Consider the following 115,343-nt stretch of genomic DNA (forward strand, 5'->3'; position numbering starts at 1 on the left):
GCTGGCGGCGCTGGAGGAGATCGTCGAGCAGGGCGAGGGCACCGCCCGCGGCGGCGTCTGGGACGGCGACCAGGACGTCTTCCACCCCGAACGCGAAGAGGTCGGCCATTACTACCGCTTCCAAGAGCTCAAACTCGGCCGCCGCTACCAGCGCGGCGACACCCCCGAGTCCGGGCCCACCGGCGAGGCCATCCAGGTGAACCTGACCGGCATACCCCCGATGCGGCGCAACCCGCGCCTGTCCGACCACGCCCCGGGCAGCGCGATCCGCACGGCCCAGGAGGAGTTCAACCACACCTACTGCACCCTCCTGAGCCGGCTCGAGCAGGCCTTCAACGGCGACCCGAAGCAGCTCTGGGCCGCCACCGGCACCATGTACGCGCTCAAGGGCCAGGCCCAGGCCCTGATGCGGATGCCCGACGAAGACGGCACCACGGCCGGCCCCACCTTCGAATACGTGGCGCCCGAACAGCGCCGGTGAAGGCGCGGCGGCGCCCCGCCCAGGGAGAGCGACCGCCGGGAAGACCCCATCCACCCGACCGAGGCAGCCGGCACATCCGCCGGCCGCCCGACTCGCCATGAGCAAAGGAAGAACGTTATGAGCAAGCCCATCATGGAGCCGGCGGCGCAGGCGCTCGCCGACGCCACCTCCACGCCCCCGTTCCTGTACGAGCTGGGCCCCGACGGCGCCCGCAAGGTGCTGGACGACCTCCAGGCCGCCCCGGTTCCCAAGCCCGAGATCGACGACAAGTGGATCACGGTGCCGGCCGAGGCCGGCGAGGTGCGGGTCCGGATCGTCAAGCCGGCGGGCGCGTCGGGCGTACTGCCGGTCGTGCTCTACGTGCATGGCGGCGGCTGGGTCATCGGCAACGCCGGCACCCACGACCGGCTGGTGCGCGAGCTCGCCGTCGGGGCGAGCGCCGCGGTGGTCTTCGTGGAGTACGACCGCTCGCCCGAGGCCCGCTACCCGGTGGCGATCGAGCAGGCGTACGCCACCGCCCAGTGGATCACGAAGCACGGCGCGGACGAGGGCCTGGACGCTTCCCGGCTGGCGGTGGCCGGCGACTCGGTCGGCGGCAACATGACCGCCGCCCTGACCATCATGGCCAAGCAGCGCGGCGACGTGACGTTCGTGCACCAGTCGCTGTACTACCCGGTCACCGACGCCGCGCAGGACACCGCCAGCTACCGCGAGTTCGCCGACGGCCCGTACCTGACCGCCAAGGCGATGGCCTGGTTCTGGGACGCCTACACCACCGACCCCGCCCAGCGAGCCGAGATCACCGCCTCCCCGCTCCGCGCCACCCTGGAGGACCTGGCGGGGCTGCCGCCCGCGTACGTGATCGTCGACGAGTACGACGTGCTGCGCGACGAGGGCGAGGCCTACGCCCGCCGCCTCATCGAGGCCGGCGTACCGACCACCAGCGTCCGCTACAACGGCACCCTGCACGACTTCATGATGCTCAACCCGCTGCGCGACACCCACGCCCAGCGAGCCGCCACCGCCCAGGCCATCGAAGTCCTCAAAGCCGCCCTGAACACCTGACAACCCAAGGAGCGGCTGGGCCGCCCACACCCACCCTGCCAAAAAGACCAGCCCAGCTGATTGACCGCGTAACTGATCGATCAGTCGTTACCCGTCATCCATCGGCGAAGTACAGCAGGACCGTCTCGACCAGTGCGGCGTCGGCTCGCCGGTCATGCCCATCCGGTGGAGCAAGGTTCCGACGAGGACGTCGATGAAGAGCAGGACCCGGTTCTCCAACTCGCCGAGCGCGGGCCGGTACGGGCCCTGCAACCGGGTGGACAACACCTTGCGCGGGGCCGGGTCGCTGGACACGCCTGCGAACGCGTCGCCTATCCCGGGCTCGTCGATCTTCGTCGCGATCCAGCGGTCGGCCGACGACATGAGCTCGGCGCGACTGGTGCCCCCAACGGCGCCGGGCCGAACATGTCGAGGAGGCGCGCCCCTTCGAAGTCCGGTGACGGTGGATCGTCGTCTTCGTGATCCCTGCCGCGGCGGAGATCCGCACCGGCAGTTCCCGGTCACCCATGACCCGGCTCCACGGTGGCGCGCCTGGCCGGGCTCGTGGTCCGTGCTCAGCGTCGCGGCGCAGACCACGTCATGACACCGGAGCTCCCGTAACGAGGGCTGGCGGATGCGGCCGCTCGGTCATGCCCACACGATGGCCTATTGCGCTACTCTTGGTATCGATACTTGAGGTAGCGAAACTGTGGGCTGGGGAGGACACATGAGCGAGCGGCCGCCGTTGGGCATCCGGTTGATGCACGCCCTGGGAAAGGAGCCGGACTGGTTGGCGATGACGGCCGAGGAACTGGTCACCTTGCGCGACGCGGTGAACCGCAAGCGGTCGTCCCGGCTGGCGCGGTTGATCACCGGGTTTCCGGACCGTGGCGCCACGATCCAGTGGCAGGAGGTGGCGCTGCACGACCGCAGGCTCCGGGTACGGGTGTACCGGCCCTCTCCCGGGCGCGGCGGTGACGGTGCCGGGCTGCCGCTCGTGCTCCACGTACACGGAGGTGGGTTCGTGGGTACGGCGGTGCAGAGCGACTGGGTCAACAGCCACCTCGCCGCGCGGCTGCCCGCGGTCGTCGTCTCGGTCGAGCACCGCCTCCTCGACCAGGAGACCCCGCTGTCGACGGTCGTCGACGACGGCTGGGACGTGCTCCGGCACGTGGTGCGGCACGCCGCGCAGTGGGGAGTCGACCCGGCACGGGTCGCCGTCTTCGGTGAGAGCACCGGGTCGATGGTCACCGCCCTGGCCGCGATCCGGGCCAGGCAGTACGGCCTGCCCCTGCGGGCTCAGGTGCTGGTCAACACCCCTGTCGACTTGACCTCGACTGGGTTCGACCACGTCTCGATGAGCCGGCACGCCGACAGCCCGACCCTCACCATGGCGCAGATGCGGCTGTTCCAGCGGCTCGCCGTTCCACCGGGGACGGATCCCCGTACGGTGTCGCCGGTGTACGCCGACGACCTGAGCGGGCTGGCCCCGGCACTGCTCGTGGTGCCGACCATCGACCCGGTGGCCGACCACGGCCGCTGTTACGCCGGACGACTGCGGGCGGCCGGGACGCCCGCGCGGCTCACCGAGTATCCCGGGGCGACGCACGCGTTCCTCAGCATGCCGGGCGTGGTGCCGCAGGCAAAGGCCGCGCGGGCGGAGATCACCGAGTTCCTCCGAGGGGCCCTCGCCGGGTGACGGGCCGATGAACGACGATCTGGGAACTTCGTGAGCCCACGAGAATGGGAGCGTGACACACGTCCACATCATCTACGCGCATCCGAGTGAGCGAAGCTTCACGCGCGAGGTTCTCGACGCGTTCCTGGGCGGGCTCGACGACGCCGGCCACGCGCGCACGGTCTCGGACCTCTACGCGATGGACTTTCGCTCGGAACTCACGCTCGAGGAGTACGAGCGCGAATCCGGCTATCGCGCTGACGCGCGCGTTCCCGATGACGTCGCGGCTGAGCAGGCCAAGCTCAACGCCGCCGACGTGTGGGCGTTCATCTACCCCGTGTGGTGGACGGACTGCCCGGCCCGGCTCAAGGGCTGGTTCGACCGCGTGTGGACGACGGGGTTCGCGTACAAGCCCGCAAGCCTGCGCGCGGCCCGGCAGGCGCTCGTCCTGTGCACGGCCGGGTACAGCGTCGCCGAGCTCGACGCGTCGGGTTGCCATCAGGCGATGAGGACGACCATGCTGACCGACCGCATCGGCGGGCGGGCGCGGTCGAGCGAGTTCGTCGTGTTCGGTGGTTCGGTGCTGCGCAATGGCGAGAGCTCCGGCGAGCCTGAGCCCTGGGCCGCGGTCAAGGCCGAGCACCTGGCACGGGCAGCCGAGTTGGCGCGGTCCCTCTGACCAGCGGTGGACCAAGGACCGCCCCCCGAAGTAAGCCCCGCTGCCGGTAGTCTCCCAACGGAGCGCCCGCCCGTTGAGCGACGAGGCGGTGGGCCCCACTGATGCGCGGGCGGGCAAGAAAAAGCCCGGCGCGAGAGGCGCCGGGCCTGGGGGTCGCCGTCTTGCACGGGCGGGCGGGAAAAGGCCCGGCGCGCGGGGCGCCGGGCCTGGGGATCGCCGTTTGGAAGCGGGTCAGGAGGCTTAGTAGATGCGGTACTTGCGGCCGCAGTTGTCGAACTTGCCGGCCCAGCAGGTGAAGGTGTAGACCTTCTTGATCCCCTTGCCGGTCCAGCTCCCGACCACCTTGCCGTCGAACGAGCGGTTGAACTTGTGCCAGCTGCCGTTCTGGTAGTACTCGAACCACACCCAGCCCTTCTTCCCGCCGACCTTGTCCACGCCGTACCACTTCGTGTGGACCACGTGGCCGCTCTTCCACGTCTTGCCGAACGTGTAGGCCTTGCGGTCACTGGAGAAGAACTTCCCCCAGCTCGTCCCCGTCGAGGTGGTGGCGGCGGTGGTGGCGGTGGCCGCCTGGGCGGTGGCCGGGCTCACGGCGAGGCCGGTGACGGCCATCGAGCCGGCCAGAGCGGCGATCGCAAGGGTCTTACGCATTGGGTTCCTCCCCGTTTGTCGTGCGCCGGTTGATCCCGGCAGCAGGGACATTACGGAGACCCGAAGCGATCAACTGTGGACAAATCCGCACTACGAGCGTGATTGACAGCACACCTGTCCGGCGATCACTTGGTAGCGGCAGGAACCATGTCCAACGGGAGCGGGATGAGCGGGAACCGGGAGGTCTTGGCCTGGACGGCTGTGGTCCCGCACAAAGCCAGGAGCCCGTGCTCGCCGATCGCGTAGTCGATCGGGCTCAGAACGATCTGGCCGTTCTCGTCGATCTGCTGGTACTTCGTGCGGTTCACCCCGTACGACAGCTGGCGGTTGCCGTCCGGGCTGGACAGCGACTCCGTGCTCATCCCGAACACGCCCCCGCTGTGCCCCCAGAAGCGGCCGCATGGCGTGTCGACCGAGTAGATTCCGAGGCCGTAGTCGATCGAGGCCCCGCCGACCAGCACCGGCACCGTCTTCTGCATCTCGGCGACCTGCGCGGCGCCGACCAGCTCGCCGCGCAGCAGCGCGCGGTAGAAGCGGTTGAGATCGTCCATCGTGGACACGATCGCGCCTGCCGTGCCGCCCCACGACATGTTGTAGACGCTGTAGTCGCGCGGCGGGTCGATCAGGCCGAACAGCGACTCGTACGCCTTGGAGTGCGGGCCCGGGATGAACGGGGTGCGCGGGAACGACGTGTGCCGCAGGCCCGCCTTGCGGATGACGCTGCGGGTGATGTACCGCTCGGCGTCCGAGCCCGTCACCTTCTCCAGGAGCAGGCCGGCCAGGATGTAGTTGGTGTTCGAGTACGACCCGGGCGTCGCTCCGGGCTCGCCGGTCGGGGCGGCGGCCAGGCCCAGCCCGACCAGTTCCTTCGGGGTGATCGTGCGGAAGCGGTAGTCGTCCAGGCTCTTGGCCGAGCCCTCCAGCAGCGACGGGAACGCCGGGCCGACGTAGTCGCCGATGTGGCTGGTGTGGTTGAGCAGCATCCGTACGGTGATCCGCTGACCACGGTCGCCGGGGACGAGCTCGGGGAGGTAACGGCCGATGGGGGCGTCCAGGTCTATGACGCCGCGTTCCACCTGCTGGAGGACGGCCACCGAGACGAACGTCTTGGTGATGCTGCCGACCCGGTGCACCATGTCGGGCCGTACGGGGCGGCGCGTGTCGACATCGGCCACGCCGGACGCGCCCTGCCAGGTCTGACCCTGGTCGCGAACCTGCGAGTAGATGCCGTACATGCCCGCCTCGTGGACGGCGTCCAGGGACTTCCGGAGCGCCTGCCGGTCGAGCCCGCCGTCCTGGCTCGTCCCGGTGGCGCTCGTCGTCTGCGCGGCGGCCGGTGCGGTGAGGGCCGCCGCGGTGAGCACGGCCCCCAGCCCGGTCGCGAGGGCCAGCCGCCTGGCACGGCCCACGGTCGATAGCAGTGTCCTGAATCGGAGGGATGTCATGGCCGTCAGCATGATTGAGCCGGGCCTGCGAGGTTAGTCCGCTGTGTCACCGGGTCCCCATGACACCGGTCATCCCGAACCCATGACACTCTCGGCCTTACGGATGATGTGCCTGGCGGGTGAGCAGGCCCGCGGATCCGGTACGGGTACTCTTCTAAGCCGGCCTGTTCACCGTCGGAAAGGACACTGCGGATGCCCCATGCGGCGAGGCCCACGGTCACGCTGCACGACGTGGCCGCGGCGGCCGGAGTCTCGATCTCCACCGCGTCCAGGGTCCTGGGCGGCAGCACGCGTAAGGTGGCGCCCGAGAACGAGGCCCGCGTGCTGGCCGCGGCGGCGGCCCTGCGCTACACGGTGGACGCCTCGGCCAGGGCGATGCGCCGGGCGAGCGACTCGATCGCGCTCGTCGCCGACGACCTCACGACGCCGTCCATGGCCGTGGTCGTGGCCGCGATGGAGCGCGAAGCCCGTACGGCCGGCGCGTTCGTCACCGTCTCGTCCACCATGGGCGCGGTCGAGCGGCAGCTCGAGACGGTCCGGGTGCTGCGCTCGCTGCGGCCGCGCGCGCTGGTGCTGACCTCCAGCCGGTTCATGGCGAACACGCTGGGCGGGCGGCTGCTCAAGGAGCTCGGTTCGTACGAACGCGAGGGCGGCCGGGTCGTCATCGTCGGCGAGACGGACATGACTTTCGACGCGATCGGATTCGACGATTTCGCGGCCGGGCGCTCGGTGGGCGCATTCGTGGCGGAAACCGGGCATCGGCGGGTGGCGATATTCGGCGGCGCTCGCGAGCTTCAGAACATGGGCTCGCGTACGGCCGGCTTCATGGACGGACTTCGCGCCGGGGGCCTTGACGAGCGGGATATCCGGGTCGTTTATTGCGAAGTCAGCCGCCAGGGCGGATTCGACGCGGCGCGGCGGCTGGCGGGGGAGGGGATGTCCGGCACGGACGCGGTTCTCGCGGTCAACGACACCGTCGCCGTCGGGGCGATGTCGGGATTTCGCGCCGCCGGGCTGGCCGTTCCCGAGGACGTTTCCGTGACGGGCATCGACGATATTCCGCTCGCCGGGGATGTGACGCCGCGATTGACGACTGTCGCGCTTCCGCTGGCACAGGCGGGGGTGGAGGCGATCCGTTTCGCATTGGGGAATGCGGGTGGGGGGCGGCGGCTCACGTTGGAAGGGCGGCTGATCGTGCGCGAAAGCACCCGCCCAAGGAAATAACCCCTCCCTTCGGCACGCCCGCTTCCGGGTTCGGTGGCGGTGGCGGTGCTGCTGGGGTTTTGCGGGACCGCCGAGCCGAAGATGCCGCTCGATGGCGGTGGCGACGGCGATGGGCGCTGTCGGGTCCGCGAGCGCTCGATGGCGGTGGTGAACGGGGCGGCGCACCGGGCGGGCTCGGGCGCTGTAGTCGGGCGGTAACACCCTTGACGCGTAGGTAACGCGCGTGCAAACTGCGGAATACGTTTTCCAACGGAATACGTTTTCCAGCAACCCAGGAGGTCACGTGTGAGTGCTCTCGGCGAGCTCCAGCGCATGCGCAAGGGCAGCCGCGGACCCCTCGGCGGCGGCGGCAAGCGGGACAACAAGGCCGCCTTCGCGTTTCTGGCCCCCTGGTTCGCCGGCCTCGTGCTCATCACGGCCGGCCCGATCGTGGCCTCCTTCGTGCTGGGCTTCACCGACTACAACCTCATCCAGCCGCCGACCTTCAACGGCCTGGACAACTTCGCCCGCATGCTCACCGACGTCCGCCTCCACCGGGCGCTCGGCGTCACGCTGGTCTACGTCGTCGTCTCCGTCCCGCTGCAGCTGGCCGCCGCCCTGGGGCTGGCGCTGCTGCTCGACAAGGGGCTGCGCGGGCTGGCGTTCTACCGGTCGGCGTTCTACCTGCCGTCGCTGCTCGGCTCCAGCGTGGCCATCGCGGTGCTGTGGCGGCAGATCTTCGGCGCCGACGGCCTGATCAACCAGCTGTTCGGCATCGAGGGTCGCGGCTGGATCTCCGACCCGGACACCGCGCTGTCGACGCTGATCATCCTGAACGTGTGGACGTTCGGCGCCCCGATGGTGATCTTCCTGGCCGGGCTGCGGCAGATCCCGAGGATGTACTACGAGGCGGCGGCCACGGACGGGGCGGGGAAGTGGACGCAGTTCAGGAGCATCACGATCCCGCTCCTGTCACCGATCGTCTTCTTCAACCTGGTCCTGCAGATCATCCACGCGTTCCAGTCGTTCACGCAGGCGTTCGTGGTCTCGGGCGGCACCGGCGGGCCGTCCGACTCGACCCTCTTCTACACGCTCTACCTGTATCAACGCGGGTTCCACAACTTCGACATGGGGTACGCCTCGGCGCTCGCCTGGCTGCTCCTGGTGATCATCGCCGGCTTCACCGCCGTCAACTTCTGGGCCGCCAAATTCTGGGTCGTTTACGATGACTGAACTCCGAAAGCTGGTCAAGCACGCCGCCCTCATCCTCCTCGCACTGGTCATGCTCTACCCGGTGCTGTGGATGGTGGTCAGCTCCCTGAGGCCCGACAACGAGATCTTCCGCCGCCCCGGCCTGATCCTCGACGGGCTCCACACCCAGAACTACGGCGCCGGCTGGACCGCGCTGGCCTCCCCGTTCGGCCACTACCTGGCCAACTCGGCCATCCTCGTGCTGGCCTGCATCATCGGCAACCTGGTGTCCTGCTCGATGGCCGCGTACGCGTTCGCCAGGCTGGAGTTCACCGGCAAGCGCCTGTGGTTCGCGATCATGCTCGGCACCATCATGCTGCCGATCCATGTGATCATCGTGCCGCAGTACATCCTGTTCTCCCAGCTCGACTGGGTGAACACGTTCCTGCCGCTGATGCTCCCGGCGCTCGCCACCACGGTGATCTTCACGTTCATCTGGACCTGGAACGACTTCTTCAGCCAGCTCATCTACCTGACGGACCCGGAGATGTACACGGTGCCGGTGGCGCTGCGCTCGTTCGTGGACGCCACGGTCTCGACCTCATGGAGGTTCATGATCGCCACGACCATGGTGCCCCTGGCTCCGGTCTGCATCGACCGGCGGCAAGTAACCGTTCCTGGGCGCCGGGCAGGAGTGGGTCCCGCACAGCGGCACGCCCCGAACGGTCTTGGGCGCACTGGTCCCCCGCGTCCAACCCCGGGCGGCGACGCACGTCCTGCGTGCGGTCCGATCCAAGGCGGCGGGCTTCCTGTGGCCTGGGCATGTTGGCGCGGTAAGAGGCAATCGAGGAGGCCCCGGACCATCTCTCTGGTGGAACGGGGGCCGCGAAAGCTGACACCACGCCAGGCGTCCCAAGTCGCATACACAGCGTACAAGTGCCGTTTCTGTCTGTCCCCACATAAGAAATGTCATCCAGATGGACGAGCTCTACCTCTCCTCGTACGCCGAGCGCGGCGCCCTGCTCGACCTCGGCACCGCGAGCAGACATCTCAAGACCGCCGACTTCGACAAGTCCGCCCTGGACACGGGCGTGGTCAAGGGCAAGCAGTACGCGCTCCCCGTCGGCCTGTCCACGTACGCGATCGTCGCCAACACCGACCTCCTCGACAAGTTCAAGATCAAGCTGCCGGACGACGACACCTGGTCGTGGGAGGACCTGAAAAAGGCCGGCGACGAGGTGTCGAAGGCGGGCGGCGGCAAGGTCACCGGCGTGCAGTCGCCGGGCTTCGACGCGGGCGGGCTCAACATCTGGGCCAGGCAGGCGGGCGCGGCCCCGTTCGACGAGAACGGCAAGGTCGTCGTCCCGCCGGAGGTGCTGACCTCGTACTGGACCTACATCAAGGACCTGGCCAAGCAGGGCGTCACGCCGTCGCCGTCGGTCACCATCGAGCGGGCCGGCGGCTCGCTCGACCAGTCGGGCACGGCCACGAACGCGTCGGTCTTCGCCACCTGGTGGAACACCCAGCTCAGCTCGCTGACCACGGCGAGCGGCGCCAAGCTGAAGCTGCTCAGGCTCCCCGGAGAGACGCAGGCCAAGTCGCCCGGCGCGTATTTCAAGTCCTCGATGTACTGGTCGATCTCGTCGCGCAGCAAGCACCCGGCCGAGGCCGCGCTGTTCGTGGACTTCCTGGCCAACAGCCAGGAGGCGGCCGACATCCTGCTGACCGACCGCGGCGTCCCCGCGAACAAGAAGATCCGCGCTGCCATCACTCCGAAGCTCACCGAAACGGACAAAGCCGCTGCAGAGTACCTGGACACCGCCAAAGTCGGGCAAGCCCCTAGAGTGACCCCGAACGGCGCCAGCGATCTCGAAGCCATCATCAAGCGGCACACGGAAGAGGTGCTGTTCGACCGGGAGACCCCGGAGCAGGCGGCCAAGTCGTTCATCACGGAACTGCAGGCCGAGATCGACGGCGCCTGACAGACCCCCATATAGGAGCATCATCTTGAGTCAACGGAACTACCGGGCCGCGATCGTCGGGACCGGCGCGATCGCCCACGCGCACGCGCAGGCCCTGCTCGGGTCGGGTCGGGCGGAGCTCGTGGCGGTGGCGGACGTGGACGCCGGCCGGGCGAGCGAGTTCGCCGGGAAGTACGGCGGGCCGAGCACCCACGCGAGCCTGGACGACCTGCTGCGGGAGGAGCAGGTGGACCTCGTCCACCTGTGCACGCCGCCCCAGCTGCACGCCCCGCTGGCCATCGCGTGCCTGGAGGCCGGGGTCACGGCGCTGGTGGAGAAGCCGCCGACGCTCTCGCTCGCGGAGTTCGACGCGGTGATCGAGGCGGAGCGCCGCTCGACCGCGCACGTCGCGACCGTGCTGCAGCACCGCTTCGGCGCGGGCGCGCTGCGGCTGCGCCGCCTGCAGGAGGCCGGCGAGCTGGGCCGCCCGCTGCTGGCGACCTGCAACACCCAGTGGTACCGCGACGAGGCGTACTACGCGGTGCCGTGGCGCGGCACGTGGGAGTCGGAGGGCGGCGGCCCGACGATGGGACACGGCATCCACCAGTTCGACCTGCTGTTCTCGGTGCTCGGCCCGTGGCGCGAGGTCACGGCCGTGGCCGCCCGCCAGGCGCGCCCGGTGGACACCGAGGACGTGTCGCTGGCGCTGGTGACGTTCGAGAACGGCGCCGTGGCCACGATCGTGAACTCCGTCGTGTCCCCGAGGCAGACCTCCCAGCTCCGTTTCGACTACGAGCGCGCCACCGTCGAGGTGGAGCACCTGTACGGCTACACCGACGACGACTGGACCGTGACCCCGGCACCGGGCCAGGAGAGCGTGTCGGAGCTGTGGGCGGACGGGCGCACCACCACGTCGAGCGGCCACGACGGCTGGCTCGCCGCCGTGTTCGACGCGCTCGACCGGGGTGAGGCGCCGCCGGTCACCGCCGAGGACACCCGGCGGACGATGGAGTTCATCGCCGCGCTGTACACCTCCGCCTTCACCGGCGAACGCGTACAAGCCGGACAGATCACTGCTGACAGCCCGTTCGCCCAGCGCATGGACGGCACGGGCGCCCCTTGGGAAAAGGTGAGGAACCCGTGACCCTGAAGGCCACCCACGCGCTCGGCCGGTCGGTGACCGTCGCGGCCGGCGGCGTCGAGCTGTTCACGTACGTCTACAGCCCCGACACGCCGGTGCTGGAGTCGCCCAAGCCGTACCTGCACCCGATCCGCACCCTCGGCGGCCGGCCGGTGTCGCTGTTCCGGCCGCACGACCACGTCTGGCACAAGGGCATCGCCTGGTCGCTGCCGCACGTCGGGGAGCACAACTTCTGGGGCGGGCCGACGTACGTGCACGGCCGGTTCTACGTGCAGCTCGAGAACAACGGCAGCGCCACGCACCGCGAGATGACCACCCTGGCGGCCACCGCCGAGCGGGTCGAGCTCGGGCACACGCTCGACTGGACCGCGCAGGCCGGCGCCCCGGTCATCGAGGAGCGGCGCTCGCTGGCCGCGCACGTCGTGGACGAGGCCACGTGGGCGCTGGTGTTCGACACGGAGATGACCAACGTGTCGGGCGGCACGCTCGCGTTCGGCTCCCCGACCACGAAGGGCCGCGAGAACGCCGGGTACGGTGGGCTCTTCTGGCGCGGGCCCCGCTCGTTCACCGGCGGGATCATCCAGTCGCCCGCCGGCGCGGGCGGGGACGAGCTGCGCGGCACGCGCGCCGAGTGGTTCGGCTTCCGCGGCCGGCACGACGAGACCGGCGACCACTCGACGATCGTCATGGTGGACGCCGCCGACAACCCGCAGCACCCGCCGCAGTGGTTCGCGCGCAGCGAGGACTTCGCCTGCCTGTGCCCGGCGCCGTTCTTCAGCGAGGAGGTCGAGCTGCCGGACGGGCAGTCGCTGCGGTTCCGGTACGCGGTCGTGATCGCCGATGGCGACCGGGGCGAGGAGGGCACGGAGCTGCTGGCCAAGCAGGGGAGGGCGGCGCTGGCATGACCTTCCCCGGAGGCACGTCCATCAGCCGCCTGTCGGTCTACTCGGGCAGCCCGTGCGCCGACGGCCTGGAGGGCGGCACGCCGCACCTGCACACGGCTTCGACGGAGGCGTACGTGGTCATCGGCGGGCACGGCACGCTGCAGACGCTCGACGCCAACGGGCTGCGCGAGACGGAGCTGAGCGCCGGCACGACGGTGTGGTTCACGCCCGGCACCATCCACCGCGCGGTCAACCGCGGGGGCCTGGAGGTGGTGGTCGTGATGTCGAACGCGGGCCTGCCCGAGGCCGGGGACGCGGTCATGACGTTCCCGCCGGAGGTCGTGGCAGACCCGGAGCGTTACCGCGAGGCCGCCACCCTGCCACCGCCGCCGCCGCTCGGTGGTCCGCCCCCGTCCGGGGGGCCACCCGCGTCCTCCTCTCTCCCCGAAGGACTCGCGCCAAGTGCGGCGGGTGCGATCCGTGACATCGAGGAGGCCGTACGGCGCCGGCGCGAGCTGGCCGTCGAGGGTTTCCTGCGGCTCGCCGACGCCGCCGCCGAAGGCGACCTCGGCCCGCTGCACCGCTTCTACGACCACGCCATCGCACTCGTGCGCCCCAAGGCCGCGGCCTGGCGCACGATCTGGGAGGACACGGTCGCCGAGGAGACCCGCCGCACCGCCGGGATCCTCGACGCCCTGGAGCGCGGCGACGGCACGCACCTGCGGCGCTCCGCCCTGATGGAGAGCCCGCCGCACGACCGGTGGGGCATGTGCGGCAACCTCCGCGCGCACGACGTGGCCCACCCGATCGTCCACACCCCAGAACCGAGCTGATCGCCCACCGGCGCGCCCCCGAGGGGGCGCGCCGAAATCACCCCCCAGGAGCCCGGCGATGTTCCCCCAACTGCTGACCGCTGCCATGATCCTGACATCCACCTTGCCCGTCACAGCCGCCGCCACGACCACGGTCACGGCGGGCACCACGTACTACGTCGACGCCGCGGCGGGCGACGACTCGGCCTCGGGCCTCGACCAGGCCCACCCCTGGAAGAGCCTGGGCAAGGTGAACGACACCACGTTCCGCCCGGGCGACCGCATCCTGCTGCGGGCCGGACAGCGGTGGACCGGCCAGCTCTGGCCCAAGGGCTCGGGCGAGAGCGGCGCGCCGATCACCGTCGACAGGTACGGTGAGGGCGGCAAGCCCCGCATCGACGGCGCGGGCCAGGTCGGCGACGCCGTCCGGCTGTTCAACCAGGAGTTCTGGACCATCCGCAACCTGGAGGTCACGAACGAGGTCCCGCCCACGGGCACCCCCGGCGAGAACCTGCGCGACCTGCGCGGCATCCACGTCTCCGGCGACAACAGCCAGACCCTCGACGGCTTCGTCATCGACGGCGTGGCCGTGCACGACGTCACCGGCCAGGTCAACTGGATCAGCGGCAGCACCGACAACAACGCGCCCGGCGTGCGCTTCAAGACCGGGTGGGACGGCTCGAAGAAGACGGGCGGCATCGTGTTCGACACGACGGTGCCCGACATCCACACGCCGCCGGACCAGGCGACCGTGCTGAACGACGTGGTCATCCAGAACTCCACGGTCGCCAACACCTCGTTCGCCGGGATCGTGTTCAAGCAGTACACCGGGGACGGCAAGAACGACGCGGGCGAGACGATCGCCACGGCCACCGGCTGGGGCACGCGGCAGAACGCCGACGACCCCAAGTTCACCCCGCACACGAACATCGTCATCAGGAACAACCACGTCACCCAGGCCGACACGGCGTACGGCTGCAACGGCATGTACATCACGAACGTCCGGGGCGCGCTCGTCGAGCACAACGTCGTCTACCGCGCGGGCACCTCGGGCATCGAGTCGTACTACGCCGACGACGTGACGTTCCAGTTCAACGAGGTGTACGAGACGCAGCAGAAGGCCGGCGGCGCCGACTCCAACGGGATCGACCCGGACAAGGGCACCACCCGGCAGGTCGTGCAGTACAACTACCTGCACGGCAACGGCGACGGCGTGCTGCTGTGCCAGTTCGCGTTCGGTGACGCCGTGGTCAGGAACAACGTGATCGCGAGCAACACCCGCTACCAGATCTACCTGCACTCCGACCGGGCCGCGACCGCCAAGGTCTACAACAACACGATCTACAACGACAAGAGCGACTACCTCATCTACGGGTACGGCTCCTACATCGAGGCCCGCTACGACATCTCCAACAACCTCCTGTACTCCACGCGCCCGGCGACGCTGACGACCAGCCCGACCATCGCCTACAGCCACAACCTGTACGGCGGCGCCGCCCTCGCGGTCCCGGACGGCGACACGGACGCCGTGGTGGCCGACCCGCTGTTCGCCGAGGCGCCGCCGACCGGCCCGTACGGCACGCCGGAGTCGGGCCCCAGGCTCGACACCGCGCACGGCCTGCGCGTCTCCTCCGGCTCGTACGCGATCGACGCGGGCGCCGAGATCACCGGGAACGGCGGCCGCGACTACGCCGGAACCCCGCTCTACAACGGCGGCGCGGACATCGGCGCCTTCGAGTACACCACCGCCCAGGGCGCCACCACCGAGTCCGTCATCGGCACCGCCCGCACCCCCTCGGGCGCCCCCGTCGCGGGGGCGACCGTGACGGCGGCGGGCAGGACCGCGACCACCGGAGCCGACGGCCGTTTCGCGATCAGGGACCTCCCCTTCGCCGAGGGCGTCGAGGTGACCGCCGCCAGGAACGGCTACGCGAGCGCCACCGAGACCGTGAACGTGCGCCCCGGCAACACCGTCACCGTCCGCCTGACCATGGCCTCGGCCAGCACGGTCGGCTCGGTCACCGGGCGCGTGCTCGACCAGGCCGCCCGCCCGCTGCCCGGCGCCACGCTCACCGTCAAGGACGGCGACCAGGCGCTCGCCACCTCGACCAGCGGCCCCGACGGCGCCTTCACCATTGAGAACGTGCCTGTGGGCGAGGGGTACCTGGTCCAGGCCGCGTCCGGCGGATACGTGACGGCCGGCCGGTCAGGGCTGACCGTGGAGGCGGCCACCGCGACCGACGCGGGCGCGCTGCTCCTCGTCCGCCCGATCCCGGACTACGTGGCGGTACACGATTTCGACGACCTGCCGGCCGGGCCGCTGACCAGCGGTGACGGCCTCACCGTGAGCGCCGCGGGCGGGAGCGTCGAGGTCGTCGAGACGCCGGGCGGCAAGAGCCTGAAGCTCACCCGCACCGCCAACAGCGGCAGCACCAGCGTCTCCCGGACGTTCGCGCTGAAGGGCGTCGTGACCGTCGAGGCCCGCGTCATGAGCGAGCAGCCCTACACCTCGGGCAACCACTGGTGGTCCGTCCCCTATGTCAGGAACGCGAGCGGCCAGAACGCCGTCAGCCTCGCCTTCACCAAGAACACGATCGTCGCCTACGCGGGCACGACCACGCGCACGGTGGGTGCGTACGAGCCGGGCCGCTGGTACCACGTCAAGGCCGTGATCGACACCGTCAACCAGCGCTTCGACCTGATCGTCGACGGCCGGAAGGCGCTCGAGAACGCCGCGTTCAGGACCGCGATGGACACCGTGGCGCAGATCGACTACTACGCCAACAGCACCAACTACGGCGGCATCCACCTCGACGACCTCCGGGTCGCCCAGGGGGTCGGCCTCGCCCGTGACGACGGGGGCCTGCTCAGCGTCGACACCAGCCAGGGCGCGCCCGACGGCGACGTGCTGGACGTGCCCGCCCGGGTCACCGAGGTGGAGGTGACCGCCGTGGCCCGCAGCCCGTTCGCCAGGTCGGTGAGCATCTCCGGCGAGCGCACCGCCGGCGCGCAGGCGACGCGGAAGGTCACGCTGGGCGCGACCGGGGCCGAGGTGCCCATCGTGGTCACCGCCGAGGACGGCACCGAGGCCACCCACACCCTCCAGATCAGGCGCCGCCCGCTCGCCCAGGACACCACCCTGTCCGGCCTCGTCCCGGACGCGGGCACGCTGGAGCCGGCCTTCGACCCCGACGTCCTCGAATACGCCCTGACCGTCCCCGGGGACCGGGTCGTGTTCACGCCGACCGCGCTCAACCCGAAGTCCGCCATCACGGTCCAGGGGCAGCCGGTCGCGAGCGGCGCCGCCGCCCCGCCAGTCCAGCTCCCGGTCGGCGACACCGAGGTCGCCGTCAAGGTCGTCGCCGAGGACGGCACGGCCGACGCCACGTACCGGATCAAGGTCACCCGCCCCGAGCCCCAGCTGCCGCAGGACGGCGCCACCGCGCCGCCCGCGCGGGCGGCGCTCTCGACCACGAGCGGCTGGAAGGACGGCCTCCACGACGGCACGTACGACGTGACCATGAACCTCTGGTACGGCGTCGACGCCAGCGTGTTCGTCCTGTACGAGAACGGCAAGGAGATCGCCAGGCGCGACCTCACCCCGAAGACGCCGTCGGCCCAGAAGGCCGCCGTCCCCGTCACCGGCCGCCGCAACGGCACCTACGTCTACACCGGCGAACTGCTCAACCAGGCGGGCCGGACCGCGACCACGTCGGTGCAGGTCGTCGTGACCGACGCGAACCCCGGCAAACCGGTGCTCAGCTCCGACAACTGGGACGGTGACGGCGACTACACCATCCGCGTGAACATGTGGTGGGGCACCAACGCCATCTCCTACCGCCTCTACGAGGACGGGGTTCTCGTCGACACCCAGCAGCTCGACGCCGCCACCCCGGCCGCGCAGAGCGCCGCCACCGTCCTGTCCGGACGGCCGGCGGGGACGCACACGTACGTGGCCGAGCTGGCGAACGCGGCAGGCGTGACCAGGAGCGACCCGCTGACTCTGGTGACAGAATGACTGGTATGGAGGAGGGGTCCACGGCCCCGCCCACCCTGCACGACGTCGCCCGCGAGGCGGGCGTGTCCATCGCGACGGCGTCGCGCGCGCTCAACGGCAGCACGCGCAACGTCAGGTCCGAGAACGTCTCCAGGGTGCGCGCGGCGGCGGCCAAGCTCAACTACGAGCCGCACCTGTCGGCGCAGGCCATCGCGAAGGGTTCGACCAGGACCGTCGCGCTGGTGGTGCGCGACGTGGCCGACCCCTACTTCTCCTCCATCGCCGCCGGGGTCACCCAGGCGGCCGAGGCCGCGCAGCTCATCGTCACCATGGCGGTGGCGGGTGGGTCCCCCGAGCGCGAGCTGGAGATCGTGAGGACGCTGCGGGGCCAGCGGCCACGCGTCATCATCGTCGCGGGCAGCCGCGTCGCGGGGTCCGCGACCCGGGACGCGCTCATCGAGGAGCTGGAGGAATACCGGACGGCGGGCGGGCGGGTCGTCATGATCAGCCAGCGGGACCTGCCGTTCGGCACCGTCACGATCGACAACCACGGCGGCGCCCGTGACCTGGCACGGGCGCTGGTGGAGGCGGGATACCGGCGCTTCGCCGTCTTCCACGCCCCGGACGAGCTGCGCACGTCCCGCGACCGCCACGACGGCTTCCGCGCGGGGCTGGGCTCCGGCGTGCCCGAGCCGCTGTCGATCGAGACGGCCTTCACCCACGCGGGCGGCTACGACGCGGCGCGCCGGCTGGTGGAGCGGGGGTTCGAGGACGTGGAGGCGGTGTTCGCGGTCAACGACGTGATGGCGATCGGCGCCATGACGGCCTTCCGCGACGCCGGGGTGGTCCCGGGAGTGGACATCGGGGTGGCGGGCTTCGACGACATCGCCTCGGCGCTGGACGTCGTGCCCGCCCTCACCTCCGTGGCGGTGCCGCTGCGGGAGGCGGGGCTGAGCGCGATGCGGCTCGCGCTGTCGGAGGACGCGGGCCCGGACGATGTGCGGCTTCCGGCCCGCGTCGTCCTGCGCGAGAGCACTCCCGGCACCTGTACTCCCCGCGCCGGGCGGGGCGCCCCGCCAGAGTGACCGGGCGAAAAGGACGTGCGGGACGGCGGCTCCCCGGGGCACGATCATGCGCATGGGCTACGAGGAGCTGATCCGCGACGCGCTGGCCACGCCGTTCGAGGGGTGGGACTGGGCGGTGTTCCGCGGCCGGATGACCGCGGCCGACGACCTGCCCTGGGACTACGAGCGGCTGGTGCGCGACCGCCTGCCGCGCACGCCGTCCCTGCTCGATCTCGGCACCGGAGGGGGCGAGCTGCTGGCGTCCCTGGCGCCGCTCCCGCCGCGCACCGCGGCCACCGAGGGCTACCCGCCGAACCTCCCGGTCGCCCGCGACCGCCTGGAGCCGCTGGGCGTCGAGGTGGCCGAGTCGCCCCGGCACTTCCCCGACGGCTCGTTCGAGCTGATCGTCAACCGGCACGAGTCGTACGACCCGCACGAGATCCGCCGCCTCCTGGACGGGGGCGGCACGTTCATCACCCAGCAGGTGGCCGGTGGCGACCTGGAAGAGGTCAACGCGGCGCTGGGCGGCCCGCCGCACGAGGACCGCGCCTGGGACCTCGCCGGCGCGGCCGCCGCGCTCGACGCCGCCGGGCTCGAGGTCACCTGGAGCGCGGAAGCCGGCTACCCCGTCGAGTTCCACGACGTCGGAGCGCTCGTGCTCTACCTGCGGGTCGTCTCCTGGCAGGTCCCCGGCTTCGACGCCGGCGCGTACGAGGACCGCCTCCGCGCCCTGCACGGCGACATGGAGAGCGGTCGCCCGCTGCGGGCGACCGCCCGCCGTTTCGCCCTGACGGCCCAGTTCTGACGGCGCAGCCCGGCTAACGGTCGAGCTGGGGCGGCGGCGACGAGGGGGCGAAGGGCACCGCGAGCCGGAGCCCCACGCTGGGCGCGAAGCCCAGCAGCGAGCTCTGCGCCATCGGCGGCAGGTTCCTGAACCACGCGGGCGACGGCACGCCCCACTGGCCCTGCGCCGGGTTGAACAGCCGCCCGACCGCGCCGTTGAACCCGCCCGCGATGCCGCTGAACAGCGCCACGTCCCCGAGCGTGGCGCTCCACGACTTGCCTTCCACCCTGGCGTTCCAGAAGGCCGGTACGCCGCCCGCGAGCGCGCCCATGGCCACGTTGTTCACGAACGGGCGCCTGGCGGCGAGCCCGGTGAAGTAGCTCGTCTGGCCGAGGGGCCCGGTGAGGCCGGCGACGGTGGAGGCGTTGGCGGTCTGGGCGAGGGAGAGGATGGAGATGTCGAGGGGGTTCTGGCCGAAGACGCCCCTGGCCACGCCGCCCGCCAGCAGGTTGCCGCCGAACGACCAGCTGTAGATCTGGCCGTATTTCCGCAGGGCGGCCAGGGCCGTCTGGCGGAAGCCGCCGCCGGCGTACATGCTGAGGCCGCGCACCAGGCCCGACCTGCCCATCATCGTCACGAACCCGCGCATGGCCGCCGCCGCGGCGGCGCGTACCGCGGCGAAGCGGCTCAGGATGCCGGTGGCCGTGGCCGCCCCGCGGGCGGCCGTCGCGGCGCTGGACGCCCACACCGCGAACGTGCTCAGGCCCGCCGCCGCCAGCGACGCCACGACGCCCGCGGACACCGACGCGATCAGCGAGGTGATCAGCTGGTTGAGCGCCTCCCTGGTCTTCCTGGACGCCTCCACGGCCTGGTCGAGCACGTCGGCGGCGTCGCCGAGCCGCTCGGCCGCCGTGGTCCGGAACTCGGGGGCCAGATAGTCCCGCCACTTCTGCCGGAACACGTCCGCGTCGCCGCCGATCCAGCCCTGGAGCGAGCCGGGGATGGGGGAGAGCGCCGGCTCCAGGCCCTCGATGCCGGTCCTGAGCCGGCGGCAGGCCGCGGCCATGCCCAGCAGGCGCTGCTCCTGCTCGTCGTCGCCGATCGAGGCGACGGCGTTCTTCAGCGTGTTGACGAGGTCGATGACGGGGGCGAAGGGGCCGGACATCAGCCGCCCCCCAGCCGCTCCGCGCTCTCCCGCAGCCCGGTGGCGGTGTCGTCGAGCTTCGCCACCAGGTCTTTCGCGAAGCCGAGCAGTTCCTGGTGGAACTCCTGGTACGACTCCTCCAGCTCCTTGCCGCCGCGCTCCAGAAGGCCGAAGCAGCCCTCGGCCGGCGCGGCGTTCTGCTCGAAGTCGGGCAGCAACGGCTTCAGCGCGTTCCGCGCGTCCTCGCACCGCTTTCCCGCGGCCAGGAGCGCGCCCGGATCGATCCGGATTCCACCGCTCACGAAATGGCACCTTTCCCACGGATTAGCCGCTGAGAAATCTGCCATTAATCCATTAGTCAGAGCAATGAAACTCCGCATGCTTCAACTTTTTCCGAAATGGCGGGCCTTCCCCGTACTCTCCCGTCGCAGAGACCCGGGAGGCACGGTGAACGACTTCGACCCCGAAGAGCTGGAACGGATCACCGCGCGGGCGGAGGACATGCTGGCCCGCGTCGAGGAGCTCAGGAGCGAGATCGACGTGGCCGTCGGCCGCGGCGAGGCGGCGGACGGGCAGGTACGCGTGACCGCCGGCGCCTCGGGCCGGCTCATGGACGTCGTGCTCGCGCCGCGGGCCATGCGGCTCGACAGCCAGAAGCTGGCCGAGGCCGTGCTGCGGGCCGCGCAGGAGGCCCAGGACGACGTCGCCGCCAAGGTCGACGCGGTCATGGCGGAGACGCTCGGCGGGGCGCTGCCCGGCAGGGAGTTGCTCGACGAGCAGTTCGGCAGCGTGCTGGAGGCGTTCGAGTCGTCCATGGACGAGCAGTTGCGGGCCATCGACGATCGGACCCGTGACGGCCGTTGATCGGACACTTCCAGGTTATTTGAAGGAACCTCGCGATCCGCGGGCGCCACCCTAGGGTGTCCGCGGGCACGTACACGTACGGGATGTGAGTCGGTGGCCATTCGGTGGCGAAATGCGGCGGGGCGGCGGGCGGCGGGAATCGTCGCGGGCGCCCTCGTCGCCGTGCTGGTCGGCGTCGGCCTGTTCCTGGGCCAGGGCGTCTCCAGCGCCCGCCCCAAGCTCTCCGACGTCGGGGCGTGGCTCGGCAGCGCGCTCAACGGCGAGGTGGTGCACGCCAACGGCCTGTCCGGACAGCTGGACGGCCGCGTGGACCTGGCCTCCGCCGAAGGTGAGCCGCTCAAGGTGGTGCAGGACGGCAACAACGTGCTCGTCATGGACTCCACGGGCAAGGTCGGCCGCATCGACCCCACCCAGCTGGAGGTCGCCCAGACCAACACGCTCGGCGCGGGCGGCATGCAGATCGTGATGGGCGGCGGGAAGGCGTACGGGATCGACCCGCGGGCCGGCACCGTGCAGCAGCTCGACCCCCTGACGGTGAGCACGATCGGCTCCCCGATCACCCTCAAGGCGCCGCTCGGCCAGGCCGGACTCGGCAAGGACGGCACGCTGTGGGTGCCGGTGCCCGAGGAGGGCACGCTGGTCCAGGTGAACGACGGCCGGCAGGTCAAGGCCGTGACGGTCGGCGAGCCCGGCGACCCGCTCACCCTGACGATCGCGAACGGCGCCCCGCTGGTCACGAACTCCGCCGCCGCCTCCGCCATGCTGATCGGCCCGGCGGGCACCCGGCTCCAGGTGTCCCTGCCCAGCACGGTGACGGGCGCGGGCGGCGGCGGCCTGCTGGTCCCGCCGGTGGCCGAGAGCCGGATCGTGCCGATCCTGGAGCCCAAGAAGGGCGCGCTCGTCCTGGTCGACACCGCCGGCGGCGGGCTGACCACGGTCTCGGTGAAGGGCGGCAAGCTGGGGGCGCCGCAGGCGCTCGGGCGGCGCGTCTACATCGCCGACGAGAGCACGGGCCGGCTCATCGTGTACGACACGGTGGCCAAGGCGTTCGAGCCCGAGAAGGTCGTCACGGGCAAGGCGGGGCCGCTGGAGGTGTTCGTCAAGGACGGGCTGCTCTGGGTGAACGACCAGTTCAGTGAGACCGCCCTGGTCATCGAGCAGGACGGCAGGGGGCACCGGGTCGGCAAGTACGACGAGGCGCTCGGCCAGAAGGACACGCCGACTCCGCTGCCGATCCCGACCTTCACGCCCACGGTGGTGCAGCCGACCCAGGTGCCCACCCGGTCGACCAGGCAGCCCACCGGGAAGCCGACGTCCGTGCCGACGAAGACGAAGACGGCCGCGCCGACGGTGACCGTGACGAAGACCCCCACCCCGACTCCCTCGGACACGCCGACCCCGACTCCGACGCCGACGCCCACTCCCACGCCCACCCCCACGCCGACCCAGACGCCTGATCCGCCGGGATCGGTGACGGCCAAGTCCGGGCCCGGCTGGATGGAGGTCACCTTCACGCCCTCCCGCCAGGGCACGGTCAAGGGTTACTCGCTCAAGGGCGCGTCCGGCGCCGCCGACGTCACGCCGTCCCGCGTGCAGCCCGACGGGCCGTACCAGTTCCGGGTGAACGGCGGCCGGTGCGACCAGGAGTACACGTTCCGGGTGGTCGCCGAGTGGTCCGGCGGCGAGGTGGAGTCGCAGTCGTCCGTGCCCGTGCGACCGTGCGTCGCGCCGGGCAGGCCGTCCGGCTTCACCGCCAAGGGCAAGAACCACGGCGCCGACCTGACCTGGTCGGCCCCGGAGAACGCGAGGGACGGCGGCGTCACGTACACGCTGGACGGGCCCGGCAACCATCCGGGGTCACCGGACGGCACCGGCGCCGAGGTCACCGGGCTCAAGAACGGCCAGTCCTACACCTGGACGCTGCGGGCCAAGAACGCGGCGGGCGAGAGCGAGGAGCGCGCGGAGGCCACGGCCGACCTGCGCCCGCCGTCCGCCCAGTTCAGGAACGCCAACAACAACGACAGGGACACCCTCATCCGCTCCGGGCCCAGCCCCGGCGCCGAGGCGGGGCGCATCCCCAAGGGCGAGTACATCACGATGACCGTGCTCTGCCAGCAGAAGGGCGCCTCCTACACCGACACGGACACGGGCATGAGCAGCGACGTGTGGAACAAGGTGGAGTCCAGCCGCGGCAACGGGTGGCTCAACGACGTGCTGATGGACACCCCGAAGGGGGGCTTCCCCGCGGCCCCGCTCTGGGAGTGCGAATGATCACCAGGGCGGGGTGGGGCCTGGTGGCCGCCTCGGTGGTGGTCTACGCCGTGGGGGCGCCGTTCGGGTACGCCCAGGCGGCGGTCCTCGCGGTGGCGGGGCTGGCCGCCGTGGGCGCCAGCGCGCTGTGGACGCTCCGCGGGGCCGGGCTGGACGTGCGCCGGGAGCTGACGCCGGTCAAGGTGGCCAGGGGCGACCCCGCGGTGGCGCTCCTGCACGTGCGGAACACCGGCCGCCGGCGCCACGCCGGGCTGGTGGCCCGCGACCTCTGCCGGGGCACGTCCGTCACGGTGGAGGTGCCGGCGCTGGCCCGCGACACCGCGCGGACGGTGTCGTACCGGCTGCCCACCCGGCGGCGCGGGGAGACGCCCGTCGGGCCGCTGCTGCTCGACCGCACCGACCCGTTCGGGCTGGCGCGGCGCTCGATCGCGTACGGGCGCACCGACCTGCTCCTGGTCCGGCCGCGTACGGTGCCGCTCGCGCCCCCGCACGCCGGCCGCCGGCGGCACCTCGACGGGCTCGACTCGCGCTCCGCGCAGAGCGGGGCGATCAGCTTCAACGGGCTGCGCGACTACGTGATCGGCGACGACCTGCGGCACGTCCACTGGCGCTCCACGGCCCGCACCGGCGTCCTCATGGTCAAGGAGCTGACCGACGTCAACCTGCCGAGCACGGTCACGGTCCTGGACACGCGGCACTCGTCGTACGAAGGGGACGACGAGTTCGAGCTGGCCGTGGACGTGGCGGCGTCGGTGGCCTGCGCGGTGACGCGCGACCGCTTCCCCGTGCGGCTGCTCACGGGGGCGGGGGAGCTGCTGCATGCCAAGGGCGGGCCGGGCGAGACCGAGGAGGTCCTGGACCGGCTGGCCGTGGTGGAGCGCTCCGAGCAGGCGGACGCGCCGCTCCACGCCCTGCGCCGGGCGGGGTCTGGCGGGGCGCTAGTGCTGGTCAGCGGCACGTTCGCGGGTCTCGCGGACGCGGCGGCGGTGCGGCGGCGCTTCGACGAGGTGCTGTTCGTGCGGGTGGGCGATCCGGTGGAGGGCGGGCGGCCCGCGGCGGCCGGGGTGACGGTCATCGAGGTCAGCGACCTGGCGGAACTGGCGGCGGCATGGCCCCGCTAGCCGGGCCCTCGCCCCACGACGTCGCGGTGCCGCAGGGGCGCATCGCGACGCCCCCGGGCCCCGCCCCGGTGCAGGGTGCCGGGTCGGGTGCCGGGTCGGGTGCCGAGTCGTCGCAGGCGGGCGTGTCGGGTGCCGGGCCGGCCGGTGGCGAGCCGGCGGGGGCGCCGGGGCCGGGCGCTGGAGCTTACGCGGCGGGGGCGCCGGTGCGGGGGCTGGTGTCCGTGGGGGTCGTGGCGTTGCTGGCCGCGACGGCCGGGCTCGCGTTCGACGGGGTGTTCCCGTTCGCAGCCCTGCTGCCCGTCGTCGGCGTGGCGGCCGGGGTGCCGTGCGTGCTGTCGGTGCTGCTGTACGGCCGGTTGCCGCTCTGGGGAACGATCCCGGTCAGCGTGCTGGGCTGGCTGGTGGCGGTGTCGGCGACCCTGTTCAGGTCGGAGGCCTGGCTCGGGTTCCTGCCCGGCCCGGCCGCCGTGCGCGCGGCGCTGCTCGGCGTGCGCGACGCGGGCGGCCGGCTCCTGACCACGATCCTCCCGGCGGCGCCCGACAGCACGGCCGTCGTGCTGGTCAGCTTCCTGGTCTGGGCCGCCGCCCTGGCCGGCGCGGAGATCGCGCTGCGGTCCAGGGCCGTCATGCTGCCCGCCCTGGCCGGGCTCCCCGCGCTCGCCGTCGCGGTCGTGCTGGGGGTCGCAGGGGCCGGGTCCGTGGTGCCGTACGCGGCGGTGTTCGCCGGGCTCACCCTGCTGCTCGGCCTGGTCAGGGCGGCCAGGTCGGCGGGGACGGTCGCGGTGGGCGTGCCGCTGCTGGCCTGCCTGGTGCTGGCGGCCGTCGTCACGGCGCCCGTCCTGCCCATGGCCGACCGCCCGTACGACGTGCGCGGGCTCGTCGAGCAGCCCCCGCCGCGGCCGATCAACGGCGTGAGCGCGCTCGACCAGGTGTCGGCGTGGCTGCAGAACCCGCAGCGCGAGCTGTTCACGGTCGGCACCGCCTCCGAGGCGAACCTGCGCCTGGCCGTCCTGGACACCTTCGACGGGGTCACGTGGACGTCGGGCGCCGGGTTCGTCCCCACCGGCGGGCGGGTGCCGGGGCAGGAGGGCGGCGGGGACCCGGTCACCCAGCGGTTCACCCTGCAGAAGCTCCCGGGCCCGTGGCTGCCCGCCGCCGACCGGCCGCTGCTGGTGAAGGGCACGGGCATCGTGGTCGATCCCGCGACGGGCATGCTGGCCGGCACGCAGGCGCGCGAGGGCATGACGTACGAGGTGACCTCGGGGATCCGCCGCTACCCGGCGGAGGAGCTGCGCGCGGCCGTCCCCGCCGCCGACCCGGCCGCGCTGCGGCTGCCGGACGGGCCGGACGGCCGCACGCCGCCGCAGCGGGCCCGCCTGCTCGCCATCGCCCGCCGCGCCACGGCCGGGGCGCAGAGCCCGACGCAGCGGGCCGCCCGGCTGGCGGCCTACCTGCGCAAGCACGCGGTGAACGACGTCAACTCGCCGCCCGGGCACGGCTACCGCAGCATCGAGTTCTTCCTGACGGAGTCGCGCAGGGGGACGACGGAGCAGTTCGCCGCCTCGTTCGCGCTGCTGGCCCGCGCGATCGGGCTGCCGAGCCGGATCGTCGTGGGCTTCCGCCCGGGAACCGGCTCCGGCGGGGTTCGGCAGGTGCGGGGCGGGGACGTGCTGGCCTGGGCCGAGGTCGAGTTCGAGGGGATCGGGTGGGTGCCGTTCTACCCGACGCCGTCGCGTACGCGCTCGGGAGGGGGCGGTGACGTGGCCGAGGGCGCGCCGAAGCAGGCGCGCGAGATCGAGCAGGCGATCAACAGCGACTCAGCCGAGCCCAAGCCGACCCCGACGGCGGCCAACCGGGCCACCCCGACCCCGGCGCCGCGTCCCGGCGGCTCCGCGGGCCCGCTCGTCTGGGTGGCCGTGCCCGCCGCCGTGCTCCTGGTGTATCTCCTCGCGGTCCTCGTCGTGCCGCCGCTGAGGCGGATGCGCCGCCGCCGGGCCGCCGCGCCCGCCACCCGGGTGGTGGGGGCGTGGCGGCAGACGGTGGCCAGGCTGCGCGTGGCCGGGATCCCGGTGTCCTCGGACGCGCTGACGGCCGGTGAGGTGGCGTCTCTGGCCGAGTCCGTGCTGGGTCCTTCCTCGCGTGAGCCGCTCACGACGCTCGCCGACCTGGCCAACCTGGCGACGTTCGGGGGAGCGCCGGTGGACCAGGCCGACGCCGACCTCGCCTGGCGCCACTTCGGCGGCGTGGACGCGCTGGTGCGGCAGAAGGCCGGCCTCGCGAGCAGGCTCGCGCACCGCCTGTCGCCGCGATCCCTGGTGGGCTAGCCGGTCTCAGGAGGACGGCGGGGTGGCCGGGGGGAGCACGATCGGGGGCTGGACCTGGTCGTCCTGGCCGCCGGGGCTCGTCTCCGCGGCGCCGCGGATGCACAAGGCCGGCGACCACGCCACGGACGAGGGTTGGCCGAGGGCTACCACGGTGCCGACCTTGAAGCAGTAGCCCGTGACCGGGTCGAGGCCGCCCAGGGTGTGGGTGTTGCGGCCGCTCGCCGCCGGCACCAGCCGGTTGCCGGGGGCCTGCTGGATCACCACGGGGTAGCCGCTCTTGCGTACCGCCTTCCAGGCGAGCGTCACGGTGGTGCCGTTGTCGGAGACCACCTTGAGGCTCTTGGGACGGTACGCGGCCACCGCGGCGGGATCGACGGTCTGGCGGCGCGGTGGGGGCGGCTCGGACGGCTTACGGGTCTGCGGTTGCGACTCGCCCGGCGGCGTCCGCTGGTCCGTCGGCCGGTTCGTCGGCCGGTCGGTTGGCTGGTCTGTCGGCTGGTGGTCGGGCTGGGGTGGTGTGCCGGGGGTCGTGGGGTCGAGGGCGGCGGCCGTCGCGCCGACGGGTTGCGCCCAATCGGCGTCGGGCCGGCCGTTCATCGCCAGTGCCACGCTGCCCACGCCCACCAGCACGGCCAGCGCCGAGGCCGTCGTGACCAGCAGCGGGATCCGGCTGCTGCGGCCCGGCTCGGCTACGGGGGCGTGGAGTGCGGAGACTTCGGGGGGCGGCTGGGAGAAGGGCTGGGGCCCGGCGGGCGGCCTGACCTGGGAGCGGTCGGGGTCCACCGTCCAGACCAGCTCACGGGGCCCCGACCGCTCCACCGCTCCCGAGTCCTCCGGCGAGGGGGAGGGGGAGGGGGAGGAGAGGCGCGAGGTGAGGGGCTGGCCCGCATCACCGAGGGGCAGACGGACGGGATCGCCGAGGGGCAGGCGCGCCGTCGGGGGCTGGCCTGAGTCCCCGAGGGGCAGGCGGGCCGTCGGCGGTTGGACCGCGTCCCCGACGGGGAGGCGGGCGGTCGGTGGCTGTGCCGCGTTCCCGACGGCGAGGCGGGTGGTCGGTGGTTGGGCCGGATCCACGGCGGGCGGGCGGGTCGTCAGAGGGCGGGAGGCGACGGTGATCAGGTCGGCGGCCGTGGGGCGGGCGTCCGGGTCCTTGGCCATCGCCTTCAGCAGGGTCTCCGCCAGGTCCGGCGGCACCCCCGGCGGGAGCGGCGGCGGTGCCTCCGTCAGCACCCCGAGCACGAACTTGGCCGTGCCCCCCGCCCCGTCCAGCGGGAACGCGGGCCGGCCCGCCAGCAGCTCGTACGCCATCGACCCGAGCGAGTACACGTCGGAGGCGGGCACGGGCGGGTGGCCCTCGAGCTCCTCCGGCGCCGCGTGCACCGACGGGAGGGTGCCGTCGGGCAGCTCCACGATCGACATCAGCGCGGACATGGCGAACCCCGTGAGCGCCACCCCGGGACCGGCCACGATGACGTTCTCGGGGGTGACCCGGCCGTGCACGCCTCCCGCCGCGTGCGTGGCCGCGAGCGCGTCCGCCACCGCCCGCAGCAGCCCCACCGCCTCGTCGACCGGCATCGGCAGGCTCCGTCCCGGCCGCTCGGCGAGCGTGAGACCGCCGTGGAGCGGCGTCACCAGGTACGGCCGCCCGTCGCCGGTGGCCCCCACCTCCAGCACCGGGATCACGCCGTCGTGGGCCGCCAGCGCCTCAGGGAAGCCGAAGCCGCGGACGATCCGCTTCAGCGCCCGCCGGTCCGCCCGATGGCACGCGAGCGTCTTGACCAGCACCTCGGCCCCCGTGGCCGCGGATTGAGCGAGGTGCGCGGTCCACGGGCCGTCCTGGCCGGCCCGCTCCAGCAACCGGTAGCCGCGGACCCGCTCGGTCGTCACCGTCATGCGATCACGGACGGGCCGCCCATGTCATCGGTCTCGAACGCCTCATCCTCCACCAGCGGGAACCTGGCCCTGTCGCGGTCCCGCTCGTTCCCGTTCTGGCCGCCGCCCATCATCGGCGGGATCATGCCCATCGACATGCCGGTGGCGCCCAGCCGGCCCGCGCCGCCCACGGGCGATCCCGAGCCGCTGAGCTGCGTGGCCGGGACGCTGCCCGGCAAGGTGCCGGGACCGCTGCCGGTGGGCTGGCCGGTGGCCGCGCCGGGCGGCAGGTTCGTCTGCGGCAGGCCCGTCTGGGGCGGCAGACCCGCGAGGTCCGTCGTGGGTGTCTGGGGCAGTTTGGGGGTGTTGAGCTCGAGGTTCTTCAGGTCCGGGGTCTGCGGGGTCTGGAGCGAGGGATCCTTCAGTGAGGGGTCCTGCAGTGACGGATCCTTGAGCGAAGGGTCCTTCAGCGAAGGGTCCTGGAGGGAAGGGTCCTTCAGTGAGGGGTTCTGAAGAGACGGGTCCTGGAGGCCGGGGGTGTCGAGGCCGGACGGGGTGCCCGGCAGGCCGAGGCCGGGGGTCCCGTACGGGGAGCCCAGGCCGGAGCCCGCGTACGGATCACCGGTGAGGCCGCTCGGCAGCCCCGGCCCGGACCCGAGTGACGGGTCGGTCATCCCCGCCTGCGGGGCCGTGGACCGCTGCTCCACATAGCCCGCGATGGCCCCGTACACGTCCCCCATGAACCTGTTGAGCTGCCGCAGGTGATGGCGGGCGAGCGCGTGGCCGTTGGTGTCGCTGCCGAAGGCGTCGCCGATGTCGTCGTCGAGGCCGACGCTGCCCGTTCGCGGCACGTTGTTGTGGAACCAGGGGAGCACCTGGGCGCCGTACCACTCCAGGGGCACGCCGACCGACTCGGCGGCGATGCTGATGCGCGCGAGGTCGCGCTGCAGCTCGCCGACGGTCTCGAAGATCTTCTGCAGGGACTCGCCGCCCAGCGTGTCCGCGATGCGCCCGGCCTGGTTGTGCAGGAGCTCGACGGACTCGGCGCACATCCCGGCGATCTCCTTGTACCGCTTGCCCGCGTCGGCGACGCGGGCCGGGTTGGTGCTCTGGATCAGCGCGGAGACGCCGTCGCTGCTGTCCGAGTCGCCGTTGCCGGTCGGCGCGATGTCGTCGATCTGCGGCGCCCGGGTGTCCTTGAGAGCGTCCGTCCAGTAGTCGGTCATTCCGTCCCCCGTCAGGTACGCGTGCGCAGGCCGCCCGCGATGGACTGGTCGGCGCTCTTGGCGGTCTTGACGGTGTCGTCGAGCGCCTGCACCACGGCCGCGTACACCGAGTAGACGCGGTTGATGGCGGCGTCCAGCGTGCTCTGCGCCTTGTCGGTGGTCGCCTTCATGTCGGCGGCGGCCTGCCAGGCCCCGAGGTCGCGGTCCGACAGCCCGGCGAGGGTGAGCCGGACCTTGAGGCTCTGGCCGCCCACCTCGCCCTGCAGGCGTTTGAGGTCCTGGCGGAGCTGCTCCACGGGCGACGACGGGAGGGGCCTGCCGGTGGCCGGGTCCTCGTACTCGCCGACCTTGATGAACATCTCCTTCTTCGCCGTCCCCGGGTCGACCGGGTTGCGGGCGAGCAGGGCCTCACGGTCGGCGTCCGTCGGCGTCCGGGGGGCCTCGCCGGGATAGTCGCCGTTGCGGTGGAAGTAGATGTGGTCGGCGTACGACTCCTCGATGTTGTCCGGATTGAAGTCGTACTCGGTGCCGCTGAAACCGCCTTCGTAGGTCTGGGTGATCTGCGGCCGCTGGTATACCGACAGGCCGACGCCCGGCCTGGGGTTGCCGTGCGCGCCGTCTCCCTCGGCCTCAGGTGTCGACATGCTTCCTCTCCGCGGTCGAAGGACATACCGGCACTTGCCTATCCCGCGCTCCGCCCGGCGGCGCTTCATTTCAAGATATTTCTAAGAGACCAGCCACCGATCGGAAATGTCGGCAGACTGCCTGACCGTGCCTTTCTCCTGGTACGGCGCCGCGGCCATCGGCCTGGTGCTGACCCTCACCCCGACCCCCGCGCCCACGTCCACGTCCACGGTCACGTGCGATCCCCAGCCCGGCGTGGCGGAGGTCACCGGCAAGCCGTGGCCGCAGGAGAGGCTGAGGTTCGAGCGGGTGTGGCGCTTCACCAAGGGCGAAGGGGTGACCGTCGCCGTCGTGGACAGCGGCGTGGACGCCACGCACCCCCAGCTCGCCGGCGCCGTCACCGCCCGGATCGACCTCACGGGCACGGACCTGCGCGACTGCGTCGGGCACGGCACGGCGGTGGCCGGGATCATCGCGGGACGGGACCTCACCGCGCGCGGCGTGCCCGTCATGGGCGTCGCTCCGGCCGCCCGGATCCTGTCGATCAAGCAGACCGAGGGGAGCTCGGGCGACGTGTCCAGGCTGGCCCAGGGCATCAGGCGCGCCGCGGAGATGGGCGCGGACGTGATCAACGTGTCCGTGCAGGCCCACGACCATCCCGCGCTGAAGGCCGCGGTGGCGTACGCGCAGGCCAAGGACGCGGTGATCGTGGCGGCCGCGGGCAACGTGCGGCAGGAGGACGGCGTGGTCACGCCCGCGTACCCGGCCGAGTATCCCGGTGTGATCGCGGTCGGCTCGGCCTCGCCGGACGGCGGCAAGTCGGAGTTCTCCAACAGCGTGACCCGCATCTCGGTGACCGCCCCGGGAGCCGGGATCACGAGTGCGTGGACCGGCGGTGGCTACCGTACGGAGCTGGACGGCACCAGCTTCGCCGCCCCCTTCGTGGCGGGCGTCGCCGCCCTGGTCAGGGCCAGGCATCCCGAACTCGATCACTGGCAGGTCAAGCGCCGGCTGGAGCGCACGGCGGAGGGCGGCGGCGCGGCCGGCACCGGGGCCGGGATGGTCAACCCGCTGCTGGCGGTCACCTCGGTGCAGCCCGACGCCGAGGAGAGCGCGCCCGCCGCGCCGCCGATCGTGCTGGCCAGGGCCCCGGTGCCGGACCCGCGCACGCGCGGAGTCGCGATGGCGATCACGGCGGGGGCGGTGGGGGCCACCGCGCTGGTGGTGTTCCTGGCGTTGACGCTGCCCAGGGCCCGTCGCAGGGGCTGGCGGGCCGGAGGGGCCACGACATTTACAGGAAAGTTGAAATCGTAGCCCTGCCCGCTTTGACCCATTTACTTTGATCCGCAGTACGGAAACCCGGTCAAATTCGGGCTCACGAGATCCGAGAGGTGCACGTGGCAGAGCCGACACGCTATCAAGAGGGCAGTCAACATAGCGCGGCGGAACGCGCGCTCATCGCACACCAGAACATCACCCAGATCCACAACAGGCTCACCCAGATTCCCGCGACGCTCGGCGCCGCCTGGCAAGGCGACTCCGCGAACATCTACCGCCAGGTCCTCGACGAGTGGAACCCGCAGTTCAAGAAGGTCATCGACGCGCTGCACACGATCGCCGAGAACCTCAAGGGCTCGGGCATCACCTACACCGAGGCGAACACCCAGGCCAGCGAGGTCGCCACGAGGCTCAAGGCGGCGCTCGGCGGCGGTCAGCTCTGACGAACGGAGAATCACCATGACGGGTGGCGGAGACATCATCCTCGCCAATTTCGACGAGATGGACGAGATCGCGTCGGAACTCGGCCGGGCCTACGCCAATCTGGTCGGCGAGCTGGCCGACCTCGAAGACGACCTCAAGGTCCTGGAGACCTGGGACGGCTCCGCCAAGGAGGTCTACCGGACGGCCAAGGAGCAGTGGAACAACGCGGTCGTGGCCATGGGTGACACCATGCAGCGCATGGGCCCCGCCCTGCACGACGCCACGGAGATCATGCGCGACGCGGAGGCCGCCAACATCCGCCGCTGGGGCACCTGAGACGGGTGGACCAGCGCGTGGACCAACCTCTCATCGACCCGGCCACCGCGGGCGACACGGCGATGTGCAAGCCGGAGGCCCTCCTCGACGTGGCCGGCAAGCTCGGCGACAGCCTGCTGCCCCGGTTGCGCGCGGCCGCGTACCAGGTGCCCGACCTGTCGCCGGCCGCCCCGGGGAGCTGGGACATCGCCCAGGGGTACGGCGAGACCGTGCGCAGGGCCCGGGTGGCGACGGGCGATTCGCTGCAGTTCGTCATGGAGCAGGTCCAGCGGATCGTCGACGACCTGGCCGCCACCGCGAACACCGTGCGGGACGCCGACCAGCGCGCCGCGGGCGCGGTGCCGCGTACGTGATGTGAGGGACCTGTTGCCGCAACCACAACCGATCAAGCACGGCTGCCTGCAGGGCGGGAACGTCAACGCGTACGGCGGGCGCGAGGAGATCCGGCGGCTGGTCTTGGGGACCGGGCCGGAGGAGTTCGCGCCGGTCGTGGACGCGTACAAGAAGACGTCCCAGCTGCTCACCGACACGATCGCGGCGCTGGGGGACAGCGCGGCGCGCCTGGTGGCCGACGGGAACTGGGGCGGGGAGTCGGCCAGGGCCATGCTCACGCGCATGAACCGGCTCCAGGCGTACCTGCAGTCGCTGCGGAACGGTGTGGACGGCGTCCCGCCCGGGCTGGAGACGGTGGGCCACGAGCTGGCCTCGGCCAAGGAGCGCTTCGACAAGGCCACGGAGCAGCAGGAGTACTGGGTGGAGGCGAGCGGCATGGGTGCGGGGTCGATGCAGCCGCTCAACGATCCGGACGCGGACGCGCGGGCCTTCATGCAGCAGCTCAACGGGGTCTACCAGCGGGCGTACACGACCATGCCGGACGCCCTCGCGTGGGACCCGGAGCTGGCCTCCCCGGCCCCCTACCTGCCGCCGCCGGTCGACCCCGTCTCGGCGCCGGCGCAGGGCGGTGACCTGCCGTTCGAGAGCACGGTGCCGGTGCGGTCCCGCACCGATCTGGCCGCCACGCCCGGCCACCCATTGACTCCCGCGGGTCCGCTACCCGGTCAAGCTGCGGTGCCGGGTGCGCCCGCGGGTACACCACCGCTCGCGACCTCCCTGGCGAACTCGCCGGGCGGCACGTTTCCCGCCGTGGGAGGCCCCGCCCCGGCCGGGCACGTGCCGCCCGCCGGGCTGCCGCCGTCACCCGGTACGGCGCCATCGGGTCCCGGTGCCCGCACCACGGGGACCACCCCGGCCGGGACCACGAGACCGCCGGGCAACCCAGGAAACCCGGGTAATCCGGGCAACCCGGGTACGGGCCGCCCGGGGACGAATCGCCCGGCGGATCCCTATCAGAGCCCGGGCACGAGTGCGGCTCAGGAGCCGGCCGGGCCGTCCGTGCGGCCGGGCAGCGTGCCGGTCGTGGACGGCTCATGGCCCCCGGCCAGGTCCCCCGTGGCAGGGGCCGAGCCCGGCGCGACGGCCTCCGGCGGCGTGCCGTTCCTGCCCATGGGCGGCCCCGCGGACGGCGGGCAGAACGCCCGCAGGTCGACCGCGGCGAAGGGCGACGACGACGACTTCTTCCGGCCCGCGGTCGTGCACGGCCCGCCGGTGGTGGGGTGAGGCCATGTCCGGCGACTTCGTGGCGACGCAGGTCGGCTCCATCCGCGAGATGGGCCGCAACATGGTCGCCGCCCCCATGCGGGACCTGGAACGGATGTCCTCGGCCATCGGGCACGTCGATCTCTCCTCCGGCGCCTACGGCGCGTTCGGCCTGGTCGGCGGTTCGCTGGAGCAGGCGTTCGACGTCGTCAAGCGTGCCGCGCTGGCGTATCTGACGGTCAAGCGGGCCCAGGCGTCCGGCATCCATGACAAGGCGTACAGCACGGCCAACACCTACGTGGACGGCGACGGGAACGCCGGCCGGGCGGCCGCCGACATCACCAGGACGTGATAATGCTCGAACAACCGTGGTCCGTCATCGAGGGCTCGGCGATGGCCGTGACCGGCTCCCTGCTCCTCGGCTGGAACCGCGCCCGCTACGCCACCCTGGTCCTGCCCCTCATGTACGGCGACACCGCCCAGCAGCGGGCGGCGGCCGAGGCGTGGGAGGAGCTGGCCGGGGGCCTGCGGGCGCACCCGAAGATCGTGGACGACTCCGTCAGGAACGTCGAGTGGACCGCCCCCAGCGCCGAGCTCTACAAGGGCACCGTGCAGCAGTACGCCGACGACGCCGCCGACAAGTCCGCCTCGCCCAAGGCCTCGGCCGACACCCTGCGCCTCACGGCCGGCGTGTACGACGTCCTCGGCAAGGCCGTCTTCCTCACCGGCGCGAGCATCCTCACCGCCGGGGTGATGCACAAGGTCGCCCAGCTGAACCCGTACACCAGGGTCGCCGCGGAGGTGGCCGCCACCGGGTTCGGCCGCCGGGCCGACCACCAGGCCGGCGCGATCGCCGCCAGGGCGCGGGCCTTCGCGGAGAGTGGCAAGGGCGTGCTGGGCAAGGTGGCGCAGAAGCTGGTGCAGATGTCGCCCGCCAAGCAGGCGCTCGTGGGCGGCGCCGCGGCCGTCACGGCCGGGGCGATGGGACAGTCGGCGGTCGCCGACCAGTTCAGCGGCACGAAACTCGAGGCTCCGACTCCGGGGGTGAAGGCATGACGGCGTTCGACGAGAGTGCCATGGACCGGCTGATCGCCGAGGCCCAGCGGCCCGCGGGCGGGCTGGACGACCTCTACGAGCAGGTCCTCGCCGTCAAGGGGACCGCGCAGGACCCGGACAAGCTGGTGCGGATCGAGTGCTCGGCGCAGGGCGTCACCGGGCTGGACATCGACCCGAGGGCCATGCGCTGGGGCTCGCAGCGCCTCGCCGAGACGATCCTGGTGCTGATCGCCGACGCCCTGTCCGACATGCAGGCCAAATCGACCGAGCTCCTCGGGGACGTGCTGGGGGAGGGCCCGCTGGACCTGGCCGCCGAGAACAACCCTGCCGACCTGCGCATGCGGGAAGCGCGGGAGGCGTACGAGCAGGCCATGGACCAGGCGGTGGCCGAGCTGGGCCGCATCGAGCGCGACCTGGACCGCTAGGGGCCGGGGTCGAGGTAGGCGGTCTGGACGAGCTTCTCGCCCGACCGCCGGTCCACGTAGAGCCCGCGCCCGGGCGGGAGCTGGCGCGGGCGCACGTTCCCGAACAGCTGCCCCTCGTCCCGGGGCCCCGACAGCATCACGGCGGGCGAGTTCATCTCCTTCAGCCGCCGCACGATCGGGTCCAGCATGCTCCGCCCGGCCCCGCCCATGGCGCGCGCCAGGACCAGGTGCAGCCCGATGTCCCTCGCCTGCGGCAGCAGCTCGCCGAGCACGGACAGCGGGTTGGCCGAGGTCGCCACGAGGTCGTAGTCGTCCACGATGACGTACAGGTCCTGGCCGGTCCACCAGCTCCGCGTCCGCAGCTGCTCCGAGGTGAGGTCCGGCGGCGGCAGCCGTGTCTGCATCACCTCGTGGACGCCCTTGAGCAGTTCGGCCGCGGCGGCGCTGGAGGCGGCGTACCCGATCCGGTGCTCGGTGTCGGTCGCGTCCAGCAGCGAGCGCCGGTAGTCGATGACGATGAACCGCGCCTCCAGCGGCGTCTTCGCGGTCGCGAGGCCCCGGGTGAGCACCCGCAGCAGGTTGGTCTTGCCGCTCTCCGTGTCACCGAACACCACGAAGTGCGGGTCGGCGTCGAAGTCCAGCAGCACGGGCGCCAGGGCGGCCTCGTCGATCCCGATCGGGATCCGCGTGCCGCCCTCCGGGGGAGCCGGGAGGGTGTGCGCGGGGAGCAGGGCGGGCAGCAGCCGGACGGGTGGCGCCGGATGCCCGCGCCAGGCCGCCGCCGCGGCCTCGACCAGGGCGGCGACCCCGTCGGCGAGGTCGTCCACGGTGGAGCGGCCGTCGACGCGCGGCAGCGCGGCCAGGAAGTGCAGGGCCTCGCGGGTGAGCCCGCGCCCGGGGGCCCGCTCGGGCACGTTGGAGGCCGCCTTGCGGTCGATCTCGGAGTCGAAGGAGTCGCCGAGCCGCAGCTCCAGCCGGGTGCCGAGCAGGTCGCGCACCCCGGCCCTGAACTCCATCCACCGGTTCGCGGTGCCGATCACGTGGATGCCGAACCCCAGACCCCGGGTGACCAGGTCACCGAGGTCGGGTTCGAGCAGCTCGTACTCCTGGCGCAGGATCGCCCAGCCGTCCACCACGATGAACACGTCACCCCAGCCGTCGCCCTCGTAGGCGCCGGAGGCGACCATCCGCCGGTAGGTGGCCATGGAGTCGATCCCGCGCTCGACGAACAGCCGCTCGCGCCGGTCGAGCAGCGTCTTGACCTCGGCGACCGTCCTGCGTACCGCGTCGGCGTCCAGCCGGTTGGCCACCCCGCCGACGTGCGGCAGCCCGGTCAGCGAGGACAGCGTGCCCCCGCCGAAGTCCAGGCAGTAGAACTGCACCTCCTTGGGGGTGTGCGTGAGCGCGAGCGAGGCGACCAGCGTGCGCAGCAGCGTGCTCTTGCCGGTCTGCGGCGCGCCGACGATCGCGACGTTGCCGGCCGCCCCCGACAGATCCAGCCAGTACGGGTCCCGCCGCTGGTCGAACGGGCTGTCCACGATCCCCGCCACGGCGTGCAGCCGCCCCGGCCGGTCCTGGCCGCTGCCCGCGGCCGTCAGCCCGTGCTCCGGCGTGACCTCGACGGGCGGCAGCAGCTGGTCGAGCGAGGCGGGCTCCTTGAGCGGCGGCAGCCAGATCCGGTGCGCCGCGGGCCCCTGCCCGGCCAGCCGGCCCACCACGATCTCCAGCAGGCTGTCCTTCTTGCCCTGCTTCCCGGACTCCGCCACCACCGGCGGCGCCTGCTCGACGGGCGGCATCGGCACCCGCTCCGGCCCGTACCAGACGATCTTCCCGCGGTGCCCGGCGCGCGCCGTCACCGCCGGCCCCTGCGCCGAGGCCACCTGGTACGGCCCCGACACGTACGCCGCCTTGAACCGCGTCATGCCCGTGGTCTCGAACATCAGGTAGGCGTTGCCCGGCTCGGGCGGCAGCGAGTACGCGTCCGCCACCCCCAGCACGGCCCGGCTCTCGGCCGCCGAGAACGTCCGCAGGCCGATCCGGTACGACAGGTGCGTGTCGAGCCCGCGTAGCCGCCCCGACTCCAGCCGCTGCGAGGCCAGCAGCAGGTGCACGCCCAGCGACCGGCCGAGCCGCCCGATCATCACGAACAGCTCGATGAACTCCGGCTTGGCCGACAGCAGCTCGCTGAACTCGTCCAGCACGATGAACAGCGTCGGCAGCGGCCGCAGGTTCGCCCCCTGCTCGCGGGCCTGCTCGTAGTCCCGCAGCGAGGCGTGGTTGCCGGCCGCGCGCAGCAGCTCCTGGCGGCGTACCAGCTCGCCGTGGAGCGCGTCGTGCATGCGGTCCACCAGCGGCAGCTCGTCCTCCAGGTTGGTGATGACCGCCGAGACGTGCGGCAGCGTGTCGAGCCCGAGGAAGGTGGCGCCGCCCTTGAAGTCGACGAGCACGAAGTTCAGGGTCTCGGAGGAGTGCGTGATCGCCAGCGCCAGCACGAGCGTGCGCAGCAGCTCCGACTTCCCCGAGCCGGTCGCGCCGACCACGAGCCCGTGCGGTCCCATGCCGCCCTGGGCGGCCTCCTTGATGTCCAGCTCGACGGGCCGCCCGTCGGCGCCCAGGCCGATCGGGACCCGCAGCCGGTTCCTGACCGGGCGGGGCTGCCACGTCTGGGCGGGTGCGAGCCGCCGCGCGTCGCCGATCCTGAGCAGGTCGGTGAGCGTCGTGTTCGTGGCGAACACGTCCCGCACCTCCTCCGCGCCGGCCCCCGAGCCGGTCCGCATCGGCGCGAGCTGCCTGACCAGGGCGGCGAACGCGGGCGGGTCGAGCCGGTCCGGCCGCCCCAGCCCCGACCTGACCTCCTTGCCGAGCTCGTCCTCGGCGACCCTGACCACCTCGCCGGCGCCGACCTCCAGCCGCAGCGTGAGCTGCGCGGGCACCTGCGCGGTGGTGCCGCCGACGTCGATCACGGTCACGCCCTCGATGACGTCCAGGCCGAGCTGGCTGCCCGCGGGCACCGTGCCGCCGTCCACCACGACCACGTGGTACGGCAGCGCGTCGGGCGAGAGCCCCTTGCTGAAGCGCGGCCGGTCCTTCAGCTCGAACCCCAGCAGGTCGTCCAGCTCGCCCAGATCCCCCGCGACCAGCCGGACGAGCCCCGCGCCGTCCTCCTCGGTGGGATGCAGGGCGTGCGGCAGCCACTTGACCGGCTCCCACTCGCGGGCCCTGTCGGCGCCCGCGCAGACCGAGATCCGCAGGTCCTCCGGCGAGTGCAGCGCCGCCGCCTGGGCCAGCAGGGCCCGCACGAGCCCGCGCGCCGCCGCCGGGTCGCCCGTGATCACGATCCTGGCGAACGAGTGCAGCGCCAGCGCCACCGGCAGCCCGGGAACGGTCGCGTGCGTGCGGACGAACCGCCGCAGCGCGCCCGCCGTCACCGGGTCGAGGTCCTCGATCGGCTTGGTCTCCGGCGGGATCAGCGGCAGCGCCAGCCGCTGCGCCGAGGTGGCGATCCTGATCTGGGCGAAGTCGTCGTCGCGGGGCCGCCGCTCCCACAGCCGGGTGGTCATCACCAGCGACCACAGGGCGGCCGGGTCCGGATGGTTCCAGGTCATGGCCTTGTGCTGCTGCGCGGCGGCGGCCCGTACCCGCTTCCTGACCTGCTCCAGGTAGCGGTAGTAGTCGCGGCGCTGGCCGTTGAGCTGGCTCTTGCGCTCGCCCGCGCCGCGCATCATCTGGCCCACGGTCATGCCGATCATCGAGACCGCGAACAGGCCGCTGGAGACCAGCATGATCGGGTTGTTCGTGGAGCCGCCGGTGAACATCAGCGCCATCGCGCCCGCGCCCGCCAGCATCGGCAGGTACGTCAGGAGCTGGGTCAGCCCGCCGCCCGTCACCGTCTCGGGGATCTCGGGCGGGGACTCCAGCAGGACCTCGCCGCCGGGAGGTTCGGGTGGCCGGCGCCGCTCGGGCCTGCGGACCACGATCAGGCTGCCGCTCACGACGCCATACAAGCCGCTGACGTAGTGAAACAGGCGATATTTCAAAATTCCTGTACGTATTAAGCCCGTCGCGTTCGGTGTCCGATCCATACACTCGTCCGGGTGAGCGCCACCGGAACCGACCTGTGCCGGGTCACCGTCGTGACCCCGCGTGGATTCCTGGACCTGGGCCTGCCGCCGGACATCCCGCTCGGCAACATGCTGCCCACCCTGCTGCGCGTCGCCGGCGAAGGGCTCGCGGAGGCGGGGCTGGCCCACGGCGGCTGGGTGCTGCAGCGCCTGGGCGGCCCGCCGTTCGACGTGAACGCGACCCTGTCGGAGCTGGCCGTGTACGACGGCGAGATGCTGCACCTGCGGCCGCGCGGCCACGAGCTGCCGGAGGTCGTCTTCGACGACGTCGCCGACGCGGTGGCGACCGGCGTGCTGGAGCGCACCGGCCGCTGGCAGCCCGCCACGACCAGGGCCTACGGGCTGCGCGCCGCCGCCGTGCTGCTCGGCGCGGGCGCCGCCGCGCTGCTGGCGACCGGCCCGCCCAGGCTGCCCACGGCCCTCGTCGCGGGCGCCGTCGCGCTGGTCCTGCTGCTGGTGGCCGTGGCGCTGTCGCGGGCACTCGGCGACGCGCGGGCGGGCGCGGTGATCGGGTACGCGGCCCTGCCGTACGGGTTCGTCGCGGGCCTGACCGGACCGGCGTCGGCGGCCCTCGTCCAGCCGGACACCCTGCTGTCGGCCTGCGGCGTGGTGCTGATGCTGGCCACGGCGACCGGGTTCGCGGTCGCCCAGGGGCTGCCCACGTTCCTCGGCGTGGCCGCCGCCGCGCTGTCCGGGCTGCTGGCGTCCGGGCTGGTCATGGCCTTCGACCTGCCCGCAGCCGGGGTGGCGGCGGTGCTCGCGGCCCTCGCGGTGGGGCTGACCACGGCGATCCCCTCGCTGTCGTTCCGGCTGGCGGGCATGCCGCTGCCCGCGCTGCCGACGACGGCGGAGGAGCTGCGCCGCGAGAGCGGCGACCTGGACGGCGAGCTGGTGATCGACAAGACCGTGGTGGCCGACCGCTTCTGCACGGGGCTGGTCGCCGGCGTGGCGGTGATCGTGCTCGCCGCCCAGGTGCTGCTGACGCTGGCGGGCACCTGGGCCGCGTTCGCGATGAGCGCCGTGCTGTCGCTGTCGCTGCTCATGCGGGCCCGCGTGTTCGAGGGCCGCGGCCAGCGGGCCTGGCTGCTGACCGCGGCCCTGCTGGGGGTGGCCCTGCCCGCCGCGGCCGCGGTGGTCACGGCGGCCGACGGGCTGGTGCTCTACGGGATCGTCCCCGGGCTGGTCGTGCTGGCCCTGGGCGTGGTGGGGACGGCGCTGTGGCTCACGTCCGCGCGGCCGTCCCCCTTCTGGGGCCGCGTGGGCGACATCTTCGACATCCTGCTGATGATCGCCCTGATCCCGCTGGCGCTGGCCGTGATGGACCTGTACGAGACCATCCGGGGCCTGGTGAGCTAGCCACGGCTCTTGACCACGTCCTCGAGGCTCATGTCGCCGCCCGGCGCCTTGACCGTCCACTGGAAGGACCCCGTGCCGGGCGGCAGCGGCTGCCCCTGCGGGGGCGCGGCGAACGTCCCCGCCTTCGCGGGGTCGACGGCCCCCGTGCCGAAGTCGATCGCCGCGGCGCCGGTCGGGCGCATGAAGGCCAGCTGCACGGCCGCCGTCCCGCCGACGCCCGCCGCGACGCCGCCCAGCACGTCCTTGAGCCCGAGCGAGCCGAGGAAACGCTTCAGCGCGCCGGTCGAGGCGGCCAGCGACGCGCTCGCCTGGACCCCCGTCCTGCGCATCGCGATCCTGGCCGCCAGCCTGGTCTGCGGCGCCAGCGCGAGGACCTGCAGCGCGGCCAGCCGCAGGTACGTCTCCTGCGCGATCTTGGCCGCCGCCCCCCAGTAGACCATGAACCCGTCGCCGATGCTGTCCACGTGCCCCGCCACCCACTGCACGTTGGTGCGGAAGGCGTCGAGCTCGGCCCGCAGCCGGTTGGCCGCGCTCGCGAACTCCTTCTGGTCCCCGGCGATCCAGTTCTGCCCCGAGTTGTTGATCACCATGGTCAGCGTGTTGTTCGCGCCCTTGTCGAGCCGGCCGCCCGCGCCGGCCTGGAGGTTGGCGGCCGCCTCCCAGATGCCGGGCACGTTCGCGACCGCGGGAACGGTGGCCAGCAGGCCGACGGCGACCGACGGCTCCATCCTGGCCGCCTTGCGCAGGAGGCCCTGCACGGCCTCGGGGTCGGGCGGGTTCTTGGACAGGCGCAGGGAAGAGCCGTCCCTGGCGCGCCCGGCCACCCTGGGCCTCATGGCTTCTTCACCCGCTGGACGATCAGGTCCTCGGCGGTGCGCCAGTTACGCTCGGCGAAGGCCAGGTCCTCGCCCTCCCACTTCCGCACCACCGCGAGCGCGGTCTCGGTGTCGCGGGCGAACGAGTCGATCAGCGACCGGTACAGTGCCCCGACCGTCCACTCGCCCAGCGGGCCCCAGCCGGGGAAGCCGACCGACCGGTTCTCCTCGAAGATCTGGCGCACCTCGTCGAAAACCGGCAGGACGTCGTCCCTGATGCCCCGCCGGACCTCGCCGATCGCGTCGGGGGTGATATAACGCGTATCCGGATTCACGATCATCAGCCTGTAACGTGCCGGGCGCGCGGGACAGGTACGTCATTCACTGGTCATTGATCATTCTCAATTACGAAACCAGACAGCTTCTCCCTATTTATCCCGATAAATTGGGTTAAGTAGGGGAGTCATGTGATCCAAGGGGCGGGAGTTGCACAGCCAGCGCGACCTTTATCAGGCGTACCGCCTCACCGTTCAGCGCATCGGACTGGCGCTCCTGCGGGCCCAGCCGAACCAGCCCGAATGGCCGCTCCGCCGGCAGAACATCGGCTTCCTCGCCGGCATCATGGTCGCGGTCCTGCTCTGCGTCGGCTTCGCGGTCTTCGGCCTGCTGCGCCCCGGCGGCACGAAGGCGCTGGAGGAGCCCGGCACGCTGATCATCGAGCGCGAGACCGGCGCCAGGTACGTCTACAGCCAGGAGCAGCGCAGGCTCATCCCCGTCGCCAACTACGCCTCCGCCCGCCTCGTGCTCGCCTCCCAGGACGTCAAGGAACGCGTCGTCGCGCGGGAGGCGCTGACCAAGTACGAGCGCGGCGCCCTCATCGGCATCCCCGAGGCCCCCGACTCGCTGCCCGGCCCGGCGAACCTGGCCCGCGGCCCCTGGGCGGCCTGCGTCCAGGAGCGCGCCGAACCGACCGGGCGCAAGCCGTACGTGACGCTGGTCGCCGGGCGCGACCTCGGCGGCACGCCGCTCGCGGAGGGGAACGCGCTGCTGGTCGACGTGGGCGGGCAGCGGTGGGCGATCTGGCGCGGCACCCGCATGCGCGTCTCCACCGGCATCGCCCGCGGGCTCGCCTCGGCCGTCCCCGCCGCCGTGCCCGTGGCCTGGCTGAACGCGCTGCCCGAAGGGCCCGACCTGGCCGCGCCCGACGTCCGCGGGCGCGGTCGGCCGGTGGCGGGGCCCGGGGGCAGGACGGCGGCCGTGGGGCAGGTCTTCCGGGCGGGCGGCGTGGCCGGCGGCGAGGACCGCTGGTACGTGCTGCTGGACGACGGCCTGGCCCCCATCACGCAGACCCAGGCCACGCTGCTGCTGAGCGACCCCGACAGCAGGGCGGCCTACGGCGGCGGCGCGGTCAGGGAGATCGCCGTCGACGCGGCCTCCGCCAACGCCGCCCCCCACTCGCGGACCGCCGTCCCCGCCGACGGCCTGCCCGCTGTGATGCCGCGCATGACCGCCTACGACCCGGCCAGTCCCATCTGCGTCGTCTACGCCGACACGGGCACCGGATCCACCCGCGTCCGGCTCACCACGGGCGCCAAGCTGCCCGAGCCGCGCGGCGACGCCACCGACCTGGTACGCCTGCCGCCGGGCCGGGCGGTACTGGCCGGCGTCCTGCCCGGCGACGGGCAGCTGAACGCGGTCCAGTCCTACTACCTGGTCACCGCCGAGGGCCGCCGCTACGCCGTCCCCGGCACCGACGTGCTGGCCAAGCTCGGCTACGCCCCGGGCCAGGCCAGCCCGGTGCCCGCCAACGTGCTCCAGCTCATCCCCGAGGGGCCGGTGCTCGACCCGGCCAGGGCCGCCAGGCCCCTGCTCGAAGGGGGGCGACCGCAGGCCGCGGGTCAGTAGCCGCGGTAGGCGCCGCCGGTCTTCATCGCGACCACGCCGGGCACGTTCGAGACCGAGCCGTAGGTCGCGATGGCGTACCGGACGCCCGCGATGATGTTGTCCACCGGGTTCCAGACGTTGTCGTGCCCCGGCAGCTTCCACCGCTCGAAGGTGGGGTCGATCGTCTGCATCAGGCCCTTGGACGGCGTGCCTTTGGCCGCGTTGGAGTCCCAGGTGTTGATGTTGTTCGGATTGCCGCCGGACTCGTTCCGGATGATCGTGTAGATGTCGTTGACGTTCATCTTCTCGACCGGGTAGCCGTTGGCCTTGAGTATCGCGATGGCCTGGTTGACCCAGTCGGTGATCTCCGCTGGAAGGGCGGGCCCGCCGCCGGGCGGGGGCGGGCCGCTGGAGCCGTACCCGCCGAACCCGGCGCCCGACGAGCCCGTGGCCGCGGCCAGGGTGGTCGGGAGCGGCTCGTGCTGGGCGGGCGACCAGCCGAGCGGTTTGCCCGCGCGGGGGGCGAAGGGCTGCGCGTCCGGCTCGCCCAGCTCGCCGGCGACGTCCGGGATCGTGCCGAGGGCCTTCTGGATCTTTCCCGCCGTGTCGGACAGGATCGTGCCGGTGTCGGCGACGAGCTGCCGCAGCGTGCCGCGGGCCTCGTCGAGCGCGGGTTTCAGGCTCTGGGTGACCTGCTCCTCGGTGGGCCGCGGGTCACGGCCGCGCACCTCCTGCGCGGCGGCGGCGTACGCGTGGCAGATCTGCAACGCCCGCGACTCGGCCGAGCGCAGGGTGCTCGCGGCGGCGTCGAGGTGGCCCGCGCACTCCTGCAGCGCCTGCCGCAGCCCGTCGCCGCAGCGCACCACCTGGCCCATGTAGCCGGCGAACGCCTCCGCGCTGCCGCCCTGCCACGCGCCGCCCACACCGGCGGTCGCGGTGCGGACCGCCTCGGTGTGCCGCTGACCGGTGCCGGCGGCGGTGCGCCAGGCGTTCGCCGCCGAGGCGATCCCGCCCGGGTCGCCGATCACCTTGGCGGCCAGCTCGGCCAGCTCCGCGCCACCCGGCGCGGCTCTGACCTCGTCGAGCGGGCTCATGCCCGGACCGCGCCGCCATCGGCGTCGATGACCGTGCGCCGGACGGCGTCGAGCGTGCGCTCGACCGCCTCCAGCCGGCCGCCCAGCGTCCTCGCCGCCAGCTCGGAGACCCGCGCCAGGTCGGCCGCCGCCGTGGCCATGGCCGCGGACCCGGACACGTCCCCGAACGCCGCCGCGCCCGGCGCCTGGCCTTTCATGCCCGAGAACGCGCCCGACGCCGCGCCGACAGCCTCGGCGCACGTCGCCAGCGCGTCGCGCTGGAACTTGAGCATCCCGCTCCTTCCCCTCAACGCCGGAAGAGCTCCAGCAGTTCGTCCGCCCGATGGGTGCGGGCGATCCACACCTCGCGCCCGCGGCGCTCGCGCGTGATCAGCCGTCCGGCCCGCAGCCGGTCGCAGTGGTACGTGAGGCCGCTGGGCGCGATCTTCATGTCAGTGGCCAGCATCGACATGGTCATGGGCTGGTCGAGCGCGCACAGCAGGTCCGCGCGGACCGGCCCCACGAGCGCCGACAGCTCGTCCACCGCCGGCGCGACGGGCTTGCGCCACAACGAGTCCGCCCCGCGCACGGGGTAGGCGATCCACACCGCATCCGGGTTGTCCATGCTGAGGATCAGGGCGTCCTTGCCGGCCAGCATGGGCACCAGGACGATCTTGCGGTCGCCCAGCTCGAACGCGCCGGGTTCGAGGTCCCGGACGAGCAGGCCGCGCTCGCCGTACACGATGCGCTCGCTGAGCGCGCCGAGCAGCAGCTCGGGCCCGCCGCGCACGGTGGCGACGCCGACCCGTTCGATCTCCCTGTCCAGCAGCGGGCGGCCGCGCTTCCACAAGGGTTCGGTGGTGTTCCAGACGTCGGCCAAGGCGCCGGCGTAGCCGCGCAGCCAGCGGTCCGGCCGCTCGGCCGCCGCCCGCCAGTGGGCGGGCAGCGGCCCCGGGCCGAAGGCCTGCTCGAGGTCCCTGATCAGGTGGTCAGGGGGCGTGTCGTGCAGGGCGCTGATCTGGGCCTGCATGGAGACGTCCTGGCCGACGGGCGTGTGCGGCACCACGCTGTCCGGCGCGACGGAGTGGCCGGGTGCGGCCAGCGGGCGTATGGCCTCGTGGCCCAGCGGGCCGACGCGCGAGCTGATCGCCCGCCGCCAGAGCTCGGGCAGGCCGCGGCGGCGGCCGGCGAGGGCGTCGGCGATCATGGCGAGGACGGTCAGGTTGGGCGAGATGGAGATGTAAAGCTGAGGTGTGGAGCTCACGCGCAGCTCGCTCCACACCTTTGTGCTTGTTACTTGGGCCCCCACAGGTAGGACTGTAGACAGGTAAGACATCCCCGGAGGAATGCTTCGAGAATGCTCGAAACGTCCGTAACGGGCATGATCAACTTCTACGTGATGCGAACGCTTCGGCTTTCCGGGACGCGCGTCCGCCGCTCTGGGGTCAAGTTCATGATGTGTCCTCTTTGTGGTGCTGTGTTGTGATTTATCGAGAACTTACGCCCCATCACTAACTTCTCACTTAAAAGGCTCTAACAGACACTTGTCCATCACTAGCCCCATAGTGCGCCGTGAGGGTCGGCAATCTTGCACCCCGGGTCAAGAGATCGCCTCCCGTGAGTGGGTTTTTCCAACCTCCCTCGTCTCCGGCCCAGTGGCCGGTTCACCCCTCGGGATGGAAGGCTTCCCGCATCCGCCCCGGTCCTCCTGCGAACGGGTGGCCGGGGTGGAAACCTCGCAGGGCACTGGAAGGAGTGCGTATGAGTCAAGTAGCCGGCCGCGTCGAGGCCAAGCGGATCAACGACCACGTGGAGCTCATTCACGTCGACAACCCGGACGCGGTGTTGGAAGTACCGCGCCGCGACTGGGAGTCGTTCACCGCGGCGGTCAAGGCGGGCTCGTTCGACCTTGAGACGCTCAACCGGTTGGCCGAGGAGAACGTGGCCTGACGCCCCGCTGCACGAAGAGGCGCCCGCTCCCAGCGCAGTGGAGCGGGCGCCTCCGTGGTGCCGGGGCGGATGTCAGCCGAGGCCGGTCCAGTACGCCTTGGCGCGGTCCCAGGCCGCCGTGCCGACCGCGCGGCCGAGGGCGCGGCCCTGCAGGTCACCCAGGCGGAAGTGGATGCCGCCGTACCGGCGCGACACCCCGGCCTCGTCGGCCGCTTCGGTGAACGTGCGCCAGCGCAACGTCACGTCCTGCGCCGGTGTCACCCCGGGCTCCACCTGCGACGAGCCCTTCGCGATCACGGCCTGCCCGCCGAACGTGTCGCCGCCGGTGAAGCGCTTGAGCACCTCGGCCGCCGCCCCGCTGAACGTGCTGTGCCCCGAGACGTACTCGGCGAACGGCGGCGTCGGGAACGTCGGCACCTGGAACGGCACCCACGTGGCCCCGTCGATCACCCGGCCGCCCCACGTCGGGATCTGCTGCCCCTTGTACAGGTACCGGATCGCGGTGATCGGGCGGCCCGAGTCGTGGTCGCGCTTGACCTCCCACGAGGCGATCCCGGCGTCCATGACGGAGTTGGACAGCGCGAAGAACAGCTTCGCGTCCTGGTCGAGGCCATGGTGGTCGCGCGCCGAGATCTGCTGCGCGAACAGGCTCCAGTGGCCGGGCGGCGTCTCGCTGGCGGGGCCGTCGGCCCAGTATTCGGCGATCGACTTCTGCCGGTCGGTCAGCGCGGCCGTGATGGACACGATCTCGGCGGCCTGCGTGCGGAAGCCGGACGAGCCGTAGGCGTAAGGCGGGGGCACGGCGTCGGCGAGGCCGCGGGCGGCGCCGCTGAAGGAGGCCACCTGGCCCCAGTGCGGCGCGAGGAACGGCGGCGTGACCGTCGCCCCGGCCCGGTTGACGTACGTCAGGGGCGCCCACCGGCCGGGATTGTTGAGCGAGGTCAGCGGGTCGGCCACCACCACGGGGGCGTTGACGGGCGCGTAGCCGGTGGTGTCGGCGTAGCCGCCGAGCTGGTTGGAGCCGTCGCCGTGCCGGTAGTCGAGCACCGCCTGGCAGGCGGTGACGCCGGTCTGCGCCGGCACGCTCGACGCGTCGGCCGGGTCGTAGCCCAGCTCGGTCATCAGCGCGTCGAACGTGGCCCGCTGCGCCGGATAGAGGTCGACCGCCGCCAGGTGGGCGGCGAAGCTGATGGCCTCGGCCTTGTTCGCGTCGGTGCGCTCGGCCGCGGGCCGCCGCAGCGAGCCGCCCAGCCGGGTGCCGACGGCGACCGCGTCGTAGGCGGCCCACGCGTCGTAGGCGCAGGTGTGCACGATCGCCAGTGCCCTGGCGACGAGCGGTGGGCCCAGCGTGCCGGTGCGCACCGCGGTGAGCAGCGTCTGGTTCCACCGGACGACCACGTTGGGACCCGTGGCCTGGGAGGGTAAGGCGGGCAGGACGAGCGCGGCGGCGCTCACCAGCGCGAGCGCGGCCACGCGTAAGGATCTCAGAACGGGCAAGGCAGTTCTCCTCGCTGTCGGCGGGCCCCGGGTGCCGGGGCATGACGACGATTCCATGCTCGAACACATTTTCGAGCTAGCCTTCTGGTGACAGTCGCCTGCCGTTCCGGTGACCCCCGCGAGATCCTTTCCGAGCGCGTCCTGAGGGTGCCGACCTGGCCAGTGTGCCTGTGGGGGAGCGTGGTCGGATTTCTCGCAATTTTCCTTGATAACGCCGCAGTCCGAAAGTTTCGGTGGTCCATCGAAATATTCTTGACGGCTTTTGCGGTGGGCACTTAGAGTCCGAATTCAATGATCGGAATGAGCTTTCGAAGGTTTCAGAAGGAAGGCCATGACATCAGTGAACGCGCCAGGTCTGGCGCCCTGGCGGGACAGCGCGCGGACGGTCGGCGAGCGGGTCGAGTCCCTCCTCGCGGAGATGACGCTGGAGGAGAAGGTCGCGCAGCTCGGCTCCATCTGGCTCCAGAACGGGCCCGAGCACGGCAACGTGGCGCCGATGCAGGGCCGGTTCAGCACGGCCGAAGGGCTGGACGAGCAGCTGGTCCACGGGCTCGGGCACCTCACCCGCGTGTACGGCACCGCCCCGCTGTCCGCCGCCGAGGGCGCGGCCCGGCTGCGCAAGCTCCAGGAGCTGGTGATCACGTCGAACCGGCTCGGCATCCCGGCCATCACCCACGAGGAGTGCCTGACCGGGTTCGCGACGTTCGGCGCGACCGCGTACCCGACCCCGCTGGCCTGGGCGGCCACGTTCGACCCGGACCTCGTCGAGCGCATGGCCGCGGCCATCGGCGGTGACCTGCGGGCCGCGGGCGTGCACCAGGGGCTGTCGCCGGTGCTCGACGTCGTACGCGACTACCGCTGGGGGCGGGTGGAGGAGTCCCTGGGCGAGGACCCGTACCTGGTGGGCAAGATCGGCGCGGCCTACGTGCGCGGCCTCGAAGGCGCCGGGATCATCGCCACCCTGAAGCACTTCGCCGGTTACGGAGCCTCGCGGGCGGCCCGCAACCACGCCCCCGTCAGCATCGGGCCGCGCGAGCTCGCCGACGTGATCCTCCCGCCGTTCGAGATCGCGCTGCACGAGGGCGGCGCGCGTTCGGTGATGAACTCCTACACCGACCTCGACGGCGTCCCGGCCGGGGCGAGCGCGGACCTGCTGCGGCGGCTGCTGCGGGACGAGCTGGGGTTCGACGGGACCGTGGTGTCCGACTACTGGGCCGTCCCGTTCCTCGCCTCCACGCACCGGGTGGCCGAGGACGACGCCGCGGCCGGGGAGGTCGCGCTGCGGGCGGGCATCGACGTGGAGCTGCCCGAGACGGTGTCGTACGGCGCGCACCTGGTCGCGAAGGTCCGCGCGGGCCACGTCGAGGAGGCGCTGGTCGACGAGTCGGTACGCCGGGTCCTGCGCCAGAAGATCGAGCTCGGCCTGCTGGACGGCGGCCCGCTCGTCCCGGACGGCGCGGACGACGTCGATCTGGACAGCCCGCGCAATCGCGGGATAGCCGCCGAGCTCGCGGAACGCTCCCTCGTGCTCCTGAGCAACCCCGACGGCCTGCTGCCCGTCGGCCCCGGCACGACCGCCCGGCTCGCCGTCATCGGGCCGTGCGCCGACGACCCGCGTACCCTCATGGGCTGCTACGCCTTCCCCAACCACGTGCTCGACCGCTACCCGGAGCACGGCATGGGCCTGCCCATCCCGTCCATCAGGGAAAGCCTCGTGCTGGAGTTCCCCTACGCCGACGTGCGGTACAGCCTCGGAGCCGAGGTGTCGGGCGACGACGCGTCGGGGATCGCCAGGGCCGCCGAGGTAGCGGCCGAGGCGGATCTCGCGCTCGTGTTCGTCGGCGACCGGGCCGGGCTGTTCGGCGGCGGCACGTCGGGCGAGGGCTGCGACGCGGCCGACCTGCGGCTGCCCGGACTCCAGCCCGACCTGCTCGAAGCGGTCCTCGCGACCGGCACGCCGACCGTGCTCGTCGTGGTCTCGGGCCGGCCGTACGCGCTCGGCGCCTACAAGGACCGGGTGGCCGCCCTGGTCCAGGCGTTCTTCCCCGGCGTGGAGGGCGCGGCCGCGGTGGCGGGCGTGCTGAGCGGGCGGGTCAACCCGTCGGGACGGCTGCCGGTGCAGATCCCCGGCACGCCGCCGATCAGCCCGTCCACCTACCTCCAGCCGCCCCTGGGGAGGAAGGCGGAGGGCATCACGGTGCTCGACCCCACGCCGGCGTACCCGTTCGGGCACGGCCTGTCGTACTCGGCCATCGAGTACGTGGCCATGACGACGGACGTGGCCGAGTGCCCCACCGACGGCTCGGTCGAGGCGCGGGTGACGGTGCGCAACGCCGGCGCCAGGCCCGCGGAGGAGGTCGTGCAGCTCTACGCCTCCGACCCGGTCGCGCAGGTCGCCAGGCCCGTCGTGCAGCTCATCGGGTTCGCCCGGGTGGCGCTGGAGCCGGGGGAGGAGCGGGCGGTGGTGTTCGGCGTGCCCGCGGACGCGTTCTCGTACACCGGTATCGACCTGCGCCGCATCGTCGAGCCCGGGAGGATCGTGCTCTCCGCCGGCCCCTCCGCCGAGGACCCGCCGCTGCGGGCCGCCGTCCGGCTCACCGGCGAGACCGTCGTGCTCGGCTCCAAGCGGCGGCTCACCACGCACGAGCTGCCCGCCCGCTGAGCCGGCTAGGGCAGGCGCAGCTCGGCGAAGACGCCGCGGTGGTCGGTCCTGGGCACGTCCACGATCTCGACCCGGTTCACGGCGACCCGCCGGTCGGCCAGGATGTGGTCGATGGAGATGATGGGCGGCATGCTCCGGCCGTTCGGCCAGGTCGGGATCAGGCCCTTGCCCACCTGGTCGGCCGCGTCCACGTAACCGCGGTCGAGCAGGTCGCGGAAGGCGCGGTGGTCGAGGCTGGCGTTGAAGTCGCCGGCCAGCACCCGGATGGCCGACGGTGCGGCCGGGGGGAGCGCGCGCAGGGAGGCCTTCCACTCCGCCTCCATGCGCCCGAGCGGCGGATTGGGGTGGATGGCCACGAACTCGACCTTGCCGCCGCCGGGCAGCGCCACGGCGGCGGCGGGCATGTTGTGGCCGATCGGGGTGAACAGGCCGGTCAGCTCCGTCACCGGATGCTTGGAGAAGATGCCGCTCCCGGTGGCGCCGAACTCGGCCTGCAGCACCCGGTACGGCAGGAGCTGCTTCAGCCCGGCCGCGTCCAGGCGCTCGACCTCGGCCGGGGTGAGCTCCAGGGCGCTGAACACCTCGACGTCGAACCTGCGTACCAGGTCGACGACGGTCTGCGCGTCACCGCGGCCGAACAGGTTGACCGACAGCACCCGCAGCGGCGCGCCCTTCGCGGGCGGCTGCTCGGCGCTGAAGGCCCGCGGCGTCACGACCGACACCATCACCGCGCACACGAGCGCCGCGGCGAGCGCGGCCGGGCGGTTGCGCCTGAGCAGCGACAGGATCGCGGTCAGCGCCGCCAGGCCGGCCCCGATGGGGGTCACGGTCATGAGCTGGGTCACGAACGAGCCGGCCTCCATGCCGGCGACCCTGATGACGGCCCACAGGGCCAGCAGCGCGGCGACCGTCCACGCGAGCCATCGCCTGCGCCGCTTCCTGGGAGCAGGGGAGCCACCCTCCGCGGCCCGCCCGGTCTCCACCGTTGTGCTCACCTGCGCCGTCCCGTCCGCGAATCGTTCCACTGCTTGAACTTTAAACTGCAGCGGGACGGCTCGCGCCGGGTCCACAGCTCGCTCTCAGGTTCGGCGCCGGCGGGGTCAGCGCTTGTGGCCCACCCCGGCGTACATCCAGGTCGCCGGGTCGGCGAAGAGCGGCGTGTCGTGCCACTCCGAGACCGCCACGAGCCCCGGCTCCACCAGGTCGAATCCGTCGAAGTAGCGGGCGATCTGCTCGCCCGTCCTGGGCGTCCGGTGCATCGCCTGGTGGCTCGTCGCCGACAGGTAGGCGTCGGCGGTCTCCTTGGGCACGAGGTCCAGCGTCAGATGGCTCAGCACGAGGTAGCTGCCCGGCGGCAGGGCCGAGGTGAACGCCTTGACCAGCCCGGCCGGGTCGTCCTCGTCGGAAATGTGCATGAGGATCGCGACCATCATGAGCGCGATCGGCTGGGTGAAGTCGAGCGTGGCCGGCACGTCGGGGTGCTCCAGGACACTGCGCGGGTCGCGAACGTCGGCCTCGATGTAGGCGGTCCTGCCCTCCGGCTTGCTGCTCAGCAGCGCCCTGGCGTGCGTCATCACGATGGGGTCGTTGTCGACGTAGACCACGCGGGCCTCCGGCGCCTCCTCCTGCGCGACCTCGTGGGTGTTGCCCTGGGTCGGGATGCCCGTCCCGAGGTCGAGGAACTGCCGGACACCCAGCCGCGTGAGGTGGCGCACCGCCCGGCCGAGGAAGGCCCGGTTGTTCCTGGCGCTCTCACGCACGCCGGGCACCGCCGCCATGGTCTGCTCGGCCACCCGGCGGTCGGCCTCGAAGTTGTCCTTGCCGCCCAGCCAGTAGTCGTAGACGCGGGCCGAGTGCGGGACATTTGGGTTGATGCCGTAAGGAACGGTCACGGACCCGATCTTAGGCCAGGGATGGAAGAAACCCATCCTTCGGACCACAACCTTCTTGAACGACGTGCTCCCGACCGAAGAGGAACGGGGCGCACGTGCACTGACCTCGTGGACCGCCCTGACCACGTCCGGCTGGACGGACGCGAGACCGGCGCTTCCCACCAGGATCCTCGGCTGATGAGCGCCGCCATGGGCCCGCGTGGGTGTCTCAGGCCGTGACGTAGTCGGCGATGATCACCGTGGCGTCGTCCTTGGGGTCGGCCGCGGCCATCTCGTCGTACAGCCGGTCCAGGCACGCGCTCGGCGACATCCCCCCGGTGAACAGCTCCTTCATGCGCGCCGCCCCGAGCGCCCTGATCGCGCCGCTCGTCACGATCACGACGCGGTCGCCGGGACGGAGCGCAACGGCGCCGACCTCCGGGTTGAGCTCCGTCGGCAGGCCGATCCCGCGTAACGGCGGGCCGTCGCCGAAGGAGTGGGACGTGGTGAGCGGCTGCGGCTGCGTGCCTTTCGGGCAGTGCCAGATCGCGCCGTCGCCGACGTGCGCGAAGCGCAGGCGCGGGCTCTCGCCCGGTTCGAGGACGATCACGTCCAGGCTGGTGACCAGGGCGGGCCCCGCGCCGCCGCGCAGGGACGCGGTCCGCACGGCGCGATGGGCCGCCTGCGCGCACTCGTCCAGGTTCTCCTGGTACTGCGGCCTGGCGCCGACCACGGCGCCCAGCGCCAGGGCCGCGGCCGTGTGGGCCGGCCCGCCGCCGGCCCCGCCGTGGGCCGCCGCGACCAGCCGCTCCTGGATGACGTACGCGTCCGACGGCCGCCCGCGCGAGCCGTCGTACGTGCCCCCCACCGCCACCAGGCGCGGCCGGGCCACCGGCATGCCGGCCGGCCAGTTCCCCCGCCGGCCGCGGACCGTCATCACAGACAGGCAGCCGACCAGGATCGAGATCACCAGCAAGGTCATGAGGTCCCCTCTCGTCGCATCGTCGCGACCCGCAGCCCAGTACACGCGCTGCTGAGCAGACGCGACTGACGGCTGATCGGCCGTCGTAGCGAATGACGGCCGATCAGCCGTCATGCCGGGGGACGCGCGGGGAGCGAGGGTGCGGGGAGGCGGTCAACACCGCGAGCAGAGCCGGCACGAGGGAAATGACGATGCGACCCATGTCTCCACCCGGCGCCACAGAGACGCTCTTACGTTATTGTGAAGCCCGTCTTGTGCTGTCATCGCGAGCGGGCGGCTCATGTCTCTCCCCGGTTCCACGAGATACGACTCCGCGACCAGGCACATGGAGCGGACCATCGCGCGCACCGGTGCGGGGGCGCGGGGCGTGGTGGGGTTCGTGGCGATCGTCGCCGCGACCCTCGGCGCCGTTCCACCGGTCTCCGTCGCCTGGCTGGCGCCCGCGCTCGCGGTCGACCTCGTGTGGACGGGGTTGTTCCTGTGGGTGGCCTGGCGCGGCCGGCGGCTTCCGGCCTGGCTGGTGGCCGGTGACGCGGTCATCACCGTCGCCCTCTGCCTCGCGCAGGGCCACCTCGTCGGCGGGGCCGCGCTCGAGGGCGGGTCTAGCTGGATCGCGGGGCTGGTGACGATGACCATCGTCGTATCGGGGGTCACGTGGCGGCCGTGGGTGGCGGTGTCCGTCGGGCTCGTCGTGGCGGGGGCGTACCTGGCCGGGATGCGGCTGGCGGCCCCGTACCAGGAGGTGGCCGGGACGCTGGGGATCCACCTCGTGCAGATCCTCTGCATCGCGGTGCTGATGACGCTGCTGCGCCGCTCCGCCGCCTCGGCGGACGCGTTCCTGCGGGAGAGCGCCCGCGCCGAGATCGCGCTCATCGTCGAGCGGCTGCGCCGCGAGGACGAGCTGCGCCAGGTCGGCAGCGTCCACGAGACGTCGCTGCACACGCTGACGATGGTCGGGCTGGGCACGTACGACAAGCCCTCGCCCACCCTGCGCCGGCAGGCGGTGGCCGACCTGGCGGCGCTGGAGAAGCTGCGCGACAGGCCGAGCGCCGAGTCCGCGCCCATCGCCCTGGACGCCCTGCTCGACCAGGTGGCCGGGCGGGTGACGGGGCTGGACGTCCGCAGGCGGCTGACGCCGGAGACGGTGCCGGGGGAGGTCGCGGAGCGGTTCGCCCGCGCGGTCACCGAGGCGCTGGCCAACGTGGCGCTGCACGCCGGGGTGCGCGAGGCCGAGCTGGTCTCCAGCCGGCGCGACGGCGAGATCAGGGTGGAGGTCGCGGACGCGGGAGGCGGCTTCGACGTGGAACGGGTGCCGTCGGACCGGTTCGGCGTGCGCGGGTCGATCCTCGACACCATGCGCTCACTCCCGAACGCCGGTGCCGACATCCGGTCCGGCGACCAGGGCACCCGGGTGAGCCTGTGGTGGCGGCCATGACCGGCGGCATCTCGCGGCATGGGGGCGACCATGACCGATGACATCGAAGAGGTGGCGCAGCGGTACGCCCGATACACCGCGATCGGCGCCGTCGTGATCACGGCGGTCTGGCACACCGGCTACGACCTCACCGTCACCGTCTCGGGCTGGCCGGCCTTCCGCTGGCCGTGGCTGGCGGCGGTGGCCTGGATCGCCTACACGGTGATCGTCGTGATCGCCGCGCGGTCGCTGGTCACGGCGTTCGAGGGGCCGGCCAGGGCCCGCGGGCTGGCCGCCGTCGTGCTGGCCGCGGACGTCGCGGTGATCGTGGCCTGCCGCCCCGAGGACCTGCTCGGACCCAGCGACTGGGGCTGGGGCTCGGTGGGCTGGGTCGGCGTGCTGCTCCTGTGGAACCGGCCGGCCTGGCGGCGCGAGCTGATCGCGTTCCTCTCCCTCAACGCCGGGATCATGCTGACGGCGATGATCGTGACGGGGACCGTCGACCGGGTCTCCATCGCCAAATACCTCATGGTCATGGTGGGGAGCATCACGCTCCAGCTCGGCTACGCGGCGGGCTGCCACACGCTGCGCGTCCGCGCCGAGGACGCCGCGCTGCTGGCCCGCCGGCTGGCCGCCGACGACGCCTGGCGGGAGTCCGCCCAGCGCATCCACGCCGACCGGTTGCGCCGCTACGCGGCGATCCGTGACGTGGCCGAGTCGCTGCTCGAACAGCTCGCCGACGGGGCCGACCCGGGCGATCCCCGCGTACGCGAGGACTGCACGGCCGGGGCCATGCGGCTGCGGCGGCTCATCACGGAGCGGGAGGACGTGCCGGACGAGCTGGTGTCGGTGCTGCGCGAGCGCATCGACGCGGCCGAGCGGCGCCAGGTCCTGGTGACGGCGCCGCCGTTCGGGGAGCGCATGCCCGCGCTGCCGGACGGCGTACGGGAGGATCTGCTCAGAGCGCCCGTGCGGGCACTGGACGGGGCGAGGTCGCGCGCCAGGGTCACGGTGTCCGCGATGTCCACAATGGTGAGCGTGGCCGTCGTGGCCGACAACGACGACCTGCCCGTCAGCGCCACCCCGGTACGGGAGGCGAGCGGGGTCGTCGTCACCTATCAGCGGCAGGGAGGGGAGGTATGGGTCAACAGCATCTGGGAGGGCCCGCCGGCGCAGCGGCGGGACGCGTGACGGTCGCCCTGGTGGAGGACCATCAGGTGGTGGTGGACGGCGTGAGGTCGTGGTTCGGGCCGCCGAGCCCGGTGGAGCTGGTCGCACAGGGGCCGACCATCGAGTCCGTCCGCGGCGTGCAGGCCGACGTGCTCCTGCTGGACCTCAACCTCAACGGCACCATGGTCGTGGACCGGGTCGCCGAGCTGTGCGCGGGCGGCCAGCGGGTCATCGTCTTCTCGGAGCACGAGGAGCCGGAGACGGTGCGCGCGGTGCTGGACGCGGGGGCGTCGGCGTTCATCGGCAAGGGCCGGGCCACCCGGGAGTCCTGCCTGGAGACCATCCTGGAGGTGGCGGCCGACCGGCCGTCCGTCACGCCGCCCATGGCCCAGGCGATCGCCACGGACGAGGGTCCCCATCGGCCGCAGCTGTCCGACAAGGAGCGGGCGGCGCTGCTCTACTGGTTCCAGTCGATGTCGAAGGCGTCGGTGGCGGCCAGGATGGGCATCAAGGAACGCACCGTGCGCCAGTACATCGACCGCGCCAGGGTCAAGTACGCCGCCGCGGGCCGCCCCGCGCCGACCAAGGAGAAGCTCCTCATCTGCGCCATCCAGGACGGGCTGGTCCAGCCGGACGAGGTGACCGTCTACACCTCGCTGGCCGCCCGGGCCGCGCCGTCCGAGGAGTTCCGCCCTGGGTGAAGACGTTATGCCGTGGGCGATGCGGGGCTGCCTCGGCCGATCCGGAAGGGCAAGGTGACTCTCGAACGGCTGGCCGATCGAGAGGTGGTGTCACGTCATGGCGGTGGCGGAAGTGCCGGGACCGGGGGAGTGGCTGGGGTCGGAGCTGCGAGGCGACGACAGCTGGCGGATCCGGCTCACGGAGGCGCACCGGCAGGAGGTGCTCGCCGCCGTCCACGCTGCGGGCAGCGAGGTCTCGCGGGAGAGCTTCCGGCTGCCGACGCTCGGCCCCGTCCTGCGCCGGGTGCGCGACGAGCTCACGCACGGTCGCGGCTTCGTCCTGCTCCAGGGGGTGCCCGTCGAGGGGCTGAGCGAGCGCCAGTGCGAGACGGCCGCCCTCGGCCTCTCCTGCCACGTGGGCGGCGTCGTCCCGCAGGGTCCGGAGGGGGCGCCGGTGATGCACGTACGCGACACGGGCGCCGACCCGTCCCATGCGCGGACCAAGAGCTACCAGCACAGCGGCCGGCTCGGCTACCACAGCGACCCGACCGACGTCGTGGCCCTCCTGTGCGTCCGCCCGGCGAAATCCGGCGGCCTGAGCGCCGTCGTCAGCTCGGTGGCGGTGCACAACGAGGTGGTGCGCACCCGGCCTGACCTGGCGGAGGTCCTCTACGAGCCGTGGTGGCACGACCGCCGCACCGGCGACGGCCCCGACAGCTTCTACACCAAGCCGATCTGCGCGGCTCGCCCCGGGGGCGGGGTGTCCATCGCGTACGGCCCCGACTATCTACGCTCTGCCCAGCGCGGCGCCACCGTGCCGCCTTTCACCGGGGCGCAGGAGGAGGCCATGGCCCTCCTCGACGACCTGACCAACGACGCCCGCTTCACGCTCACCATGGATTTCCGGCCGGGCGACCTGCAGTTCCTCAACAACCACGTGACCTTGCACAGCCGCACCGCCTACGAGGACCACCCCGAGCCGCCCCGCCGCCGCCACCTACTCCGCCTCTGGCTCACCACCGCTCCAGGTGAGCGTCGCTAGTCGCCCAGCAGCTCGGCAGGGTCGAAGCTGACAGGGAACGGCCAGGTAAAGCTCGCGAGGGTGCCGGCCTTGTAGCGGACCGGCGTGTCATAGCACTCGTCTTTGAGCTCGTAGACCCAGAGCGTCGGTCCTTCCTCCGGCTCGATCCGCCAGTAAACGGGGATGCCCGCGTCTCCATACGCTTCGGCTTTGAGTACCTTGTCCCGCATCTTGGTGCTCGGGCTGCCCACCTCCACCGCGAGCAGGATGTCCTGAGGCGAGAACATGAGCCCGGTAGTTCGCGACCTCTTTTTGGGCACGACGACAAGGTCAGGGATGTAGACGTCCTGGTTGGTGGCTTTTAGATTGACGGTCGTCAACACCTCCATCTGCGGTGGTGCCGCATGCTTGAGGAGGAGCAGCCCATAAGTTATGGCGATCTGGTGCAGGACTGTGGGGGCAGGGCTCACCAGTAGGCTCCCGTTGAAGAGCTCGTAGCGGTTCCCGTCGTCCGGGAGCTTGAGCAGATCGTCGACAGTGAACGGCGCCCGGCCCGGAATAACTACACGCCCCGTGCCGGTCGGTTCGATCGTCGCCATTGCGGTCACCCACCAAGTATCGGGAGCCTTACCCTCGCCCACATGCTACTTCCCCAATTCTCATCACTTTAAGTTCTGACCCAGTCACGTATTGATACACCCCCTCCGGATCGGACATAAGTGAAAGTTTCAGTCAATCTGGCGGGTTGGTGGGAAAGCCCTTTCCGCTGCTCACCCGGTACGTCGACCTGGGCGTGCGGAGAGATGACCATGAGCTGACACGGCCCGTCATTTGTGTGGACTTGCGGGGTCAGATACGGTCGCCCCGCGGAGCGCTCCCCTTCCCGGAACCCCCCGACCGGAACACGGAGATCGCACTATGCCCCAAGCCGGACCCCACCGCTGGGCGCGGCGCGCCCTCGCTGTGCTGCTGACAACGGCGATGATCTTCGCCGTGCCCCTGGCCGAGTCCGCCTCGGCACACGGCTCGGTCGTCGACCCCGCCTCCCGCAACTACGGCTGCTGGCTGCGCTGGGGCAACGACTTCCAGAACCCCGCCATGCAGCAGCAGGACCCCATGTGCTGGCAGGCGTGGCAGGACAACACCAACGCCATGTGGAACTGGAACGGCCTCTACCGCAACGGGGTCGGCGGCAACCATGAGGGGGTCATCCCCAACGGTCAGCTGTGCAGCGCCGGCCTGACCGAAGGCGGCCGCTACCGCTCGATGGACACGCCGGGAGCCTGGACGATGGCGACCCTCGGCAGCACGTTCAACATCCGCCTGAGCGACCAGGCCAGGCATGGTGCGGACTACATCAAGGTCTACATCACCCGCCAGGGCTACAACGCCCTCACCACGCCCCTGGGCTGGAACCACCTGGAGCTGGTCCGCACGACCCCCAAGTACGCGCCCAGTGACGTGTACATGATCAACAACCTCAGCAAGGGCTCGCGCACCGGCCGTCACGTGATCTACACGATCTGGCAGGCCTCGCACATGGACCAGTCGTTCTACTTCTGCAGCGACGTCAACTTCGGCTGAGCCGCTACGGGCGGCGGGGGCGCGTCGAGGCGCGGATGGAGAGCTCTATCGGGTGTACGCGCTCCGTACCCACGGGCGCGGCCCCGGACAGCAGCTCGAACAGCAACTCCGCGCAGCTCGCCCCCGCCTCCTTCGGGCGCAGGTCGATCGCGGTGATCGGCGGGTCGGACTGGCGAGTGGCGGCGCTGTCGACGCACGAGGCGAGCAGCACGTTCACGCCGGCCTCCCGCAGCAGCGGCGCCACCTCGGTCGCCGCCCCGGCCGGCGCACACACCAGGGCGTCCAGCGGCCCGTCACCGCCCCGGCCCAACACCGCCGCCCCGCCCAGCCCCTGATCGGCGTCCCGGTTGACGGATCGGCCGTCCCGCTCGGTGAAGCGGTCGTCACCCCGCTCGGCCTCTCGGCCGGCGTCGAGGAGGGCGCGGGCGGCGGCCCGGACCTCGTCGCCCGACGCGTCGAAGGACACCCGCCGCACCAGCGGCACCACTTCGTGCGCCGCGCACCACTCCAGGTAGCCCCGGTGCACGCTCGCCGCCCAGTCGCTCTCGTCCCCGGCCACGATGAGCGCCGGCCGCGACGCGCCCGACTCGCGCAGATGGTCGAGGAGGCGGCCCAGCATCGAGGCGTGCTCCGACCACACCACGCCGTCCGCCTGCCGGGAGCCGGGGAAACGTTCGCACGAGACCGTCGGCAGACCCGTCGCCATCAGGCTCTCCACCACGGGGTCGCCTCCCAGCGGGTCCCCAAGCACGAGGCCGTCCACACGCGGTGGCCGTGAGCGGCGCTGACCGGACGTGATCAGCGTGACGTCGTAGTCGTGCCGCGCCGCCTGCTCCACCACGCCGAACACGAACGACATGTAGTAGGAGGAGCGGGTCAGGACCTCGGGGACGTGCAGGCCGATGGTGCCGGTGCTGGCCTTGCGCAGGTGCCTGGCCGAGCCGTTGGGCACGTAGCCGAGCCGCTCGGCGACCTGCGCGACCGCCTCCCGGGTGCGCTCCGAGACCCGCCCGGAGCCGCGCAGCGCGTCGGAGGCCGTCGTCTTCGACACCCCCGCCTCCCTGGCGACGGTGAGGATCGTGACCGGCTCCTCCGTGCGCACGCCTGCCCGCTCGCGCCCCTCGTCTGCTCGCACGCCCTGATGGTAGCGGCCCTGATCGCCCACTTCCGCCGGACGAGACGCCGGGACCCATCGGGCCCTCCGTCGCTCCCCGCGTCCCGCGAGCGGCGGGGCCGTCCGGCGTTCCCTGCGTCTCACGAACGATGGGGCCGTCCGGCGTTCGGCGGTGACGCGGCTCGGGGGTGGGAGGGGTCCGCGGGGGTGGTGGGGCTTGGGTAAACGGTCTGTTTCGGGTGGCGGTTGGGTCTTGTCTCCGTCCGGTGGTCGCAATTAAGTTATCCCAAACCTTGCCGGAACGTTCCGGCATCAGAAAGGGGCGGAACGTTGCACCTGACCACCGGGAAGCACCCCCATCCTCTCGACCCCCTCGCCGCGCAGGAGATCGACGAGGTCAGGCGGATCTTGACGCAGGAGGGCCTGCTGACCGACACGGTGCGAGTGGCCTACCTCGGCCTCGAGGAGCCGCCGAAGGGTGAGGTCCTGGCGTACGAACCGGGCGCCCCCGTCGGACGCCGGGCCCGCGCGTTCCTCCTGGACCTGGCCACCGAGACGGCCGAGGACGTGATCGTGTCGATCAGCGCGGCCACGGTCGAGGAGCGCAGGCCCATCGACCCGGTCACCGACGGCCAGGTGCCCATGCTGGACGAGGAGCACGCCCTGGTCAGGCGGGTGCTCAGGGAGGACCCGGCCTGGGCCGAGGCGCTGTGGCGCAGGGGGATCGAGGACCCGGCGGGCGTCTACCTGGCCGCGCTGAGCGCGGGCAACTTCGGCCTCCCCAAGGAGGAGGGCCGGCGGGTGGCGAGGGTGCTGGCGCACCTGATGCCCACGCCCGAGAGCCTCCCCTGGGCCCACCCCGTGGACGGCCTGGTCGCGTACGTGGACCTGGTCAAGGGCGAGGTCATGGAGATCGTGGACACCGGCCCCCAGCCGATCCCCGGCGAGCCCGGCGACTACCACCAGGGCCCGCACCGGACCACGCAGAAGCCCATCCACATCACCCAGCCGGAAGGCCCCAGCTTCACGGTCGACGGCCCTCTGGTCACCTGGGAGAAGTGGAGCCTGCGCCTCGGCTACGACATGCGCGAAGGGCTCACCCTGCACCAGATCGGCTTCGAGGACGACGGCCGCGTCCGGCCGATCGTCTACCGGGCGTCGGTGGCGGAGATGCTGGTCCCGTACGGCGACCCGAGCCCGATCCGGTTCTGGCAGAACTACTTCGACACCGGCGAGTACCAGCTCGGCAAGCTGGCCAACTCCCTGGAGCTCGGCTGCGACTGCCTCGGCGAGATCACGTACTTCGACGCCGTCGTGACGGACGGCGGCGGCGTGCCCAAGGTGATCACGAACGCGATCTGCATGCACGAGGAGGACTACGGCGTGCTGTGGAAGCACACCGATCCGGCCAACGGCTCCCGGGAGACCCGCAGGCAGCGGCGCCTGGTGATCTCGTTCTTCGTCACGGTGGGCAACTACGACTACGGCTTCTACTGGTACCTCTACCTCGACGGGACCATCGAGCTGGAGGTCAAGGCCACCGGCATCGTCTTCACCGGTGCCTACGACGACCGTGCCGCGCCCTACAGCTCGGAGGTCGCGCCGGGGCTGGCGGCGCCGTACCACCAGCACCTGTTCAGCGCCCGGCTGGACATGACGGTGGACGGCGTGGCGAACGCGGTCGACGAGGTGGAGGCGATCGCGGTCGAGAGCCCGTACGGCAACGCCTTCGGCCGCGCCGTGAAGCGGCTGCGCACCGAGGGAGAGGGCCGGCGCGACGCCGACCTCGCCAAGGAGCGCACCTGGCATGTCGTCAACCCCGACGTACGCAACCGCCTCGGCCGCCCGGTCGGCTACGCCCTGCACCCCGAGGGCAAGCCGGCTCTGCTCGCGCACCCGGAGTCGTCCATCAGCAGGCGGGCCGAGTTCGCGACCAGGCATCTGTGGGTGACGCGGTACCATCCCGCAGAGCGCTATCCTGCCGGTGACCTGGTCAACCAGCATCCCGGCGGCGCGGGCCTGCCCACCTACACCAGGGCCGACCGCGACATCGACGGGCAGGACATCGTGCTGTGGCACACGTTCGGCCTGACACATTTCCCCCGCACGGAGGACTGGCCGATCATGCCGGTCGACACCTGTGGGTTCGTACTCAAGCCGGTCGGGTTCTTCGACCGCAACCCCACGCTCGACGTCCCGCCGAGCGCCGCCGAACGTTCCTGCCACTAGAGGAGAAGAGGCCCATGCGTCCCATACGCCTGGCCTGCGGTGTCATGGCAGCCCTGCTGGCCTCGGCCTGCGCCGCCACCGGAACGACCACCACCCCCGCCACAGCCCCCGACCAGCCCAATCCGACCGGTTACCTCGCCACAGCCGACCCGTCGCTCCCCACCGGGGGCACCCTCAACCTGGCCGTGCACATCGACAGCGGCGCCGCCACCGGGTACGACCCGCAGCTCGCCGACGTCGCCACCACCTGGCAGCTGCTCTCGCTGTCCTACGAGACGCTGGTCACGGTGGGCCCCGACTTCAGCGTGCAGCCCATGCTGGCCGAGAAGTGGGACACCCCCGACCCCAAGACGTACGTCTTCCACCTGCGCGACGGCGTCACCTTCTCCAACGGCCGCGAGATGACGGCCGACGACGTGGTGGGCAGCCTGAAGCGGCTGCTGGCCTCCAAGTCGGTCTGGCGCGGCCAGCTCGGCCCGGTCAAGTCGGTCACCAAGGACGGCGACCGCGCGGTCAAGGTCACCCTGAGCGAGCCGTACACGCCGTTCCTGGCCGCCCTCGCCAACATCCCCGCCGCCGTCCTGCCCATGAAGGAGATCGACGACAAGTCGGTCGACCCGGCCAAGACGCTGCTCGGCACCGGCCCGTACGTGGTGGAGAACCACCGCCAGGACGTGTCGTGGACCTTCAAGCGCAACGACAAGTACTGGGCCAAGGGCAAGCCGGCCGTCGACGCCGTCAACGTGACGATCGCCCCCGAGGAGGCCGCGCGCATCGCCGCCCTGCAGAACGGCAGCGCCGCCCTGGCCACGCTGGGCAACGTAGACTCGGCGACCATGCTGGCCGGGGCGAAGAACGTCCAGGTCGTGACCCAGGCCACCACGGACTTCTACTATCTGATGCTCAACACCCAGGCCCCCAACTCCAAGTTCGCCGACCCGAAGGTGCGCCAGGCCGTCGCCATCGCGCTCGACCAGAAGCAGATCGCCGACGTGGCGCTCGGCGGCAAGGGCAAGCCGACGGCCATCACCCCGGCGGGCCTGCCGGGCGCGTGCGACCCGGCCGCGCTGCCGTCGGCGTCCAAGAGCGTGGACGAGGCGAAGAAGCTGCTGGCCGAGGCGGGCGCCCAGAACCTGACGTTCACGCTCAGCATCTTCTCCACCGAGCCCGCCCCGGCGGTCGCCCAGGTGATCCAGCAGAACCTCCAGCAGGCCGGCATCACCGTGAAGATCGAGCAGCTGGACGAGGCGAGCTGGGCGGGCAAGGTGTACGGCAAGGCGCCCGCCGAGTTCGACGCCGCGCTGTCCTGGTTCGCCGGTTACGCCGACCCCGGCATGGTCACCAAGTGGTGGAACCCGGAGACGGCCGGCTTCAACGTCGGCTTCATGAAGCCGGACAAGGAGCTGAACACGCTCATCGACGCGGCCGGCAAGGAACCCGCTGGAGCCGCCCGTGACAAGGCGCTGGCGGCCGTCTGCGCCAAGGCCGACACCGACGCGCAGATGATCCCGCTGGTCACCCGCCCGGCCACGATCGCGTTCCGGACCGACGCGCTCAGCCCCAGCCTGTACGCCACCGAGGGGTACGGCAACGTGCTGCGCCTGATCGCCGACGCCCGCGTGAAGAAGACCCAGTAGCCATGCGCCTGCTGATGTGGTGGTCCGGCCGGGCGCTCAGTTCGGCCGCCACGCTCCTGGGCGTCTCCGTGCTGATCTTCACGGCCGTGCGCCTGATGCCCGGCGGTTTCGCGGAGACGGTGCTGGGCCCGTTCGCCACGGCCGAGCAGAAGGCGGAGCTGGCCGCCCGCTACGGGCTCGACCAGCCGGTGTTCATGCAGTACGGGCACTGGCTGGGCGCCGTCGCGGGCGGCGACTTCGGCATCTCGATGATCAGCCGCCAGCCGGTCGGCGCGGAGCTCCTGGCCCGGCTGCCGGTGACCGGCGAGCTGACCGTGCTGGCCGTGGTCGCCGGCGCGCTGGCGGGGGTGCCCCTGGGCGTGCTCACCGCCGTGCGCGCCCGGCCAGGTGGTGGCGGCGCGGCGGGGCGGCTGCTCAGCGGGCTCGGCGTCAGCGTGCCGGAGTTCGTGCTGGGCAGCCTGGTCGTGTTCGTCTTCTCCCGGTACGCGCTCGGCCTGGAGGTCGGCGCGTGGGTGCCGTTCACCCAGGACCCGGCCGCGAACCTGGCCACGATGGTGCTGCCGGCCGCCGTCCTGTCGGTGTTCGCCATCTCCGTCACCGCCAGGACCACCCGGGACGCCGTGCTCGGCGTGCTGGTCGAGCCGTACGTCACGGCCGCCGTCGGGCGCGGCGAGTCGCCGTGGTTCATCGTCCGGCACCACATCCTGCGCAACGCCGCCACCCCGGTGGTGACGCTGCTCGGCACCATCACCGCGTACCTGCTGGGCGGGGCGCTGATCGTGGAGCACGTGTTCAACCTGCCGGGCGTCGGCTCCTACATCGTGCAGGCCGTCGGCCGCCGCGACTACGCGGTCGTGCAGGCGGGCGTGCTGCTGGCGGCGGCGGTGTTCATCGTGATGAACGTGCTGATCGACTTGCTCGTCGGGGTCCTCGACCCGAGGCTGGGCGTGCTGGCGGGGAGGCGCTCATGAGGAAGCTGGACCGGCTGTCCATCGGCGGCCTCATCTGCCTGGCGGTCCTGGTGGTGTTCGCGCTGGGCTCGCTGGTCGGGGCCGGGGGAGACCCGGACGCGATCGTCGGCCCGCGCCTGCAGCCGCCGGGGCCCGGCTGGTGGCTGGGCACCGACAACCTGGGCCGCTCGGTGCTGCCGCGCGTCATGGAGGGCGTGGGCACGACGCTGCTGCTGTCGTCCGTCGCCGTGCTGGTGACGGCGGCGCTGAGCGCGACGTTCGGCATCATCGCCGGATACCGCGGCGGCTACCTGAACGAGCTGGTGATGCGCCTGGTGGAGGTGCTCTACTCCTTCCCCGCCATCGTGCTCGCGATCCTGGTCGCCGCGGTGCTCGGCCCCGGGCAGACGGCGGCGCTGGCCAGCATCGTGCTGGTGACGATCCCGCTGATGACCCGGCTGGTGCGGGCCGCCGCCGTGGCCGTGTCGCAGCGCGACTACGTCACCTCGGCCGTCATCAGCGGGGCCGGGCTGCCACGCGTGCTCGGGCGGCACGTGCTGCCCAACGTGGCGGGCACGATCGCGGTGCAGGGCACGTACGCGCTGTCGGTCGGGATCGCGGTCGAGGGCGGGCTGAGCTTCCTCGGGTTCGGCGTCCAGCCGCCGCAGGCCTCGCTCGGCGTGCTGATCCAGCAGGGCGGCACCTACATGATCGCCGCGCCCTGGCTGATCCTCGGCCCCGGGGTCGTGCTCGTGGCGGCGATCCTGGCGATCAACGTGGTGGGCGACGGGCTGCGCGACCGGCTCGAACCCCGGGAGACGAGGTCTTTGACATGAGCCTGCTCACCGTACGGAACCTGGTGATCGACTACGCCGGGACCAGGGCGCTGGACGGCGCCGACCTGGAGGTGGCGCAGGGCGAGACCGTCGGCCTGGTCGGCGAGAGCGGGTCCGGCAAGTCCACGCTCGGCTCCGCCGTCGGCCGGCTGCTGCCCAGGACGGCCCGGCGGAGCGAGGGGGAGGTCGTGGTGGCCGGGGAGCCGGTGTTCGACCTGCCCGCCGACCGGCTGCGCCACCTGCGCAGGAAGCATCTCGGGTTCGTCTTCCAGGATCCGATCGCCTCGCTCGACCCGACCATGCGCGTCGGCAACCAGCTCCGCCTGGTGCTCGGGCGCGGCGCCGACGTGGGCTTCCACCTGGGGCGGGTCAAGCTCGACGACCCTCGCGTCATGCGCGCGTACCCGCACCAGCTCTCCGGCGGCATGGCGCAGCGGGTGGCCATCGCGATGGCCATGGCCACCGAGCCCGAGCTGCTCGTCGCGGACGAGCCGACCGCCGCGCTGGACAGCCAGGTGCGCGAGGAGGTGCTGAACGTGGTCTTCTCCCTGGCCGCCGCGGCCGGGACGAGCATCCTGTGGCTCAGCCACGACCTGCCCGCCGTCGCCCGCAGGTGCGACCGGGTCGCGGTCATGTACGGCGGCCGGGTCGTCGAGAGCGGGCCCGCCCGCGAGGTGCTGGGCAAGCCCGCCCACCCCTACACGGCGGCGCTGGCCGGATCGGCGCCCGCCGCCGCGGCCCACGGCGTCCGCCTGGAGCCCGTGCCCGGCCGCCCGCCCGTCCTCACCGGGCCGTCGCCGGGCTGCGCCTTCGCGCCGCGCTGCCCGTTCGCGGAGGAGCGCTGCGAGCACGAGCGCCCGGCCCCCGTCCGGGTCCGCGAGCAGGACGTGCTCTGTCACCGGGCCCCGCGAGGGAGCGCCGTCGCCTGGACTGAGGAGCGCAGGGAGCGGAGCGACCGGAGCGACGAGGGAAGGCGACGGACTTGAGCGACCGAGCCGCCGAACGGAGTGAGGCCATGAACAGGGTGGCGGCGTGATACTCGAACTCGATGACGTCACCGTCACTTTCGCTGCGGGCCCGCCGCTGCGGCGCATCCACCTGGACGCCATGCGGCACGTGTCCCTGTCCGTCGCGGAGGGGGAGACGCTCGGCCTGGTCGGCGAGTCCGGATCGGGCAAGACGACCACCAGCCGGGTCGCGCTCGGGCTGCAGCGGCCCACGTCCGGCACGGTCAGGTTCGACGGCCGGCCCTTCCCCAAGCGGCGGCGCGAGCTGGCGGGCCGGATGCAGGCCGTGCTGCAGCACCCCCACTGGTCGCTCAACCCGCGCATGCGCGTCGGCCAGAGCGTCGCCGAGCCGCTGGCCGTGCTCGGCCGCCCGGCCGGCGACGCGGTCACCGAGATGCTGGAGCACGTGGGGCTGGAGGCGTCGTTCGCCTCGCGCTACCCCCATGAGCTGTCCGGCGGCCAGCGGCAGCGCGTCTCCATCGCCCGCGCGCTGGTCACCCGGCCCAGGTTCATCGTCTTCGACGAGGCCGTCAGCGCGCTCGACGTCTCCGTGCAGGTGCAGATACTCAACCTCATCAAGGACCTGCAGGCCGAGTACGGCTTCAGCGCCCTGTTCATCTCCCACGACCTCGGCGCGGTCCGCTACGTCGCCGACCGGATCGCGGTCATGCGCAGGGGCGAGATCGTCGAGACCGCCGACACGGCCACCTTTTACACGGCTCCGGCCCACGAGTATTCGAAACAGCTTCTGGAGGCATTGTGACGAACGAGCCCCGGCTCGCCACCCCGTCCGCGTTCGCGTCCGGCGTGCCGCGCAACGCGGACCTGCCGCTGACCCCGCAGGCCAGCCCCGGGCGCGGGTCCGTCGCGTTCGACCTGCCCGGCGTGCTCGTCGGCACGGCCGAGTACGCGGAGGGCCCCACCGGGTGCACCGTGATCCACGTACCGGCGGGCGCGCGTACGGCCGTGGACGCGCGCGGCGGCGCGGTCGGGATGAGCGGCGGGTACGACTACAACCACGCCATCTGCTTCGCCGGCGGCTCGGTGTACGGCCTGGCCGCCGCCGCGGGCGTGAGCGACGAGCTGCTGGCCCGCAGGGACAACCGGACCCGCTGGGACGACCTCCAGCTCGTGTCAGGCGCGGTGATCTACGACTTCTCGGCCAGGGACACCGCCGTCTACCCGGACGGCGAGCTGGGCCGGGCCGCGCTCCGCAACGCCGTAGAAGGCGAGTTCCCGGTGGGCCGGTGCGGCGCGGGCCGCACGGCGAGCGCCGGCAAGGTGGACTTCGGCCGGGCCGAGTTCGCCGGACAGGGAGCCGCGTTCGGCACGTTCGGCGAGGCCAAGGTGCTGGTGGCGACCGTGGTCAACGCCGTCGGCGCGGTCGTCGACCGGCAGGGCGGGATCGTGCGCGGCAACTACCACGCCGAGGACGGCGCCCGCCGCCACCCCGGCGCCGACTACGCCGCGATGGTCGGCGACCCGGCCCCGGCCGTCATGGGCAACACCACGCTGACCGTCATGGTGACGAACGTGAAGCTGACCGACATCGAGCTGCTCCAGGTGGGCCGCCAGGTGCACAGCTCCATGCACCGCGGCATCCAGCCGTTCCACACCATGAACGACGGCGACGTGCTGTTCGCGATGACCACGGACGAGGTGGACCTGGTGAGCGTCAAGCCCACCGGCCTCGGGACGCTCGCGTCGGAGCTCGCCTGGGACGCCGTCCTGAGCGCGGTGGAGTAGCCCCATGCACGTCTTCCCCCGTTACGCCGCCAAGGACCCGGCACAGGCGGTCGAGCTGGTCAGGCGCAACCCGTTCGCCCTGGTCGTCAGCACGGTGGACGGCGTGCCGGTCGCCACGCACGTCCCCGTCATCCTCGAGGGCGGCGCCCTCGAAGGCGGCGCCCTGCTCGGCCACATGGCCCGCGCCAATCCCCACTGGCGCTCCTTCGAGTCCTCGCCCGAGGTGCTCGTCGTCTTCTCCAGCGTGCACGGGTACGTCTCGCCCACCGTGTACGCGACCGACCCGGCCGTCCCGACCTGGGACTACGCGGCCGTACATGTGACGGGACGGGTCGTACTGCTCGACGAGGCGCTCGACGTGGTGGAGCGCACCGTCACGGCACTGGAGTCGCTCCGCTCCCCCTCCTGGGAGCCGACCCCGGCGTCCAGGGAGAGGTTCGCCGCGCTCTTGCCCGGGGTAGTGGCTTTTCGGGTGCATGTGCATACCGAGAAGAGCATGTTCAAGCTGAGCCAGGACATCGACGCCGAGCGGTACGCGCGCGTCCGCGCCTCGTTCGCGGCCGAGAACCCCCGGCTCGCCGACCTGATGGATGGTTCATGACTTTCCCCAGCTTCACGTCGACGCAGATTGACCCCCGAGCCCGCGGCAAAGAACTCGGCACGCACCGCAGCAAGGCGATCCGTGCCAACCTCTCCGGTTACTCCGACCTGTTCACCGTCGCGGGCGCGACCGCGACGCAGGTCCGCGCGTGGGGCGAGCTGGCCCTGGAGCGGACCGCCGACTGGGCGCCGCACCTGGCGGAGGAGATCGCGGGGATCGCGGGCGGCGCCGGCCTGGAGCCCTGGCAGGTCGCCGTCGTCAACGCGCGCACGGAGATCCTGGCCGCCATCGACGCGACCGGTGAGGGGGAGTGCTCCACCTCCGTCGTGCTGCCCGGGGCGGAGGAGGCGCCGCGCACGGTGCAGACCTGGGACTGGCACGACCACCTGCGCGACGCGCCCATGCTCTGGGAGCTGGAGCCGCGTCCGGGACACGTCGTGCGCACGTTCACCGAGGCCGGGGCGCTGGCCAAGATCGGGGTGAACACGGCCGGGCTCGGCATCCACTTCAACATCCTGCGCCACGACTCCGACACGGCCGACCTCGGCGTGCCCGTCCACCTGATCGCCCGCCGGATCCTGGACGAGGCCACCACGGTCGAGGAGGCCGCCGACATCGCGCGCTCCGCCACCGTCTCCGCCTCGACCGTCATCACGGCCGTGACCTCGTCGGACGCGGCCTCGATCGAGATCTCCCCGGCCGGCGTCGCGGTCATACCGCCGGAGCCGGACGGTGTGCTGCAGCACTGCAACCACTTCCTCGACCCCGCCCTGGCCAAGGACGAGCGGCATTCCACCGACCGGCCCAGCACGTACGCCAGGTTCCAGCACCTGCGGGACAACACCGAGGGCCTGAGCAGCGACGACCACACCAAGCGGGCGCTGGCCATGCTCAGCCACGGCCCCGACGACGCGCCCGTCTGCGCCCACCCGGACCAGACGCTGCCGATCAACCAGCGGTGGGAGACCGTCGCGACGATCGCGCTGGACCTCGTCGCCGCGCGGCTTCGGGTCCACCAGGGCGGGCCGTGCCAGGTCACCGAGGCGACCTGGCAGACGTTCTGATCAGTGGAACGCGGCGATCCCGGTGAGCGCCTTGCCCAGGACCAGGGAGTGGATCTCGGACGTGCCCTCGTAGGTCAGCACCGACTCGAGGTTCACGCTGTGCCTGATCACCGGGTATTCGAGGGTGATGCCGCTCGCTCCGAGCAGCGTGCGGCACTTCCTGGCGATCTCCAGGGCCTCGCGCACGTTGTTCAGCTTGCCGGCGCTCACCTGCTCGGGGGTGATCGTCCCGGCCTCCTTCAGCCGGCCCAGGTGCACGGCGAGCAGCAGGCCCTTGCCCAGCTCCAGCGCCATGTCGGCGAGCTTCTCCTGGGTGAGCTGGAACGAGGCCAGCGGCTTGGCGAACACCTCGCGGTCGCCCGCGTACGCGATGGCCGTCTCCAGGCAGTCGAGCGCCGCCCCCATCGCGCCGAACACGATCCCGAACCGCGCCTCGTTCAGGCAGCCGAGCGGCCCAGAAAGGCCCCTCGCGCCGGGCAGCATGGCCGCGTCCGGCAGGCGCACCCCGTCGAGCACCAGCTCGCTCGTCACGCTCGCGCGCAGCGAGATCTTGTGCTTGACGTCGTTCACGGTGAAGCCCGGGGTGCCCGCCGGAACCAGGAAGCCCCTGACGCCCTCGTCCGTACGCGCCCACACCACCGCCACGTCCGAGACCGAGCCGTTGGTGATCCACATCTTGGTGCCGTTCAGCACCCAGTCGCCGCCCTCGCGCTTGGCCGTGGTCCGCATGCCGCCCGGGTCGGAGCCGAAGTCGGGCTCGGTCAGGCCGAAGCAGCCGATGCGCTCGCCGGCCGCCATCGCGGGCAGCCACTCCTGCTTCTGCTCCTCGCTGCCGTACTTCCAGATGGCGTACATCGCGAGGGAGCCCTGCACCGAGACCAGGCTGCGCAGCCCGGAGTCGGCCGCCTCCAGTTCCAGGCAGGCCAGCCCGTACGAGACCGCGCCCATGCCCGCGCAGCCGTACCCCTCGAGGTGCATGCCGAGCACGCCGAGCGAGCCGAGCGTGCGGGCCAGCTCGCGGGCAGGCAGCTCCCCGGTCTCGAACCACTCCGCGACGTGCGGGCGGATCTCCCGGTCGCAGACGCGCCTGACCGTGTTCCTGATCTCGCGCTCCTCCTCGGTGAGCAGCGTGTCGAAGGCGAAGAGCGCGGTCGGGGTGATCATCGGACGGCCTCCGTATTGGATCCAATATTGAAAATCCAATATGGCACAGTTAGGGTTCGTTGACCATGGACGTTCTTAATCTCATCGGCGGGCGCTGGGTCGAGGGCGACGGCGAGGAGTTCGCCGACACCAACCCGGCCCGGCCCAGTGAAGTGGTCGCGCGGGGGCGCTTCGCCTCCGCCGCCGAGGTGGAGCGGGCCGTCGCCGCGGCCCGTGCGGCGGCGCCCGGATGGGCGGCGACGCCCCACCATGCCCGCGCGGCGGTGCTCGTGGCCGCCGCCGACCTCGTGGACGCCTCCGCCGACGAGTGGGGCGCCGAGCTGGCCCGCGAGGAGGGCAAGACGCTGCCCGAGGCGGTCGCCGAGGTGCGGGGCTCGGCCCGGATCCTGCGCTACTACGCGGGCGAGGCCGACCGCGAGAGCGGCGAGATCTTCGCCTCCCCGCGGCCCGGCGAGAACGTCCTCGTGGTCCGCAAGCCGATCGGCGTGGCCGGGCTGATCACGCCGTTCAACTTCCCGATCGTCATCCCCGCCTGGAAGATCGCCCCCGCCCTCAGCTACGGCAACACCGTCGTGTGGAAGCCGTCGTCGCTGGTGCCGCTGCTGGCCTACCGGCTGGCGCAGGCGCTGACGTCGGCGGGACTGCCGGACGGCGTGCTCAACCTCGTGTACGGCGAGGCCGAGGCCGGCTCGGCCATCGTGGACCACCCCGGCGTGGACGCGATCTCGTTCACCGGCTCCACCGCGGTCGGGCGGGCCGTGATCGCGCGCTGCGGCGAACTGGGCAAGCCGGTGCAGACGGAGATGGGCGGCAAGAACGCCTCCGTCGTGCTCGCCGACGCCGACCTCGACCACGCGGCCGAGCAGGTCTGCCTCGGCGCGTTCCGCTCCACGGGCCAGAAGTGCACGGCCACCTCGCGGCTCATCGTGGCCTCCCCGGTCGCGGACGAGCTGCTGGAGCGGGTGGCCGAACGGGCCGCGCGCCTCGTGGTCGGCGACCCCCTGTCGCCGGGCGTCGAGATGGGCCCCCTGGTCAGCTCGGCCGCCCGGGACCGGGTGACGTCCGGGGTGGCGCGGGCCGTGGACGAGGGGGCCAAGCCCCTGGCGGGCTCCGCGCCGTACGACGGCGAGGGCTGGTTCGTGCCGCCGACCGTGCTCGACCTGCCGGGGACCGGGGTGGACTTCTGGCGTACCGAGCTGTTCGGGCCCGTGGTGGGCGTGGTGCGGGCGTCGGGGACCGAGGAGGCGCTGGGGCTGGCCAACCTCAGCGAGCACGGCCTGTCGGCGGCCATCTTCACCAGGGATCTGGGCGTGGCCCTGCAGGCGGTCGAGCGGCTGGACGTCGGCGTGCTGCACATCAACTCCGAGTCGGCCGGGACCTTCCCGTACGTGCCGTTCGGCGGGCTCAAGCAGAGCGGGTTCGGGCCAAAGGAACAGGGGCGGGCGGCCCGCGAGTTCTTCACCCACACGATGACCGTCTACCTCGGGGCGCCGGCGTGAGTGAGCAGTGGTCCAGTCACGCGGCCGACGAAACAGGGCGCGTGACCGGTGCGCTGTCGGGGCTGCTGGTGGCGGACTTCAGCCGGGTGCTGGCGGGGCCGTACGCCACGATGCTGCTGGCCGACCTGGGCGCGGAGGTGGTCAAGGTGGAGCGTCCGGGCGCGGGGGACGACACCCGCGCCTGGGGTCCGCCGTACGCGCCCGACGGCGAGGCGACGTACTTCCTCGGCGTCAACCGCAACAAGCGCTCGATCGCCCTCGACCTGCGGGCCGACGTCGAGGTCGCGCGGGCCCTGGCCGCCCGCGCGGACGTGCTGGTCGAGAACTTCCGGCCCGGCACGATGGACCGGCTCGGACTCGGCTACTCCTCGTTGCGCGAGCTCAACCCCGGGCTGGTGTACTGCTCGATCACCGGGTTCGGCTCGGGGCCCGGGGCAGGGCTGCCCGGCTACGACCTGATCGCGCAGGCGGTGGGCGGGCTGATGAGCGTCACGGGTGAGCCCGGCGGGCACGGGACGAAGGCCGGCGTGGCGCTGGTGGACGTGATCACCGGCCTGCATGCCGGGCTGGGCATCCTGGCCGCGCTCCGCCACCGCGACAACACCGGCGAGGGGCAGCACGTCGAGGTCTCGCTGCTGTCGTCCCTCCTGTCGGCGCTCACCAACCACGCCTCCGCCTACGCCGCCGCCGGAGTGGTGCCCCAGGCGATGGGCAACCGGCATCCCAGCATCGTCCCGTACGAGGTCTTCGAGGCCGCCGACCGCCCGATCGTGATCGCGGCCGGCAACGACCGCCAGTTCCAGGCCCTCTGCAGGGCGCTGAACCGCCCGGACCTCGCCGAGGACGCCCGTTATGCCACGAACGCGGACCGGGTCGCCGGCAGGGACGACCTCGTCGCAGAGCTCAACGCGGCGCTGGCCGCCCGCACGGCCGACGAGTGGTTCGAGGCGCTCACCGCCGCCGGGGTGCCCTGCGGCCCGATCAACGACCTGGCCGCCGCCTTCGCCCTGGCCGACGACCTCGGCCTCGATCCCTCCGTACGGCTCGACGGGGTCGGCCAGGTCGCCAACCCCCTGCGGCTCAGCGCCACCCCGCCCTCCTACCGCCGCCCGCCGCCCCGGCTGGGGGAGGACGAGGCGTGGGTTCGTGAGATATTGGGGCGGTGAGTTCGGACGAGGCACGACGCAGGCCGCCGACGGCCCAGCAGTTCGTGCTGGGCGAGCTCCGCCTTGCCATCACCACCGGGCGCCTGCGCCCCGGCACTCCCATTCGGCAGGACGCGCTGGCCGAGGAGCTGCAGGTCAGCCGCGTCCCCCTGCGCGAGGCGCTCAAGACGCTCGAAGGCGAGGGCCTGGTCACCTACAAGGCGCACAAGGGCTACTGCGTCGCCATGCTCTCGCTCGACGACCTGCGCGAGGTCTACCGCATCCGCGAGCTGCTGGAGGAGGAGGCCGTCCGCCGGGCCGTCGAGCGGCTCACGGACGCCGACCTCGCCCGGCTGGAGTCGGCCCAGGAGGAGGTCGAACGGGCCGCCGCGGCGGGCGACGTGCTGGCCATGGCGACGGCCAACCGGCTGTTCCACATGACGCTGTTCGACTGCGCGGGCATGCCGCGGCTGGTGCGGCTGATCAGGACCCTGTGGGACACCACGGACGCCTACCGCTCGATGTACTACGGCGACGCGGGCAACCGGGAGCGGGTCGTCAAGGAGCACCGCGCCACCCTCGACGCCCTGCGCCGCCACGCCGCCGACGAGGCGGTGACGACCCTCGACGTCCACCGCGCCCACGCGGTCGCCGAGCTGGAGTCACTTCTCTCCCGCCCGTCCTAGGTCGCTGCCCTCCTCAGCCACGACACCTGCTCCGCCGCAGCGGCGCGGATCTTCAGGGACAACCCGCATTATGTGCCCTCATGACTGCAAAGAGCCCCAGAAGGCGCAATTGCTGGCGCCGGCAGTGTCGGTCGGGTGGATGCCGTCGCGCCCCGGCGCCAGGCTGAGCACGTCGCCGGAGCCGCTGAAGAGCGGCCAGCGCGGAGCCCGGGCGGCGTTCGGGCGGCCGTCGCGGGCGAACGACGTCCAGTAGCCGATCATGGCGTCCGACAGCCGCTGCTGCTCGGCGTTGAGCCGGCCGAGCAGGCCGGGGAACAGGTAGACCAGCTCCGTCGCGTGCTCGGCGCCCTCCTCGTAGCCGGGCACGTCCATCAGCGGCGGCGCGGTGCGGTCGGCGAACTGGTACGCGTAGACCTGGACCCCGGCCCGGGAGAGCAGGCCGAAGGCGTCCTGGTGCGCGCAGGTGGCGAGCGGGCCGGTGCCGTGGGTCATCATGGTGGCCAGCCCGATCCGCAGGTCGGGGTAGCCGGAGGCGGGATAACGGGCCAGGACCTGGTCGGCGTTGCCCGCGTACGTGCCGCGCACGTACTGCTCGTACTGCGCCCGCGTGATCGGCTGAGGGTAGATCAGGCCGGTGTACAGGCGCATCTCGTCGAGCGTGTTGCCGTGCATGACGGGCACGCGGTTGATCCGGCCGCCCTCGATCGCCGCGCGGGGCTGCAGCGGCAGCACGTGGTCGCCGCCCGCGACCGGGTACGGGGTGTGCCCCCGGAACGCCTCCAGCAGCGTCTTGACCGGCAGCGCCCGCAGGCAGGCGGCGGCCCCGGCCGCGCAGCCCACGGCCTCGGCGAACCTGCCCCCCTCGGCCTCCGCCTGCTCCTCGGTGCGCGTGGGGGAGGAGCAGCTGAAGCTCTGCACGATCGCCTTGTCGAACAGCCCGGCGGCGGTGGGCGAGGCCAGACCGGCGCAGATGTCGGCGGCTCCGGCGGACTCGCCGAACAGCGTCACGTTGCGGGGGTCGCCGCCGAACGCCGCGATGTTGCGCCGCACCCAGCGCAGTGCCGCCTGCTGGTCGAGCAGCCCGTAGTTGCCGCTCTGGTAGCGCTCGCCCGTCTCGAGCGCGGGGTGCGCCAGCCAGCCGAGCGCGCCGAGCCGGTAGTTGACGCTCACGACCACGACGCCGCCCCGGGTCGCCAGCCTGGTCAGGTCGTAGAAGGCGGGGTTGCCGCTCGTGTTGCCGCCGCCGTGCAGCCACACCATGACCGGCCGGTCGCGGCCCCTGCGCGGCGTGGTGACGTTGAGGTAGAGGCAGTCCTCGCCGTACGACGTCCGGCCGCCGTAGACCTCGGCGAGCTGCGCGCACTGGCTGCCGAACGCCGTCGCGTCGCGGACGTCCGTCCATGGCCTGGCCGGCTGCGGCGGCCGCCACCGGAGCGGGCCCGTGGGCGGCTCGGCGTACGGGATGCCGCGGAAGACCCGGTGGTCCTTGCGCACCTCGCCTTTGACCACGCCCTTGTCGGTGCGCACCGTCGCGGACAGGGCCGACTCCGCGACAGCGGGAGTGGCGATCATGACCAGGGAGAGCGCTGCCACAGCGGCGCGAACGAGTCTCACTGGACCCCCTGTGATTACCGTACGTGAGCCTTCCGCTCCTGAACGTACACGGGGAGGGTGGCGTGGGACTACTGATTTATTCGCCCGGCCAGGTCGACCACGGCGCCCACGACGTCGTCGCCGGCCAGCATGGCCAGGTCGTTGTGGCCCGCCCCGGCGACCTCGACGGTCGTGGCGCGCTCTCCCGCCGCCTCGGCGACCGCCCTGCTGAGCCGCGGGGGCACGATCGTGTCGCGGGTGCCGTACACGACGACGACCGGCGCCCGCACCCGCCGGATGCTCTCCGCGACCGGGAAGCGGTCGCGCAGCAGCGCCCTGACCGGCAGGAACGGGTAGTTGGCCTGGCCTGCGGCGGCCAGGTCGGTGAACGGCGAACGCAGCACCAGGCCGTCGGGCGGGCGCTCCAGGGCGAGCCGGGTGACCACGCCCGCGCCCAGGCTCTCGCCGAAGTAGATGACGCGGGTGTCGCCGAGGTGTTCGCGGGCGGCCAGGGCGTCCTGGTGCAGCCCCTCCTCCGTCGGGGTGCCGGGGTTGCCGCCGTAGCCGCGGTAGTCCATGAGGAGCACCGCGAGCCCGTGGTCCGACAGCGCGCGGACCAAGGGGGCGCGGTGGTGTCGGTTGCCCGCGTTCCCGCCCGCGATCAGGACGGTCACGCCGCGGGTGCCGGGGACGTACCAGGCCGCGAGCCGCAGCCCGTCGCCGGTCGTGAACGTGACGTCCCGCGCGCCCGGGACCACCTCGGCGGCGGGCGGCACGGGCGCGCTGTCGGGCAGGTAGATCAGCCGCCGCTGGAACACCCACAGCAGGGCGAGCAGCAGGAGCAGCACCGCGACCACCACGAGGGCGGTGCGCGTCAGCGTCGTCACCCTGCCACTATGCAACGCCACCCGCCCCGCCGCACTCGGGCGGGCAGCGCCCGCCCTTCGAAGGACCCCGGCGGCTGCTCAGCCGGAGACGACGCGGCCCGCCTGGACGACGTGGCGGAGGTGGGCGGGGTCGGCGAGGACGCCGATGTCGGCCAGCGGATCGCCGTCGAGCACGAGCAGGTCGGCGTGCGCCCCGACGGTCAGCGTGCCGGCCTCGCCCGCCATCCCGACCAGCTCCGCCGCCCCGCTCGTCGCGGCCCGCAGCACGTCGATCGGCTGCTGCACCTCCCGCCGCAGCCGGAACTCGTGGTTCTGGTGCCGGTGCATGCCCCCCAGCAGGTCGGTCCCGTACGCCAGCCGCACCCCGCCCCGCGCGGCCCGCTCCAGCGCGGCCAGCCCGGCCTCGAGCACCTCGTCCACCTTGCGCCAGCTCCGCTCGGGCAGCCCGAACGTGAGCCCCTCCTCCTTGAGCGCCCAGTACGTCACCAGCGTCGGCACCAGGAACGCGTCGTGCCGCCGGAACAGCTCCACGCTCGTGTCGTCGATCAGGTTCCCGTGCTCGATCGAGCGCACCCCGGCCTCGAGCGCCCGGTTGACGGCCCGGGCGGTGTAGGCGTGCGCGGCGACGTACCGGTTGGCCGCCCCGGCCTCCTCGACGGCCGCGCGCAGCTCGTCCATGGAGTACTGGGTCGAGTCGATGCGGTCGGTCGGCGAGGCCACGCCGCCGGAAGCCATGACCTTGATGTGGTGCGCGCCCTTGCGCAGCTCGTCGCGGGCGGCGACGCGTACGGCGTCGACCCCGTCGGCCACGCGGCCGACGCCGGCGCAGCACGGATGGTCGTCATGCTGGTGCTCGCCCCGGCCGCGGAAGTCGGCGTGGCCGCCGGTCTGGCTCAGCCCCTTGCCGCAGAACAGCAGCCGCGGCCCCCGGATCAGCCCCTCCGCCTGCGCCTCGGCCAGCCCGTAGTCGGCGCCGGACGCGTCGCGCACCGTGGTGAAGCCCCGGTCGAGCATCCCGCCCATGATCCGCGCGCTGTGCGCGGCGACGTAGGAGGGGGACATGGAGCCGAGCGTGCCGAGGTTCGCGGTGGAGGCGGTGACGTGCACGTGCGCGTCGATCAGCCCCGGCACCACGTGCGCCCCGGCGACGTCGATCACCCGCGTGCCGTCCGGCGCGCTCAGCCGGGGTCCCGTCTCGGCGACGCGGCCGTCCGCGCAGCGCAGGTCGCCCTCGGCGTACTCGCCGCTCGTCACGTCCAGGACCAGGGCGTTACGCAGCAGGAGACTCATGCGGCACCACCGCGCAGCGCCGGGACGGCGAGCGGCGCGAGCGAGCGCGCCACGGCCACCGACTCCTCGTCATAGCTTCCCTCGGCGTCGAGGATGTTCAGCACGCCGAGCACTTCCCCTTCATCGACCACCGGGACGTTGATGATCGTCCCGCAGCCCAGGCTCTCGATCAGCTCGTGGTCGGCGAAGATCTCCCGCACCGCGGCCCGGTCCTCGCCGAAGTACGGCTCCCGGCCCTCGATGCACCGCGCCAGCCAGCCCTGGGCGACCTCCACGGTCTTCTCCCCGCCCACCGGATACTGCTCGGGATGGCTGGTGTGGACGCGGCGCAGCGCCCGCCGTTCCGGCACCCAGGCCAGGACCGTGAACAGCCGCACTCCCACCTCCCGCCGCACTGTCTCCTCAAGCTCGCTCAATCCGGTCATTTGCTCGCCTCCTTGGCGGGTTCCGTCAGCTCCTCAAGTGATCTCCCGGCCGTGGCCAGGCCGAACACGACCACGCACACCACCCCGGCCACCAGCACCGCCGTCGTCAGGCCGAACACGCCGCCGAAGCCGAGGTTCGCCGCCGACAGTCCGATGATCGTCGGGGCCAGGATGCTGCCGACCCGCCCGAACGCGCTCGACAGGCCCGTTCCGGTGGCGCGGATCCAGGTGGGGAAGACCTCGGGCGTGTACGAGTAGACACCCGCGTACGTGCCGTTCAGGAAGAACGACAGCACCGCGCCCGCGAGCGTGATCGTGGCGGGCGTGTCCATCTGCGACAGCCAGAACGCGCTGACCGCCGAGCCGGACAGGTAGATCGCGATGGTGTTCTTGCGGTCGAGCCGCTCCGACAGCCAGGCCGCGGAGAAGTAGCCGGGGACCTGCGCCAGGTAGATGATGATCGAGAACTCGAAGCTCTTGGTCACCGTGATGCCGCGCTGCACGAGCAGGGTGGGGATCCACGAGAAGAAGCCGTAGTACGAGAACGTGATCACGAACCAGATCAGCCACGTCACAGCCGTCCGCCTGGCCATGGCCGGGCTCCACAGGAACCGGAGCGCGCTGAGCAGGTTGACCTTGGCCGTGCCGGCGACGGGCTGGGCGGCGGAGTCGGGCACCGGCGGGAGCGGCTGGCCGGTGGCCCGCTCGACGCGGCGTTCGAGGTCGGCGACCACCGCCTCGGCCTCGTCCACGCGGCCGTTCTGCAGCAGGAAGCGCGGCGACTCGGGCAGCGAGCGGCGCCACCACAGCAGCATCACGATCGGCAGCGCGGTGATCACCTGCGCGATCCGCCAGCCGTCGTCCATCGTGGGCACCACGAAGCGCCCGATCAGCGCCGCCATCACGAACCCGAACGAGAAGAACCCGGCCAGCGCGCCGATGAACCATCCGCGCCGCTTCGCCGGCACGAACTCCGACAGGAACGGCGCGATGATGGCGCTCTCCGCGCCCGCGCCGGCGCCGGCCAGCACCCGGGAGGCCAGGAAGACCTCGTAGTTGGGGGCGAACGCGGCGACCACGGAGAAGACGGCGTAGAAGGCGAGCGCGTACATCATGACCTTCTTGCGGCCGATGCGGTCGCCGAGCAGGCCCGCGACGGTCGCGCCGAACAGGAACCCGAACGGGGTCGCGGACCCGATGAAGCCGAGCTGGCCGTTGGACAGGCCCCAGGCGTCCTGCGCGCTGGGGAGCAGGAACGCCACGACGGCCGAGTCCATGCCGTCGAAGGTGTAGCCGAGGCCGCCGATGAGGAGGAGCAGGTAGTGGGGGCGGCTCAGCGGGAGCCGGTCCAGACGGGCCAACAAGGTCATAGAACACACCTTTCCCGAGGTCATGGCCCTTCAGGTCGAATGCGAAGCAACATATAGTGCGAAATATCGGAAATGCAATGGTCTTTGCAGATTGGCGGCGTCCTGCCGTGGGATGGGACCGTTGCGGGCGTACTTCCGCGTTGAGAGAGGGACACGTGACAGAGCACGCCACGGACAGCTTCGAAGACTGGCTGCGCGCCCGGGTGCCCTCGCGCGGGCTGCGCGGCAAGGCGGCCGCGGTGCTGGAGATCCTGCTCTCGCAGCCGCGGCGGGCGTCGTTCGGCTCCGCGGGGGAGCTGGCGCAGGTCGCGGGGGTGAACGTGGCGACTGTGACGCGTACGGCGCAGGCGCTCGGGTTCGCGGGCTGGCCGGCGCTCCAGCAGGAGCTGCGGGCGCGCTACCTGTCCTCGCTGAGCGCCGGCCAGGTGGCCGCCGAGCACCGCGGCACCGGCTCGCCCAGCTCCCGCTCGCTCCGGCGCGACCTGGACAGCCTCGCGCTGCTGAACCGGCGTGTGGACGAGGGCGTCCTGCTCACGATCGCCGAGGCCGTCGCCGCGGCGCGCCGTACCGTGATCGTCGCCGACGGCAGCTACGCGGCCGTCGGGCTGGCCCTCGCCCACAACGCCCGCCTGGCGGGCTATCCCGTCACGGCCGTGACCAACGGCGACGCGGAGCTGGCCAACGCGGTGGCGGCTATCGGCCCCGGGGACGTGCTGGTGGCGATCAGCTTCTGGCGGCTGTACGAGAGCACGGTCCTGGCCGCCAACGTGGCCCGCTCGCGCGGGGCGCGGGTGTTCGCCCTGACGGACGCGGCCAGTCCCGCGCTGGCCGAGGCGGCGGAGGAGGTGGTCATGGTGCCGGCGGAGGGGGAGGCGTTCTTCCCGTCGCTGACGGCCGGCATGGCGGTCGCCCAGGCGCTGGTCACCCAGCTCGCCGCCGTGGACCCGGCCCGCACCGGGGCCTCGATCGAGGCGGCGGAGGCCATGTGGACGCGGTTCGGCCTGCTGCACCGCCGCCCCGCCACCCCTACACCCCCCTCTCCGGCGACCTCTTAGTTAAGTAAGCCTTGCCTATTCGAGAATGCCTGTAACAAAATCGATCCAGGCGGAAAACCTCGAAGGGCGGAGGCTCACACATGACGATCACCGCCGAACCGGCGGCCCCCGTGGCGTCCCCGCCCGAGGACAGCGGGCCCGCCCCTGACCGCGCCGCGTTACTGGCGCTGCTCACCCCCATCCGCCCGAGGCTGGTCGCCGCCGCCGTGCTCCAGGTGGTGTACGCCGTCTCGGCGCTCGTGCCGTTCGTGTGCGTGGCCGAGCTGGCCCGGGTGCTGCTGGGCCCGGCCCCCGAGGCCGGCCGGGTCTGGCTGATCGCCGGGATCGCGGTGGCCGGGCTGCTGGTCAGGTTCACGTCGTTCGGCCTGGCCGGGGCGATCACCCACTTCGCGGACGCCGACCTGCAGCTCCACCTGCGCCGCCGGATGGCCGCGCACCTGTCGCGGGTGCCGCTGGGCTGGTTCGGCGAGCGCAACTCGGGCCAGGTCAAGAAGGTCCTGCAGGACGACGTCCGCGAGATGCACCACCTCATCGCGCATGCCCTGCTCGACCTGCTCGCGGCCGTGGTGACCCCGCTGGCCGCGCTCGCCTACCTGCTGTACGTCGACTGGCGGCTCACGCTCGTCGTGCTCATCCCGGTGCCGCTGTTCGCCGCCGCGTTCGCGGTCATGATGCGCGGCTACGACGAGCAGATGCGGCGCTGGAGCGAGGCGAACACCAGGATCAGCGCGGCCGTGGTCGAGTTCGTGCAGGGGATCGCGGTGATCAAGACGTTCGGGCAGGCCAGACGCTCCTACCGGCGCTTCGCCGAGGCCGCCGACGACTTCGCCGAGTTCTTCGGCGCCTGGGTGCGGCCCATGCTCAGGCTCAGCGGCGTCTCGAACGCGCTCATCTCGCCCCCGACCATGCTGCTCGTGGCCACCGCGGGAGGTGTCGTGTTCGCCGCGAACGGCTGGCTGGCGCCGGTGGACGTGCTGCCGTTCGTGCTGGTCGGCGTGGCGCTGACGGCGCCGTTCCTCACCCTGGACATGGGCTCGATGCGGCTGCGGCGCGCGGCCGAGTCGGCCGGGCGGGTGGCCGCGCTGCTGGCGACGCCGCCGCTGCCCGAGCCCGCCGAGCCGACCCGCCCGCAGGGTCACCGGGTGGAGTTCCACGACGTGTCGTTCTCGTACGACGGGAGCACGCCGGTGCTGCGCGAGGTGAACCTCACGCTGGCGCCCGGCACCGTGACCGCGCTGGTCGGGCCGTCGGGCTCGGGCAAGTCCACGCTGGCCAAGCTGCTGCCCCGCTTCTACGACCCCGGCTCGGGCCAGGTGACGGTGGGCGGCGTGGACGTGCGCGACATCGGCTCCGCCGAGCTGTACCACCACGTCGGCTTCGTCCTGCAGGACGTGCAGCTCCTGCGCGCGTCCGTCGCGGACAACATCGCGCTCGGCCGCCCCGGCGCGGGGCGCGAGGAGGTCGAGCGGATGGCCCGCGCGGCCCAGATCCACGAGCGGATCACGGAGCTGCCGCGCGGCTACGACTCGGTGATCGGCGAGGACGCCCACCTGTCGGGCGGCGAGGCGCAGCGCGTGTCGATCGCCCGCGCGCTGCTGGCCGACGCGCCGATCCTGGTGCTGGACGAGGCCACCGCGTTCGCCGACCCGGAGTCGGAGTCGGCCATCCAGGACGCGCTGTCCACGCTGGTGGCCGGGCGCACGCTGCTGGTCATCGCCCACCGGCTGGGCACGATCACCGGCGCCGACCAGATCGCGGTGCTCGACGGCGGCCGGATAGTCGAGCGCGGCACCCATGACGAGCTCCGCGCGGCCGGCGGGCTCTACACCCGGCTGTGGGCGGCCCACGTACGCGACGACGATCGGGATTGGACCCGGGCATGATCGGAGAACTGGGCGCCGTACTCGGCCCCGAGCACGGGGCGCGCCTGCGCCGCAGCCTGCTCGCGATGATCGTGTACGGCGTGCTGCAGGGCGCGTCGTTCGCGATGCTCGTGCCGGTGCTGCGCGCGCTGCTGTCCGGCGAGGCGGCCGGGCCGTGGCTGATTTCCTTCGCCGTCGTGGTCGCGGCCACCGCCGTCGCCTCCTACCTGCAGTCGCAGTACGGCTACGCGGTCGGCCTGGCCGCCCTGCGCACGCTCTACCACCGGATGGGCGACCACGTGGCCGGACTGCCGGTCGGCTGGTTCAGCGCCGACCGGGTGGGGCGGCTCGGACAGCTCGCGGGCAAGGGCGTCATGGACGTGATGAGCGTGCCCGCCCACCTGCTCCAGGTCGTGGTGACCTCGGTGACCGCGCCGGCGACCGTGCTGGTGTGCATGTTCGTGTTCGACTGGCGGCTGGGGCTGGCGGCCCTGGTCACGGCGCCGTTCCTGTGGCTGGCCTTCCGCTGGACGCAGGCCCTGGTGCAGCGCAGCGACACCGCGATGGACGACGCGGGGGCCGAGGGGGCCGACCGCGTGGTGGAGTTCGCCCGGCAGCAGGCGTCCCTGCGGGCGTTCGGGCGCACGGCGGACGGCTACGACCTGCTCGACGGCGCGCTGGTGCGGCAGCGGTCGGCGCTGCGGCGCCTGCTGCGGACCACGCTGCCCGGCCTCGGCACGGTCGCGCTGACCGTGCAGCTCGCCTTCACCGCGATCCTGCTGGTGGGCTGCTCGCTGGCGCTCGGCGGCGCGGTGGACGTGCCGGAGCTGGTCGGGGTGCTGGTGCTGGCCGTGCGGTTCACCGAACCGCTGCTCGCCGCCGCCGACGTGGGCGGCGAGCTGCGCATGGCCCGCGGCGCGCTGCGGCGCATCCGCGACGTCCTGACCACGCCGCCGCTGCCTTCGGGCGGGACGGCACGGGCCGGTGAGCCGTCGATCGAGCTGGACGGAGTGAGCTTCGCCTACGACGAGCGGCCGCTGCTGCGGGACGTGAGCTTCACCGTCGCGCCCCGCACGGTGACCGCGCTGGTCGGGCCCTCCGGGTCAGGCAAGACCACGCTCACCCGTCTCATCGCCCGCTTCTGGGACGCCTCCGCCGGCGCGGTCCGGGTGTCCGGGAACGACGTGCGCGACTACACGCCCGAGGACCTGATGGCCCAGCTGTCGATCGTGTTCCAGGACGTGTACCTGTTCGAGGGCACGCTGGAGGACAACATCCGGCTGGGGCGGCCGGACGCCACGGACGAGGAGGTCCGCGAGGCGGGCCGGCTGGCGCGGGTCGAGGAGATCGCCGAGCGGCTGCCGGGCGGCTGGCAGGCGAGGATCGGCGAGGCCGGGGCGACCCTCTCCGGCGGGGAGCGCCAGCGGGTGTCCATCGCCCGCGCGATCCTCAAGGACGCGCCGATCGTGCTGCTGGACGAGGCCACCGCCGCGCTGGACCCGGAGAACGAGTCCGCCCTGATGGACGCGCTGGCCACGCTCGCCCGCGACCGGACGCTGCTGGTGATCGCGCACCGGCTGACCACGATCGCCGCCGCCGACCAGATCGTCATGCTGGAGGGCGGCGTGATCGCCGAGCGCGGCACCCACCAGGAGCTGCTGGACGCGGGCGGCCGGTACGCTGCGTTCTGGAAGGAACGCGCGCGGGCCCGCGGCTGGCGCCTCGTACGCGCCTGACCGGTGGGCGGCCCGGCGCGACGCGATCGACGGCGGTAGGGGGCTCGATGGGTGAGGAGACGACGGCGCGGGAGTGGCGCGTGCGCGGCCGCCCGCGCGGCCGCCCGCCGCGCATCACCCGGCCCGCCATCGCCGACGCCGCGCTGGCCGTCGGGTTCGACAACCTGACCTTGGCCACCGTGGCCGACCGCCTCAAGGTCGCCCACTCGGCCCTCTACCGCCACGTGGCCGACCGCGAGGAGCTGGTCATCGTGGCCATCAACCGCGCGATCGGCCAGGCGGACTGGCCGGAGCCGACCGGCGAGTGGCGCTCGGACCTGGAGGCGCAGGCCGGGGCGCTGTGGACGCTGCTGGAGGCGCATCCCGGCCTGATCAAGGAATTCCTCAGGCTCAAGCGCTTCCCCGACGAGGTGATGCACCGCTTCGGCGCGGCCGTCCAGCGCCTGATCGGCTACGGCTTCACGGTGGAGGACGCGTTCCTCGCCGTCGACACCGTCTTCGACCTGGCGATCGACGTCTTCGGCAGGGGCCAGCAGCTGGACGCGCCCGCGGGCGCGGTCAAGGTCCGCGACGGCTCGGCCGACGCCTGGGCCGAGGCGGTCGGCCCCGAGGTGGCGCCCGTCATGCGGCGGGCGCTGTCGGAGCCGGCCTCCGTGTGGTTCGACCGCAAGCTCGGCCTCGTCCTGGACGGCATCGCGACCAGCCTGGCCCCCTAGAAGCCGGTCCTCGTCCTCACAACCAGCTGGCACGGACGCTGGTGGGCGACGCGTCGTCCGGCGGGGCGGCGAGGGCGCCGGAGTGGACGCCGTCGAGCAGGCGGGCGACGGTCTCGACGATCTCCTGGGCGCGCTCGCGCAGCCCCGCCACGTCCGCCGGGCTCACCTCGTCGCGGTCCACCCCGACCTCGTCGAGCACGCCCTCCAGGTCGGCCAGCCGCCCGCTCAGCCACTTCAGCGGCTCGCCGGAGAGCTCCTTGTCGAACACCCGCCGCCCCGGCTCCCACCCGTCGATGCCGGGGTGATGGTGCGTGCGGTCGAAGCTGCCGGGCGTGCCGTTGACCGACTCCAGCAGGTCCACCCGCCAGAGGGGGCGTTCGACGATGATGGGCCGGGCCGAGTAGATCGACCCCTTCAGCTCGCCGGGATCCAGCTTCCGCAGCTCCAGGCGCACGCCCCGCTCGGCGCCCTCCTGTCCCTTGATCGGGTCGGGGTCGACGAAGTAGATGTCGCTCACCGCCACGCCGATCCGTTCGAAGCCGAAGACGTAGAGCATGGGGAACCACTCCTTCACGAAAGCCGGGAGTCGGGGCCTTCATGGACGTACCCACTTGAAGCTCGGGCGATCGCTCAGTGGAGCCGGTAGCCCACCTGCCCCGCCGGTTCGGCCGGGCCCCGGCTCAGCAGCAGCGTGCCCAGCCAGATGAGCGCCATGCCGACCGGCGTCAGGGCCGGCTCCAACAACCCCCCGATCAGCACCGCCACGCCCGTGGCCGTGACGCCCGCGCTCAGCACCGTGACCCGCCGCAGCGCCGCGAGCACGGACGCCAGCGCGACCAGGGCGGCGAAGGCGGCCCCGTAGACGAACGGCTCCCACGCCGCGACGCGCGGGCTCTCGAACCTGTTGTAGAGGTCGACGGCGAGACCGACGACGTTGGCGGCCGTGCTGAGCAGCGCCACCCCCGTGGCGACGTCCACCGTCGCCCGCCACCCGCCCGTCACGGGCCCCGCCATATGGCGCAGCGCCAGGAGCATGACGCCGAACATCAGGAACCCGGCCAGCAGGACCGCGTGCGCGGCCGCCCACCACGGCCCGCCCACGGCGTCGGCGTCCGGGAGGCGCGCGAGGAGACTGCCGGCGAGCAGCGCGGCGGGCGCCGCGGTGAAGGAGATCTGGGTGAGGCGGTTCATGAGGCCCACGATGCCCCTTCGGGTCAGGGGCGCTCATCGGTGATCGCCCCTGACTTTCCCCTGATCTGCCCGGTCAGGCGAAGTAGCGCAGCCAGACGTACGCCCAGGCCATCAGCGTGCTGATGACGGTCACGACGATGCCGTACCGGGTGAACTGCCAGAAGGTGATCTTGTGCCCGGAACGCGCGGCGATGCCCAGGGCCACCACGTTCGCGCTGGCCGCCACCGCGGTGCCGTTGCCGCCGAAGTCCGCGCCCAGCGCGAACGCCCACCACAGCGCCTGCCCGGTGCTCGGGTCGGGGATCTCGGCGACCACGCCCTCCACGATCGGGGCGGTGGTGGCGACGTACGGGATGTTGTCGAAGAACGCGCCCAGCACGCCCGAGCCGAACAGCAGCGCCGTCGCGGCGACGAAGTAGTCGTCGCCCAGCGCGTCCAGGGCCCACGTGCCGATCGCCGCGATGACACCCGTGTGGACCAGGCCCGCGACCATGACGAACAGGCCCATGAAGAAGACCAGCGTGGACCACTCGACCTCGCGCAGCACCTCGTGGACGTCCGCCCGCGACACCATCAGCATCAATCCGGCCCCGACGAGGGCCACGATCGACGGGTCGACGTGAGCCACCGCGTGCAGCGCGAACCCGGCGATCACCATGCCCAGCACCACCAGGCAGCGGGTCAGCAGCCGCGGGTCGGTGATGGCCCGCCGCTCGTCCAGCGCCATCACCGCCATGGCGTGCTCGGCGTCGTAGTGGAACGACCCGCGGAACAGCAACCGCGTGAGCAGCACGAACACGGCGAAGACGACCACCACGATCGGCGCCATGTGGACCAGGAAGTCGTTGAACGTCAGCCCCGCGCGGCTGCCGATGATGATGTTGGGCGGGTCACCGATGAGGGTCGCGGCGCCGCCGATGTTGGAGGCCAGCACCTCCGCGATGAGGTACGGCTGGGCGGGGATGCGCAGCCGGTCGCACACCATCACGGTGACCGGCGCGACCAGCATGATCGTGGTGACGTTGTCGAGGAAGGGCGAGGCCACGGCGGTGATCGCCATCAGCATGACCATCAGCCGGTACGGCCTGCCCTGTGACCGCTTGGCGGCCCAGATGGCGAGGTAGTCGAAGACCCCGGTCTGCTTGATGATCCCCACGATGATCATCATGCCGAGCAGCAGGAAGATGACGTTCCAGTCGACGCCCTCGTGCTCGGAGAAGAACACCTCCGCGCCGGGGACGAGGCCCAGGACGGCCATCAGCCCGGCGGCGACGAGCACCACCTTGACCTTGTCGGCCTTCTCGGTGGCGATGAAGAAGAACGCGACCAGGAAGATCGCGAGGGCTACGAGTGCGCTCATCCGTCACGCCCCGGCGGCCCGGACCGGGCGGCGGGGCATGACGGTACAAGGTGGGATTGGCGGCACACGACTATCGACCTCCGGAGTCGGAACGGTTTCGGGCTTGGTGAGCCGCCGCTCCAGGATGATCGTCTCGTCGCGCGCGCCGCATCGAGGTCATCCTTCGTGGGCGGCGGCTCCGCCCCAGTCTCGTCGTCCGGGCGGGCCCGGCACCATCGGGTCCAGCACCCATCTGGGGAGGGACGGAGCATGTAGGGACGTCCCGCAGGATGGGGGTCAGGCCGGATCGACAACCGGACCGGGGGACAAAGAGGCTGGTGAAATGACCGACGGGGCGAAGAGGACGACCAGGAGCCCGGCGCAGGCGCTGTTCCGGCGGCTGTTCATGATCAACGGGCTGGTGTTCGCGGTGGCCACGCTCGTCCTCGCGATCTCACCGGCCACCGTGTCCGCGCCCCTCGTGCTGGCCGAGGTGCCGGTGCTGATCGTGGGCCTGGCGCTGATGCTGGCCGCCAACGCGCTGCTCCTGCGCCGCAGCCTGGCCCCGCTGGACGCGCTGACCACGCTCATGCAGCGCGTGGACCTGCTGCGGACCGGTGACCGGCTGCCCGACGGCGGCAACAGCGACCTCACCCACGTGATCGGCACGTTCAACGCGATGCTCGACCGCCTGGAGGCAGAGCGCAGCGCCAGCAGCGGCCACGCCCTGGCCGCCCAGGAAGGCGAGCGGCGGCGCATCGCCCGCGAGCTGCACGACGAGATCGGCCAGAGCCTGACCGTGGTGCTCCTCGGCCTGAAGCGGGTGGTCGACCGCGCGCCCGGCGACCTGCGCGAGGAGCTGCACGGCGTGCAGGAGACCGTACGCGCCAGCCTCGACGAGGTGCGGCAGGTCGCCCGCCGGCTGCGTCCCGGCGTGCTGGAGGACCTCGGGCTGCACGCCGCCCTGAGCGCCCTGTGCAGTGACGTCTCGCATATGAGCGGGGTCCAGGTGGCCCGCGCCGTCCAGCACGACCTGCCCGAGCTGGGCGCGGACGTCGAGCTCGTGCTGTACCGGATCGCCCAGGAGAGCCTCACGAACATCGCCAGGCACGCCCGCGCCACGCGTGCCGAGCTGTCGCTGGCCACGCGGGACGGGCGGCTGGCCCTGCGCGTCGCCGACGACGGGCAGGGCGGCGCGCGCCAGGACGGGGCCGGGATCCGGGGCATGCGCGAGCGCGCCCTGCTGATCGGCGCGCGCCTGACCGTCGACTCCCCGCCGGGGGAAGGCACCCGCGTCCACCTGACCATCCCGAACGATCGGAGCCCAACGCGGTGAGCACTGCCAAGACCAGGATCCTGCTGGCCGACGACCACGCGCTGGTCCGCCGGGGACTGAAGATGATCCTCGACGCGGAGCCCGACCTGGAGGTCGTCGCCGAGGCCGCCGACGGCGCGGAGGCCGTCGCGGCCGCGTCGGAGGACGCGGTGGACCTGGCCATCCTGGACATCGCGATGCCGCGCATGACCGGGCTCCAGGCGGCCCGCGAGATCTCCCGCCGCGCGCCCGCCATCCGCATCCTGATCCTGTCCATGTACGACAATGAGCAGTACTTCTTCGAGTCCCTCAAGGTCGGCGCCTCGGGATACGTGCTCAAGTCGGTCGCCGACCAGGACCTGCTGGAGGCGTGCCGGGCGACGATGCGCGGCGAGCCGTTCCTCTATCCGGGGGCGGTCACCGCGCTCATCCGCGACTACCTGCAACGTTCGCGCGAGGGCGAGCGCATGCCCGAGAGCATCCTGACGCCCCGGGAGGAGGAGATCGTCAAGCTGATCGCGGAGGGCAACTCGGCCAAGGAGATCGCGGAGACGCTCGTCATCAGCGTGAAGACCGTGGACCGGCACCGGGCGAACATCCTGCAGAAGCTCGGCATGCGCGACCGCCTCGACCTGACCCGCTACGCCATCCGCGCGGGCCTCGTCGAACCCTGATCAGGGGGCCTGGAACCGGCTCATCCTCCGGAGTCCACGCGGCGGCCGTTGATCCACACGTGGCGCAGCACGAACCCCGTCACCTCGCGCACCACGTCGTCCTCGGCCATCTCCTCGAACACGCTGTCGGCCACCCGCACGCCCTTGATCGGGTTGCCCGGGTTGCCGATCAGGTTGAACGCCCTGGGCGCCCGCCCGGCCCGCAGGCGGCGCACGTCGATGGCGCCCACGTCGGGGAAGTACGGGCCGGTGTCCTTGTTCTCGTAGTTCAGGGCCACCTCGATCACCGCGTCGGCCGCCTGCCCCACCGTGATGTCCCTGAAGTAGACGTCCCTGACGTAGCCGCCGCGGTCGGGGTTGGTCTTGATACGGACCGCGCGCTCCAGGCGGGGGCTGCTCATCGTGCAGTTCCAGGCGTAGACCCAGCGCACGCCGCCGGTGGTCTCGCTGCCGATCGTCACGCCGCCGTTGCCGTCGCGCATCACGCAGGAGTCCACGAGCACGTTCATGGAGGGCGCGTTCACCCGGCGGCCGTCGGCGTTCTTGCCCGCCTTGATCGCCACGCAGTCGTCGCCCGTGTTGAACTCGCACCGCTCGATGAGCACGTCCACGCAGGACTCGGGGTCGCAGCCGTCGTTGTTGGGGCCGTTCGGGCTGTCCACGGTGACCTCGCGGATGGTCACGTTGGCGCACAGGACCGGGTGGATGTTCCACATGGGGGAGTCCTTGACCGTCACGCCCTCGATCAGGACGTTGCGGCAGCGGTAGAGCTGGATGAGGTTGGGGCGCAGGTAGTGGCCCTCGCCGAACACCCGCTCGGCCACCGGCACGCCCTGCTCGGCCAGGGCGGCCAGCAGGTTCTTGTCGGGACGCTCCGACGGCGGCGGGTCGCCCGACCAGTCCCACCAGTGCGTGGCGTCGGCCTGGCCGTCGATGGTGCCGCTGCCGGTGATCGCGACGTTCTCCCGCTCGTAGGCGTAGATGAACGGCGAGTAGTTCATCAGCTCGACGCCCTCGTAGCGGGTGTGGACGACCGGCAGGTAGTCGGCGGGGTCGCGGCTGAACCGGATCGTGGCGCCCGCCTCCAGGTGCAGCTCGACGTTGTCGGCCAGGTGGATCGCGCCGGTGAGGTACGTCCCCGCGGGCACGAGCACGCGTCCGCCGCCCGCCGCCGCGCAGGCCGCGATCGCCTGCCTGAAGGCGTCGGTGCACATCGCGGTCCCGTCGCCGACCGCCCCGTGGCGCGTGACAGGGAAGGCGCGGCGGGGAAAGCGGGGCGGCCTGATCCGCCGCCGGATCCGCGGCACCCTGGCCCAGCCGTCCAGGTCGGGGGCCGCTTCGGCCCGGCCGGCCAGCTGGGGCGCCAGCACGGCGCCGGCTGCCACGGCCAGGAAGCTCCTGCGGGACTTCATCATGATCTCCTATCCGTGGGCCAGGGAGATGCCGCGCCGCTCGACCAGGGTGTGCTCGCCGACCTGGTACGGCTCGACCCGCCGTACCGCCGTGTAGAAGTGGTGGAGCCGCCCGCCGTGGGAGACGAGCGCGGGCTTGTGCGCGTACGTGTCGTCGGCCGAGCCCGGCGGGCCCACGTCGATGAGGATCTCGCCGCTCTTGCGCCAGGTACGCAGGTCGCGGGAGACCGCGAAGCTCTCCCGGGCGTGCCCGTCGAACGAGAGCCCGAAGTAGAACATCACCCACCAGTCGCCGTCGCGCAGCACGCACGGGTCGGAGGCGAAGCGCTCGTCGAACTCGCCAGGACCGCCGTGCGGGACGACCGGGCCGGGGTCCGGGCGCTCCCAGCGTTCGAGGTCGGGGGAGACGGCGTAGCCGATCTGCTCGCGCCAGCCGTCGTAGGTGCGGTTCTTGGCGTTGTAGAAGCAGTAGTAGAGGCCGTCGTGGCGGAGCAGCCACGACTTGTACAGGCCGCCGCGCTCCCACGCGCCGCCGTCCTGCGGGCGCAGCACCGACCCGACGTCCACCCAGGTACGCAGGTCGTCACTGGTCACGAACCCGATGACCGCCGCGCCCATCTCCATACCCGCCTCGGGATAGGCGTGGTACGTGCCGACCGCCCGGCCGTCCAGCCAGGTCACCTGGCCTGGGGAGTCGAGGCGGTTGTCGCGGACGATCGACGTGAGCGCCGCGTTGTAGCCCCGGTACGGGTGCGCCGGGTCGCGCGGCAGGATCACCTCGCCCGGGGTCCACGACACCAGGTCCGTCGATCGGCTCAGCGCGCTCTGGTAGCCGGTCCCGTCGAAGCCGACGTACGTCATCAGGTACTCGCCGCCGTCGGAGCACACGAACGGGCAGTCCACGAAGAGGCTGTCGAACCTGCCCGGCTCCCGCGACCCCTCGACCAGCAGCCTGCCGGCCTTGTGCGGCGTCCTGACGCGGGCGGCGTCGTACGTGCCGATCACCGGCTTGCCCCGAACGTCCACCGCCCGGCCGGCACTTCGTAGGCGTGGGCCCCGAGCTTGACCGCCGCGTCCGGCACGGCGTGCCGAGCGAGCCCGAGATCGGGCAGCCGCACCTCGGCCGACGAGCCCGGCGGGACCTCCACGTCGAGCGTGAACTCCCCGTCCGCGCGGGTCCAGGACACCTCGACCCCGCCGTACGGCGTCACGGTGCTCGCCCGCACCGACTCCAGGTCGCCGGGCGCGGCGGGCTCGATCAGCAGCCTGCGGAAGCCGTTCGAGCCGGGGGCCTGGCCGATGCCGCCGAGGCCGCGGTAGAACCAGGCGTCGATGGCGCCCAGCATGTAGTGGTTCTGCGACAGGCCCCTCGTCGGCCCGTCCCACGCCTCGGTGAGCGCGGTGGCGCCATGCCGTACCTGGTAGCCGTAGCTGGGGTGGCTCGTAGAGGTGGCGAACGCCCACAGGGCGTCGTGCCGTCCCGCCCGGCCGAGCACCCGGTACAGGGCGGGCAGCGCGATCTCCCCGACCGTGATGCCGCCGCCCGCGACCGCCTCGGAGATCCGGTCCAGCACCCGCTCGTCCGTGACGACCCCCATGTCGAGCGCCAGGATCTCCGACGCCTGGCTGCGGGCCCCGGAGAAGGTGCCGGCGAACGTACGCGAGAACGCGGCGGTGATCTGCTCGGACAGGGCCCGGTAGCGTTTGGCGTCGTCGTCGCGGCCCAGCACCCCGGCGGCGCGGGCCATCGTGCGCGCGGCCCGCCAGTAGCCCCAGGTCGAGACCAGCGGGACGGGTGTCGAGTCGTCCAGGCCGATCCAGTCGCCCAGACCGTGGCTGAGGACGCCGTCCTGGGCCTTGGACGTGAGGTAGTCGACGTAGCGGCGCATCGCGTCGTAGTGCGTCCGGATCGCCGACGGGTCGCCGTACCAGCGGTAGAGCTGCCACGGGATGCGGACGATCGCGCCGCCCCAGTTGGGGTCGTCCCTGAAGGGGGCGTCGAACACCAGGAACTCCGGCGCGATGTCCGGCACCAGCCCGTCCCCGGTCTGCGCCTCGGCGATGGTGACCAGCAGCTCGCGGTAGTAGGCGGCCACGTCGTAGTTGTAGGCGACGACGTCGAACAGCAGGTGGGTCTGTTCCAGCCAGCCCAGCTTCTCCCGGTGCGGGCAGTCGGTGAGGACGCTGTACATGTTGCCCCGCACCGCGCGGTCGATGATCGTGTGGATGTCGTTGACCAGGGCGTCGGAGGTCTCGAACGTGCCGGTGGGGGTGTTGTCCGCGCGCAGCACGAGCGCGGTCACGGCCTCCGGGCCGACATGCTCGGGCAGGCCCTGGACCTCGACGTAGCGGAAGCCGTCGTAGCGGAAGCTCGGGTGCCAGGTTTGCGGGCCGTCCTTGGTGACGTACGTGTTGAAGATCGGCGCGCCGGTGGTGGGCTTCGACTGGATGACGCGGCCGTAGTCGTCGAGCTGGTCGCCGGGCACGAGCCGCAGGTAGCGGCCGGCCGGGAGGTCCAGGCTCAGCTCGGCCCAGCCCGCGACGACCGTGCCGACGTCGAAGACCGGCGTGCCGTCGGTGGCGGCGAGCCTGGCGGTGGCGGGCAGCCGTTCGGTGACCCTGATGGGCGGGCAGGCGCGCGACCTGAGCACGTCCTTCGGGCCGGGGACGACGGTGGCCGGGCGCCATTCGGAGGCGGTGCGGCGGGCGTCGTGGTCCTCGCCGCCGTACCAGTGGGAGCGCACGGTCGGGCCCTCGGCGGCCCGCCAGTCGGGGCCCGTGACGAACCGGCCGAACGAGCCGTCGGCGTAGTCCAGTTCGAGCTGCGCGATGGCCCGCGGGGCGGCCTTGGAGCCGAAGAACTTCATGTACCGGTCCTGGTGCGGGAAGACGTGCGCGATCCCCGGACCCAGCTCGACGCCGAGCGCGTTGCGACCCTCGCGCAGCAGCTGCGTCACGTCGTGGGTGGCGTACACGACGCGCCTGGTGAAGTCCGTGTACGGCGGCTCCAGCACGGCGTCGGTCACCGGCGCGCCGTTCACCGTGGCGACGTAGACGCCGAGGCCCGCGACGTGCAGCCGGGCGCGGGCGACCGGCTGGGCCAGGACGAACTCGCCTTTCAGCAGCGGGAGCGGCCTGCCCTCGCCCGCGCGCGGGTTGCCCTCGTCGTGCCAGTCGGGGTGGGTGATCCACGAGGCCGTCCAGTCGTCCGGGCTCAGCAGGCCCAGCTCGAAGCGGGCGGGCGGGCTCCAGCCGGACCAGCGGCCGTCCGCGTCGCGGATGCGCACCCGCCAGAGGGCCGCCGTGCGGGAGGTCAGGGGCCGCCCGCCGTACACCACTCTCTGCTCCGGACCGCTGACCTCGCCGGTGTCCCAGAAGCCGGGCTCGACCTGTATGTGGTAGCCGGTCTGCGTCGTGGTGCCGGTCAGCTGCCAGCTCAGTGCCGGCCGGGTGATCTCGATGCCGAGGGGGTCGATCAGGTCGCACGTTCGCAGGTTCGTCACCATGACAGGGACTCCGGGGTGCTAGGAGATTTTGAGCATGTACGCGGCTTTCGTGGGTGGCTTCGAGGGCAGGTCGGCGTGGAGGGCGTCCTCGGCCAGCCGCCAGGCGACGGGGCCGTGGCCCAGGAGCTCGACCCGGGTGGGGCGGCTGTTCAGCAGCCCTTCGCCGGTGCCCAGGCTGGTGATCGCGGCGGTCCCGTCCTCCGGCCAGGCGAGCAGCGTGGCGTACACCGCGTCGCCGCGCCGGGTGAAGCGGATGTCGCCCGGTAGGTAGGCGCGGTCGGCCTCGTTGTAGCCCTCGTAGCCCTTGGTCCCGCCCAGGCCCGTGGCGCCCTCGGCGGCGCGCTTCCACGGCGTCGTGCCGTACACGCCCTCGCCGCACACCCGCAGCCAGTCGCCCACCTCGCCCAGCAGGGTGCGGGCGCGGGCGTCCACGGTGCCGTCGGCGCGTTGGGGGACGTTGAGCAGCAGGGTGCCGTTCTTGCTGACCACGTCGATCAGCGTGTGGACGACCTGCTGGGACGTCTTGCGCGGGTGGAACATCGGGTCGTCGTCCGAGCAGTCGAACCACTCGCCGTCGCTGGTGTCGAACTGCCAGGGGTACGGCTGCGCCGCGTCGAGCTGGCGGCGTTCGCAGTCGAGGACGACGGCGGTGCGGTCGGCGTCGGGGACGTCCTTGACGGTCACCAGGCCGCCGGTCGGGCAGGTGTTGTAGTAGTGGGCGAGCAGGTCGAGACCGCGCGTGCTGACCGGCTCCGACTCGACCACGCTGCCCGCGTCGAACGGCAGCCGGCCGTCGTCGAGATAGACCAGGTCGGGGCGGTAGCGGTCGATCGCCTCGCGCACGCGGGCGTAGAAGCGGTCCGCCACGTGGGGCGGAGGCTTGGCGCCCGGGGCGTGCCTGGCCGGGTAGAGCTCGGCCGGGTCGAGGCCCTCCCACCAGGTGCCGGTGCCGTCGGCCTTGGTGAGCCCGCCGTCGTGCGGCTCGCCGGTGGCCGGGTCGACGCCGTGCGCGACGTCGAGCCAGCGCCAGGTCCAGTTGTTGTGGAAGCTGAGCCCGAACGGCAGCCCGGCCGCGCGGGCCGCCCGCTCCCAGGCGCCGACGATGTCGCGTCGCGGGCCGATGCGGGTGGCGTTCCACGCGTGCTGCCCGGAGTCCCACAGGTCGAAGTTGTCGCAGTGGGCGGCCAGGGCGACGAAGTAGCGGGCGCCGCTGGAGGCGTACAGGTCGATCAGCTCGTCGGGGTCGAACCGCTCGGCGCGCCAGCGATGGAAGAGATCCTTCGCGCCGCCACCCGGGCCGAAGCGGGCGCGGTGGTGGGCGTGCTGGCGGTCGGCGCGGCGGCGTTCCCAGGGCTCGGAGGCGGGTTGCATGCCGTAGAGGTGGCGGGCGTACCAGTCGCCCGAGCTCGCCACGGACTGCGGGCCCCAGTGCGACCAGATGCCGAACTTGGCCTCACCGAACCACGGGGGGACGGGGTGACGGCGAAGCGACTCCCAGTCCGGCAGAAACCCGCGCATGGCCCACCCATCTTATTGAAACGATTTACGCATTGTATATTTATTCAATCTTGGATGTCAATGCATGATGGGCTGGCAGGCGGGGATCTTCGCGTATAGGGTTAAAACGTTTTGTCGCGGAGGGACGTGCGGATGGTTGACTTCCACGAAGATCCCGGGCCGGGCTCCGGGCGGCGGGCGGCACGCGCGGACTTCCTCTCCGACGCGCCGCGCCTGTCGCTCAACGGCCGGTGGCGCTTCCGGCTCTCTGACACGGCCGAGGGCACGGGCCCCTCGCTGCCCGACCCGGCGCTCGACGACACCGGCTGGGCGACGATCCGGGTGCCGTCGCACTGGGTGCTGGAGGGGCACGACCGCCCGCTCTACACCAACACCGCCTACCCGTTCCCCATCGACCCGCCGCACCTGCCCGACGGCAACCCCACGGGCGACTACCGCCTCCGCTTCGACCTGCCCGAAGACTGGCCCGAAGACTGCCCGGGCGGCCGGGCCGTGCTGCGCTTCCAGGGGGTGGACTCCTGCGGCACGGTGTGGCTGAACGGCTCGTTGCTCGGTCACTCGAAGGGGAGCAGGCTGCCGTTCGAGTTCGAGGTCACCGGGCTCGTCCGGCCGCGCGGCAACCTGCTCGCCGTACGCGTGCACCGCTGGTCGTCGGGCAGCTACCTCGAGGACCAGGACATGTGGTGGCTGCCGGGCATCTTCCGCGACGTGGAGCTGCTGGCCCGCCCCTCCGGCGGCATCGACGACTTCACCGTCCACGCCTCCTACGACGCCGCCGACGGCTCCGGCACCCTCCTCGTCGCCGCCGACGCCCCCGGCCTGGTCGAGATCCCCGGGCTGGGCCTCGCGGTCGCGACCGGGGAGCAGGTCACCCTCCCCGCCGTCGAACCGTGGAGCGCCGAGCGCCCGCGCCTCTACCGCGGCACCCTCAGCGCGGCCGGGGAGACGATCGACCTCCCGATCGGGTTCAGGACCGTCGAGATCGCCGGCGGGCGGCTGCTGATCAACGGGGCGCCGGTCCTCTTCCGCGGCGTCAACCGGCACGAGCACCACCCGGAACGCGGCCGCGCCCTCGACCGCGACACCATGATCCGCGACATCGTGCTGATGAAGCAGCACAACGTCAACGCCGTCCGCACCGCCCATTACCCGCCGCACCCGGAGTTCCTGCGGCTGTGCGACGAGTACGGGCTGTGGGTGGTGGACGAGTGCGACATCGAGACCCACGGGTTCATCTACGCGGGCTGGGAGGGCAATCCGCCGGCCGAGCCGATGTGGCGCGACGCCCTGCTCGACCGGGCCCGGCGCATGGTCGAACGCGACAAGAACCACCCCAGCGTGGTCGTCTGGTCGCTGGGGAACGAGAGCGGGAGCGGGCCGGCGTTCGGCGACATCGAGCGGTGGATCCGGGCCCGCGACCCCGGCCGGCCGCTGCACTACGAGCGCGACCCGAGCTACCGGCACTCCGACTTCTACAGCCTCATGTATCCGTCGCTGGACGACCTGGAGCGCATCGGGCAACGGAAGGAGGACCCGCCGGACGGGGTGGCGCCGGAGTCGGCCGACGACGTGCGCCGTCGCGGGCTGCCGTTCCTGCTGTGCGAGTACGCCCACGCCATGGGGAACGGGCCCGGCTCGCTGGCCGACTACCAGGCGATCCTGGAGTCGTACGAGCGGTTCTGCGGGGCGTTCGTGTGGGAGTGGATCGACCACGGGCTGACGGGGCACGACGAGCTGGGCCGCCCTTACTTCCGGCACGGCGGCGACATCGACCATCAGCCGAACGGAGGTCGGTACTGCCTGGACGGGCTGCTGTTCCCCGACCGCACGCCGTCCCCGGGCCTGGCGGAGCTGCGCAAGGCGATCGAGCCGGTCGGGATCGCGGTGGACGTGGTGGCGGGGGAGGTGGTGGTGGCCAACAAGCACGACCTGATCGACCTCGGGCACCTGGAGTTCCGCTGGTGGGCGGAGGTGGACGGCGCCCCTTCCGAGGGAGGCGGGGTGCTCCGGGTGCCGGGGTGCGGGCCGCGCGAGACGGTGCGGGTGCCGTTGCCTGAGGGCGCGGTCCGCACCCTGGAGGGCGAGACGTGGATCACGATCGAAGCCGCGCTCGCCACCGCGACCGGCTGGGCGCCGGCGGGGCACGTGGTCGCCTGGGGCCAGGCCCGCCTCGGCCCCGCGACCCTCGCCGACCCCCCGCTGGATGGCGCAGGGGGCGGTGCGGCGACCGGCCTCGAAGGGGACGCGCCGAGCGCGACGGGCAGCGCGCCGCGTGGCGTGCCGGGCGGCGTCGCGCGGGACGTCACGCCGGATGGTGCTGCGGGTGGCACCTCGCCGGGCGGCACCGCGAGTGATGCGGCAGGCGTCGTGGGCCGTGCGTCAGGTGGCGGTGGGGGGGTGCGGTTGGGTGGAGCGGTGTTCGATCGGCGGAGCGGGCGGTTGGTCCGGCTGCACGGGGTCGAGTTGGACGGGCCCGTGCTGGATGTGTGGCGGGCTCCGACCGAGAACGACCGTGGCCAGGGTCCCAGGAACGCGCTCGCCGCCGACTGGGAGGCCGTGGGGCTCGACCGCTTCCTGCACCGGACCGCCGCCCTCGAAAGGCCGGACGACCGCACCCTCGTCGTCCGCGGCCGGAGCGGTCCGGCCACCCGGACCCTCGGGTTCCTCACCACGTACACCTGGCAGTGGCGCGACGGAGGCCTGCACCTGCGGATCGAGGCGGAGCCCGTCGGCGACTGGCACGACACCGCGTACGGCCACCTCAACGTGAGCCCGCCGCGCATGGGCGCCAGGTTCGCCCTGCCCGGCGGCTACACCGACGTCACGTGGTTCGGGCGGGGCCCGGGCGAGTCGTACGCGGACAGCCGGGACGCCGCCCGGGTGGGCCGGTTCGCGCTGGCGATCGACGCGCTCCAGACCCCGTACGTCGTGCCGCAGGAGAACGGCAACCACGTCGAGACCCGCTGGCTGGAGCTGTCCGGCCCGGGGCTGCCGACCCTGCGCGTGGACGGCGAGCCGCACCTGGACTTCACCGCCCGCCGCTGGACCAGCGAGGCGCTGCAGGCCGCCGGCAGGCCGCACGACCTGCGCGACTCCGGGCGCGTCTGGCTGAACCTGGACCACGGGCAGCAGGGCCTCGGCAGCGCCTCCTGCGGCCCCGCCCTGCCCGAGCGGTACCGGGTGCCGGTCCGGCGCTGCTCCTGGTCGATGACGTTGACCGCCTGAGAGGATGTTGATCGCATGTCGGGACCGACCAAGTTCGACTACTGCCCGTGGCTGTTCTGGGACCACGCGACCGAGGAGGACCGCCGCGCCCAGGAGAGCCACCTGGAGGAGCTGCGGGCCAGGTTCGAGCTGGAGGCGGCGGGCAAAGTGTTCGTCTCGCCGCTGGCGGCCGTGTACGCCGACCGCCTGCGCATGGGCGACCACTGCTACATCGCGGCCCACGCGTACGTCACCGACGACGTCGTCATGGGCGACGACTGCACCGTCAACCCGTACGCCGTGGTGCGCGGGAACATCGTGCTCGGGAACGCCGTGCGGATCGGCGCGCACACGTCCCTGCTCGGCTTCAACCACGGCACCGCGCCCGACCGCCTGGTCTTCCGCCAGGCGATCACCTCGAAGGGCATCCGGATCGGCGACGACGTGTGGATCGGCTCGAACGTGGTCGTGCTCGACGGGGTGACGATCGGCGACCACGCCGTCGTCGGCGCGGGCGCGGTCGTCACCAAGGACGTGCCCGCCTGGGCCATGGTCGCGGGCAATCCGGCCCGCCGCATCCGCGACCGCCGCGCCACCGGCTCGGGGGACGATCTGGAACGGCTGCTCTCGGAGTTCGCCGACCGCGCCAGGGAGCAGGCGGAGGACGTGCTGGGGCGCTGCTGGACGGGGGAGCGGTACGTGGACCGCCCGGCCGCCCCGCCCACCGTCCGCGCCTGGTGCGACGCGGTGGAGATCGCCGACCTCCTCCTGGACGGCCCGCCCCCGACCCCGGCGCGGGAGGAGATCGTCGCGTTCCTGCGCGACCGCCAGGACCCGGCCACGGGCCTGGTCCCGGAGGTCGGCGCCTCCGAAGCGCCGGAGCTGGACGGGGTCACCGCCTATCACGTGCTCTGCGTCGGCTACGCCCTCGACCTCCTCGGCACCCGGTTCCGGCACCCGGTCCACGCCGTCGCGAACGTCAGCTCGCAGCAGTTGATCGCCTCCCTCGACGCCCTCGACTGGGAGCGCAACGCCTGGACGGCGGGCTCGTGGGTGGACGCGTTCGGCACCGGCCTCTACCGCAACCTCGCCGACTTCGGCGTGCGCGGCGAGAGCGAGACCCTGTACGGGTGGCTGCTCACCCGCTGCAGCCAGGCCCACGGGATGTGGGGCGAGCCGGACCCGGACGCGGGCTGGCTGCAGGTGGTCAACGGGTTCTACCGGCTCACGCGCGGGACGTTCGCGCAGTTCGGGGTGCCGGTGCCGTACCCGGAGCGGGCTGTCGACACCGTGCTCGCCCAGGCCCGCGACCCGCGTTACTTCGGCCCGGACACCGGCAACGCCTGCAACGTGCTCGACGTCATCCACCCGCTGTGGCTGCTGGGCAGGCAGACCCGGCACCGCCGCGAGGAGGGCGCGGCGTGGGCGAGGGAGCACCTCGTACGGGCGGTCGGCGGCTGGCACGACGGGGCGGGCTTCAGCTTCGCCCTGACCCGGGGGAGCGGCGCGGCCCGCACGCCGGGGCTGCAGGGCACGGAGATGTGGCTGGCCATCATCTGGCTGCTCGCCGACTACCTCGGCATTTCCGACGCGCTCGGCTACCGCCCCCGGGGCATCCACCGCCCGGAACCGGCGACGCGCCTGCCCGGCCCCGGCCGCTGACCGGCCGCGTCGAGCAATACGCGCGGTTCGAGCACGGCGGCCATCGCCCGGTGGCCCGCCGCGCTCGGGTGCAGGTGGTCGCCGCAGTCGTAGCGGGGCAGCAGGCGGCGGGGGTCGGCGGGGTCACGCAGCGCCGCGTCGAAGTCGGCGAGCCCGTCGAACACGCCGCCGTCCCGTACGAACGCGTTCACCTCCTCCCGAGCCCGCTCGCCCGCGGCCGTGTGGTACTCCGCGCCCGCGAAGGGCGGGAGCGTGCCGCCGATCACGCGTACCCCGGCGGCGTGCGCCCGCTCGACGATGCGCCGGTAGGCGGCGACGAGCGGCCGCGCCCGCGCGCCCGCCCCGAGGTCGTTGATCCCCGCCAGCAGGATCACGGCGCCGATCCCCGGCTTGGCCAGCACCTCGGCGGCCAGCCGCTCCTCGGCGTGGCGTCCCGTCCCGGCGGCCAGCACCCGGCCGCCGGACACGCCCTCGTTCACCACGGCGAGCGGCCACGACTCCAGCAGGGCCCGGTCGGCGAGGAGGTCCGGCCAGCCGTGGCCGGTCTCGGAGCCGACCCCGGTCGTGATCGAGTCCCCGAGCACCGCCACGGCCGACACCGGCTCGGGCGCGGTGACGACCAGCGCGTCCAGCCAGTGCCAGACCGCCACCCCCTCGACGTACGCGGCCCCGTCCTCGTCGGCGGCGTGGTCACCGGGGAGCGACCGGTAGGCCGCGTCGTCCGGCGGGGCCGTGGCCCGGTTGCGGCCGGTCAGGACGCCGCCGTCGCCCCGGAGGTGCAGGCTGACGGCGAGCCGCTGCCGGGGCGCCACCGGGCCGGGCAGCGGGTCCCCGAGCGCGGTCGCGCCCGGGGCCAGCGTCACCTCCGGCCGCCCGCCGAACGTCACCATCCGGTTCGACCCCGGCACCAGCGCCGCCCCGGAGCGCGGGACGCCCACACAGACGTGCCCGAACGTCACCGGCCGGTCCCCGAGCGCGTTGGTCAGCCGTACCCGCAGGCCGGTCCCGCCCGCGCCGGTCCGCACCAGGTTGCGCACGGTGAGATCCCGCAGCCCGGCCCCCGCCCGCTCGGCGGCGGCCGCCCACGTGGTCACCGGACGGCCTCCCGTCATCGCTCCCACGCCCACGTGGTCAAAGGGCGGCCTCCCGTCATCGCTCCCACGCCGCGGTGAACTCGTAGCGGCCGGACGCGACCCGGCACACCAGCGCCCCGCCGACGACCTCACCGGGCACGGGCGTGCCGGACTCGCGGACCGACGCCGGATCGGTGGTCGGCACGTGCACCGTGGCCTCGGCCCCCGGCGGGATCCGGACCTCCAGCCGCAGCGTGTTCCCGTCCACCTCCCACCGGCTGCCCAGCCGACCCAGCGGCGTGTCGTACGAGGCCGCAGCCCACTGGAGCCGCCCGCCGGGCAGCGGCCGGATGAGCGGGCGGCGGAATCCGACGGACCCCTCCTCCTGCCCGATCCCCGCGACCCCGCCGTACAGCCACGCCCCCACGGACCCCAGCGCGTAGTGGTTGAAGGAGTTCATGGCGACGGGCCCGAAGCCGCCCTCCTCCGTCCACCCGTCCCACCGCTCCCAGATCGTGGTCGCGCCCCGCTTGATCGAGTAGCCCCACGACGGGTAGCGGTCGTCGTGCAGCAGGGAGTACGCCAGGTCGTGGTGGCCGTGCGCGGACAGGACGGGGCCGAGCAGCCCCACCCCGGCGAAGCCGGTGGTCAGGCGTCGCCCACGCCGTTCCAGGTCGGCGACCAGGTGCCCGACGGCCGCGGGGACGAGGGGCTCGGGGACCAGTCCGTGCGCGAGGGCCAGCAGGTAGCCCGTCTGCGTGTCGCCCGTGACGTGGCCGTCCGCCGACACGAACGCCCGGACGAAGGCGTCCCCGATCCTCGAACGCAGCTCGGCGTAGTGGGCGGAAGCAGCCCCGTCGCCCACCACGGCGGCGGCCTTCGAGGTCAGCTCCGCGCTCAGCGCGAAGTACGCGGTGGCCATCACCTCGCGCGAGGTCCGCACGCCCGCCTGCAACCAGTCGCCGTAGTGGCTGCCGACCCGGTTGCGCCAGATCAGGTCGGGGTTGTGGCGTTCGACGTGGTCCACCCAGCGCCGCATGCTGGGCAGGCTGTCGCGCAGCACCCGCTCGTCCCCGTACACCCGGTACAGGTGCCACGGGACGACGGTGGCGGCGTCGCCCCAGCCGGGCGTGCCGTGCCGCTCGGTCATGACGTGCGGGACCACGTCCGGCACCGCGCCCTCGGCGGTCTGCGCGCACCGCAGGTCCGCCAGCCAGCCGGTGAAGAACGCGGCCACGTCGGCGTTGTAGCAGGCCGTCGGCAGGAACACCTGCGCGTCGGCGGTCCATCCGAGGCGTTCGTCGCGTTGCGGGCAGTCGGTCGGCACGGAGACGAAGTTGCCGCGCTGGCTCCACCGGATGTTGCTCATCAGCCGCCGCACCATGTCGTCGGAGCACGAGAACTCGCCCGCGACCGGCGTGTCGGAGTGCAGCACCCGCCCTGTGACCTCGACGTCCGCGTGGCCGCTGACCTCGACGTACCGGAAGCCGTGCACGGTGAAGCGCGGCTCGAACGTCTCCACCGGCGCCCCGGCCGCCACGTAGTGGTCGGTCGCCTCGGCCGAGCGCAGGTTGGCGGTGTAGAGGCCGCCGTCGTCGTCCAGCGCCTCGCCGTGGCGCAGCGTGACCCGGGCGCCCTCGGGGGCGCCGCGCAGCACCAGGCGGACCCGGCCCGCGATGTTCTGGCCCAGGTCCACGATGGTACGGCCGTCGCCCGGACGGCGGACGTCCACCGGCACGAGGTCCTGGGTGACGCGGACGGGCTCGGCGGCGGACGGGACGAGGACGTCGTGCGCGGTGTCCACGACTCCCGCGGGGGCCCAGGCGGTGTCGTCGAATCCGGGCAGGTCCCAGCCGGGCTGTTCGAGGCGCGCGTCGTACCACTCGCCCATGAGCAGGTCGGCGTGGCGCAGCGGCCCGGTGCTCTCCCGCCACCGCCCGTCGGTGCCGACGACCGTACGGGAGCCGTTCTCGTGCTCGGCGACGATCTGGACCAGCAATTGGGGGCGCCGGCCGTACCGCTGCGCCTGCTGGCGCATGTCCCAGCCGAGGCTGCCGGACCACCAGCCGTCCGCGAGGATCGCCCCCACGCAGACGGGTCCGTCGCCGGCCAGGTCCGTGACGTCGTACACCTGGTACGGCACCCGCTGCCGGTAGTCGGTCCAGCCCGGCGTCAGCTCGCCGTCGCCGACCCGGTGGCCGTTGACGCGCAGCTCGTACAGCCCTCTGGCGCTGCACGCGATCCGCACGGCGGTCGCCGGGGGCAGGTCGAGCACGCGCCGGAAGTACCGGGGCGCGGGCAGGCCCGCGGTGCGGGCGGAACGCGGCTCGCGGTCGTCGGTGGGCGGCTCGAACGGCGGCTCGGTCTCGGGATCGTGGGTGATCCACGCCGCCACCCACTCGTCCTGGTGCATCACCCCGGTCTCGAACCACGACTCCGCCGCCCCGCCGGGCCCTGTCTCGACCCGGGTCTCGACCTGCCAGGTGTAGCGGGTGAACGATGACAGCGGCGCGCCCCCGTAGTCGGCGCTGACGTCCTGGCCCTCGACCCAGCCGCTGTCCCAGACCAGGGCGCCGCGCGCGTGGACCCGGATCCGGTACGCGTCCTGCGCGTCGCCACGCCGGTCCGAGGCCAGCCGCCAGCTCAGCCGGGGCACCGGCGTGCCGATGCCGAGCGGGGTGCCGCGGTGCTCGCAGCGCAGGTCGTACGGCCGCAGCGCCTCGCCCGCGGGCACCTCGGGAAGAGACCGGTTCACCATGCCCACTCCTTCGCCGGCCGGGCCAGCGTGTAGTCGCGCCGGGGCGCGGTCGGATGGATCTTGCGCCCGCTGTACATCGGCCGGGCGGTCCCCTCCGGGCTGATGCCGATCACGTCGTCCCCGCGCCATCGCACGCGGTACTCCCGCCCCGCCGCCACCTCGGTGGTCGCCGTCTCGGGCATGGGGAACGTGACCGTGACGCGCTCGCCCCGCCGCGGCGCCGGGATCGACAGGTAGCCGTCCGGCGCCCACGCCCCGGCCTGTGTCCCGTCGAAGCCCCCGCTCTCGCGGGCGACGCGCACCTTGGCGTACCCGGCCCAGTCGGGCACCCGCACCCGCAGCTCGGGCAGGTCCTCGTGGACGTCCAGGTCGACGCGGCCCTCGTGGGGGAGGTGGCTGAGCACGGTGACCTGGCGGGTGGCCCGGGTGAGGAGCAGGTTGACCCGGACGGCGCGGGGATCGGCGGTGACGATCGAGTTCCAGCCCCAGAACAGGCCGCGCAGCCCCGAGCCCACGCAGCACGCCTGCACGTCGGCCGTGTGCCCGCGGCCCAGCTCCACGTCGCAGACGAAGTCGTTGGGCGCGCCGTACCCGGCGAAGGCCCCGCGTACCCGCTCGCCCACCCGCACGTGCGTGACCCAGCCCGGCTCGTCCCCCGAGGTGTCGGGCGCGGATTCCACCCAGCTCAGGTCCAGGAGCTGCGACTCCACGAGGTGGTTGCGCAGGAACCGCTCCACCACGCCCCAGTACGCGGTGTGGCCCGACCCGGCCAGCGTGGTTCCGGTGCCGATCAGGTCGACCAGGGAGCAGCTCTCGTGCTCGTAGCGCTGGTCGGCCAGGTCGCCGGGCGTCCAGCCGAACGCGGTGGCCTGCCCGAGGGCCCAGTCGTAGGCGCGGCGGACGTACGCGGTCAGCTCGTGGTCGCCGACGTGGCGGGCGTAGCGGGCGAGCCCTTCGAGCGTGCCGAGGCGGGTGTGGAAGTGGGCGCTGCGGTAGGCGCGGGCGGGGTTGAAGGAGCCGTCCTCGTGGAAGACGCCGCTCTTGTGCACGATCAGCCGGGCGAACCATCCGCACAGCTCCAGCGCGTCCTCGTTGCCCGTCGCCTGGTGGTAGCGCAGCAGCGGCATGATGAGCCGGCCGCTGAACGAGGCCGGGTCGGGGGCGAGGTGGAGCGCGATCGCGTTCGGCGAGGGCCAGCCGCCGGGGGTGTACTCGGAGGCGGGGTAGAACCACACGTCCCGCTCCTTGATCGCGATCCGCTTGAGCGCGGCCACATGGCGGTCGGCCAGTCGTCTGGCCTCGGGGTCGCCGTCGGAGACGTACCAGGTGGTGAGCGACAGGAGGACCGCCCGCTGGTCGATGAGGTTGGCGTTCGGGGGCCAGCCCACCTCGGGGCGCGCCAGGCGGTAGCTCAGCCCGTCGTCGCCGAAGAAGCCGATCAGCCGCCGCCTGAACCCCTCCTCCACCTCTCGCCAGGTGTCCTTGCCGGTCATGTGCCGGGCGAGCACGCAGGCGTCCAGGAGCCGTCCGTGGCTGGAGCCGTAGTCCCAGTCGCCGTGCCGCAGCGCCGCGGGGCGGGCCAGGAGGTCGGCGCTGAAGTACGGGATGCCGTCCATGTCCTGGTCGGGCAGTCCGGCCACCGCGTTCATCGCCAGCTCGGCCCGTTCTTCCAGCAGCACCGTGTCGGGGATTTCGGGCATGGGCGTCCCTTCGCATAAATATTCACACATGCATAGACGTCCCGTTAAGCGTGCGTCGTCCCTTCCGCCCCGTCAAGGTCGGCGGTGGGGCGGCATAAATATTCGACTCTTGTTGGATATATAACCCTGAGGCAGGATGTGCAGCATGAGCGATGATCGGATGTCTTCGGTCGTACGGCCCGGCCCCGACGCGGCGGTAACCCTGCGCCCCGTGGCGGGCGGGCGGGTCGAGGGCGGGTTCTGGGGGGCGCGGCAGCGGGTCAACCGCGAGGTCACGATCCCGCTGGGCGGCGAGCGGGTACGCGAGTCCGGCGCGTTCGACAACCTCAGGCTGGCGGGCCCGCATCGCGGCAAGGTGTTCGCCGACTCCGACGTCTACAAGTGGCTGGAGGCGCTCGCCTGGGAGCGCGGCCGGGCGGACGACGACGAGCTCGCGCGGCCGTACAAGGAGGCGTCCGAGCTGGTGGCGGAAGCCCAGGGCGCCGACGGCTACCTGCACACCCACACCCAGCTCACCGGCACCGAGCGCTACTCCGACCTGGCCTCCAGCCACGAGCTCTACTGCGCGGGCCACCTCATGCAGGCGGCGGTGGCGGGCAGCCGGGCGGTCGGCGACCGTACGCTGCTGGGGGTCGCCACCCGGTTCGCCGACCACCTGGCTGCGGCGCTGCCCCCGGACGCGCTAGACGGCCACCCCGAGGTCGAGACGGGCCTGGCCGAGCTGCACCGGGAGACCGGCACGCGCGCGTACCTGGACCTCGCCGCGCGCCTGGTCGCCACCCGCGGCCACGCGCTCATCCCGCTCAAGGGCCACCACGGGCCCGGCTACCGGCAGGACCGGGTGCCGGTGCGCGAGGCCGCCACGGTCGAGGGGCACGCCGTACGCGCCATGTACCTGGCCGCCGGAGCGGCCGACGTCGCCGTGGAGACCTCCGATCTCGACCTGCTCGCCGCCCTGGAGCGGCAGTGGCACGACATGGTGGCGACCAAGACGTACCTGACCGGCGGCCTCGGCTCGAACTGGTACGGCGAGGCGTTCGGCGGCCACCACGAGCTGGCCCCGGACACCGCCTACTGCGAGACCTGCGCGGCCATCGGCAGCATTCAGTGGTCGTGGCGGATGCTGCTGGCCACCGGCGCGCCCGGGTTCGCGGACCTGATCGAGCGCACGCTCTACAACGCCGTCCTGCCGGGCGTCTCGCTCGGCGGCGACCGCTTCTTCTACGTCAACGCGCTGCGCGTGCGCGCCGGCGCGGACCCCGACGACCTGCGCTCGCCGGCGCGCGGCCGCCAGGACTGGTACGGCACCGCCTGCTGCCCGCCCAACGTGATGCGCCTGCTCTCCTCCCTCGACCACTACCTCGCCACCCGGGACGACGACGGCGTCCAGCTCCACCTGTATGCGCCCGGCACCGTGCGGGCGGGCTCCGTGGTGCTGGAGGTGGCGACCGGCTACCCGTGGAGCGGCCGGATCGAGATCACCGTCAGGGAGACCCCCGACCGGCCGTGGACGCTCTCGGCCCGCGTCCCCGCCTGGGCCGACGCCGCCGGCGTGGACGACCGCCCGGCCGAGCCCGGCACCTACCACCGCGTCCGCAGGACCTGGCGGCCCGGCGACCGGATCGTCCTCGACCTCGGGATCCGGCCCCGGCTGACGGTGGCCGTGCCCCGGCTGGACGTGGCCCGCGGCCAGGTCGCCGTCGAGCGCGGCCCGCTGGTCTACTGCCTGGAGCAGGCCGACCACCCCGGCGTCATCGTCGACGACCTGTGCGTGGCGGGTGCGGACCTGCGCGACGGGACCGCCGTCACCGGCCTGCCCGACGAGGTGGTGCCGGTCATCGCGCGCGGCCGGGCCCACGTGCACCGCGAGGAGGACGGCGGCTTCCCGTACCGCACCGCCGCCGCCCCCCGGGAACCGGAGCACACGGGCCCGGTCGACCTCACGTTCGTGCCGTACTACGCGTGGGCCAACCGGGGGGCGGGCCCGATGACGGTCTGGGCGCCGATGCACGGCTGACATATGATCTCCGGGCGCGCGTGGCTTGACCGGTTCATGCTCGCGCGCCCGGCCGTACCCCCCGACGCTTGGAGGCGCCCACGCCGTGAGGACGCTGCTGGCCGAACGAGAGCGCCTGTTACGCCTGTCCCTCCAAGATCGCAAAGCCGCCGCCGGCCTGGTGCTCGTGCACGCCGGGGCGGCACTCGCACCCGCCGCCACCGCCCTGTCCACCGGCTGGCTGGTCGCCGCCCTCACCGGATCCGCGAGCGGGCGGGAGCCCGGCACCGCGATCGTGTGGCCGCTGGTGACGATGGCGGCCCTGCTGGCGGCCACCGAGGTGCTCGGGGCCTTGAGCGGCGCGCTCGAACAGTTCGTGGCCGGCCGCGTGGACGCCCGCGTGATGCGCGAGGTCCGCCGGCTCGCGCTCGCCCCCGCCGACATGGCGCACCTGGAGGAGCCGGCGTTCGCCGACGACGCCTCCCGCGCCTCGGACTCGGGAGGCGGCCGGGTCCGCTCGCCGGGCACGGCCGCCGTCGGACAGCTCCGGCTGGTCTTCAGGATGCTGGGCGCGCTGGGCTCCGCGGCCGTGGTGGCGGTGCTGTTCTCGCCGCCGCTGGCCGTCTTCCTGCTGGCCGCGGCCCTCGTCCAGCGTGCGCTGATCCGCCGCTGGTGGGTGGGCCTGGCGGCGGTGGCGGACGCCCGCGAGGACCTGCGGCGCCGGGCCGAACACTGGGCGGACGTCGCCTCGACCGCTCCCGCCGCGAAGGAGATCCGCCTGTTCGGGCTGCAGGACTGGGTGGTGCGCCGCCGTACCCGGGAGGTGCTGGCCTGGGCGGGGGCCATCTGGGAGCGCAGGCGCGACATCCTGCGGCAGCAGTGGCTGACCGCCCTGCTGGCGGCGGCGTCGGCCGGAGCGGCCCTGCTGTTCCCCGGCCTGGCCGCCGTCCACGGCACGCTCCCCGCCTCCGACCTGGTGACCGTGCTGGTCTCGGCGTTCGCCCTCTTCTCGATCAGCTCCATGGGGTACGAGGCGTTCGACATCGAGTACGGGCTCGGCGCCGTCCGCGCGCTCGACCGGCTGGGCGCCCGCCCCGTGCCGCCGCCCGGCGAGCCGCGCGAGATGTCCGCTCCCGCGGAGATCCGCCTGGACGGCCTGGCCTTCCGCTACCCCGGCACGGACCGCGACGTCGTCGCCGGGGTGGACCTGACCATCCACCCCGGCGAGGTGCTGGCGCTGGTCGGGCGCAACGGCGCCGGCAAGACCACGCTGATCAGGATCCTCGCCGGCCTGTCCCTGCCCACCGCCGGCCGGGTGCTGGTGGACGGCGCGCCGCTCGGCCCCGGCGACCTGCCGGCCTGGCGCCGTCGCATGGCCGTGGTGTTCCAGGACTTCAACCGCTACCCGCTCTCCGCCGCCGACAACATCGCCATGGCCGCGCCCGAACACCGCGCCGACCTCGACGGGATCCGCGCCGCCGCCCGCCGCGCCGACATCGACGGCGTGATCGAGGCGCTGCCGGACGGGTACGACACCCCGCTCGCGCGCGACCGCACCGACGGCACCGACCTGTCCGGCGGGCAGTGGCAGCGCATCGCCATCGCCAGGGCCATCTTCGCCGTCGAGCACGGCCGCGACGTCCTGATCCTGGACGAGCCGACGGCGCACCTGGACGTCGAGGCCGAGGCCGGCTTCTACCGGCAGGTCGTCGCCGAGGTGCCGGGGACCACCGTGCTGCTGATCTCGCACCGGCTGTCCACCGTGCGCAACGCCGACCGGATCGTGCTGCTGGAGGGCGGCCGGGTGGCCGAACAGGGCAGCCACGCGAGCCTGCTGGCGGAAGGGGGCGCCTACGCCCGGCTCTTCCGCCTGCAGGCGGCCCGGTTCACCGACATGGAGGCGACGAGCGGATGACCACCTCGGAACAGGGAAGGCTCCGCCTGGTCCGCCACATGTTCGCCCTCGCCTGGCGGGCCGACCGGCGCGTCTTCACCGTGATCACCCTGCTGTCCGTCGCCCAGTCCGCCACGACCGCCCTGACCGCCCTCGGCCTGCGCTGGCTCGTGGACGCCGCCGGCGGGCACGCCGTGGGGGCTCTCGTCGTGGCCGTCGTCGTCGGCATCGTCGGCCACGCCGTAGCGGCCGCGGGAAACCGTACGCGCTACAACTACCAGGACGACCTGATCAACCGGGTGGACATCGAGGTCTCCCGCGAGATCCTCGAGGCCACCGCCGCCATCCCCACCCTCGAGCACCTCGAACGCACCGACTACCTCGACCGGCTGAGCCTGCTGCGCCGCCAGACCCGCGCCCTGGCCGGCTCCTGCTGGGCGCTGTCCGACACGGCCATCGCGGTGGTCAGCGTCGGGCTGTCGCTGTGGCTGCTGGCCTCGGTGCACCCGGCGCTGTCCGCGCTGGCCGTGCTGGCCCTCCCGCCGCTGTGGGCGGCCGGGCGCGCCGCGCGGCGGCTGGCCGCCGCGCACGCCGCCACCGCCGAGCAGTCCCGCCTGGAGCAGCGCCTGCACCGGATGTGCATCGAGCCGGACACCGGCAAGGAGGTCTACGTCTCCGGCGCCGGCCCCGTCCTGGACGCCGCGGCCGACGCCGCCCGCCACCGCGTGATCGACGCCGTCCTGCGGGCCCGCATCGGCGCGATCGGCTGGGAGCTGGCGGGCTGGCTCTGCTACGCCGCCGGGTTCGTCGCCGCGCTGGTGCTCATGACCGGGATGGTCGGCCGCGGCGAGGCCACGCTCGGCGAGCTGATGATGGTGATCAGCCTCGGCGCCCAGCTCCGCTTCCAGGTGTACGGCACCGTGGAGGGCTTCTCCCGGATCGCCGACGCCGGCCACTCCACCCGCCACTACCTCTGGCTGCTCGACTACGCGAGCCGCCGGCGGCCCACCGGCACCCGGCCCGCGCCGGACGCGCTCCGGCACGGCATCGAGCTCCACGGCGTCGGCTTCACCTACCCCGGCTCGGCCGAGCCGGTGCTGTCCGGCGTGGACCTGACCCTGCGCGCCGGCTCCACGGTCGCCCTGGTGGGCAGCAACGGAGCCGGCAAGACCACCCTGGTCAAGCTGCTCAGCGGCATGTACGCGCCCACCGAGGGGCACATCGCCGCCGACCGCGTACCGCTCGCCGAGCTGGACCTGGAGGCCTGGCGGCAGCGGCTGACCGGCGTCTTCCAGGACTTCGTGAAGTTCCAGCTCCCGCTGCGGCAGGCGGTCGGTGCCGGCTGGCTGCCGTCGATCGACGACACCGCCGCGGTGACGCGGGCCCTGGACAAGGCCGGCGCCGTTCCCGTAGCCGAGCAGCTCCCCGACGGCGTCGACACCCAGCTCGGCCGGCTCTACGCGGGCGCCGAGCTGTCGCACGGCCAGTGGCAGCGGCTGGCCCTGGCCCGCGCGCTGATGCGGCCGCACCCGCTGCTGCTGGTGCTGGACGAGCCCACCGCCGCCCTCGACCCGCAGGCCGAGCACGAGCTGTACGAGCACTTCCTGCGCCACGCGGCCACCGGCCACGGCCGGATCACGCTGCTGGTCTCGCACCGCTTCTCCACCGTCCGCAGCGCCGACCACATCATCGTCCTGGAGGAGGGCCGGGTCACCGAGCAGGGCTCCCACGAGGAGCTGATGGCACTGTCCGGCCGGTACGCCACCCTTTACAGCGCCCAGGCCGAGGCCTACTCATGAGACGCGGCGGCCACGGTGACGCCGCTGATCGACAGGCCCTCGACGTCCTGTGCCACGTCGGCCCTGAGCACCCCGGTGAACGAACTGTCCCTGATCGTGATGTCCCGTAGCGGCTGCTCGGGGTAGCCCCGCAGCAGGTACGCGCTGCGCGTCCGGTCGCTGCGCACCCCCGCGACGTTGATGTTGCGGATGAGCGGGGCCTCGTCGCCGTTGTGGCCGTCGCCGTGGTAGAGATCGATCGAGACCGCCTCCTTGGTCAGCTCGCTGATCTCGATGTCCTTGACGAAGACGTTCTCCACGAAGCCGCCGCGCACCGAGTTCGTCTTGATGTAGAGCCCGAAGTACAGGCCGGGCCCGCCCCAGCGGCAGCGGCGGACGAACACGTTGCGGATCCCGCCGGTCGTGTCCGTGCCGATCGCGACCGAGCCGTACCGGTAACGCATGTCGCAGTCCTCGATCAGCACGTCCTCGCACGGCACCCCCACCCGCCGCCCGTCGGGGCCGCGCCCCGCCTTGATCGCGATGCAGTCGTCGCCCACGTCGAACACGCACCCCGAGATCACCACCGAGCGGCACGACTCGGGGTCGCAGCCGTCGTTGTTGGGGCCGCGCGAGTGGATCGTCACGTTCCTGACCAGGACGTTCTCGCAGCGTACGGGGTGAATCTCCCACATGGGGGAGCGGACGACGCGCACGCCCTCGACCAGCACGTTGCGGCACAGGTACGGCTGGATCAGGTTGGGCCGCAGGTAGTGGCCCGCGCCGAACACCCGCTCCTCGACGGGCACGTTCCGCGCGGCCATCAGCTGCAGCGCGGCCCAGTCCGCGGCCTCGTGCGGGGTGCCCGGCCGCCAGCCGAACTCCGGCGTGCCCACCCACGGCCACCAGTGCTCGGGCCCCGCCCCGCCGTCGAGCGTCCCTGCGCCGGTGATCGCGATGTTCTCCTGGCCATAGGCGTAGATGAAGGGGGAGTAGTTGTAGCACTCGATGGCCGAGAAGCGGGTGTAGACGGCGGGCAGGTAGTCGGCCGGGTCGGTGCTGAACAGGATCGTCGCGCCCGCCTCCACGTGCAGGTCCACGTTGCTGAGCAGGTGGATCGCGCCGGTGGGGTACGTCCCCGGGGGCACCCGCACGTGGCCGCCGCCCGCCTTGTGGCACGCCTCGATCGCGGCGTGGAACGCCCCCGTCCACGGGCTCCCCGAGCCGCCGAACTCGGTGAGGTCGAACCACCGGTCGGGGAACTGCGGCGGCCGCACGCGCTCGCGCAGCTCGTCGGCGTACCGCCACGCCTCTTCCTCGTTCATGCCACCTTCCTCATGCGCAGCGCGTGGTAGAGGGGCAGCGCGATCACCCAGGACGGGTTCCACGTGTTCGCCTCGCCCTTGCGCTGCCAGTTGGTCTGGAAGAAACCCTCGCCCTGCTCGCCGGGGGTCTCGAAGCCCCAGTCGCCGGGCTCGCGGCAGATGCCCTGGCCCATGGCGTGCAGGATCGTCTCGGCCCTGGCCGCGTACCGGGACCTGCCGGTCATCAGGCCGAACTCCCTCAGCTCGGAGGTCGGGAAGAACACGTCGAGGTGGTGGTTCTGCACGCTGACCGACGGCCAGCCGCACGCCTTGAACCCGCGCCGCTCGAACGTGCTGCCCGCGTCGAACTCCGGCGACCAGACGTAGACGAACGTCAGCAGCCAGTCCGCCGCCGCCTCCGCCCACCGCGCGTAGAGCTCGCGGCCGGTGAGCCGGTAGAGCTCGAAGGCGGCCAGGAAGTAGTACATCCCGGCCTCCTTGTCCTCGCCGGAGGCGTCCAGCGTGGCGTGCGCGAACGGCCGCTCGAACGTGGCCGCGTGCAGCCGGTGGTAGCGGCCCAGCACCTCCTCGGCCCGCCGCAGCCACACCCGCTCGCCGCTCAGCCGGTACGCGCCCAGCATGGCCTGGACGCAGGCGATGCCGGCCGCGCTGACCATGGCCGAGAACGGCCGCCCGTCCGGCGTCCAGCCGATCGGGACGATGCCCTCCTGGAGCCTGGTCCGCCAGAAGAA

The 115,343-nt window shown here is 72.6% G+C and carries 95 protein-coding genes and 1 pseudogene (1 of these 96 running past the window's edge); 58 read left to right on the forward strand and 38 right to left on the reverse strand.

Features of this window, described 5'->3' with window-relative positions; translation table 11 throughout:
- Window positions 1–481 (forward strand): ferritin-like domain-containing protein (locus ACIBI9_RS44350; RefSeq protein ID WP_397231910.1); only part of this gene is annotated, 481 nt, incomplete at its 5' end.
- 117 nt (window positions 482–598) lie between these two features.
- Window positions 599–1,546, forward strand: coding sequence for an alpha/beta hydrolase (locus ACIBI9_RS44355; protein WP_397231912.1), 948 nt, complete (start codon window positions 599–601; stop codon window positions 1,544–1,546).
- A gap of 87 nt (window positions 1,547–1,633) precedes the next feature.
- On the opposite strand, the gene ACIBI9_RS44360 is transcribed toward ACIBI9_RS44355, so the two are convergent.
- A complete protein-coding gene (locus tag ACIBI9_RS44360; protein WP_397231914.1) occupies window positions 1,634–1,909 on the reverse strand; it encodes a hypothetical protein in 276 nt (91 codons plus the stop codon).
- A 343-nt stretch (window positions 1,910–2,252) separates the two neighbouring features.
- On the opposite strand from ACIBI9_RS44360, the gene ACIBI9_RS44365 reads away from it, so the two are divergent.
- Together ACIBI9_RS44365 and ACIBI9_RS44370 are read left to right on the forward strand one after the other, a co-directional pair.
- Window positions 2,253–3,224, forward strand: a complete 972-nt coding sequence (locus ACIBI9_RS44365) for an alpha/beta hydrolase (protein ID WP_397231916.1) — start codon at window positions 2,253–2,255, stop codon at window positions 3,222–3,224.
- A 52-nt stretch (window positions 3,225–3,276) separates the two neighbouring features.
- Window positions 3,277–3,882 carry an NAD(P)H-dependent oxidoreductase gene (locus ACIBI9_RS44370; protein ID WP_397231918.1) on the forward strand — a complete coding sequence of 202 codons (606 nt, stop codon included), beginning with the start codon at window positions 3,277–3,279 and terminating at the stop codon, window positions 3,880–3,882.
- A 240-nt stretch (window positions 3,883–4,122) separates the two neighbouring features.
- Here ACIBI9_RS44370 and ACIBI9_RS44375 read toward each other — a convergent pair whose 3' ends face one another.
- Both ACIBI9_RS44375 and ACIBI9_RS44380 read right to left on the reverse strand, forming a co-directional pair.
- Window positions 4,123–4,533 carry a hypothetical protein gene (locus ACIBI9_RS44375; protein ID WP_397231920.1) on the reverse strand — a complete coding sequence of 137 codons (411 nt, stop codon included), beginning with the start codon at window positions 4,531–4,533 and terminating at the stop codon, window positions 4,123–4,125.
- 125 nt (window positions 4,534–4,658) lie between these two features.
- Window positions 4,659–5,978, reverse strand: a complete 1,320-nt coding sequence (locus ACIBI9_RS44380; protein WP_397231922.1) for a serine hydrolase domain-containing protein — start codon at window positions 5,976–5,978, stop codon at window positions 4,659–4,661.
- A 231-nt stretch (window positions 5,979–6,209) separates the two neighbouring features.
- Between ACIBI9_RS44380 and ACIBI9_RS44385 the strand changes: the two genes are divergently transcribed.
- From ACIBI9_RS44385 to ACIBI9_RS44430, 10 genes and pseudogenes are all read left to right on the forward strand, one after another.
- Window positions 6,210–7,202: a LacI family DNA-binding transcriptional regulator gene (locus ACIBI9_RS44385; RefSeq protein ID WP_397231924.1), complete on the forward strand. Its 993-nt coding sequence runs from the start codon at window positions 6,210–6,212 to the stop codon at window positions 7,200–7,202.
- A 312-nt stretch (window positions 7,203–7,514) separates the two neighbouring features.
- Complete coding sequence (locus ACIBI9_RS44390; RefSeq protein ID WP_397232218.1) at window positions 7,515–8,414, forward strand: carbohydrate ABC transporter permease; 900 nt, start codon at window positions 7,515–7,517, stop codon at window positions 8,412–8,414.
- A pseudogene (locus ACIBI9_RS44395) lies at window positions 8,407–9,021 on the forward strand (carbohydrate ABC transporter permease); the annotation flags it as partial. The gene ACIBI9_RS44390 and the pseudogene ACIBI9_RS44395, both read left to right, overlap by 8 nt.
- Before the next feature lie 328 nt (window positions 9,022–9,349).
- On the forward strand, window positions 9,350–10,354 hold the full coding sequence (locus tag ACIBI9_RS44400) for an ABC transporter substrate-binding protein (protein ID WP_397231926.1): 1,005 nt from the start codon (window positions 9,350–9,352) through the stop codon (window positions 10,352–10,354).
- A gap of 25 nt (window positions 10,355–10,379) precedes the next feature.
- Window positions 10,380–11,477: a Gfo/Idh/MocA family protein gene (locus tag ACIBI9_RS44405; RefSeq protein ID WP_397231928.1), complete on the forward strand. Its 1,098-nt coding sequence runs from the start codon at window positions 10,380–10,382 to the stop codon at window positions 11,475–11,477.
- Entirely contained in the window at window positions 11,474–12,379 is a 906-nt protein-coding gene (locus ACIBI9_RS44410; protein ID WP_397231930.1) for a PmoA family protein, read from the forward strand. Before ACIBI9_RS44405 ends, ACIBI9_RS44410 begins: the two co-directional genes overlap by 4 nt.
- Complete coding sequence (locus tag ACIBI9_RS44415; protein ID WP_397231932.1) at window positions 12,376–13,191, forward strand: cupin domain-containing protein; 816 nt, start codon at window positions 12,376–12,378, stop codon at window positions 13,189–13,191. The genes ACIBI9_RS44410 and ACIBI9_RS44415 overlap by 4 nt, the downstream gene beginning before the upstream one ends.
- A gap of 58 nt (window positions 13,192–13,249) precedes the next feature.
- Window positions 13,250–17,188: a carboxypeptidase regulatory-like domain-containing protein gene (locus ACIBI9_RS44420; RefSeq protein WP_397231934.1), complete on the forward strand. Its 3,939-nt coding sequence runs from the start codon at window positions 13,250–13,252 to the stop codon at window positions 17,186–17,188.
- Between the two features lie 5 nt (window positions 17,189–17,193).
- Complete coding sequence (locus ACIBI9_RS44425) at window positions 17,194–18,252, forward strand: LacI family DNA-binding transcriptional regulator (protein WP_397231936.1); 1,059 nt, start codon at window positions 17,194–17,196, stop codon at window positions 18,250–18,252.
- A 52-nt stretch (window positions 18,253–18,304) separates the two neighbouring features.
- A complete protein-coding gene (locus ACIBI9_RS44430) occupies window positions 18,305–19,036 on the forward strand; it encodes a class I SAM-dependent methyltransferase (protein ID WP_397231938.1) in 732 nt (243 codons plus the stop codon).
- 13 nt (window positions 19,037–19,049) lie between these two features.
- Here the strand turns inward: ACIBI9_RS44430 and ACIBI9_RS44435 are convergent, their stop codons facing one another.
- Both ACIBI9_RS44435 and ACIBI9_RS44440 read right to left on the reverse strand, forming a co-directional pair.
- Window positions 19,050–20,180 (reverse strand): hypothetical protein, encoded by a 1,131-nt coding sequence (locus ACIBI9_RS44435; RefSeq protein WP_397231940.1) that lies wholly within the window; start codon window positions 20,178–20,180, stop codon window positions 19,050–19,052.
- Window positions 20,180–20,461, reverse strand: a complete 282-nt coding sequence (locus ACIBI9_RS44440; RefSeq protein ID WP_397231942.1) for a hypothetical protein — start codon at window positions 20,459–20,461, stop codon at window positions 20,180–20,182. Before ACIBI9_RS44440 ends, ACIBI9_RS44435 begins: the two co-directional genes overlap by 1 nt.
- A gap of 145 nt (window positions 20,462–20,606) precedes the next feature.
- On the opposite strand from ACIBI9_RS44440, the gene ACIBI9_RS44445 reads away from it, so the two are divergent.
- From ACIBI9_RS44445 to ACIBI9_RS44460, 4 genes are all read left to right on the forward strand, one after another.
- Window positions 20,607–21,023 (forward strand): YbaB/EbfC family nucleoid-associated protein, encoded by a 417-nt coding sequence (locus ACIBI9_RS44445; protein ID WP_397231944.1) that lies wholly within the window; start codon window positions 20,607–20,609, stop codon window positions 21,021–21,023.
- A gap of 93 nt (window positions 21,024–21,116) precedes the next feature.
- Window positions 21,117–23,294, forward strand: coding sequence for a hypothetical protein (locus tag ACIBI9_RS44450; protein WP_397231946.1), 2,178 nt, complete (start codon window positions 21,117–21,119; stop codon window positions 23,292–23,294).
- Window positions 23,291–24,415 (forward strand): DUF58 domain-containing protein, encoded by a 1,125-nt coding sequence (locus tag ACIBI9_RS44455; protein WP_397231948.1) that lies wholly within the window; start codon window positions 23,291–23,293, stop codon window positions 24,413–24,415. The genes ACIBI9_RS44450 and ACIBI9_RS44455 overlap by 4 nt, the downstream gene beginning before the upstream one ends.
- Window positions 24,403–26,739, forward strand: coding sequence for a DUF3488 and transglutaminase-like domain-containing protein (locus ACIBI9_RS44460; RefSeq protein WP_397231950.1), 2,337 nt, complete (start codon window positions 24,403–24,405; stop codon window positions 26,737–26,739). The genes ACIBI9_RS44455 and ACIBI9_RS44460 overlap by 13 nt, the downstream gene beginning before the upstream one ends.
- Before the next feature lie 6 nt (window positions 26,740–26,745).
- On the opposite strand, the gene ACIBI9_RS44465 is transcribed toward ACIBI9_RS44460, so the two are convergent.
- From ACIBI9_RS44465 to ACIBI9_RS44475, 3 genes are read right to left on the reverse strand one after another with little or no spacing between them, the layout of a single operon-like run.
- Window positions 26,746–28,632: a protein kinase gene (locus tag ACIBI9_RS44465; RefSeq protein WP_397231952.1), complete on the reverse strand. Its 1,887-nt coding sequence runs from the start codon at window positions 28,630–28,632 to the stop codon at window positions 26,746–26,748.
- A complete protein-coding gene (locus tag ACIBI9_RS44470) occupies window positions 28,629–29,837 on the reverse strand; it encodes a hypothetical protein (RefSeq protein ID WP_397231954.1) in 1,209 nt (402 codons plus the stop codon). Before ACIBI9_RS44470 ends, ACIBI9_RS44465 begins: the two co-directional genes overlap by 4 nt.
- Before the next feature lie 11 nt (window positions 29,838–29,848).
- Window positions 29,849–30,481: a hypothetical protein gene (locus tag ACIBI9_RS44475; protein WP_397231956.1), complete on the reverse strand. Its 633-nt coding sequence runs from the start codon at window positions 30,479–30,481 to the stop codon at window positions 29,849–29,851.
- 127 nt (window positions 30,482–30,608) lie between these two features.
- Between ACIBI9_RS44475 and mycP the strand changes: the two genes are divergently transcribed.
- The 8 genes from mycP to ACIBI9_RS44515 all read left to right on the forward strand — a co-directional run bounded on the left by mycP (window position 30,609) and on the right by ACIBI9_RS44515 (window position 35,575).
- On the forward strand, window positions 30,609–31,775 hold the full coding sequence (gene mycP / locus ACIBI9_RS44480; RefSeq protein WP_397231958.1) for a type VII secretion-associated serine protease mycosin: 1,167 nt from the start codon (window positions 30,609–30,611) through the stop codon (window positions 31,773–31,775).
- Between the two features lie 83 nt (window positions 31,776–31,858).
- Window positions 31,859–32,182 (forward strand): WXG100 family type VII secretion target, encoded by a 324-nt coding sequence (locus ACIBI9_RS44485; RefSeq protein ID WP_397231960.1) that lies wholly within the window; start codon window positions 31,859–31,861, stop codon window positions 32,180–32,182.
- Window positions 32,183–32,198: 16 nt separating this feature from the next.
- Entirely contained in the window at window positions 32,199–32,498 is a 300-nt protein-coding gene (locus tag ACIBI9_RS44490; RefSeq protein WP_397231962.1) for a WXG100 family type VII secretion target, read from the forward strand.
- A 17-nt stretch (window positions 32,499–32,515) separates the two neighbouring features.
- A complete protein-coding gene (locus tag ACIBI9_RS44495) occupies window positions 32,516–32,851 on the forward strand; it encodes a hypothetical protein (RefSeq protein WP_185072260.1) in 336 nt (111 codons plus the stop codon).
- A gap of 1 nt (window position 32,852) precedes the next feature.
- Complete coding sequence (locus ACIBI9_RS44500) at window positions 32,853–34,115, forward strand: hypothetical protein (RefSeq protein ID WP_397231964.1); 1,263 nt, start codon at window positions 32,853–32,855, stop codon at window positions 34,113–34,115.
- A 4-nt stretch (window positions 34,116–34,119) separates the two neighbouring features.
- A complete protein-coding gene (locus tag ACIBI9_RS44505) occupies window positions 34,120–34,446 on the forward strand; it encodes a hypothetical protein (RefSeq protein WP_397231966.1) in 327 nt (108 codons plus the stop codon).
- A 2-nt stretch (window positions 34,447–34,448) separates the two neighbouring features.
- On the forward strand, window positions 34,449–35,150 hold the full coding sequence (locus tag ACIBI9_RS44510; protein ID WP_397231968.1) for a hypothetical protein: 702 nt from the start codon (window positions 34,449–34,451) through the stop codon (window positions 35,148–35,150).
- Window positions 35,147–35,575, forward strand: coding sequence for a YbaB/EbfC family nucleoid-associated protein (locus ACIBI9_RS44515; protein ID WP_397231970.1), 429 nt, complete (start codon window positions 35,147–35,149; stop codon window positions 35,573–35,575). Before ACIBI9_RS44510 ends, ACIBI9_RS44515 begins: the two co-directional genes overlap by 4 nt.
- On the opposite strand, the gene eccCa is transcribed toward ACIBI9_RS44515, so the two are convergent.
- Window positions 35,572–39,567 carry a type VII secretion protein EccCa gene (gene eccCa, locus ACIBI9_RS44520; RefSeq protein WP_397231972.1) on the reverse strand — a complete coding sequence of 1,332 codons (3,996 nt, stop codon included), beginning with the start codon at window positions 39,565–39,567 and terminating at the stop codon, window positions 35,572–35,574. The two genes, ACIBI9_RS44515 and eccCa, sit on opposite strands and share 4 nt — an antisense overlap.
- A gap of 102 nt (window positions 39,568–39,669) precedes the next feature.
- On the opposite strand from eccCa, the gene eccD reads away from it, so the two are divergent.
- Entirely contained in the window at window positions 39,670–41,052 is a 1,383-nt protein-coding gene (gene eccD, locus ACIBI9_RS44525) for a type VII secretion integral membrane protein EccD (protein WP_397231974.1), read from the forward strand.
- Here the strand turns inward: eccD and ACIBI9_RS44530 are convergent.
- Both ACIBI9_RS44530 and ACIBI9_RS44535 read right to left on the reverse strand, forming a co-directional pair.
- Window positions 41,049–41,888 carry a hypothetical protein gene (locus ACIBI9_RS44530; RefSeq protein WP_397231976.1) on the reverse strand — a complete coding sequence of 280 codons (840 nt, stop codon included), beginning with the start codon at window positions 41,886–41,888 and terminating at the stop codon, window positions 41,049–41,051. The two genes, eccD and ACIBI9_RS44530, sit on opposite strands and share 4 nt — an antisense overlap.
- A complete protein-coding gene (locus ACIBI9_RS44535; RefSeq protein WP_397231978.1) occupies window positions 41,885–42,202 on the reverse strand; it encodes a hypothetical protein in 318 nt (105 codons plus the stop codon). The genes ACIBI9_RS44530 and ACIBI9_RS44535 overlap by 4 nt, the downstream gene beginning before the upstream one ends.
- Window positions 42,203–42,353: 151 nt before the next feature.
- Between ACIBI9_RS44535 and eccB the strand changes: the two genes are divergently transcribed.
- On the forward strand, window positions 42,354–43,772 hold the full coding sequence (eccB, locus tag ACIBI9_RS44540; RefSeq protein WP_397231980.1) for a type VII secretion protein EccB: 1,419 nt from the start codon (window positions 42,354–42,356) through the stop codon (window positions 43,770–43,772).
- Here eccB and ACIBI9_RS44545 read toward each other — a convergent pair.
- From ACIBI9_RS44545 to ACIBI9_RS44555, 3 genes are read right to left on the reverse strand one after another with little or no spacing between them, the layout of a single operon-like run.
- Window positions 43,766–44,845 (reverse strand): transglycosylase SLT domain-containing protein, encoded by a 1,080-nt coding sequence (locus ACIBI9_RS44545; protein ID WP_397231982.1) that lies wholly within the window; start codon window positions 44,843–44,845, stop codon window positions 43,766–43,768. The two genes, eccB and ACIBI9_RS44545, sit on opposite strands and share 7 nt — an antisense overlap.
- Window positions 44,842–45,117, reverse strand: coding sequence for a hypothetical protein (locus tag ACIBI9_RS44550; RefSeq protein WP_397231984.1), 276 nt, complete (start codon window positions 45,115–45,117; stop codon window positions 44,842–44,844). The genes ACIBI9_RS44545 and ACIBI9_RS44550 overlap by 4 nt, the downstream gene beginning before the upstream one ends.
- Before the next feature lie 14 nt (window positions 45,118–45,131).
- Window positions 45,132–46,088 (reverse strand): ArsR/SmtB family transcription factor, encoded by a 957-nt coding sequence (locus tag ACIBI9_RS44555; RefSeq protein WP_397231986.1) that lies wholly within the window; start codon window positions 46,086–46,088, stop codon window positions 45,132–45,134.
- 497 nt (window positions 46,089–46,585) lie between these two features.
- Between ACIBI9_RS44555 and ACIBI9_RS44560 the strand changes: the two genes are divergently transcribed.
- Window positions 46,586–46,774 carry a hypothetical protein gene (locus tag ACIBI9_RS44560; RefSeq protein ID WP_387576103.1) on the forward strand — a complete coding sequence of 63 codons (189 nt, stop codon included), beginning with the start codon at window positions 46,586–46,588 and terminating at the stop codon, window positions 46,772–46,774.
- Between the two features lie 72 nt (window positions 46,775–46,846).
- On the opposite strand, the gene ACIBI9_RS44565 is transcribed toward ACIBI9_RS44560, so the two are convergent.
- Window positions 46,847–48,271 (reverse strand): vanadium-dependent haloperoxidase, encoded by a 1,425-nt coding sequence (locus ACIBI9_RS44565; RefSeq protein WP_397231988.1) that lies wholly within the window; start codon window positions 48,269–48,271, stop codon window positions 46,847–46,849.
- A gap of 331 nt (window positions 48,272–48,602) precedes the next feature.
- Between ACIBI9_RS44565 and ACIBI9_RS44570 the strand changes: the two genes are divergently transcribed.
- Window positions 48,603–50,933, forward strand: coding sequence for a beta-glucosidase (locus tag ACIBI9_RS44570; protein WP_397231990.1), 2,331 nt, complete (start codon window positions 48,603–48,605; stop codon window positions 50,931–50,933).
- 5 nt (window positions 50,934–50,938) lie between these two features.
- On the opposite strand, the gene ACIBI9_RS44575 is transcribed toward ACIBI9_RS44570, so the two are convergent.
- The 3 genes from ACIBI9_RS44575 to ACIBI9_RS44585 form a co-directional block, all read right to left on the reverse strand.
- The gene (locus ACIBI9_RS44575; protein ID WP_397231992.1) at window positions 50,939–51,958 is read right to left on the reverse strand and encodes an endonuclease/exonuclease/phosphatase family protein; all 1,020 of its coding nucleotides are present in this window, start codon (window positions 51,956–51,958) and stop codon (window positions 50,939–50,941) included.
- Between the two features lie 75 nt (window positions 51,959–52,033).
- Window positions 52,034–52,825: an SAM-dependent methyltransferase gene (locus tag ACIBI9_RS44580; RefSeq protein ID WP_397231994.1), complete on the reverse strand. Its 792-nt coding sequence runs from the start codon at window positions 52,823–52,825 to the stop codon at window positions 52,034–52,036.
- A gap of 208 nt (window positions 52,826–53,033) precedes the next feature.
- Complete coding sequence (locus tag ACIBI9_RS44585; protein ID WP_397231996.1) at window positions 53,034–53,786, reverse strand: SpoIIE family protein phosphatase; 753 nt, start codon at window positions 53,784–53,786, stop codon at window positions 53,034–53,036.
- A 280-nt stretch (window positions 53,787–54,066) separates the two neighbouring features.
- Here ACIBI9_RS44585 and ACIBI9_RS44590 point away from each other — a divergent pair, with 280 nt between their 5' ends.
- The 4 genes from ACIBI9_RS44590 (at window position 54,067) to ACIBI9_RS44605 (ending at window position 58,092) form a co-directional block, all read left to right on the forward strand.
- Window positions 54,067–55,221 (forward strand): sensor histidine kinase, encoded by a 1,155-nt coding sequence (locus tag ACIBI9_RS44590; protein ID WP_397231998.1) that lies wholly within the window; start codon window positions 54,067–54,069, stop codon window positions 55,219–55,221.
- A 30-nt stretch (window positions 55,222–55,251) separates the two neighbouring features.
- Entirely contained in the window at window positions 55,252–56,391 is a 1,140-nt protein-coding gene (locus ACIBI9_RS44595; RefSeq protein WP_397232000.1) for a hypothetical protein, read from the forward strand.
- Window positions 56,388–57,071, forward strand: coding sequence for a response regulator (locus ACIBI9_RS44600; RefSeq protein ID WP_397232002.1), 684 nt, complete (start codon window positions 56,388–56,390; stop codon window positions 57,069–57,071). Before ACIBI9_RS44595 ends, ACIBI9_RS44600 begins: the two co-directional genes overlap by 4 nt.
- Before the next feature lie 97 nt (window positions 57,072–57,168).
- Window positions 57,169–58,092: a TauD/TfdA family dioxygenase gene (locus ACIBI9_RS44605; RefSeq protein WP_397232004.1), complete on the forward strand. Its 924-nt coding sequence runs from the start codon at window positions 57,169–57,171 to the stop codon at window positions 58,090–58,092.
- On the opposite strand, the gene ACIBI9_RS44610 is transcribed toward ACIBI9_RS44605, so the two are convergent.
- Window positions 58,089–58,670: a Uma2 family endonuclease gene (locus tag ACIBI9_RS44610; protein WP_397232006.1), complete on the reverse strand. Its 582-nt coding sequence runs from the start codon at window positions 58,668–58,670 to the stop codon at window positions 58,089–58,091. The genes ACIBI9_RS44605 and ACIBI9_RS44610 overlap by 4 nt on opposite strands.
- A 319-nt stretch (window positions 58,671–58,989) precedes the next feature.
- Between ACIBI9_RS44610 and ACIBI9_RS44615 the strand changes: the two genes are divergently transcribed.
- Window positions 58,990–59,655: a lytic polysaccharide monooxygenase gene (locus tag ACIBI9_RS44615; RefSeq protein ID WP_397232008.1), complete on the forward strand. Its 666-nt coding sequence runs from the start codon at window positions 58,990–58,992 to the stop codon at window positions 59,653–59,655.
- A gap of 4 nt (window positions 59,656–59,659) precedes the next feature.
- Here the strand turns inward: ACIBI9_RS44615 and ACIBI9_RS44620 are convergent, their stop codons facing one another.
- On the reverse strand, window positions 59,660–60,790 hold the full coding sequence (locus ACIBI9_RS44620) for a LacI family DNA-binding transcriptional regulator (protein WP_397232010.1): 1,131 nt from the start codon (window positions 60,788–60,790) through the stop codon (window positions 59,660–59,662).
- 309 nt (window positions 60,791–61,099) lie between these two features.
- Between ACIBI9_RS44620 and ACIBI9_RS44625 the strand changes: the two genes are divergently transcribed.
- Genes ACIBI9_RS44625 through ACIBI9_RS44665 form a run of 9 tightly spaced genes read left to right on the forward strand, consistent with a single transcriptional unit; the run spans window position 61,100 to window position 70,839 of the window.
- Complete coding sequence (locus ACIBI9_RS44625; RefSeq protein WP_397232012.1) at window positions 61,100–62,998, forward strand: primary-amine oxidase; 1,899 nt, start codon at window positions 61,100–61,102, stop codon at window positions 62,996–62,998.
- Between the two features lie 14 nt (window positions 62,999–63,012).
- Complete coding sequence (locus tag ACIBI9_RS44630; RefSeq protein ID WP_397232014.1) at window positions 63,013–64,635, forward strand: ABC transporter substrate-binding protein; 1,623 nt, start codon at window positions 63,013–63,015, stop codon at window positions 64,633–64,635.
- 2 nt (window positions 64,636–64,637) lie between these two features.
- Window positions 64,638–65,606: an ABC transporter permease gene (locus ACIBI9_RS44635; protein ID WP_397232016.1), complete on the forward strand. Its 969-nt coding sequence runs from the start codon at window positions 64,638–64,640 to the stop codon at window positions 65,604–65,606.
- Window positions 65,603–66,421: an ABC transporter permease gene (locus ACIBI9_RS44640; RefSeq protein WP_366316048.1), complete on the forward strand. Its 819-nt coding sequence runs from the start codon at window positions 65,603–65,605 to the stop codon at window positions 66,419–66,421. Before ACIBI9_RS44635 ends, ACIBI9_RS44640 begins: the two co-directional genes overlap by 4 nt.
- Window positions 66,418–67,407, forward strand: a complete 990-nt coding sequence (locus ACIBI9_RS44645; protein ID WP_397232019.1) for an ABC transporter ATP-binding protein — start codon at window positions 66,418–66,420, stop codon at window positions 67,405–67,407. Before ACIBI9_RS44640 ends, ACIBI9_RS44645 begins: the two co-directional genes overlap by 4 nt.
- Window positions 67,408–67,453: 46 nt before the next feature.
- Complete coding sequence (locus ACIBI9_RS44650) at window positions 67,454–68,191, forward strand: ABC transporter ATP-binding protein (RefSeq protein ID WP_397232021.1); 738 nt, start codon at window positions 67,454–67,456, stop codon at window positions 68,189–68,191.
- Window positions 68,188–69,174, forward strand: a complete 987-nt coding sequence (locus ACIBI9_RS44655; protein WP_397232023.1) for a P1 family peptidase — start codon at window positions 68,188–68,190, stop codon at window positions 69,172–69,174. Before ACIBI9_RS44650 ends, ACIBI9_RS44655 begins: the two co-directional genes overlap by 4 nt.
- Before the next feature lie 4 nt (window positions 69,175–69,178).
- Entirely contained in the window at window positions 69,179–69,775 is a 597-nt protein-coding gene (locus tag ACIBI9_RS44660) for an FMN-binding negative transcriptional regulator (protein ID WP_397232025.1), read from the forward strand.
- The gene (locus ACIBI9_RS44665) at window positions 69,772–70,839 is read left to right on the forward strand and encodes a C45 family autoproteolytic acyltransferase/hydolase (RefSeq protein WP_397232027.1); all 1,068 of its coding nucleotides are present in this window, start codon (window positions 69,772–69,774) and stop codon (window positions 70,837–70,839) included. The genes ACIBI9_RS44660 and ACIBI9_RS44665 overlap by 4 nt, the downstream gene beginning before the upstream one ends.
- Here ACIBI9_RS44665 and ACIBI9_RS44670 read toward each other — a convergent pair whose 3' ends face one another.
- Window positions 70,840–72,003, reverse strand: coding sequence for an acyl-CoA dehydrogenase family protein (locus ACIBI9_RS44670; RefSeq protein WP_397232029.1), 1,164 nt, complete (start codon window positions 72,001–72,003; stop codon window positions 70,840–70,842). It abuts the gene before it with no gap.
- 65 nt (window positions 72,004–72,068) lie between these two features.
- Between ACIBI9_RS44670 and ACIBI9_RS44675 the strand changes: the two genes are divergently transcribed.
- Genes ACIBI9_RS44675 through ACIBI9_RS44685 form a run of 3 tightly spaced genes read left to right on the forward strand, consistent with a single transcriptional unit; the run spans window position 72,069 to window position 75,333 of the window.
- Entirely contained in the window at window positions 72,069–73,502 is a 1,434-nt protein-coding gene (locus ACIBI9_RS44675; RefSeq protein ID WP_397232031.1) for an aldehyde dehydrogenase family protein, read from the forward strand.
- 41 nt (window positions 73,503–73,543) lie between these two features.
- A complete protein-coding gene (locus tag ACIBI9_RS44680; protein ID WP_397232033.1) occupies window positions 73,544–74,668 on the forward strand; it encodes a CaiB/BaiF CoA transferase family protein in 1,125 nt (374 codons plus the stop codon).
- Complete coding sequence (locus tag ACIBI9_RS44685; RefSeq protein WP_397232035.1) at window positions 74,665–75,333, forward strand: GntR family transcriptional regulator; 669 nt, start codon at window positions 74,665–74,667, stop codon at window positions 75,331–75,333. Before ACIBI9_RS44680 ends, ACIBI9_RS44685 begins: the two co-directional genes overlap by 4 nt.
- A 78-nt stretch (window positions 75,334–75,411) precedes the next feature.
- On the opposite strand, the gene ACIBI9_RS44690 is transcribed toward ACIBI9_RS44685, so the two are convergent.
- The 5 genes from ACIBI9_RS44690 to ACIBI9_RS44710 all read right to left on the reverse strand — a co-directional run bounded on the left by ACIBI9_RS44690 (window position 75,412) and on the right by ACIBI9_RS44710 (window position 80,898).
- Window positions 75,412–76,947, reverse strand: coding sequence for a carboxylesterase/lipase family protein (locus tag ACIBI9_RS44690; RefSeq protein ID WP_397232037.1), 1,536 nt, complete (start codon window positions 76,945–76,947; stop codon window positions 75,412–75,414).
- 68 nt (window positions 76,948–77,015) lie between these two features.
- The gene (locus ACIBI9_RS44695) at window positions 77,016–77,813 is read right to left on the reverse strand and encodes an alpha/beta hydrolase (RefSeq protein ID WP_397232039.1); all 798 of its coding nucleotides are present in this window, start codon (window positions 77,811–77,813) and stop codon (window positions 77,016–77,018) included.
- Window positions 77,814–77,891: 78 nt separating this feature from the next.
- Entirely contained in the window at window positions 77,892–79,103 is a 1,212-nt protein-coding gene (locus tag ACIBI9_RS44700) for an amidohydrolase family protein (protein WP_397232041.1), read from the reverse strand.
- Complete coding sequence (locus tag ACIBI9_RS44705) at window positions 79,100–79,528, reverse strand: GAF domain-containing protein (RefSeq protein ID WP_397232043.1); 429 nt, start codon at window positions 79,526–79,528, stop codon at window positions 79,100–79,102. The genes ACIBI9_RS44700 and ACIBI9_RS44705 overlap by 4 nt, the downstream gene beginning before the upstream one ends.
- The gene (locus ACIBI9_RS44710; RefSeq protein WP_397232045.1) at window positions 79,525–80,898 is read right to left on the reverse strand and encodes an MFS transporter; all 1,374 of its coding nucleotides are present in this window, start codon (window positions 80,896–80,898) and stop codon (window positions 79,525–79,527) included. The genes ACIBI9_RS44705 and ACIBI9_RS44710 overlap by 4 nt, the downstream gene beginning before the upstream one ends.
- A gap of 155 nt (window positions 80,899–81,053) precedes the next feature.
- Here ACIBI9_RS44710 and ACIBI9_RS44715 point away from each other — a divergent pair, with 155 nt between their 5' ends.
- The 4 genes from ACIBI9_RS44715 (at window position 81,054) to ACIBI9_RS44730 (ending at window position 86,267) form a co-directional block, all read left to right on the forward strand.
- Window positions 81,054–81,953, forward strand: coding sequence for a MurR/RpiR family transcriptional regulator (locus tag ACIBI9_RS44715; protein WP_397232047.1), 900 nt, complete (start codon window positions 81,054–81,056; stop codon window positions 81,951–81,953).
- Window positions 81,954–82,033: 80 nt separating this feature from the next.
- Window positions 82,034–83,836 (forward strand): ABC transporter ATP-binding protein, encoded by a 1,803-nt coding sequence (locus tag ACIBI9_RS44720; RefSeq protein ID WP_397232049.1) that lies wholly within the window; start codon window positions 82,034–82,036, stop codon window positions 83,834–83,836.
- Window positions 83,833–85,551, forward strand: coding sequence for an ABC transporter ATP-binding protein (locus ACIBI9_RS44725; protein ID WP_397232051.1), 1,719 nt, complete (start codon window positions 83,833–83,835; stop codon window positions 85,549–85,551). Before ACIBI9_RS44720 ends, ACIBI9_RS44725 begins: the two co-directional genes overlap by 4 nt.
- A gap of 47 nt (window positions 85,552–85,598) precedes the next feature.
- Complete coding sequence (locus tag ACIBI9_RS44730) at window positions 85,599–86,267, forward strand: TetR/AcrR family transcriptional regulator (protein ID WP_397232053.1); 669 nt, start codon at window positions 85,599–85,601, stop codon at window positions 86,265–86,267.
- A 16-nt stretch (window positions 86,268–86,283) separates the two neighbouring features.
- On the opposite strand, the gene ACIBI9_RS44735 is transcribed toward ACIBI9_RS44730, so the two are convergent.
- From ACIBI9_RS44735 to ACIBI9_RS44745, 3 genes are all read right to left on the reverse strand, one after another.
- Window positions 86,284–86,823 (reverse strand): hypothetical protein, encoded by a 540-nt coding sequence (locus ACIBI9_RS44735; protein WP_397232054.1) that lies wholly within the window; start codon window positions 86,821–86,823, stop codon window positions 86,284–86,286.
- A 74-nt stretch (window positions 86,824–86,897) separates the two neighbouring features.
- Window positions 86,898–87,458, reverse strand: a complete 561-nt coding sequence (locus tag ACIBI9_RS44740) for a hypothetical protein (RefSeq protein WP_397232055.1) — start codon at window positions 87,456–87,458, stop codon at window positions 86,898–86,900.
- A gap of 73 nt (window positions 87,459–87,531) precedes the next feature.
- Window positions 87,532–88,818, reverse strand: a complete 1,287-nt coding sequence (locus ACIBI9_RS44745; RefSeq protein WP_397232056.1) for an SLC13 family permease — start codon at window positions 88,816–88,818, stop codon at window positions 87,532–87,534.
- A gap of 322 nt (window positions 88,819–89,140) precedes the next feature.
- On the opposite strand from ACIBI9_RS44745, the gene ACIBI9_RS44750 reads away from it, so the two are divergent.
- Together ACIBI9_RS44750 and ACIBI9_RS44755 are read left to right on the forward strand one after the other, a co-directional pair.
- Entirely contained in the window at window positions 89,141–90,133 is a 993-nt protein-coding gene (locus ACIBI9_RS44750) for a histidine kinase (protein ID WP_397232058.1), read from the forward strand.
- Window positions 90,130–90,786, forward strand: a complete 657-nt coding sequence (locus ACIBI9_RS44755; protein ID WP_397232060.1) for a response regulator — start codon at window positions 90,130–90,132, stop codon at window positions 90,784–90,786. Before ACIBI9_RS44750 ends, ACIBI9_RS44755 begins: the two co-directional genes overlap by 4 nt.
- Before the next feature lie 20 nt (window positions 90,787–90,806).
- Here the strand turns inward: ACIBI9_RS44755 and ACIBI9_RS44760 are convergent, their stop codons facing one another.
- From ACIBI9_RS44760 to ACIBI9_RS44775, 4 genes are read right to left on the reverse strand one after another with little or no spacing between them, the layout of a single operon-like run.
- Window positions 90,807–92,201, reverse strand: a complete 1,395-nt coding sequence (locus ACIBI9_RS44760) for a glycoside hydrolase family 28 protein (RefSeq protein WP_397232062.1) — start codon at window positions 92,199–92,201, stop codon at window positions 90,807–90,809.
- 6 nt (window positions 92,202–92,207) lie between these two features.
- Window positions 92,208–93,224: a hypothetical protein gene (locus ACIBI9_RS44765; RefSeq protein WP_397232064.1), complete on the reverse strand. Its 1,017-nt coding sequence runs from the start codon at window positions 93,222–93,224 to the stop codon at window positions 92,208–92,210.
- Window positions 93,200–95,704: a family 78 glycoside hydrolase catalytic domain gene (locus ACIBI9_RS44770; protein WP_397232066.1), complete on the reverse strand. Its 2,505-nt coding sequence runs from the start codon at window positions 95,702–95,704 to the stop codon at window positions 93,200–93,202. Before ACIBI9_RS44770 ends, ACIBI9_RS44765 begins: the two co-directional genes overlap by 25 nt.
- Window positions 95,705–95,722: 18 nt before the next feature.
- Window positions 95,723–97,222, reverse strand: a complete 1,500-nt coding sequence (locus ACIBI9_RS44775; RefSeq protein ID WP_397232068.1) for an alpha-L-fucosidase — start codon at window positions 97,220–97,222, stop codon at window positions 95,723–95,725.
- Window positions 97,223–97,354: 132 nt separating this feature from the next.
- On the opposite strand from ACIBI9_RS44775, the gene ACIBI9_RS44780 reads away from it, so the two are divergent.
- Both ACIBI9_RS44780 and ACIBI9_RS44785 read left to right on the forward strand, forming a co-directional pair.
- A complete protein-coding gene (locus ACIBI9_RS44780; protein ID WP_397232070.1) occupies window positions 97,355–100,447 on the forward strand; it encodes a glycoside hydrolase family 2 TIM barrel-domain containing protein in 3,093 nt (1,030 codons plus the stop codon).
- Between the two features lie 15 nt (window positions 100,448–100,462).
- A complete protein-coding gene (locus ACIBI9_RS44785) occupies window positions 100,463–102,088 on the forward strand; it encodes an acyltransferase (RefSeq protein WP_397232072.1) in 1,626 nt (541 codons plus the stop codon).
- Here the strand turns inward: ACIBI9_RS44785 and ACIBI9_RS44790 are convergent.
- From ACIBI9_RS44790 to ACIBI9_RS44800, 3 genes are read right to left on the reverse strand one after another with little or no spacing between them, the layout of a single operon-like run.
- Window positions 102,025–103,182 carry a GDSL-type esterase/lipase family protein gene (locus ACIBI9_RS44790; protein ID WP_397232074.1) on the reverse strand — a complete coding sequence of 386 codons (1,158 nt, stop codon included), beginning with the start codon at window positions 103,180–103,182 and terminating at the stop codon, window positions 102,025–102,027. The two genes, ACIBI9_RS44785 and ACIBI9_RS44790, sit on opposite strands and share 64 nt — an antisense overlap.
- A 55-nt stretch (window positions 103,183–103,237) precedes the next feature.
- Window positions 103,238–105,919, reverse strand: a complete 2,682-nt coding sequence (locus tag ACIBI9_RS44795; protein WP_397232076.1) for a family 78 glycoside hydrolase catalytic domain — start codon at window positions 105,917–105,919, stop codon at window positions 103,238–103,240.
- On the reverse strand, window positions 105,913–107,619 hold the full coding sequence (locus ACIBI9_RS44800) for a hypothetical protein (protein WP_397232078.1): 1,707 nt from the start codon (window positions 107,617–107,619) through the stop codon (window positions 105,913–105,915). Before ACIBI9_RS44800 ends, ACIBI9_RS44795 begins: the two co-directional genes overlap by 7 nt.
- Window positions 107,620–107,764: 145 nt before the next feature.
- Between ACIBI9_RS44800 and ACIBI9_RS44805 the strand changes: the two genes are divergently transcribed.
- The 3 genes from ACIBI9_RS44805 (at window position 107,765) to ACIBI9_RS44815 (ending at window position 113,308) form a co-directional block, all read left to right on the forward strand.
- Window positions 107,765–109,636, forward strand: coding sequence for a glycoside hydrolase family 127 protein (locus ACIBI9_RS44805; protein WP_397232080.1), 1,872 nt, complete (start codon window positions 107,765–107,767; stop codon window positions 109,634–109,636).
- 85 nt (window positions 109,637–109,721) lie between these two features.
- Window positions 109,722–111,530 carry an ABC transporter ATP-binding protein gene (locus ACIBI9_RS44810; protein WP_397232082.1) on the forward strand — a complete coding sequence of 603 codons (1,809 nt, stop codon included), beginning with the start codon at window positions 109,722–109,724 and terminating at the stop codon, window positions 111,528–111,530.
- Window positions 111,527–113,308, forward strand: a complete 1,782-nt coding sequence (locus ACIBI9_RS44815; protein WP_397232084.1) for an ABC transporter ATP-binding protein — start codon at window positions 111,527–111,529, stop codon at window positions 113,306–113,308. The genes ACIBI9_RS44810 and ACIBI9_RS44815 overlap by 4 nt, the downstream gene beginning before the upstream one ends.
- Here the strand turns inward: ACIBI9_RS44815 and ACIBI9_RS44820 are convergent.
- Together ACIBI9_RS44820 and ACIBI9_RS44825 are read right to left on the reverse strand one after the other, a co-directional pair.
- Window positions 113,299–114,612, reverse strand: a complete 1,314-nt coding sequence (locus ACIBI9_RS44820; RefSeq protein ID WP_397232086.1) for a glycoside hydrolase family 28 protein — start codon at window positions 114,610–114,612, stop codon at window positions 113,299–113,301. The genes ACIBI9_RS44815 and ACIBI9_RS44820 overlap by 10 nt on opposite strands.
- A protein-coding gene (locus ACIBI9_RS44825; protein WP_397232088.1) for a hypothetical protein crosses the window boundary here: on the reverse strand, window positions 114,609–115,343 show its final stretch. The gene runs 1,278 nt beyond the window's last position; the window shows 735 of its 2,013 coding nt (coding positions 1,279–2,013); the start codon falls outside the window, past its right edge; the stop codon is at window positions 114,609–114,611. The genes ACIBI9_RS44820 and ACIBI9_RS44825 overlap by 4 nt, the downstream gene beginning before the upstream one ends.

This window comes from Nonomuraea sp. NPDC050451 (genome assembly GCF_044458585.1).

Coding starts and splice junctions, on each gene's coding strand:
- ACIBI9_RS44740 (WP_397232055.1), bottom strand. CDS start 87,458: ATGAACCGCCTCACCCAGATCTCCTTCACCGCGGCGCCCGCCGCGCTG.
- ACIBI9_RS44795 (WP_397232076.1), bottom strand. CDS start 105,919: ATGGTGAACCGGTCTCTTCCCGAGGTGCCCGCGGGCGAGGCGCTGCGG.
- ACIBI9_RS44590 (WP_397231998.1), top strand. CDS start 54,067: ATGTCTCTCCCCGGTTCCACGAGATACGACTCCGCGACCAGGCACATG.
- ACIBI9_RS44775 (WP_397232068.1), bottom strand. CDS start 97,222: ATGCGCGGGTTTCTGCCGGACTGGGAGTCGCTTCGCCGTCACCCCGTC.
- ACIBI9_RS44570 (WP_397231990.1), top strand. CDS start 48,603: ATGACATCAGTGAACGCGCCAGGTCTGGCGCCCTGGCGGGACAGCGCG.
- ACIBI9_RS44380 (WP_397231922.1), bottom strand. CDS start 5,978: ATGACATCCCTCCGATTCAGGACACTGCTATCGACCGTGGGCCGTGCC.
- ACIBI9_RS44785 (WP_397232072.1), top strand. CDS start 100,463: ATGTCGGGACCGACCAAGTTCGACTACTGCCCGTGGCTGTTCTGGGAC.
- ACIBI9_RS44475 (WP_397231956.1), bottom strand. CDS start 30,481: ATGTCGACACCTGAGGCCGAGGGAGACGGCGCGCACGGCAACCCCAGG.
- ACIBI9_RS44585 (WP_397231996.1), bottom strand. CDS start 53,786: ATGACCTTGCTGGTGATCTCGATCCTGGTCGGCTGCCTGTCTGTGATG.
- ACIBI9_RS44805 (WP_397232080.1), top strand. CDS start 107,765: ATGAGCGATGATCGGATGTCTTCGGTCGTACGGCCCGGCCCCGACGCG.
- ACIBI9_RS44610 (WP_397232006.1), bottom strand. CDS start 58,670: ATGGCGACGATCGAACCGACCGGCACGGGGCGTGTAGTTATTCCGGGC.
- ACIBI9_RS44460 (WP_397231950.1), top strand. CDS start 24,403: ATGGCCCCGCTAGCCGGGCCCTCGCCCCACGACGTCGCGGTGCCGCAG.
- ACIBI9_RS44735 (WP_397232054.1), bottom strand. CDS start 86,823: ATGCTCTACGTCTTCGGCTTCGAACGGATCGGCGTGGCGGTGAGCGAC.
- ACIBI9_RS44645 (WP_397232019.1), top strand. CDS start 66,418: ATGAGCCTGCTCACCGTACGGAACCTGGTGATCGACTACGCCGGGACC.
- ACIBI9_RS44780 (WP_397232070.1), top strand. CDS start 97,355: ATGGTTGACTTCCACGAAGATCCCGGGCCGGGCTCCGGGCGGCGGGCG.
- ACIBI9_RS44455 (WP_397231948.1), top strand. CDS start 23,291: ATGATCACCAGGGCGGGGTGGGGCCTGGTGGCCGCCTCGGTGGTGGTC.
- ACIBI9_RS44800 (WP_397232078.1), bottom strand. CDS start 107,619: ATGCCCGAAATCCCCGACACGGTGCTGCTGGAAGAACGGGCCGAGCTG.
- ACIBI9_RS44605 (WP_397232004.1), top strand. CDS start 57,169: ATGGCGGTGGCGGAAGTGCCGGGACCGGGGGAGTGGCTGGGGTCGGAG.
- ACIBI9_RS44635 (WP_397232016.1), top strand. CDS start 64,638: ATGCGCCTGCTGATGTGGTGGTCCGGCCGGGCGCTCAGTTCGGCCGCC.
- ACIBI9_RS44720 (WP_397232049.1), top strand. CDS start 82,034: ATGACGATCACCGCCGAACCGGCGGCCCCCGTGGCGTCCCCGCCCGAG.
- ACIBI9_RS44745 (WP_397232056.1), bottom strand. CDS start 88,818: ATGAGCGCACTCGTAGCCCTCGCGATCTTCCTGGTCGCGTTCTTCTTC.
- ACIBI9_RS44560 (WP_387576103.1), top strand. CDS start 46,586: ATGAGTCAAGTAGCCGGCCGCGTCGAGGCCAAGCGGATCAACGACCAC.
- ACIBI9_RS44595 (WP_397232000.1), top strand. CDS start 55,252: ATGACCGATGACATCGAAGAGGTGGCGCAGCGGTACGCCCGATACACC.
- ACIBI9_RS44770 (WP_397232066.1), bottom strand. CDS start 95,704: ATGGTGACGAACCTGCGAACGTGCGACCTGATCGACCCCCTCGGCATC.
- ACIBI9_RS44400 (WP_397231926.1), top strand. CDS start 9,350: ATGGACGAGCTCTACCTCTCCTCGTACGCCGAGCGCGGCGCCCTGCTC.
- ACIBI9_RS44665 (WP_397232027.1), top strand. CDS start 69,772: ATGACTTTCCCCAGCTTCACGTCGACGCAGATTGACCCCCGAGCCCGC.
- ACIBI9_RS44490 (WP_397231962.1), top strand. CDS start 32,199: ATGACGGGTGGCGGAGACATCATCCTCGCCAATTTCGACGAGATGGAC.
- ACIBI9_RS44730 (WP_397232053.1), top strand. CDS start 85,599: ATGGGTGAGGAGACGACGGCGCGGGAGTGGCGCGTGCGCGGCCGCCCG.
- ACIBI9_RS44425 (WP_397231936.1), top strand. CDS start 17,194: ATGGAGGAGGGGTCCACGGCCCCGCCCACCCTGCACGACGTCGCCCGC.
- ACIBI9_RS44815 (WP_397232084.1), top strand. CDS start 111,527: ATGACCACCTCGGAACAGGGAAGGCTCCGCCTGGTCCGCCACATGTTC.
- ACIBI9_RS44375 (WP_397231920.1), bottom strand. CDS start 4,533: ATGCGTAAGACCCTTGCGATCGCCGCTCTGGCCGGCTCGATGGCCGTC.
- ACIBI9_RS44700 (WP_397232041.1), bottom strand. CDS start 79,103: ATGAGTCTCCTGCTGCGTAACGCCCTGGTCCTGGACGTGACGAGCGGC.
- ACIBI9_RS44675 (WP_397232031.1), top strand. CDS start 72,069: ATGGACGTTCTTAATCTCATCGGCGGGCGCTGGGTCGAGGGCGACGGC.
- ACIBI9_RS44365 (WP_397231916.1), top strand. CDS start 2,253: ATGAGCGAGCGGCCGCCGTTGGGCATCCGGTTGATGCACGCCCTGGGA.
- ACIBI9_RS44820 (WP_397232086.1), bottom strand. CDS start 114,612: ATGAACGAGGAAGAGGCGTGGCGGTACGCCGACGAGCTGCGCGAGCGC.
- ACIBI9_RS44710 (WP_397232045.1), bottom strand. CDS start 80,898: ATGACCTTGTTGGCCCGTCTGGACCGGCTCCCGCTGAGCCGCCCCCAC.
- ACIBI9_RS44360 (WP_397231914.1), bottom strand. CDS start 1,909: ATGTCGTCGGCCGACCGCTGGATCGCGACGAAGATCGACGAGCCCGGG.
- ACIBI9_RS44510 (WP_397231968.1), top strand. CDS start 34,449: ATGCTCGAACAACCGTGGTCCGTCATCGAGGGCTCGGCGATGGCCGTG.
- ACIBI9_RS44660 (WP_397232025.1), top strand. CDS start 69,179: ATGCACGTCTTCCCCCGTTACGCCGCCAAGGACCCGGCACAGGCGGTC.
- ACIBI9_RS44750 (WP_397232058.1), top strand. CDS start 89,141: ATGACCGACGGGGCGAAGAGGACGACCAGGAGCCCGGCGCAGGCGCTG.
- ACIBI9_RS44415 (WP_397231932.1), top strand. CDS start 12,376: ATGACCTTCCCCGGAGGCACGTCCATCAGCCGCCTGTCGGTCTACTCG.
- ACIBI9_RS44615 (WP_397232008.1), top strand. CDS start 58,990: ATGCCCCAAGCCGGACCCCACCGCTGGGCGCGGCGCGCCCTCGCTGTG.
- ACIBI9_RS44530 (WP_397231976.1), bottom strand. CDS start 41,888: ATGAGGCCCAGGGTGGCCGGGCGCGCCAGGGACGGCTCTTCCCTGCGC.
- ACIBI9_RS44640 (WP_366316048.1), top strand. CDS start 65,603: ATGAGGAAGCTGGACCGGCTGTCCATCGGCGGCCTCATCTGCCTGGCG.
- ACIBI9_RS44355 (WP_397231912.1), top strand. CDS start 599: ATGAGCAAGCCCATCATGGAGCCGGCGGCGCAGGCGCTCGCCGACGCC.
- ACIBI9_RS44430 (WP_397231938.1), top strand. CDS start 18,305: ATGGGCTACGAGGAGCTGATCCGCGACGCGCTGGCCACGCCGTTCGAG.
- ACIBI9_RS44760 (WP_397232062.1), bottom strand. CDS start 92,201: ATGATGAAGTCCCGCAGGAGCTTCCTGGCCGTGGCAGCCGGCGCCGTG.
- ACIBI9_RS44670 (WP_397232029.1), bottom strand. CDS start 72,003: ATGATCACCCCGACCGCGCTCTTCGCCTTCGACACGCTGCTCACCGAG.
- ACIBI9_RS44630 (WP_397232014.1), top strand. CDS start 63,013: ATGCGTCCCATACGCCTGGCCTGCGGTGTCATGGCAGCCCTGCTGGCC.
- ACIBI9_RS44420 (WP_397231934.1), top strand. CDS start 13,250: ATGTTCCCCCAACTGCTGACCGCTGCCATGATCCTGACATCCACCTTG.
- ACIBI9_RS44545 (WP_397231982.1), bottom strand. CDS start 44,845: ATGAGCCCGCTCGACGAGGTCAGAGCCGCGCCGGGTGGCGCGGAGCTG.
- ACIBI9_RS44435 (WP_397231940.1), bottom strand. CDS start 20,180: ATGTCCGGCCCCTTCGCCCCCGTCATCGACCTCGTCAACACGCTGAAG.
- ACIBI9_RS44465 (WP_397231952.1), bottom strand. CDS start 28,632: ATGACGGTGACGACCGAGCGGGTCCGCGGCTACCGGTTGCTGGAGCGG.
- ACIBI9_RS44470 (WP_397231954.1), bottom strand. CDS start 29,837: ATGACCGACTACTGGACGGACGCTCTCAAGGACACCCGGGCGCCGCAG.
- ACIBI9_RS44390 (WP_397232218.1), top strand. CDS start 7,515: ATGCGCAAGGGCAGCCGCGGACCCCTCGGCGGCGGCGGCAAGCGGGAC.
- ACIBI9_RS44505 (WP_397231966.1), top strand. CDS start 34,120: ATGTCCGGCGACTTCGTGGCGACGCAGGTCGGCTCCATCCGCGAGATG.
- ACIBI9_RS44550 (WP_397231984.1), bottom strand. CDS start 45,117: ATGCTCAAGTTCCAGCGCGACGCGCTGGCGACGTGCGCCGAGGCTGTC.
- ACIBI9_RS44515 (WP_397231970.1), top strand. CDS start 35,147: ATGACGGCGTTCGACGAGAGTGCCATGGACCGGCTGATCGCCGAGGCC.
- ACIBI9_RS44705 (WP_397232043.1), bottom strand. CDS start 79,528: ATGACCGGATTGAGCGAGCTTGAGGAGACAGTGCGGCGGGAGGTGGGA.
- ACIBI9_RS44725 (WP_397232051.1), top strand. CDS start 83,833: ATGATCGGAGAACTGGGCGCCGTACTCGGCCCCGAGCACGGGGCGCGC.